This window comes from Pseudoalteromonas sp. CO342X, assembly GCF_004208915.1.
In the GTDB taxonomy this organism is placed as follows: Bacteria; Pseudomonadota; Gammaproteobacteria; order Enterobacterales; family Alteromonadaceae; genus Pseudoalteromonas; species Pseudoalteromonas maricaloris.
This window is the reverse complement of sequence record NZ_SGPH01000043.1, coordinates 1-90,752: the sequence shown is the minus strand read 5'-3', so window position 1 is coordinate 90,752 and position 90,752 is coordinate 1. Positions and strand designations below refer to the sequence as shown.

Below are 90,752 nucleotides of genomic sequence, written 5' to 3'. Positions count from 1 at the left end.
ACAGGTCGTGAGTTCAAAATCGACGACATGTACAGGATGGTTAGTACCATACACCACAATCCTTGTTTGCATTTTTTTATGTCCACTGTTGTTGGTTAAAGCCGCTCCACCAATACGCAGTACTATTTCCTTAGAACACGTAATGGGCTACTTCTAATACTTTATCATGTATATAAATCAATCTACACCCAAACTTTACTCTTTTCTCTCAGGTAGGTCAGGACGGGTTACTCCACCGCCTGCTACTCCTGTTATTTTTTTAGCTATATCATTGGGTAACAATATCATGAGAATTCTCCAATTTTAATAAAAGTAACCTCTGCAAGTTATGTGATAGTACAAAGCTAATTCACTCCGAGCCATGCTCTCACATTGAGCTGCTGCGACTTGTAGAGTCACGACGAGTATAGAAACCACGATAAGCATCAATGACTAGTGACAATACAACCAGCACGGAAAGAATAGTGAGTATGTGCATCAAACTTGGGTACGCGTTATAGATAAACATTGGGTTAAAGTCAGTTAGCTTTCTGAACCCTCGCTCGATAAGAGACGCAGTTTGAATGAGAGCAGCACTTGCTAAAATGAGTATGTAAGTGAGCTCATTTGGTGTTAGGGAAAAGTCTTTTGCGCTTTTTAGTGCAAAGCGACTGATAAAGCTTAAATTGAACTGCGCTATATAGTTTGCAATCTGTTTGCGTTTTATGATGAGCGCCATCAAAAGCAAATTTTGCGTCGCCATTATAAAGTAAAACCATCCGCCCAACTTTAAAGCTGGTTCATACAGTGCAATGTCTAATGTGCGTGCAAATAAAATATTGACTGCTAACCATTGAACATTAGGGCTGTCTTTACTTAGAAAGACTGAAATTATCAAAACCACCCAAATCGAAATATTGATTAGGTGGTTATTTTCCATTATGACTTGATATAGCGTACTCATGATTTCTCGTTGCTAGATTTAAAGTAAGGCGTTTGTATCGCACCTTCCACTTGTTGAGGATCAACTTGACCGCCTCCACCACCAGCTACACCGCCAGAGCCTGTAATTAGTCGCAAGTACTTGTGAGAAATGATTTGTACTACAGAGGTCGCTATATTGTCTCTTCCTTGCCTAGGGTTAATTTGAGCACCATCACCGATCACACCACTAGAACCGATAATACTGCCTAAATGTTCGTCAGGAAGTAATTGTTTTGAGATGTAATTAGGTTCTTTTTTATACACTTTGTATTCCTTATGTTAATAACATTTGTATGCATAGTGTAACAATCTTGATTGCAAATTGCGCTATTTAATCGAGGTTGGTATCGGTATCACCAAGTTCATCATTACTGCTTTTTTTTCGCTTTGGTAGTAAAGACTTGGGGTTCAATCCACAAACAATGTACATTCTAATTACTTGGTTTAAATCCGGTGTTGTCAGGCCGCTCTCCCAGTTGTAGATGGTTTGTTTTGAAACGCCCATCTTCTTTGCAAACTGAATTACAGAGTATCCTGCGGCAAACCTCAGTTGCTGTACTAAACTGCTTGCTTTAATTGTCATTTATCTTTTCCCTTAGGGTACTCCATTAATATTCTTTTACTAACAATGACAACGCTATAGTCCTGCCTGAGCCTTGTTTGTGTATTTTGTGTTAAACAAATGAAACGGTAAAGTGTAAAAATCTGAAACAGTCTAAGCTTTTGGACTCATACCTTTGTAAGATCTGACACTAGAAGGAACAGTAAGGCGCTGTACTTGAAGTAACGCATACTGAAAAAGCAATGCGTTACGCACATCACGTTCCTTTTTGGCATTTTCAGCATATTTAAAAGGACAGCAACATGAGAAAACATAAGACTGAAACGTTTGAAACAAACATGACACAAATTGGCGAGCCAGAGAGTTCAACTGATTTAAGCACCATGAAGCTACGTGTTGAGACTCAAGACGCAATCGAAATTACATCCTTCAGATTACTCATCTATATTTTATCTGGAAAGTGTTCTTTTTTTAGCCTCTCTGGACTGCATCAAGATACTAAGTGCCCGTTATGTGCGTTAGCGTATCGCCAACGTGAGCAAAAAGGTACACAACGAAAACTTATAGCTGACAAGCAAAACGGACAGATAAACCAACTATCCAAACCGCACAAAATATTATGGCAGGCACAAGACTGGGGGAAATATTTAGAGTGACTTTGCGTACGTTTGACCGCCTACGCACTTTCGGCCTTCAAGTGGATCAAACCATTACCTATGCTTCGCCCTGCCATCTTTACTATTTCAACGTTATGTTTAGTAAGGGGAGCAATTACACTGCCGCTAGCTATAGTTTTCCCTGAAAAAACCACCAGTTTTGCAATTTTGGCTGGGAGCATTTGGTTTTTGGCGGGTGTATTTTGTCTAGTTGGTTTTAAACTAATAAAAGAGCCAATTGCTACAAGATAACTGCCTAGTTTGATAAACTCCTCCTTTTACTGACTTAGACAGCTCCATGATACTCGATAAAAACTGGCGTATTCTTACCGTTGGTGACGGCGATTTAAGCTTCTCATATTCATTAGCAAAACATTTTGCTCCAGCCCATCTTACTGCCAGTGTGTACGATAGTGAAAATGAACTTAAGCATAAATATCAAGATAATGCATTTGATAAGCTGCATGATTTAGGGGTTAATGTAGTGACTCAATTTGATGTCACTGAGGCACATTGTTGGCAAAAAGTGCCGCCGCATGCCTTTGATGCAGTTATTTTTCAATTTCCTCTCATTCCTGCATTTGGTTCGTTTGAAAGCTTCCAAAACCAGACCTTGAGCGTTAACAGCCTCAATCGGAAATTGCTGCGAGAATTCTTAATAAACGCAGCGGCATATGCACTTGACCCAAATGGCGCTCAACTCGGGATCATTACCTCAAAGGACGTAAAGCCATATATTGAGTGGAATCTAGAAGGCAGCCTTGTCAACGGACTTGAACAATATTACCTCGGCCAATCTCGATTTGAGATTTCACAATTCCCAGAGTATCAAATTCGTAATGTTGACCGTGATAAACACGTAAAAGACACCAGCGGTATTAGCTATTACTGGTCTGTTAACCCAGCTCACGCCATCAAAGAAAAGCTCAAAGTACCTGATTATTTGGGTGATAATTACTGCACTATCTGTAGGGCAGGCCCTTTTATCAATGACAGCGATAAGCTCGCACACTTGGATTCGAAAAAGCATAAAAATATGCAAAGGCATGAAAGTGCTTGGCTTAACTACCTGAGTACACAAGCAAAATTGGAACGATAATAAAAAGAAAACATTGAAAATTAAAAGTAAATAAATCAACAAATAACCATTTCAAAAACCAAGAAAGGCATAAAATATACAAAAGTAATTGAGCCATTATTTAGACACGATTAGACTAGCCTTATATCGCCATTTTTAAGCTTGTTATTTATCTTATTGGGGTCTCAATGCCACTACTTAGCCGCGACTTTGTCATTGCGATTTTATGCCTACTTTGCGCTATGGTCACCATTCAATCCGGTGCCTCTATTGCCAAGCAGTTATTTCCGTTTGTGGGGCCCGAGGGTACCACAGCATATCGCCTTGGATTTTCAGCTCTTATTTTATGCTTGGTGTTCAAACCTTGGCGTCATTTACCAACAAACTGGCGACCACTCATCGTTTATGGCCTGTGCTTGGGTGGTATGAATATCACCTTTTACTATGCCATTGAGCGTATCCCTATTGGCATTGGTGTGGCATTAGAATTTACCGGGCCGCTCGCCGTAGCACTGTTTTCATCTAAGCGGAAACGTGATTATTTGTGGGTTGCATTTGCTATTTTGGGGATCTTGCTATTGTTACCAGATCTTGGCGATGTCAATGGTTTAGACCCAGTCGGTGTTGCTTTAGCCTTGGTTGCTGGTGCCTGTTGGGCTGGATATATTCTCTACGGTAAGCGCTCAGGCAATGAAAGCTCCGGCGGGGTGACTGTGGCAATCGGCATGACGGTTGCTGCCCTTGCTATCGTGCCGTTTGGCGTGGTGTCACAAGGTGCTGCACTACTTGATTGGTCACTGATCCCATTAGGTATCGCGATTGGTTTATTATCCAGTGCCCTGCCTTATAGCCTAGAAATGGTAGCGCTTCGAAAAATGCCCGCACAAGGGTTTAGTATTTTAATGAGCGTTGAACCTGCGGTTGCGGCGTTGGCTGGCTTTTTAATTCTCGGAGAGTTGCTGACTGTTTGGCAATGGCTTGCCATTTTTATGGTAATTACCGCTTCCGTCGGCAGTTCAGTATCAAGTAAAGAGTAGGTAGCTTAAGCTTCGTATTATTGTAAATAGAGGGGGTAGATCTACTACTCCCTCTACTGTATCGATTATTGTTAGTTAACTGTCGCTTCCGTTGCAACCGGGATCATTTCATCTGTTGACGTGTCTTCAGGGATTGCTTCTTCTTTCTCAGGGAACAGATACTTTTCAAGCCACTGCTCTTGCTCCCAAAGTACATGTAAAATACTTTCTCGTGCTTTATAGCCATGGCCTTCTTCTGGCAGCATCACCAGCCTTGCATTGCCACCTAAGCCATTCATTGCAGCAAACATACGTTTAGATTGCATAGGAAAAGTACCTGAGTTTGGATCTTCCTCTCCATGGATCATCAACATAGGTTCGTTGATTTTTTCCGCGTGAAAGAAAGGAGACATAGAGGCATAGACGTTTTGCGCTTCCCAGAAATTACGCGGCTCCCCTTGAAAACCAAATGGCGTCAAGGTGCGATTATAAGCCCCGCTTCGTGCAATGCCAGTGGCAAATAAATCACTATGGGCAAGTAAGTTAGCCACCATAAACGCCCCATACGAATGCCCTGCAATCGCAATGCGCTTAGGATCTGCTATACCTTTTTCCACTAAGGTATCAACAGCTGCTTTCGCACTCGCAACCAATTGCTGCCTAAATGTATCATTAGGTTGCGTATCACCAGCCCCCACAATCGGCATCGTCGGATCATCAAAAACAGCAATACCTTTTGCTAAATACGGCATAGGTCCCCAATAGCCAATATATGGGAATTGATAAGGCGATTCGCGCACCTGTGAGGCAACGGCTTTATCTTTAAACTCAAGCGGATAAGCCCACATCAACACAGGTATACGACCTTTTGATGGGTCATAATCTGTAGGAAGATAAAGATTACCAGATAACTCAACGCCATCATCACGTTTGTACTTGATTTGCTCTTTTACAACGCCTTTAAATGCAGGATAAGGGTGCGCAAACTTAGTTAGCTGCTCCAAAGTATCAAACTGTAAGTCACGGACAAAAAAGTTAGGTTGCTCTTGGCGTGATTCACGCACAGTAATAAAGCGCATACCTTCGTCATCTAACATTGCACGCACTCTTTCGTAATAAGGTTCGCTCGACTGCCAAATACGAGTTGAAGTATTGGTTTTTACGTCAAAGCGATCTAAAAAAGGAATGTTGCCTTTCTCAGATGCACCGTTGCCCGTTAGAAACAAATACCTGCCTCCAACTAGCTTCAACACTCTTGAACCTAAATCACTATTTTCATATACAAAATTGCCAGGATCTTTGTATGCATCATTATAACTGCGCTCTGAAAACACCACGCGATTTTGCTCTGGATTGCGCGGAGAAAATACAGAAGAGCGAACACTGCGATCGGCAAAGCGCCATTCATTCAAAATCGCAACATTGTTATCGGCCCATTCAATACTCGAAAAACGACGTTCTACTTTTGCGAAAAGTTCAGGCTCTTTTTTGAATGGCGAACTAATCGTGTAAAGGTGGTCATGGTAATCAACCTTCGCACTCATGTCCCCACCATCTTGCGCTTCGGCCCATATTAACGTCGCGCCATGGTCGTCACGCCATTGGATCTCACGGGGCCCTTCTCTTACGCTATCAAAGCCCGCAGGCAGTGCGTCGGCTAGTGGTTGTCTTGCCACTTCAAATAATGGATAGCCGCGCATTCCCCACACCTGCCATACCGCAGGAAAACGGCTGTAAGGCACTTGGAATGAGAAAGGATCGGCCATCATACCGACCACTAGATTGGTAGAGTCTGGCGAAACAGAGAAGTGTTTAAGATAGGTTGGGTTACCAATTTGCTGCGCGCTAGCATTAAGATTTAGCTTAATTAACTGCCCCTCAGAATAGAACTTAAATAGCTGAATATCATAGGGACTAGACAATAAGTTCTGATAAGTACGAGTGGATGCTTTTTTGCCAGATGTGGTTTGTACTATTGGTGTTAGACTAGATTTATCTTTTGCGCTTGGCTGTTTGCCATGATTAATAGCAATATTTGCGATAATCGCAGTACTGTCTGGCAACCACTGATATGGCGTTGAAGTCACCACGCCATTTAAAGTTGATTGAGTGAGCTGTTTAAGGTTGCGCTGCTCAATATCGTAAGCCCAAAGCGTAGCACTATTTTCTTGTTCAAGAATAAACGCGAGATAGCGGCTATCTGCACTCCAGCTTGGCGACTTGATCTTGCCTTTAGGTAGACCTGTCACCTTAATTAAGGCACCGGTTGCGACATGTTTAAACTCAATAGAGCTATATTGGCGGCTGGAGGTCCGCATAAAAGTTTGCGGGTTGAACTTTATCCCCGCAAGCGCTTGCTCTGGCTGCCCAAGCTCTTCGAGCGTAAGCACCCTATTGCGCTGTAACAATGCCAACCAATTGCCGTTCGCACTCAATTTAGATGTAGGGATCAATGGTGCATCAACAAGCTTTGCCAGCTCTGGAGAAGGTGTCATGTAGCCTTGCTCTTGTGCACATACCGTATATGATACGGAAGTCATTAATATGATAAATGTGATTTGTTTTAATAATTTCACTGTATTTACCTATCTTCGGCGTTTAACGGATCATCATATAACGATTATCGGGAAATGTGCAGAGATTTGCGATTTAATGCGATGAAAACTTGATGTACACTTAGTCACTTAACCAGCCATAATTGATACGAATTAGCATGAACAACGATAAAAAACTCGCTAAGGTTACCATTTTCGATGTTGCCGAAGAGGCACAAGTTTCTAAATCAACAGTATCCCTTGTTCTAACGCATAGCGATAAAGTGAGCGATAAAAGTAAAGAAAAAGTATTAAAAGCCATCGAAAAACTGGGCTACGTCTATAATCGCGACGCAGCAGCGTTACGTAGCAAAAAGTCTAATCTTGTTGCTGTTGTTATCAACGACTTAACTAACCCGTACTCTGCTCAGCTTGCTGTCGGATTAGAAAAGCATATTTATGCATTAGGTATGGTACCTATGCTGGTCAATACAGGCGAAGACTTTAATCGCCAACGCCAGGTGGTTAACACACTTAAAGAATACAACGTTTGTGCCTTTGTCATGGTGCCCGCACCAAGTACCCCGCGAGAGTGGCTTGACCAATTGGCTGATTCTGGATTTCCAGTTATTACCATTATGCGTGAAGTGGCCTTTGCAAAAGCCCCTTGTATTCTACCTGACAATAAAAAAGGGACTCACCTAGCAACGACTCACCTCATTGAGCAAGGCATAAAAAACATTGCTTTTTTGGGTGGTACCCCTGAAATCTCTGATTACCATGAGCGACTGTCTGGTTTCCAAAGCGCGCTAAAGCTCAATGGTTTAAATGAAGCGCAACCTGCGATCGCAGCTCCAACCAATCGCCAAGGGGGCCGAGAAGCGTTTAATACCCTCATCGCTGACCATAAAGAGATAAAAGCTATCGTTTGCTTTAGTGACGTCATTGCATACGGTGCAATTGAAGCCATGCGCGAACATGGACTAGTACCTGGTGAAGACATCAAAGTTGTCGGTTTTGATGACTTGCAAGACTCCCAGCTGATGAAACCCGCATTAACGAGCGTCAGAATTGATGCCGACGACATCGGTAAGCGGACATGCCATACATTGTCCGAAATTTTAAACAAATCGCAACCTGCCGTTAGAACCTTGGTGGATGTTTCATTGCAGATCAGAGAATCATCGTAACTCTTAGCATTTAGCAATAAATGTAGCGCTGAGACCTGCTTATAAAAAATGCAAATATTTGCGGCCAAAACTATAGACATTACTGAGAATCTGGATAGAATTCGCAGCAATCTTGGCCGCCAAATTTACCTATGCAAATAGTCTGTTGCGAATATCAAATTCGTGTGCAAAAACATAACTAAAATCTAGTAAAAGCAATGATATGTATCTTACTAGCAGCGCGTACCCATGATGAGCTCAGTTTGATTTTTTTAATTTCAAACACCATACTTTTTTAACATTTTCGCCAATTCACTGCATTCAGTAGAATTGGTATTACATATTTAAGGTTCTCTTTCGTTGAATAACGCAACCTTTACAGAGAAACGCCGCTTTATTGTGAAGTTAGGCAAAATGCTTCACAAATACGGTACCCCTGCCTATCGACTCGAAGCACACTTAATGGAAGTAGCCACACACTTAGGGTTAAAGTCTTCCTTTGTCATGTCTCCGACGTCCGTCACTTTTGTGATTTGGACCGAAGGTCATGAAGAAGAATATACCCACGTGGCACGTGTTGACCCTGGCGATCATGATTTAGGTTCATTGGCAGATACGGATGACGTCGCAACACGTGTGTTATCTGGTGAGCTTTCAATCCAAGAAGCCGAACAATGCCTTGAAGCCATTTTGCACGCTAAGCCTCCGTATAATAAGTTAATGACGGGTCTTGCATTTGCAACTTCAGGCGGTGCGTTTGCAATGCTGATGGGGACTAGCTGGAATGACGTATGGTGGTCGGCGCTATTATCGCTTGTGGTCTACTTATTCGTGCTTTGGGCGAGTATTTCCAAACGTGTAACACATATGCTTGAACCTTTGGTCGCCATCGTATCAGCGGTTGCTGCTTGTGCCGTGTCTGTGTACATTGACCCACAGATCAACATCCGTTTGGTGGTACTTTCGGCCATTATCGTGTTTATACCTGGCTTGGCGCTGGCGCTTGGATTTGCTGAATTATCGGCTCGGCACTTAGTGTCAGGTACCGCAAGAGTCATGGACTCTATTATGTTGCTCTTTAAGCTCTACTTCGGTGCATTTTTGGGGATCAGTTTAGGGTTTGCATTTTTTGGTCAGGTTGATTTTATACAACCATCACCATTACCACGTTGGACGGCTTGGCTTGCGGTGCTATTACTTTGTAGCAGCCTAGTTGTTATCTTTAGAACAAAGTTACGCCATGCAAGTTGGTCACTCGCATCTGGCTTTATCGCCTACGCAGCCAGTATCAGTTCTGCTGTTTACTTTGATTATGCGCTTGGTACTTTTGTGGGTGCATTTGCAGTGGGAGTTTTTAGTAATATCTTTAACCGTGTGGTAAATGCCCCTGCGTCCATTGTGGCAATGCAAGGTTTGATTGTGTTGGTCCCTGGTTCTAAAACCTATATTGGACTTAATTCATTGATCGAAGGCCAAAGCTTTGTTCACGCAGATCATATCGGCCAACAAACCTTTTTAATATTTATGTCTCTTATCGCTGGCCTTATCTTCTCAAACGTTGTGCTGCCACCTAAAAAGAGTCTATAACGCGCAAAAAGAACTGGAAAGGCGACTTTCCAGTTCTTTGTAGTTGTGAATGTTAACAAAAAACAAAGTGAAATCACTCCAGTAAACTTAACTTAAACCGCAAACTACCGAGAAAATATTATTTTATATCCATATATTTCAATAAAATAAGAAAAACAAAAGTTAAAAACCTCCAAATTCATAACTATTCATTTCAATTCAAGATTTAACAAACCCCGCTGGTGTTTAATCTTTCTCGAGGTCAACCTCTCAATCACAAGTAATACCAATTATCTTAATTAAGTGGTCTATTTTGAGGCGAGAAAACCTTGTCGATAACAAGGCAAAAATTTTGCTATTTAGTTGCTCTAAATAAGAAATTTTTAACGCAGTTAGCGTCAGATTTACTCCTTCAAACTGAGCAAGTATTAAGGCTAATTGGTATATGCACTCAAGGGGAATTTATGTTTCGCAATAATAAGAAAAAACTGGCTGTATTAATCAGCCAATCTTTGCTCGGCTCGGTACTTTTTGCACCGGGTCTAGCACTCGCTGAAGAAAACAACAATCAAGAAGCAGCTAAAAATGGTGAAGTTGAAGTTATTCAAGTCAGAGGGATCCGTGGCAGCGTTGTTCAATCACTCAATACAAAAAGATACTCTGACGCCATTGTTGATGCAGTAACCGCCGAGGACATTGGCAAATTTCCAGATCAAAACGTTGCCGAATCACTACAACGAATTACCGGTGTTTCAATCACGCGTAGTTTTGGTGAAGGTGAACGCGTTAGCATTCGAGGCACAGGTGAAAGCCAAAACCGGACCTTATTAAATGGTCAAGCTGTTGGCTCAGCGGATTGGTGGACCAACTCAGCGGCGAGCCGTGGTTTTAACTATACCATGTTACCCTCTGAAATCATTTCTGGGCTTGAAGTTTACAAATCACCAGAAGCCGATATTGACGAAGGCTCTATTGGTGGAACCGTGATTGTTAGAACACGTAAGCCGCTTGATTTAGAAGCAAATAAAATTGCAGGTTCAATTATCGCACAGCACAGCGAAGTGTCAGGTGAAACCGACCCACAACTTTCCGCGATGTACAACTTTAAGACCGATGATGAATCTTTTGGCGCCTTAATTTCTGTCGTGCGCCAGGAACGTAACTTGCGCCGCGATGGTATTGAAGCATGGTCTTGGACCTATCGTGATATCACACTTGAAGATGGTACCGTCGTCGACAATGTCTACAGCCCTGGTGGTGGCGGCTCAGCCATGTTCTCACAGCAGCGCGTACGCACAGGTATAAATCTCGCCTTGCAATATCGTCCAAATGAAAATATGGACATTGTATTCAATGCGTTAGACTCTACGCTTGAAGCCGATAATGAAAACCAAAACTTCCTTTGGTTACCCGGTTACGGCGGCTCACAATACACTGACATTACCGTTATCGACCATCCCGTAGTTGGAAAGATGGCCGTCGGCGGCACACTTGGCTTATCGCCAGATGGTAATAACATTCTGGATGAGACCAAAGTACGTAACTCTGAGCTCAAAACCAAATCGTACGACTTAAAAGTTGAACATCAAGGGCAACTTTGGGAATCTTCGTATCACTTAGGTTACACAGAAGGTTCGGGGGGTTCACAAGCGGATCGCTCCGTTGGTTGGGAAGGCAACTATGTTCACAGCTTTGATGCGTCACAAGAGGAAGACGTAAAAACCAGTTATGCCGCCGATCCAAACGATGGTGATAAATGGAATTTAGGTTTTTTACGCTATGACAGCAATGATGCGAAAGATGATGAAACTTACTTTCAAGCCGACTTTAAACGCCCAATTGACGTCGCTATCTTTAACCAGATCAAGGTAGGCTTTAAATATCGTGATCATAGTCGTTTTAATACCAAACACACAACGGATAATCGTACCGACTTAAACTGGAGTCTGGCTGATTACTCTAAAGCCATGCCTTCTGATTACCTTTCAGGCGTAGGATCATCGGGCACAACGCGCAGCTATGCAATCACTGATTCAGACAAAATACGCCAAGAAGGTGATGCGCTGGGTTGGAATTACCGAGTATTGAAGGCCAGTACTTTCGATATCAATGAAAAAATTACCGCAGGCTACATTAAAGCGAATCTGGACGCAGATGGTCTACGCGGTAATTTAGGTATAAGACTTGTAAATACCAAACAAACCTCATCCGCGTTTGCTGGTGAGTCAGGCGCTGAGGTATGGACAACGGAAGAAAAGGACTACTTCGACATTCTTCCAAGCATTAACTTGGCAATTGACTTAGATGACGATTTATTAATGCGTTTTTCTGCGGCACGAGTTATGTCTCGTCCAGATTACGCCGATATGACAGCATCAACCTCATACAACCTAGAAACACAAACCGGCACTGGCGGCAACCCTGACATAGACCCATATCGAGCGACGCAATTTGATACCGGCATCGAGTGGTACTTTAGCGACGCAGGTCTTTTTTCTGCGGTATTTTTCTACAAAGATATTCAGTCGTTTATCGAGAGCCAACCGGCACTTGAAATACATGAAGGTAAAGAGGTTCTGATCAGTCGTCCTGTAAATGGTAAAGCGGGACGTATTCAAGGTCTGGAAGTCGGTTATCAACAAGAATTATACGAGGGTTTTGGCGTTGCAGCTAACTATACCTATGTAGATGGCGAAGCCAAAGACGATGAAGGTAACGACATCACTATCCCAGGCAACTCTGAGCATACCGTTAACTTGAGTTCTTATTATGAAAACGAATTCATTAGTGCCCGTATCTCATACAACTTCAGAACAGGGTATGATACAGGTCGAGACTGGCCAGGATACATTGACGATTATGGTCAAGTAGATGCCAACCTTACCTATAACTACAACGAGAATGTGGCATTTATTCTTGAGGCCATCAACTTGACGGATGAACATACATTTAGCTATCAGGAAAAGGGAGTTGAGCAGGCACTAACGGGTGTCTATGCCGATGGAAGGCGCTTTAGCGCGGGGGTTAGATTTAACTTCTAACACCGAATAGCGAATGAAACTTTTACCACTAAATCTGGTCTTATTAGTCGTAAAGGAATAGTTTCATGACTCGAATTAAGTCGCTTCCAAGCTAACACAGGTTCGACTTAGTAAACTCCCTGCCCGGAGTTCCAAAAAGCTGATAGCGTTTGCTATCAGCTTTTATTATTTAAATTTCCCTTATATTGTGGTTATATAGCCTTTTCAAAATGACCACAACAACCCCAAAGAGCAGTCCGAGGATGAGTAATCAATAAAATGCGCAACAATCTCATTTCTGGGCTTATTTTTTCATTTTTGCTGAGCATAAGTTGGCTGACAAAAGCCGATCTTTACGATGCTACCCTCGCCTATCAGAATGAAGAATTCACTCTTGCATTTTCTGAATTCAATCGCCTAGCTCAATTAGGTAATGCAGACGCCATGTATAATCTTGGGGTGATGTATTTGTACGGCCAAGGAACCGAACAAAGTGCCGCAAATGCCTTTGCTTGGTTTTCATTGGCTAAAGAGTTCGGTATTGCTGAAGCCTTTCAAACTGCGCAACTCGTTTTGCAGCAATCCGACGACCAAAGTGGCCTAAAAGATTTCGTAACACTTCAAAGAAATCGTTTGGCAGACACCTACTTACTTGATTCAACACTTGCCCGGCTCAAGCAACCCAATATCGTTTCTACGCCGAGTAAAACTCACGATGTATTACCTGACTACCCTGATGAGGCCGTACGACAAGGGGTTGAGGGCTGGGTTTGGTTAGAGTTTGATATCGACCAAAGCGGTAAGGCAACCAATATTGAGGTCGTAGATAGCTACCCCAAGCACATATTCACCGCTAGCTTGCTAAATGCGGTAGAAAAGTGGCGCTATAGTGGTCCAAAACAAGCACACACCTTGATTTACCATTTTGCGACATATAAAGGCGAGCAATATCGCGAAACCTTAGCCATTCAAAAGAAGGCCTACGAAAAACAGCTTAAGCAGAATATCGATGCGGCAGAGCGTGGTGTGGCGCAGGTACAATACTATATTGCTAACTGGTTGAGTATGAAAGATTACAATGCGTATCAGCTACTGCGCTACCACTGGCGCTCTGAAGAGCCGGTAAATGAACTATATTTAGCCGCAGCGAAAAATGGCTTGGACTTGGCACAATATCGCTTAGCAACTCAGCTTATCAATGTGGGAGAGCATCGACTTAGTGTACTTTGGCTAGAACACGCAGCACAGACCATGGATATCGCAAAATATCGCTTAGCACGAACACTGCTTACAAACACAGAACAGCAGGATGCTCCACGTGCACTACAAGTACTAACCGAGGCCTCGAATAACGGCCATTTGCGCTCCACACTTTTATTAGTAAACACCTATTTAACTCGTCTCAACGACAAAACTCAGGCCAAGACTTGGTTGCGTCATGGTCTTACCATCGATCCCGAACACCCTGAACTGCTGCTACTGTCTGCCAAGCTTACAGATAATCAGGTAGAGGCCAAGAAGCTTGCATCACAAGCATTGAAGTCGGCATCACAGCGCAATTGGAGTAGTAAAGCAATACGCTTATTCCAGCAAAAACTAGCTAACTAACTTTTTATCTACGCTGAGCTTCGAAACATTGATATCTTCATCGGTCACCGTACTCCAGTAATACTATGTCACTTTCATAATTGTTGATCCGATTGAATATGACCTGACTGCCATCAAAGCTTGCTAGTACCTGTAACTCGGTAAACCCCGCATAAAGGTGTAACCCAATTGGTTGAATTTCTTCGACTTTGTTTTCACTACTTAAATAGCGATAAAGCACCAGTTGGTGACCTCTTTTCAGTACAAAATAAACCCCGTCTCGGTAGACTGCTGGCTGGTAAAGAGATAAAGACCCACGTAACTGCTCTACATCAATTGTTTCAGTCAGCGCAGCAACTAGGTATTCCCTAACTTGTTCTTTGTACCCCACAAAGCTTGAGTTCTTCTGAGTCAGGGATAAATCAGACGAACGAGTCACCAGAGGTTGTTGCTCACTGCGCCCTTGAGATACGGTAAATTGCCATGCCTGCCATTTGGCCTCCGTCGAGAGCTTCGCTCGATAATACAGGTTTCTACCATCCTGTGACCAATGCAAGTCAGCAACTTCGGCAAAGTTATCAACTACTTTTTTCACTTCTTTAGTAAAAGAGCTTATTAAATACACTTTATGCGACTTTGATAATACGGCGAGATATTCGTTATTAGGCGACAGCAAGAGCAAAATAGGCACTTCTCCCAGCGGCATAGTACCAAGCAAACTCGATGTTGGTCGAAAAGCATGTTTATGCCACAGCTCAAATTGTGGCGCATCATTATTTTTGGCTGTCACCGAGGCATATACAAAATGTGCGCCATCATCAGACAAAGCGGCAAGTAAGTCCATCCTTGCGGGCGACGTCAACTGCTTTTGCTGTGCTTCGCTTTGTGCATCTACAGCGAGCTGATAAAAATTAATTTCAGCCACGCCCTCAGTGTGCGCCGAAACACGCAAATGCGCATTAACATCAATCTCAGATATCGCACCAAATCCGGAGTATAACAACTGCTGCTCACGACCTTTCAGTACACTCAAGTTTTGTTTGGCGATAATAACCGTATCGTCCTGATAACCATGACTCAATGCCGAAAAAGACTGCTTGGAGAGTGTCGTAGTTTGCCTTTCAGGGTCCCCAAGTTGCCCCAGATTAAGCCGATAAACGCCCTGCTCTTTTACCTGATACAACAGCGCTTGTTGGTTAACTTGATAATGTGTTACATCGCGAATAGGCAACGCCGTAGTGTTGAGCACTTTAGGATGATTATCCGCAAAAGTGACCGCTACAGATTGCAAATAGGTCCCACCTTTATCCCAAGACTTAGTGATAAAATGACCCGCTCGATATTCAAGCCAAGGCGCTGAGTCTTGTGCGCTATTACAGCTGCCCAGCACGCTATCGCGCGCTAGTCGCCACATTTCTATTGGACCTTTCACGTGTAACGCCCGTACTTCACAGGAAACCGGATCTGAGCGCGAATAAATCAGCCAGTTACCATCTAAAGACCAACTTGCCGACTCTTCACTATAACCGCTGCTTTTTATCGTATGGGTTGTTTTGGTCTCAAGATCATAGACCGCCAAATCAAATTGATCGGCTCCCTCAGCTAAATAGCTGTAAGCTAAATAGTTACCATTTGGAGAAAAGCGCACAAAGACTTCAGCACCCGGCGAGGATGTGATCCGAGTTGCAGTGACGGGCAGCTGTTGCAATTCATTTTGCCACTGCTTAGCCATAAAAACGCCAAGCAAAGTCACCACAAGACCCATAAAAAACCCGAGCAGCGCAAATTGTGCGCCACGCCCACGAGACAGCTCCTCTACTTGCTCAAGTAGCGTCGGGGCTTTTTCAATTTGTGCAATGCATTGATAACCTAGGCGTGGTACCGTTTTAATTATTTTTGGCTCGTTTGAACTGTCACCAAGCAGCTTACGTAGCTGTACCACCAGCTGGCTAACAGAGTTATCACTGACGATAGTACCGGGCCATACGATATCTAAGATAGCGTCTCTGGTAACAACCTGTCCCTTGTTAGCAATCAGTAGACGCAATAATGCCGCATGCTTCGCTTCGATGCTTCTCCAAGAACCGTCAACACACACAGATAAATTACTCAGGTCGACAAGTATCTCATTGATTAAAAAACGTTTATCTAAGTTTTCAACCATCAACTACTAAAAATTTGTAAAACTATGGTTAGGCTCGTAATAAAAGCGTATTATGAGTATCAACTAAAGGTAACTTACTCGTATTATAAGTTGAGCACAATGTCAGAATTTCTCATCCGAACAGTTTCTTGTAGCGCATTCTTTATCACAGCTGCAAGTTATGCCGTTGAGCAAAATCAGACAGCTGAAAATACCATAGAACGCATCGAAATCCGTGCCTTCCATGACAGCGTTGTCAAGTCTCTCAGTAATAAACGTCACAATCAACAAGTTTCAGATACGATCAGTGCTGAAGACATAGGTAAGTTTCCAGATAAAAACGTCGCAGAGGCGCTGCAACGGATCACCGGTATCTCACTCTCTCGAGCACAAGGTGAAGGTGAGCGGATCGGCGTGCGAGGCACAACCCCCGAGCAAAATAGAACCTATTTGAATGGTCAATATCTCGCCTCCGCTGATTGGTGGATCTCAAGTCAGCCAAGCCGAGGCTTTAATTTTACCTTATTACCCAGTGAAGTCGTCTCTAGCCTTGAGGTGTTCAAAACACCACAAGCTATGCAGGATGAAGGGTCGTTAGGTGGTGCAATCAATATAAAAACCCGCGACCCTCTGCTTACGCTTTCAGGCTATGGCGTTGTAACGGCCCAGTTCCAATACAGTGACTTGAGCGATAAACTCGATCCACAATTATCTGCAATTTATAACTATCATAGCGAAAGTGGCGACTATGCTGTGCTTTTTACCGCAACACGACGAGATCGCAGCCTCAGACGCGACGGCTTAGAATCTTGGGGATGGCACGATAGAACGTTATACCAAGGTGATGATGATACTTGGTATGCCACCCAGCAGACTCCACAAGATAAAAACCAGAAGTTATGGTTTCCAGGAGGTGGGGGATCCGCGATTTTTCAGCAGCAAAGAGAGTTGCAGGCTTATACAGTCAATGCCGCGTTTCAGCTTTCCCCACGACTTAGGTTAAATAGTCACTTACTTTATTCTCACCTAAACGCAGACAACAACAATCAAAACTTTCTCTGGCAAAGTGCAAAGTCTATTGACCTAGGCGGCGGAGTAACCGATTTACAAGTACAAGATGGTACTTTGGTGAGCGCCCACTATTTACCAACAGCAGCGCCGTTCAATACCAGCATGGAAGCCATTTGGCGAGACTCGCAGATCAGCACCAAAAGTGCCCATCTAGACTTGGTCTATGATGGCATTTATTGGTCAAGCCAGTTTCAAGTGGGTCTAAGCCACGGCTCTGGTGGCACCAAAGAAGACGTCACGTCACAGTTTTCTGCTAACACCCGTTTTCATGTCGATACGTCAATGCGAAAAAACATCGTCGCAAGTTATGGGACTTCTCCGTTAGATGCGGCGAGTTGGTTTATCACCGAAGCTCGAAATGACAGCCAAGATGGCAAAGATAAATCATACTTCGTGCAAGCCGATTTTGCGTACGATATCGACTTTAAACAGGTCGACGCGATTAAATTTGGCATTAAACTCAAGGACCATCAACGGGACTTTTTGCGCTATCGCTCCAAAGATGGAGGGCTTGATGGTCTAGCCGGCGAGCTTGGCACTACACTGGCCGCCTATCCGGGCACTTTTGTGGATGATTATTTGCGCGGCGTAGGTAGTGCAAACACCTTAAAAAACTACAGTTATGCCGATATTACACTGCTCGCCAAAGACTTCGATACGCTCAATTTTGAACAAGAGATAGAAAAAGCCAGTCGTTTTCATATTACAGAAAAAACCGTCGCCGCTTACGGTCAAATGCAACTCGCTGGTGAATCCTATGCAGCCAACATTGGGGTACGGGTGGTCAAAACCTTTCAAGACTCTGCCGCATTTAAACGTGTCGCCTCCCCCATCGAAGCGCCCGACAGCTATGTTTGGCATGAAGAATCTCGGGATTACATCGATATTCTACCCAGCGCCAATATCAAGTTTGATTTAAGCGAAAGTCTGGTTGGCCGTTTTTCCGTTGCACGCGTCATGTCACGAGCACAATTTCATCACCTTATGCCCTCAACCAATTACAACGTGACCCAAGCTCAAGGACAAGGTGGTAACGCCAGCTTAGATCCATATAGAGCGGCGCAGTTTGATGCCAGCCTTGAATGGTACTTTGACGATGCAGGACTCGCCTCAATCGCCTTATTTAACAAGGATGTGGAGTCTTTTATCGAGTTTGAGCGGAAACTTGAACGTCACGAAGGCATTTTGATGTCTATCGATAGGCCTAGTAATGGCGCTGGCGGCAGTATCCGTGGCGTTGAACTAAGCTACCAGCAAACACTTGCGTACGGATTTGGGTTAATCGCCAATTACACCTACGTTGATGGCGAACGTGACAACGCTGACGTTGGCTTACAGGACAAAGTGCCAGGCACCTCAAAACACAGCGCTAACCTCACCGCTTACTACGAGAACCACCAATTTAGCGCACGACTTAGCTATAATTATCGAACCCAGTTTGCCACCGGTGTAGGCGAGACCATGATGGATAATTACGGCCAATTAGACGGCAGCCTCACGGTGAAATTAAGTGATAATCTCGATGCGCAATTTGAGTTTATTAATTTAACCGACGAACAAATCTATACCTATGATCGCAATGAGTACGCACCAACAGGGGTATATGTGAATGGTCGGCGCTACTACGCAGGGCTAAGATACCAATTCTGATTTGCATGATAATTGCGACTGTACAAAACCTAAGAATAAATCCAGCTTTGCAGAGTGCTCTCGTTTTACTTTATATATGGCATGCAAAGTAACTTGGGGCCTATTTTGCTCGGGAAACAGCTCAACCAAAGCGCCCGAATCGATATCTCGTTGGCAAAAATAAGACGGTAGCATGGCAACCCCCAATCCTGCCAACACCGCTTCTCGAATGTGAAAGCGACTATTCGCTATCAAATTACCTTGCAGAGCATAGCTTCTAGTTCCGTCATGCCAACTATCTTCAACATGGTTTAGTTTAGATAACAACATGTTATGCCTACTCAGTTCGTCTAATTGCTCGGGCTTCCCGTACGCCGCTAAATAGCTAGGCGTGGCAACAAAAGTCGAGTTTATATTGATTAATTTCAAGACATAAAATTGACTGTCTTTGAGTGCAGCTGAGAGCCTAAAAGCGACATCAATCTCATCTTCGATTAGATCCTGATTTGCAGCGGTAAACATCAGCTCTAACTTTATTTGCGGATAGCGCTTTTGAAAATCGATACAAATTTGGCTCAGTAGCATACGCCCTATCGTATTTGGAAAGGTTATTTTTAGGTGACCTGATTGATGCACTCCAACCTGTTCGACTTCTTCTTCCAAATCGCGTAGCGCACGAAGGATCTTTTTCCCTTTTTCGTACACCAACTTACCGGCATCAGACAATGCGAGTTTACGGGTTGTTCGATTTAAAAGTACTTGTCCATAAGATGACTCTAGCTGAGCTATCGATTTACTCACCGCTGATGTCGTGGTACCGAGCTGCTCTGCAGCTCGGCTGAAGGAGTGCTGCTCAGCGACACAACATAATATTTTAAGTAAGTGAAGTTTATCGTATTCCTTTCTCATTATTTCCTCTTAGGAAAAAGTCTTTACACCAAATGAATATATATTAACTGAAAATAAAAAGTAAACTTAACTCAAAAGAAAATAAAGGACATCAACATGATCACCACGTCGTGCCACTGCGGCCAGATCCACTATCGTATTTTCACCACGACAACAGCCAACGAAATATGCACTGGTGTGCAGTTTATTCAGGCTCATGGTCTGATCGAAAATCCCTGTAAATCTCTCGAACGATTTGTGGTGCCGCATTCGAAAGTTCAAACCATCCAAGAGCATGGTTTTTGCAAACATTGTGGTGCTTCTATCTACATCATGGATGACAAAGCCAACATTTCGTATGCACTTAATCACCTTATGCCGTTTCAGGTTGATTATTCAGGGGCGCTGAATTTTGGCTTATAAAAGATAACGGCTTCGCTTTATCAGGCTTAACCGACAATTAATCGCAAACATTGGTTTTTATTCTAGTGACAAGTAGAATGCCTAAAAACTTCATCTTGAAGTTACAACAAGTGAATGAAAATTTAGGATAAATAATGAAACTACTTAAGTCTGCTTTGGCTTTAGCAATGGGCTTCACCAGTGCTGCAAGCCTCGCAAGCGATACCATCACTATTGAAGACATCCCAAAGATCCAATCGGTAAGCTCAACGTCGGTCAGTCCTGACGGCGAACTCGTTGCTTTTACTCGCTCTGTACCGCGCGAGCTTTACGTTGACCAAAATGGTTCTAATTACAGTGAACTTTATGTGATTGACGACGAAGGTCTAGAGCGCCCATTTATCACCGGTAAAGTGAGCATCTCAAGCATCTCTTGGTCGGCCGACGGTCAGTTCATTTATTTCCTAACCAAGAAAAAAGAAGACAAGCAACGCGCCCTTTATCGCATCGCGGTAAACGGTGGGGAAGCACAGAAAGTGCTTTCACTAAAAGGAACTGGGATCTCAGCTTATAGCCTAAGTCCTGATGGCAAACAGGTTGCGATCCTTGCAATGCCAGCTGCCGATAAGTCAGAAAAAGAGCTGAAAAAGCTTGGTTTTATGGCTGAAGTGTATGAACTGGGTTTAAAAAACAAACAGCTTCATATCATTGATCTTGCAGCATCAGAAAAACCGCTGACTCCAGCGGCACTGAACATCGAAGGCTATGTTAGTGAAATCAACTGGGCTGATGATGCTTCTAAATTACTGGTAAAAACCCAGCCAACAGCGCTTATTGATGACAAGTATATGAAGTCACAATGGCATGTACTTGATGCGAAAACACAACAAATTACCACGTCATTCAAAACAGAAGGTAAGCTTGGTACCGCGGAATTTTCTCACGATGGTAATTACATCGCGATTTTAGGCGCTGAAGACAAGCACGACCCGGCAACTGGTCGCTTGTACCTTGCCGATGCACAAAGCGGCAAAGTAGAAGAGTGGATCCCAAACTTTATGGGTCACATCGGTGATTTTGAGTGGTCAAACCGTAAGAACCAGCTGACTTTTGTCGCAAACGTCGGCGCTGAAAGTTTTGTTGGCCAAATTAAAGTTGGCTCAAACAAATACAAGAAACTTATCAAAGAAGGTAAGTTTATCGCATCGAATCTATCAATCTCTGATTCAGACAAAACCATTGCCCTACGTGCGAATACAGCTAAGCACCCAAATGAAGTGTTTGTGATCCGCTCAAGCAAGGCAACTCGTCTATCAAACTCAAACCCGTGGTTAGACAACAAACGTTTTGCAAAACAAGAGGCTATTAACTTCAAAGCCCGCGATGGTGTTGAAATTGGTGGCGTATTAATTTATCCACTTGATTATCAAGAAGGTACGCGTTATCCACTGATCATGTCAGTGCACGGTGGTCCTGAAAGCCACGATAAGAATGGCTGGCTCACGAGCTATTCAGATCCAGGTCAAATGGGCGCAGCACGCGGCTATGCGGTATTCTATCCAAACTACCGTGGTTCGACAGGTAAAGGCGTTGATTACTCAAAACTTGGCCAAGGCGACTACGCAGGTAAAGAGTTTGACGACTTAGTAGATATGAAAGAATACCTAGTCAATACCGGTTTAGTAGACACCAAGCGTGTTGGTATTACTGGTGGCTCTTACGGCGGTTATGCCTCAGCTTGGGGTGCTACAAAACTAACCGAGCACTTCGCAGCAAGCGTGATGTTTGTCGGGGTAACTAACCAACTATCTAAGTTTGGTACTACCGATATTTCAAACGAAATGTACTTAGTGCACGCTCGCTCTTACCCTTGGGATAAGTGGCAGTGGTACTTAGAGCGCAGTCCGATTTACTGGGCTGGTCAATCAAAGACGCCATTACTAATTATGCATGGTAAAGATGACCCGCGTGTACACCCAGCACAATCTATGGAGCTATATCGCTATATGAAAGTGCAAGGTAAAGACGTACGTCTAGTTTACTATCCAGGCGAAGGCCACGGTAACCGCAAAGCTGCGGCTCAATACGATTACAGCTTGCGCTTGATGCGCTGGATGGACAACTACCTAATCGAAGGCAAAAAAGACATGCCAGATTATGAAATTGACCACGCGGCGAAGCTAAAAGCCGTTAAAGACGCGAACAAATAAGTAAGCTAGCTTAATGTTTGAGGGCGCTAATTGGCGCCCTTTTTTATCAAGGAAAAAAGATATTGCAATTAACTACAATCAAACTCGACACCGAGCGATTCACACTGAGACCCTTAACCCCACAAGATGCAGAAGCGCTGTTTGCCATATTCTCGGACGCAGACGTCATGCGCTATTGGAACACGCCACCTTGGGACTGCCTTGACGATGCAACACAATTTATCAAGCAATCACATGAAGACTTGACTACACAACAAGCGATCACACTGGCCATTGTTTCGAAAAGTGATGAAACAGTAATTGGCAAATGTTTACTGTTTAGCTGGGATAAAGAGTCACGTCGCGCCGAAATTGGCTTTGGTATTGCCAAATCTCACTGGGGGCAAGGTGTCATTCAAGAAGCGGGCTCTGCACTCATTAACTATGCTTTTTCAACACTGCAGTTGAGGCGTATTGAAGCTGAAATTGATCCTGCTAATATCGGCTCAGCCAAAGTGCTAACAAAACTTGGATTTACTAAAGAAGGTCACTTACGTGCTCGCTGGGAAATTGCTGGTGAAGTCTCAGACTCTGCACTATTCGGCTTACTTGCAAGCGACGTAAATTAACCAAAGTGATAGCCTTTTCCCTAAACTTAATCATTTTAAGTCAGCGACATACTTAATGTCGCTTTGAGAACTAACCACCAATACACTCTATCAACTAAAGCACTTTGATTTTTCACAATCCGCTGTTAACATAACATCCCTAAAAAGGAAACAGTTACTCAACTTGTCTTGAATTTGACAATCTACTTTGTTGATCTCACTACTTAAGGAAAGCAAAATGATAAAAAATGCAGTCGTGCTAGGACTCATCTTTAGCGCCCATACTCTCGCCTTTGACCTCGAGAATACATACCCAACCACTGAAATAAAATACTTGGATGACGGCACTGAAATCTCTGTGCCTTTTCATGTCAAGGGAGAAGCAACCAGTGCAGTCCTGGGTTTAATTAATGCAAAACGAGCAAAACGATTTTTATGGAATGACGGTTGGAAAGTTGTTACGCCAAAATGTGATGGCAAAAGCTCCGGAAAAGGTATTGCGGCTTTTTACACTCAAAAAATCACAGAAAGTCCAGCAGGAGCATACAACGAAACGGTCGCAACGTTTTTTATTCAACGCAGAAATGCGCCAGATCTCGACTTACCTTGTCCAAGCGACCTGAACTCCCTTGAAGCACAAGTAAACTATGCAATGGCTGCATTTACAACTATCAATACTGCTAATGCTGAAAAGCAGTCGATGGGGCTCCCTCACGACTACGCCTCATTCAACTTTCATTTGATGTTGGACAATGCGAAAGCGGTTGAGGCCGGTGAAATATGGGGTTACCCCAAACAATTGGCCCAAGTTGACATCACCCTAAGTGAAAATACACATCGTCTCGAGCTGGCCAAGAAAAATGGTAAGCCTTTGCTCAGTGCTGAATATCAGCGTAAAATTGGCACAAACACACCACTGTACTCGGTCGGTGATAACGTTGTACCCAGCTTTAACCTTCCTGATGAGTCTAAGATCCCTCAACTAAGTGGCGTATTGACCTCTACTAGCGGCTGGATCTTGCCTTTCGTTGGTAAGTTTACGATTCACTCACCAAAAAGTGTCACCACGCGATTTTTACGCAAAACGCAGTTTACTCCTATCGCGGTATTAGAATTCACTAACGTTGAAGGCGTTGCGCTACCACTTTACGATAGGTAACCTTCATTAGTATAGGCGGAGGCTTAACGGCCTCTGCATTTTAATTACCTTTGCTTGTATTGCGTTTTGCAGTATCCACGATTGACCTTTTTGCTTCTAAGTTTAATATGCTTTGTGTTACGGCCATTTACTCGTTGCCGCCATAGCTTAAAACTGCTGGGTTTTAGGCTACAACGCATCAATTTGATCACGTCAGGTTCACTAAGCTCAAACTGTCGCTCGATAGCTTCAAATGGCGTCCTATCTTCCCACGCCATTTCAATGATCCTGGAAATTTCTGAGTCACTAAATTGCACTTGCTTAATCTTGTTGTGTTCTAATCAGAATCACACATACGCACCGAGTGCCAAAATAGATTAAAAATACTTACGACCAATCAATATTCCCATCGCAATGCCAATAGGCAAGGTGTACATGATTTGCCCTGATGCAACGCCCACGGCTGTGCCTATTCCCGCGCCGATAGCGAGCCCCAAACCTATTTTTCGATTGGCATTTTGTTTATCATATTTCATTGACTATTCCATCATCTAAACCAGTAGTTAATGTGGCAAAGTAATGAAGTAATGTAAACCACCTTATTTGCTTAACAATCAGTGCCCTTCTCGCTTAAACCAAGCCTGCAAAAACTCGATACATTGAAGCACCGCGGCTGGCACAAATTGGCGTGCTGGATATAGTGCATATAAGGCGAGTGTAGGTTTATCAGCATGCTGTAAAATACTAACGACCTCGCCCTTTTCAAGTGCTTCTCTACAGGCAAATTCAGGTAAAACCCCTATTCCCAAATGGCTTTTAATTGCCTGCAACATAAAAAGGACATTATTCACTTTAAGGGAGCCTTTTATTCGCACACCTTCGTCTAATGGCCATAAGTTCTTGCGTTTTGAATAGCTGTATTCAAAACAATTATGATGAATTAAATCTGGTGCTGATTCGATTGCAGGGTGACTATCTAAATATTGTGGTGAGGCGCATACATGATAATTAAATTGAGTAATTTCTTTACCTATATAACTTGAGTCGAATGGGCGACTGGAAGCCCGAAAACCTAAATCGAACCCTTGTTCAACTAAGTCGATATCCTCATCTCCTAAATGTATTTCAAGGTCGACATCGGGATACGCTTGCATAAAATCGGCGAACATTGCTGCCAAGTCAGTGATCCCAAGCACCATTGGCACATTCACCTTTAGCTTACCTTTTGGTGCTTGCTGCGACTCTTGTATGAAGGTGTCTGCATCCTCTAACTTATTGAGAATATCCTTAGCACGTTGTAAATAGCCTTCTCCCACATGCGTGAGCTGCAAATTGCGCGTGGTGCGATGTATAAGCCGCGCACCAAGCTCAGCTTCTAGTCGGCTGATCTCCTTACTGATCATGGATTTGGACGTATTATATTGCTCTGCAACACGAGTAAAACTGCGTACCTCAGCCAGTTTTACAAACATTTCTATCGCTCGTAGCTTGTTCATACTTTCCTTGATTATTGTTTCCACCATGTGAACTCTTGGTTCTCATTGTAGCTATATATCAAACAGCATCTAGTTTATACACTGAGCTTGTCTTTTAGCCAAGAAGCAAATAAGGAAAACTATTATGTATACGTTATATTACTTACCAGGTGCTTGCGCGCTAGCAACGCAAGTCATATTAAGAGAACTAAAACAACCCTTCGAACTGGTTGACAAACGCGGTGTTGATAACTTTTTAGCCATTAACCCAACAGGTAAAATCCCGGTTCTTAACGATGGCGAAAACAGCTTGGTAGAAGGAGCTGCAATCTTACTTTATCTACTCAATAAACACGAAAATAGCCTTCTTCCTCGAGCCGATGTTTTTCAAAAGCAACAAGCGATAGAAAACATTCTGTTTGCTAATGCTACGATGCACCCGGCTTACAATCGTCTGTTTTTTGCCACAGGTGCGATTGCTGACGAGCATGCACGCCAGCCATTTTTAGAAGCGGCAGCGGTTGCCATCAACGAATTATGGGGGTTAGTCGAGAAAAAGTTAGCGCAGCAAACATTTTTAGGCGGCGATCAGGTTTCCACTGCGGATATCATGCTGGCTGTATATGCGCGTTGGGGCGCCTATTTTCCAGTCGACATTGTCATTCCAGAAAAAGTCAGCAAAATGTTAGCTGCAGTTGAGGCAAGGCCCAGCTTTATCGCCTCGATAGCAGCTGAACAAGCACACAGTACAGACGCATGAGCTTAATATGACTAAGCTTATTTTCAAACTACAGGATTTAGACAACGTAACCGCGGTTATTCAACAATATTTTGAAGGGCTACACCAAGGAGATATTAAAAAGTTAGATGCGATTTTCCACGCTGAAGCGGTGCTCAAAGCTCCAGGAATGAGGCGCACCAAATCACAGTGGCTAGATTTGGTCTCATCTCGACAAACGCCCGAAAGCCAAAGCGCTGATTTTAATTACCGTATTTTGTCGGTGGATGTTGTAAACCATCAAGCAATGGTCAAGCTGTATTGCCCACTATTTGAACATCACTATATCGACTTTATCGGTTTACTTAAAGAAGATGGACAATGGCGTATCGTCAACAAAATGTATGATGATCTGTAGGAGATAATCAATGCCTATCATCAATATTAAAATCACAAAGGAAGGCGTTACACCTGCTCAGAAGCAAGCCTTAATAAAAGGTGCAACTCAGCTTATGGTGGATGTCCTTGATAAAGCGCCACAAGTTACTTTTATCATTATAGAAGAAGTTGAAACTGACGACTGGGGAATAGGGTTTGATCAAGTCTCTATGTTGAGACAGCAAAACTTAAATCCTAAATAACGCAATAAAAAAGAGGCATCAAATGGTGCTTCTTCACCTGCAAAGACAATTTTCTTGAAAAAGAATCTTATAAAATTCAGGTAAATAAAAACTTTTTTAAAAAAGTTTCTTGAAAAGTATTTGCCTCGTCCATAGATAGTATTGTGAGGACGCCGACAGGGTCCCAACCTAAACTAAGTAAATGTTTTATATGCTATTTATTGGCTTTAATTGAAGCAATAAATAGCTTAATTATCGCTTTATGAGGATACATATTATGCGTACAGTAGACCTATCTCCACTTTATCGTTCATTCATCGGTTTTGACCATTTAGCACAGCTAATGGATGCAGCATCACGCAACGAAAAGCAACCAAGCTTTCCACCATATAACATTGAAGCCACCGGTGAAGACAAGTACCAAATTACCATGGCTGTTGCCGGATTTACCGAGCAAGAGCTTAGCCTTGAGTCAGAAAACAATACTCTGACAGTCAAAGGCGAAAAGCAAAACAAAGAAGACAAAGCTGAGCGCAAATTTATTCATCAAGGCATCGCAGAGCGTAACTTTGAGCGTAAATTCCAACTTGGCGATCACGTCAAGGTGATTGGCGCAGGACTTGAAAACGGCCTGTTAGTCATTGACCTTGAGCGCGAGATTCCAGAAGCACTCAAGCCAAGAAAGATTGAAATTGGCAAAGGCAATCTCATCGAAAATAAATAATCGATTGAGGTCACTTCCCCCTGTTTTTACATGATGTCACGTTTCCAAGTCGCCCTCGGGCGACTTTTTTGTTTTGAGTAGCTAGTTTACCCATTTTATAGCGTCGAGTAGGTTTTAAGCTAGCAGCGTTAAACTCAGTTCCAATCGCCAGCTCAATTCGCCTTGCCTACAAAGTGTAGGCACCCTAGTGCGAGCAGAAAGCTTAGTTATCTCCAAAGCGTTCTGAACGGCAAACTGGTATCTATAGATAATTTGGGGTCGCTCTCATAGGCGTTCATCTCAAGACATCCAACATACAATTCATAATAAAACACCGATAACAACAGTTAAGCCAACATCTATGGTTCTCTTGCCAAGTTAGCAGTCATGATCACCGCAATATTGTTAAATACTTCTACTTGTTCGTGAGATAGGTCAGTACACATTTTTTGTATCAACCCAGCCTCTATGACAAGCATTCGTTTCAATATCGCTTTGCCATCCTCTGTTAAACCTAAAAAATGGCTTCGAGTATCATTTGGATTTTTTGTTTTTTCTATTAACCCCTTCTTTGACATCTCTTTAATCAATCTCGCTAATTGGCTTTTATCTCTATCCATTAGTTCTGACATCAGAGCAGCTGTACAGTTTTCTGTTCTATTAATTAGATGAAGCGACTGAATTTCCATCGGTACCATATCAATCCCCTGCTCTCTAACTGCTTTTAAAACTAGAGATTTAAACTTAAAGGTTAATGCTAAAAAGCTATCTGGAAGTTCTCTGTTCAAAATCCACTCCTTCATTGGTTGACATTATCAACAATAGCACCTAACCTTTACAGCATCAATAGTTGATAATATCAACTTTAGTGGAGAGGCGATTATGAATTTAGTTAAAAAGGTACTTGTTGCGGCCCCTATGGTAATCGCATTGGTGGGTATATTAACTTTCGTGATGACCTATCAAAATATAGGGTTTACCAACCGGTTTGTTGAGCAATGGCTGACCTCTACTTTATTGTCTGCCACAACTATTGCTCCAATTGGCTTTGTCATGGTTATGGTAATCTCAAAGGTTGCTGAATCACTGATGCCAAACACAGCAAAGATCATTAAAAATACTGTGATTGGTATATCAATGGCCATTATCATGGAAGGAATTATGGCCGCGGTTACAACTATTAATAATGTCCCTTACAGATCCATGAGTGAATTTATCAACACTTGGTTTCATGCATTTACCATCGCGCTGCCTGTCGGGTTGTTAATTTCAGTTTTTATGACATTGACTGTGAAGCCTCGCCTTGAACGATTTATGGCTAGCTGAAAAAGAAGCTTGTTATGAGATACAAATACATTAAAGCTAATAGCGCAGAAACTCATCGTCTTGTTGGTGGAGAAATAACATCACTACTTGTTACGGGAGAAGATACCAACAATAGAGTCTCAATATTTGATAGCCTGATACCACAAGGCAATGCCGCACCTTGGCACTACCATGAAATAGATGATGAAATTTTCTATATCATCCACGGCTCTATAGAATTTGGTGTTGAAAATGAGGTTATTACTGCAGGTAAAGGTGACTTACTTGTGGCTGGTCCTAATGTTAAGAGGCGCTTTAAAGCGTTGACCGATAGCCATTTACTTGTCATAAATTTACCTTCAGGACCGTCGGAAAGTTTTATTCGAGATATCGCAAGGTTGTCAGATGGAACAGCTTTGAGTAAACAAGACAGACTTAAGTTTGCCAAAAAGTACAAAATTCATTTTTGTTAGCTTGCGCTGCCACAGCTAATGATTGAAAAATATCAACTTTAAGTGCTATCCACAGAGTTACATTTAACACCTTACAAAAATCAATACACTCAAAACAAAAAAAGCTTGGCTATCAAGCCAAGCTTTGGGTGCGGTGCGAATAACCGCCTTACTCTTACCGACTATGATCCTTCACTTTACTTCCCTAATGACATCCAAACTCTCTATTTGGAGCTCAAAGATTCTGATAGCGATGCCTCGCTGTAAGTATTCCTTTATACCAGTTTGTTTAAACTTGCCCGAAAGAGGGCGCTTAGTTGAACAAATCAGTAATGTTGCCTGTTACTCAACAACAATCATAATCTTTGAACTCTATTCCCTGCTCCCTGACATCAGTTCCTTTTCCCCTATCACTCCTTTGCGCAGGTAAATTTACTTCTCCAGCTCTAATTAGCCTTTAAAGTTTGCAAATTCTGTTTCGCTTAGCTCGCCGTTTGCATCAACGTCTAGCGCTTTAAATTGCTCTGCAAGTGCAGTATGCGCTTGTGCTTCACTCATGCTGATTGTGCCGCTTTGATCTGTATCTAGCGCAGTGAAGTCTTCACCCGCCATTGCAGTAACAGAAGCGAAAGATAAACCTGTGATTGATAGTGCAATTAGTACGTTTTTCATCATTTATTCCTCAAAAATTTAAATACTGTTCGTTTCGTGAAATTGGAGGGCTATTACTTAGCCTTTAAAATTTGCGAATTCTGTTTCGCTTAGCTCGCCATTAGCATCAACGTCTAATTCTTTAAATTGCTCTGCAAGTGCAGTGTGCGCTTGTGCTTCACTCATACTGATTGTGCCGCTTTGATCTGTATCTAGCGCAGCGAAGTCTTCACCCGCCATTGCATTAACAGAAGCGAAAGATAAACCTGTGATTGATAGTGCAATTAGTACGTTTTTCATCATTTATTCCTCAAAAGTTTTAAACTCTGTTCGTTTTATGAAATTGGAGGGCTATTACTTAGCCTTTAAAATTTGCGAATTCTGTTTCGCTTAGCTCGCCATTTGCATCAGCGTCTAATTCTTTAAATTGCTCTGCTAGTGCCGTGTGTGCTTGTGCTTCGCTCATGCTGATTGTGCCGCTTTGATCTGTGTCTAGCGCCGCAAAGTCTTCACCCGCCATTGCATTAACAGACGCGAAAGATAAACCTGTGATTGATAGTACAATTAGTACGTTTTTCATCATTTATTCCTCAAAAATTTAAATACTGTTCGTTTCATGAAATTAGAGGGCTATTACTTAGCCTTTAAAATTTGCGAATTCTGATTCACTTAACTCGCCGTCAGCGTTACCGTCTAGCTGAGTGAATTGCTCAACAAGATTTGGATTTACTTTCGCTTCGCTCATGCTAATTGTGCCACTACCATCGGCATCGTATTTGGCAAAGTCGTCACCAGCCATTGCATTAACCGACGCCATTGACAGGCCAGCAAGGGATACTGCTACTAGTAGATTTTTCATCATATTCTCCTTAAAGTTCAGTCTTGACGGAGAGTCCGAAGACTCACCGATATCGAACTTTTAAATTAGCCTTCAAAGTGCTCGTACTCTGACTCGCTCAGCTCGCCGTTACCGTCAACATCCAGTGTCTTGAATTGCTCAGCTAACTTAGGATTAACCTGTGCTTCAGCCATGCTGATTGTGCCGCTGCCATCAGTGTCGTACTTTTCGAAGTCGTCCATCGCCATTGCCGATGCTGAAACCAATGTCATACCTGTGATTGATAGTACTGCTAATAAATTTTTCATGATCTTCTCCTTAACGATTAAAGTGATGTGATAACTCGGCAAATTACCCTTCGTAGTTATCAAATTCTGCTTGGCTTAGTTGACCATCTTGGTCTGCGTCTAGCTCGTTAAATTGAGCAAGAAGGCCTTCATCTGCTTTTGCTTCTTCAATAGAGATGTAACCGTCACCATTCATGTCTAGTTTGTCGAAATCAGTGTTTGCATGTGCACCTACTGATGCCAAAGTCATTACTGCTGCTGATACTGCGATTGCTAGATTTTTCATCGTGCTTTCCTCATAAGATTAAAAACTAAATTCTGTGTTAAACGTTTTGCTATTAAAGCTAAAAACTGATTTTGCATTTGTTGTTGCGTTTCGTTTTTCGCTTTCGAGATAACTATTCCAACTTTGATGCCAAAATTGAAAAAACACCATTTATCAACAAGTTAATGGGAATCACTTAAAAAGATTAAGGTTGGATTAAGGCAAGCTGTTGCTAAATGGCAACAGCTAAAAAAGCGAAAAATAAAAAGTCTTTATTTTTCTTAATGTTAGATTGTCGCAGCTTTGCAACAGGTAAATTTTTGGAGAGAAAATTTTGCAAATCTCGCAACGCCATTTGATTGAAATTTGTGCACCCTTATAAAGGATTTAGCATCGTGAAAAAAATTTTTTCTCAGTCATTACAAAAACAGGCACTTATTGCCATGTTTATTGGTGTGCTTCCAATACTCACACTGACTTTGTGGTACGCCCAGGCACTGTCCAAAAACCAACAAAAAACTCAGGGCATTTATAATAAAAATCAAAAACTTATCCTTGAATACAATTTTGTAAAAGCGGATATCAGTGCGCTTGAAAAAGCACTGCAAAATAATCAGCTGTTGCAAAGTGAAACACTGCAAGAAAGCATCGAGCAGAAGTGGCAAAACACCAAAAAACGCATTCAATTATTAAAAATAAACCTACCCGATTCGCTGTTTGTTGCTAAATGGCGACAATTCGCTCCCGATGAGATCAATGCCACTTCAAAAGCTGAAGAGTTCCAACAATTGGTTAAGGTGCTTAATCAATTCGAGGAAAGCTTTCAGCAAACACTTAATAAGCGCTTATCTGATCAAGAAGCTCATTTCGTGCAACTGCAAACATGGTTTATGTTCGGTCTCGTTATCTTGCTACCCACCCTTATCGTGATCAGCATCTTTTTGATCAACCGGATTTGTCAGCAGCTTAATCAGGTAGAATCTGCGGTATCTGAAGTAGGTAAAGGTAATTTTGATAAGTCGGTAGAACTCTCTGGCAGCCATGAATTGCAGCAGTTGGGTGACAGGTTAAATTGGCTACGGCTCGAACTTAAGCGTATTCAACAACAAAAAGAAACCTTCTTGCGCCATGTTACTCATGAACTTAAAACCCCTTTGGCATCGCTAAACGAAGGAAGCAGCTTATTAAATAGTGGATTGCTTGGAGATGTTAACCCAAAACAACAACGTATTCTCATCATTATGGAAAACTCTGTTGCAAAGCTTGGATCATTGATCGATGATTTGCTCAGCTATAGCGCGGCCAGTCACCCTGATAGCCTACATCACGACGCCGAAATGAATCTTATCCAAGAAGAAGTCTCAAAACATCTTAGCGATAAGCTAGGAAAGACTGATGTGATAGTGAACTGGCAAAATCATGATGACCTAAAAGTACCTTATCTTCCGTGCAAATTAGTGTTAACTCAGTTAGTGAGCAATGCCATTGATCACGCTAAAAGCAATGTCACTATTTCAATTGAAGAACAAAATGGCGAAGTATTGTTGATAGTCCGTGACGACGGTGATGGCATCGACATCAATGAAGCCGATTCATTATTCCAGCCATTTGTTCGTGGTGAAAAAAATAAAAATAATAATGGCAGTGGCTTAGGTTTAGCCATTGTCTCTGAGTGTGTGAAGCAATTAAAAGGCTATGTGAAATGGCTATCAGTAGAATCTGGCGCCAGTATTCAAGTCGCCTTTCCAAAAAGGGATCCAAAATGAAATACATCGCATTAAGTATCACGCTATTTTTGCTCGGTGGTTGTGCCACAACGGAGCAAAACGTCGAGCAAACAAAGCAATTTATTGGCCCTGTAAAAACAGAAACCAGCGCTAAGTTTGTACCTTTAGCTGAGGTGATCAAAGCCTTAGTCAGCCAATGCGCCAAAAAACATAACGTGACATTTAACGATTACTATAAAGGTGCACTGCACTTACAGGGCTTTATTCACACCTATTGCGGTACAGACTCAACCACCAAGCAACTTAAAGCCATTGAAGAAGTAAAACTACAAGATTATTGGCCAGACGATTACAACATTTGGTTTGAATCGCTAGCTTGGCACACTCAAAGCCTTCGTGAGCAAAAAATCAGTAATTATTACTCTGACAATAAGGCGCAACAGCACCAAGAGCAATTGTTACAAACCCAAAAGCAGCTTGCCGAGCTAAAACAAAAGCTTGCCGACATAGAAAAACAACGTTTAGAAACCGATCTTTCTGAAAACCCATCACTTGAGGAGGATTCACTATGAGTCAAACACAACAAGGCGCAAAGTTACTTTTAGTGGATGACGATACGTCTTTAACTGAGCTACTGGCCATGCGTTTAGAAAGTCACGGCTACGAAGTTGAAGTTGCGCACCGCGGTACGCAAGCGTTAAATATCCTCAAGCAAATGCCTATCGACTTGGTCATCACTGATTTGAAGATGGCGCACATGAATGGCTTTGAACTTAATGAGCAAATAAAGAAGTATTATACCGGCATGCCCGTTGTGATGATGACCGCTCACGGCTCTATTCCTGACGCTGTTGACGCCATGCAGCAAGGCTTTGTGAGCTTTTTAACCAAGCCCATTGACTCTCAACAAATGCTCGATGTCATCAATGAGGCGCTTGCAGGAAAAGTGAGGACGGCACAAACTTCGGATCCAAATAACTTCCATGGATTGTTATTCCAAAGTGCCGCAATGCGTCAATTGGTACAACAAATTCAAGCGCTTGCCAGCAGTAATGCAAATATTCTTATCCAAGGCGAGAGCGGTACCGGTAAAGAAGTAACGGCAAAAGCAATCCATTTGGCCAGCAACCAAGCGCAAGGCCCATTTATTGCGATTAACTGTGGCGCAATGCCCGCTCACCTGTTGGAGTCTGAGCTATTCGGCCATAAAAAAGGCGCGTTTACCGGCGCGGTGAGCGACAAAGAAGGTTTAGTACAAGCGGCAGATGGCGGCACCTTATTCCTCGATGAAATTGGTGATATGCCGCTTGATTTGCAAGTTAAACTACTGCGTGTTTTACAAGAGCGAACCGTTCGTCCTGTGGGCGGCCAAACCGAGCACAAGGTCAATGTTCGTTTTGTCTCTGCAAGCCATAAGAACATTCAAAGCGCCGTTGCGGAAAAGCAATTTCGTGAAGATTTATACTATCGATTAAACGTAGTGTCTGTTGAAATCCCAAGCTTAAGAGAGCGATTGGAAGATATTCCACTACTTGCATCACGCTTCTTAAGTGCACTTAGCGATGGCGAAAAGCAATTTAACCAACAAAGTATTACGCATTTGTTGAATTACCATTGGCCGGGCAACATCCGTCAGCTCCATAATATTGTGGAGCACTGTGTTGCTATTACGCCAGGTAAAATGATCACTGAAGATATCGTACAAAAAGCCTTGCCTAAAGATAAAGAGCAGAATGCGTTTACAGGATTAAATGAAGCGAAACGCCAATTTGAGTATGACTACATCCAAAAAGTACTGGCACTTTGCGAAGGGAATGTGTCGGAAGCTGCAAAACTTGCACAACGTAATCGCTCTGATTTTTACAAATTACTTAAAAAACATGAGATCCAATGCTAAACCTATTAGAGGGGTAACATTAGCTTTAATTTCTAAAGTACGTTGCTTGGTCAAATTTACCATTGCAAAGTGCTTGTAATACGGACTTTAACGAGCCACGCCCGTGGCTCAGGTTTGCCCTGAGAATATGCGCTCCTGCTAGGAGCATAATAAAAACACTCGGATAGTTAAGGGTTGTCTGTATGAAAATGCGCAAAAAGCTCATTATTAGCTTTGTTCTCACTGTGATCATTCCTATATTAGCGATTTCTGTGGTCAGCATTTCTCAGACCAAAAGCGACTCTCTTGATAAATTCCTTGATGCTTCTGGCAATGAGATAAGGCAAGCCGAGCAGTCTTTTGTACTGTTTTTTGAGCAGATGAAGAAAAATGCGCGCTTCCTCGCCGAGTCCAAGGCTGTGCAACAAGCGGGTCAAGACACCACCACTTATTTTGGTGCTGAGAAACCGATGACTCCGCTACAGAACGGCCAAACCGAAAGCAATATTTTTGAGCTTTATAGGGCATTTGGGCAAACCCACGAAGAATTATTGTTTGTATATCTTGGCACCGGATCTGGAGGTTTTATTCAGTATCCTGCGGAGCCCCTTGGCGATTACGATCCAAGAAAGCGCCCTTGGTATCAAAACGCCTCTAAGGATCCCAGTAAGGTTATCCTTACCGAACCTTATCAAGGAGTAACGGGGCAAGCCATGGTTTCTGTTGCCACAGGTATAAAACGTGACGGCAAAGTGATTGGCGTGCAATCATTAGATGTAACACTTGCTACACTGACCGATATCGTTAGCAATATTCGACTCGGGGAATCAGGATATTTAATCCTTCTTGATGCCGAAGGCACTGTACTTGCCGATCCTAAAAATAAAAATCATAACTTTAAACACATTAAAGATCTCACCAGCCCACTTTACAAGGCCATTCGCAGCGCCACAAACGAACCCTACCTCACTATTGAAACTGATAATAAAACCTATGATGCTAAGATTTATCGCTCTGACACACTCGGTTGGCAATTTATCGCAGTGATCGATGAAGATGAAATCTTAGCTTCAGCTTACGATATGACGATTAGTATTACTATTATCGCAGTCATCATGGTGATTTTATTTATTATTATTGCAATTACACTTGCCAATAAAATCGTTGAACCTATTGAAATGGTGTCTGATGGTTTAAAAGAAATAGCACAAGGTGAAGGCAATCTATCCAAACGTTTAAAAGTCGTCACCAACGATGAAATTGGAGAGCTGGCCACGTGGTTCAATAAATTCTTGGACTCAATTAATTCGCTCGTGAAAGATATTCAAAGTAATGCCTCAACATTGAATGATGCTGCATTAGGATCACAAAAGAGTATCAACGATATCCGTAATCAATGCCATACGCAGGCTGAAGACTCTGCCAGTGCTACCACGACCACTGAAACCGTAGAGCAACTTGCTGCACAGATCAGTGAAAGCTGCGGTCACACTTTGGAGGATGTCGTCACTGCGGACGATCACGCTCAGCGTGGTAACAGCACAATAGAAAGTACAGTATCGCAGGTTGCGAGGCTTAATCATTCGTTAGCTGAGTCCGCCAACGCCATGAACCAGCTCGAAAGTGAAAGCCAAGATATCACTAATATTTTAGGCGTGATCCGTTCTATCGCAGAGCAAACTAATCTTTTGGCATTAAATGCCGCGATTGAGGCTGCCCGTGCAGGTGAACAAGGTAGGGGCTTTGCGGTGGTTGCTGATGAAGTAAGAACGCTTGCACAGCGCTCACATGACGCTACACAGGAAATAGAGCAAGTGTTAACCAACCTCATCGCTCAAACAAGGACGGTATCAGCCCAAATGACATCAAGCGTAAGCGAATCTGAGACGACTATCAAACAATCACAAAGCGCGCAGCAAGCATTTACTGACATCGCTCAGGCTGTATCAAGGATTAAAACATCGGTTTCAAATATAGCGTCACAAGCTTCATTACAAGGAGAAAATGCAGGTCATACTCGACGTTTAATTGACTCGGTAGATATTTCTGTACGACAAGTCGGAGAAGAAACAGCCGCATTAAATGCAGGCGCTGACCAATTAGTTAACTTAGCTAAAGACTTAGAGCGTTTGGTTGGCCGCTTTGATATTGACTGAATAGAAAACTAATATCTTGTTTTTTGCAATTGTTACAAAATATCGTCTCAATTAGTTGTCCTTATAATAAGAACTAGTTAGACTCGATGAATTGATTTATTACAGAAGAATAAAAATGAAGAAATTTAAATTTACATTAATAGCAGCATCTTTGGTTGCTGTACTCGGTTGTCAAGAAGCGCCGTCACAGCACACAAAGTCTGAAGCTAACGCTGAGCAAACCGCAGCAGTTACGGCTCCTGTAGCTGAAAAGATCCCACACAAGACCACCATTCACGGTCAAGAACTTGTCGATAATTATCACTGGCTACGTGACGATACTAGAAGTGACGAAAAGGTATTGTCACACTTAACCAAAGAAAATGCCTATACCGACAGTAAGCTTGTAAACACGGAGCAACTACAACAAACCTTATTTGAAGAAATCAAAAACAAAGTGGTCAAAGATGACCGCAGTGTGCCGGTACTAAACGGCAGTTACTATTATTTTAGTGCCACTGAGGGTGACAAAGAATACTTCACTTATTACCGCAGTGAACACCAAGATGGTAAAAATGCAAAAGCTATCTTTGATGCGAATATCCGCGCTGAAGGTCAAAACTATTATGGTGTCGGTGGTCTTTCCATTTCAACCAACGAAAACCTGTTAGCTTTTGCTGAGGATACATTAAGTCGTCGAATTTATACGATTCGAATCAAAGATTTAACGACAGGTAAGCTATTAGACGATACGATTGAAGGCGCTTCAGGTCCTATCGTTTGGGCAAATGACAACAAAACTATCTATTACATCAAAAAAGATCCTGTTACTTTGCTTGGTTATCAAGTGTTTCGCCATACTCTAGGCACAGCACAAAGCACAGATGAATTAATTTACGAAGAAAAAGATAACAGCTATTACACGTATATCTCAAAGAGTAAAGACAAGAGCAAAATATACATTCACCATTCAAGTACCGAGGCGTCAGGTGTATCTTTACTAGACGCAGATAATGCAAAAGCAACTCCTGAGCGCTTTATCCCTAGAGAAAGTGGTCATGAATATAGCATTGCTAAACTTGGCGATTGGTATTACATCCACACCAATAAAGATGCCGTAAACTTTAAGCTGATGCGCGTTAAAGCCAGTGATGCAAGTGATATTTCAAAATGGCAAACCGTTGTACCGCACAATGCCGATGCAAAACTAGATAGCTTTGAGCTATTTAATCAGCACCTAGTTTACGAAACGCGTGAAAATGGTCTTAGCCAAATCACCGTATTAAATTTAGATAATAACGAAAGCAAGCGTTTAACCTTTAATGACCCGGCTTACGCCGTTTATTTAACTAGTAACGAAAACCTAGATGCAAATGCAGTAAGAATTGGTTATCAGAGTATGACGACCCCGGCTTCTGTGTATGATGTCGACCTTGCTAGTTTAGACAAAACACTATTAAAGCAAGACAAAGTATTGGGCGACTTTGCACCTGAAAACTACCAATCTGAACGTATTTTTATCACCGCACGTGACGGCATAAAAGTACCGGTTTCAATTGTTTATCGTAAAGATAAGTTCAAGCAAGATGGTTCAAACCCGTTACTACAATACGGTTATGGTTCATACGGTTCTAATGTTGAGCCAACCTTCTCAATAAGCCGATTAAGCCTTTTAGATCGTGGTTTTGTCTATGCTATTGCACACATTCGTGGTTCAGAAACGCTTGGCCGTCCTTGGTATGATAATGGCAAAAAGTTAAACAAAAAGAACACCTTTAACGACTTTGTTGATGTCACAAAAGCACTCGTTGAGCAAAAGTATGGGGATGCTTCACGTATTTATGCTAGAGGTGGCAGCGCAGGTGGCCTATTAATGGGTGCAGTCATTAACCAAGCGCCAGAGTTGTACGATGGTGTACATGCGGCAGTTCCATTTGTAGACGTGATCAATACCATGCTTGACGAAACGCTACCGCTGACCACAAATGAGTACGACGAATGGGGCAACCCAAATGAGAAGACGTATTTTGATTACATGCTGTCTTACTCACCTTACGATCAAGTTAAAGCCCAAGCATATCCAAATCTGCTTGTAACCACGGGTTTGCATGATTCTCAGGTGCAGTACTTTGAGCCAGCGAAATGGGTCGCTAAGCTACGAGAATATAAAACAGATGATAATCTACTGCTGCTAAAAACCGACATGGAAGCTGGCCACGGTGGTGCGTCTGGTCGCTTTAAGCGTATTCACGATGTCGCATTAAGCTATAGTTTCTTTATCGCACTCGCTGAGAATAAACTGTAGTCAACGTTCACATTAAACAAAGGAGGCTTCAGCCTCCTTTGATTGCTCTTGCCTAACTATTCAACTGACTTTCTTTAGTACGCATCTGCCCTAAAAAGATCTAAATATACTTTAGCAGTGTCAATACCTAAGTGCTTCAATCTAAGCATTGATGAAGCATATCAAATACGTAAATACTGGGAATTTATAGCCCAAGTTCTTCGTAACATAAGTTTAGTACCCCCTCCTAACAAACTCGCTATTTGTTGGCTATATTTAAAAAATGACTACTAGTTACATAAGTGAAAAATGAATTTATTTCGCTTTGTTTTTATTTGCTACTGTATCTCTCTGCCGCTTTTATCTAGCGCTGCTCCCCATAAACCTGAATACTCGGCACCCATTAAAGTAACCATTTTGGTCGACGATGCTTACCCGCCTTATAGTTATCAAATTAACGGCGAGCTTTATGGCATCTATGTAGATATAGTAAAGCAAGCTGCACGTTTGCTGAGTCATGAATATCAAGTTAATTTGCAAGCGGTACCTTGGAAGCGAGGTGTTTCCTCTATGGCATCCGGTGATGCAATGGCGTTAATGCCACCTTATATTCATATCAAAAAACGCCCCTATATCTGGCCGTATTCAATTCCTCTTCAAGAAGAGGTCGTGGTTGCCTTTTGCAATCAAGGGATAACGTTAAAGAACTTGCCTCATGTAACACCAGAAAAAGTACTTAATATTGGCATTAATGCCGGTTATATCATCTTAGATGAAAGCCTAATGGAAGCGCAAAAACAAGGACTTATTCAACTTTGGGAAAACAAAAGCACACGTTCAAATATCGAAAAGCTCGCACGTGGGCGCATTGATTGTTACGTCAATGATCGGCTTTCCACTTTACTTGGTATCAATAAAATGTCGCAGATAACACCAAATCTAAGCACCAGTAATATTGTTGAAGATAAAATAGTAATGCGTCGCACCGCCCACATTGGGTACTTAAAAGGGTTTGAAGAAAAATATCCATTTAAACAAGACTTTATCCTAAAGATGGATGCGGCATTGAGGCAGGTAATAGACAACGCAGCAGCGGCAGAAGAGTGAATCTGCACGCATGATAAAACTCCTTAAGCCACTGCTTTATAGAAATAAACAAAAAATAGAACAAAAAGGATGGATCATGATTAAATTAGCAAGAAATTCGTTCGCTGCCATTGCGTTTGGATTGATAAATACTTCAAACGCACAAGCTGATACCGTTGAGTTTAAGTTGCAAGAGGTAGCAAAGGGCCTTCACGTGCTATTTGGGCAAGGCGGTAATATTGCGATAAGTTCAGGCTCAGATGGCGTTTACATTGTCGATGATCAGTTCGCTAAACTCAGCGAACAAATTAAAGCAAAAATCAAAACTATCCAACCCAACGCACCTGAGTTTGTGATTAATACCCATCATCATGGCGACCATACAGGAGGCAACGAAAATTTCGCACAAGCAGGCAGCCATGTTATCGCGCATCACAATGTATACAAGCGGTTAGAACAAAAACACGGTGATGGTTCTGACTACTTGCCAACTTTGACTTTTGGCAGTGATATGAAGCTCCACTTTAACCAAGAGCATGCTCACTTGTGGCATTATCATCACGCCCATACCGATGGCGACGCAGTGATTTTTTTTGACCGAGCAAATGCCGTACATATGGGCGATATCTATTTTAATTTAGGCAGCTTACCTTTTGTCGATGTCGACAGCGGCGGCTCCTTAGATGGAGTAATTAAAGCTATACAAGATGTGATAATGAAAATAGACGACAAGACCACCGTCATACCAGGCCATGGCCCTGTAACAGATAAACAAAATTTACAAGATTATCTGGCACTATTACAAAAAGCTAAAACGATTATGCTAGATGCAATGAAAAATAATACAAGCTTGGAAGAAGTTGTAGCCGCTCGCCCACTACAGATACTTAATCTTAACTATGCTAATTGGCTACCAGAAGAGCGCGTTACCACTTTATTCTATCGAAGTTTAAAATAAGCAAGCTGGAAAACACAGAATGCGATGGACAGTTTGGTAATAATAAAGCGAAGAAAACACATGTTTCAAATTCGTCCATCCCAATCAAAGTTACACCAATAAATCCGCTCAATACTTATTACCGCTCACTTTTTAAACAAAAAAGTTGCAAACTTCATTGGACAGCGCCTTAAGAACGCTATACTATATGCAGGCTTTAGATACTTAGAGCACTTACTACTGCTGCACTGTTTTTTCTTGATACTCTTTTTTTTAAAAAGTCGTTTATAGATATACCAATGCGTTACTAGCTAAGTTTTATCTATCGCTTTATCGGTGATTTTCACCACACAATTAATTTTTTGAAAAAGGTTTCAATTATGTCTAACACAGTAAACGGCACAGTTAAGTGGTTCAACGAAGAGAAAGGTTTTGGTTTCATCACTCAAGAAAACGGCGGTAAAGACGTATTCGTACACTTCCGCGCTATCGTTTCTGACGGTTTCAAAACTTTAACTGAAGGCCAATCAGTGTCTTTCACAGTTGAAGAAGGCCAGAAAGGTCCTCAAGCAAGCAACGTAGTAGTTAACTAATACGTATTGCCCAGAGCTAGTGCCTGCACTAGCTCTACGAATTTTCCCACTCCTCACTTAGCCTTTCGGCAACATATCTGACAGCAACAACGCAATCCCCAAAAATGACATAAAACCCGCTATATCTGTAATTGTCGTAAGTACAATTGATGAAGATTGCGCAGGGTCGAGTCCAAATTTTTTCAATGCAATTGGTACAATGGCGCCTGAGCTTCCCGCAATGACAAGAGATGATATCATCGCAAGCGCAATAACAAGTGCAAGACCGAGTGATTGACTCCACAAATATACGCCAATGCCACAAGTAACGGCTATTGCTATGCCATTTAGCAGACCAACCATCATTTCTTTTAGCATCACCTGATACCAGTGTCGCGTTGAAATTTCTCGTAGTGTTAAGCCTCGCATTGTTACAGCCAAAGCTTGAGCCCCTGCGTTACCCGACTGTCCAGCAGCTACTGGCAGCAAAATAGCTAAAGCGGTAACTTGAGCAATCAATCCCTCAAATGCCCCCACGACGGCTGCGGCTGCAAATGCGGTTAACAAGTTAATTTGTAACCACGGGAGCCGTTTCTTTACTGCAAACCAGCTACTTGATAGAGCTTTTTCGTCTTTACTCGCACCTACCATGGTCTGCATATCACTCGCTAAATCTTCTTTGGTTGACTGATAGGCGTCAAAAAATCGGATCTGCCCAACTAGCTGTTGCTGCGCATCAAGTACCGGAATTGCTCGCACTTTGTGCCCTTCAAACGCTTCCACGACCTGATCTTTATGATCCATTACATTTAGCGTGACTCGGATCGGTGTCGCAACCTGCATTAGGGTTTTACTTGAGGAGCTTCCCACTAAAATATTGAGTGTTGTTTCGCCCACTAAATCCTGCTGTTCGTTTAACACATAGATGACATCTGGCACTTTACCGTCTAATCGCTTCAGCTGCGCAAGTACTTCTCGTAGTGTTGTATCTGAGTAAAACGCTTGAACCTTTTTGTTCATCATTCTCGCAGCGGTATTTTCAGGAAAAACCAGCAACTCACTAAGTTCATCCGCTATGGTTGAATGCTGCTCCTTTAATTTAGCAAGTAGTACCTGCTGCGCTTCCTGCGACTGTTTGTTCAAAAGCCCGACCGCAATATGGCTATCTAGGCTCGCGATAAATTGTGCTTGATAATCCACAGGGAATTGCTGGAAAATTTGTTCAGCGGCTCCCGGCGGCAAATATTTCCATAAACGATAAATGATATGTTGTGCCTGCTGTTGTAATAATTCCGCGGCTTCGTCTGGAGGTAAAGTGCCAAGGAGCTGCGCACTTTTGAGCGGAAACTTACTTAAAAACTCATCACTGAGCTGCTCTACCGCTGAATCTAATGTACCTTTCGCTACGCTCATCGCTTATTTCCCCTTGACCTTAACTGGTACCAATGTATCTAACATACTGACAAACGAACTGGTATAGGCATCTAATAAATCTAAAGATTCACTTGGCTTGTCTTGTGTTTCGTCCATTCGGCCAAGTGCACTTCTCACTCTGTAATGTGGCAATACCCCAATAAAATCACCACTTCGATTGGCAACTGCAACCTGATCTTGTTGCGCCCAAACGGGCGATTTCAATGCACTATGCAACTCGGTATAACCACTTAGAGAAACGACGTGAGTATCCATCAAATCTGCAATTTTCTGTTGCGGCGCTTTTCGAAGCAAATGAGTTAGTGACAACTGACCGACCACATGGCGATGCTGATTTACCACATAAACTAGCGCAAACCCGATATAGTCACGCTTTTTTAAGCGCAGTAGTGACTCCTCAACTGTCATTGTTTCTTCAAGAATTAATACGTCCGTTTCTACCCATGCTCCCACAGTATAATCAGGGTAGCTAATTAACATCTTGCAGAGAGTTTGTCGTCTTACTGAAATGAGATTAAGAAAACGAGCAAGTTCTTCGTCCTGTAAATGCCTTAAGATAGCAGCAATATCAGCCAACTTCATTTTACCTAGCCACCTAGCAATATCCACATCCGTTTGCGTTATCAGAATTTCCGCTGCACTGCGAGGCTGCATGACTTTAAGTACGTTTAAAGCAACTTCATTTGGTAACGTTTTTAGTAACTCAGCAGCGACATCTGGCGTTTGCAAAGAAAGTAAGCGCGCGGCGCCTGCAGGCTCTTCTTGTAAAAAGTGTTGCGCAATTTTGAGGTTTAACGCTGACATAGAGCCCTCCCTACTGCTTACTTGAATGACTGTGTGTCGCGGTAATATGTGCCGAGTCCTTTAAAAATTGCCTTGCCGGTATTAGGGTTCTCCCTTTTTGGGTTTCAATCACTAACATCGTTGCCGTGATTTCGGTGAGCGTGCCTGAAACGCCTGCAATTTCAATTTGATCGTTAATTCGACAGTGACGCAGCGCTTGTTTTGCCGCAACAGTATTTGCGATTAGCTCTCGACTCCCAAGACCAAAAGCCAATGCAACTCCCGCACACAGTACGCCTGTCAGCACCACCACCATATTGGTCACAAATTGAATATTGATCCCTAATTGCTCAATACCTATTACCGTTGCGGTAAATAGGATCGCGAGCTTGGCTATGTTACCCGCGACTTCGACTCGCGCAAACCCTACAGACTGCGCACCAGCTCTTGCCATGGCACTGGCCAGATTGCCAAGCAGATAACCACCAACAATAATAAATATCCCAGCGAGGAGGTTTGGTAGGTAACTAAGTAACGAAGAGATCCAATCACTGAAGAAGTTTAAGCCAAGGCTGGATGTGGCTGCTGCGATAAAAAACATCATCGTGACCCAAAACACGGTTTTCCCTATTAATCGAGCGTGTTTTAGATTTAGCTGAAGCGTTTGTTCGGTTTGCACTCGTTGACTTAAACCCGCCAATGCACGATTGCAAAGCTTAAATAACGAAATAGTCAGTTTGCTCAATAGCCAAGCCACCACCCAACCGACAAGCAGCATGAGTGCCGCGCCCAATAGTTGCGGCGTGTGAGTAACAAATTGATTAATTAATTGCTCATAACTGGCAGATAAGGCGTGTTGCCAATTATCAAAGGTATCCTCGGTGGCCATGTAAACTCCTGAATTCACTGAAACAGCTCACTTTAAAATCAATACATTTATTGTTATCACAGTGTTAGCCGTTGTCCAGAGAATTCCCCTAAGTCCTAAATATTTAAACTACTAACAATACATTTGGGAACATTTTCACGTGAGTGGAAGCAATGAAGGCGCAAAAACAAGTACCGTCTTTGCGCCCTAGTGACTGCTTCAAATTGAGTAATGTGATTATCTAAACTGGACCGTTTCTCGCTCACCCATCTCTTCCGGTTCTACATTTTTGCCCACGGCTAGTTTTAATAAGCCGCTCAAGTCGGGGCTAACATGCCAAATTTCAGCATCATCCAGTTCAAAACGGAGCATGATAAGCTCGGGGTCATCTTTACCCTTTTCAAACCAGCTCTCGGCCTGTCTTGACCAATGAGCATCAAGTACGTCTTGTCGTGTTTCTTCAATTAAGTGTCCGCGAATACAAGCAAATACATTGTGCCCTTTACTGGAAAATTGTGCTGTTGCTTTGCCACACTTAGCAATACGATTTGTTTTACTGGTAAAAAACCAAAACTCGCCGTTGGCGTCTTTATCCAACTGTGCTCGCATTGGCTCATGGTGATTATTGTCATCACTCAAACCAATCATCACATTGGGGCTGCTATCTAGCGCTTCCCAAAAAGTTTTCTTTATGTCTGACATTATCTTCTCCTTATTTATACCAATTCGCGTCTGCTTGAAACGGCACAAACCCACTCTTTCAATTAATTGATAGTATCTTGCTGCAAAGCCTCGATGATTGCTTTATTAAAAGCGTCAAGATCATTTGGATTACGACTTGTGATCAAGTTGTCGTCTACTGCAACTTTAAGGTCAATCCAGTCTGCGCCTGCATTTTTAAGATCGGTTTTGATACTTGGGAAAGAGGTAAGCGTTTTTCCCTCCACCAGCTGCGCTTCGATTAACAGCCAAGGGCCATGGCATATCGCAGCGATTGGGCGTTTATTACCAAACTGTGAAAAGGCCTGAATAAATTTAACCGCAGATTTTTCTTGCCTTAGTTTATCAGGGTTAAACAACCCGCCTGGTAAAACGAGCCCCGCATATTTACTGGGTATGGCTTCATCCAGGGTTATATCAACGGCGACTTTCTCACCCCAACGGTCTTCATTCCAAGCGGTAATATCACCCTTGTTTAATGAAATGACATCAACATTAAATCCAGCGCTTTCAAGCGCCTGCTTAGGTTTAATCAGCTCACTTTGTTCGAATCCATCAGTGGCTAAGATCGCGACTGAAATATTGTCTGACTCCGTCATCATTCTCTCCTTCAATACGTTGCTGATGTAGAGGTAGATGCGGATACTTATGCAGAATCAATACCATCATATAACCTTATGAAATATATAAATATTAAAGATTAGTGTATTGATTGGGTGTAATCTTTACAGAACTGAGGAGTGTAAATCTGGACTAGGTTAGCCCTAGTCCATCTTTACTATAATGAAGAGATAGAGGCTGAGTTTGTGCCAAACTCAAACACGTTCAACTTTCCGCATTGAGCAAAGTGATTATTGCTCATATATGGCGTGTCTTGTTGGTTAATATCCCCTTCCCAACCTTGACCATTTTTAACGAATGCTTTTACTTCAAACCAACCGTTGAATGTTTTGCTACAGTCCATTTCTACTTCCAGCAACCAGTAATGTGCTCCCCATTGGTTGAGTGACATGACGCCAAAACCATCGCTGTCGTAACGTTTTTCCGCGCCCCAGTTAGCTGGCCAAATATTGGTTGTCCAATCCAGCGGACTCCCTTGGGCATCACTAGACTGCCCGGTTTCAACCGCTAGCCAATCCAATCTGGTATCAGCCTCTTTCCAAGCCGAAGTTGTCATGTTTCGCATGTTCAAATGTTTGATAGGTAAAGAGCAAAGATTAGGATCGGCGCCGCAATCAATCCCGCGCTGCAATGCTGCGACATGATCAAGACCACCTCGAACGAACATATCCTGACCAGATTGAGTTTCGGCTTTAATAAAAACTAATGTGCGTTGCCAATCACCAATCTCTGGTGGTGTTGCCAGTTTACTTTGATGATGAATGGCTAAGGCATCCATAGCAGCTAAATTAATTTGTGCGTAACCATTGGTATCAACTTCGATGCTTCTACCCGCGCAGTTTTCTTGGCCGATACCTCCACTTAGCACATCACAATAGGTTCCGGCAGAAAGCCCCGTTTGCAGGCTTTGGACCATACTAGAAGATTCGCGGTTAATGGCGACAAAGCCTAAATCACCTCGAGAAAATGCAATTTGGTTATTACCATTGTCCCACCAATTTGCCACCGTCCAATTGCCATTAGTATGATTTCTAAACTGCATTGCACCTGCAATCATTGGGCGACGATGCTCACACTGCCATAATTGACTGGTGCAATTGAGGTCACCATTTTGATGAACAGGCACCGAAGGGCCACCAGCATCGGTGTCGCCATTAAATTCGTAGCTCGACATCACTTTAGGATAACCATAAGGATATGCCAGCATAAATACATTCTCTAAATCATACAGTTTACCATCATGAAAGGTAACGATGGACCCTGCTCCACCATGGCCGCGTTGGTTGTCATGGTTGTCTGTAAATACCACGGCTTTATAACTTGGCATCATACCCCAAGCTTCGCCAAAGCTTTTTAACCAAGCCAACTTGCCTTGCTTAAATGTCTCGCTCAGTTTAATGCTGTATTTAAACTCAGTGACTAAACCATTTTGATGATATTCAGAAGCAGAAACCGCCTCGCCTCCTTGATCAATCACCTCTTGGAAAACGACCGCTGGTTGATTTAACTTGGCTAACACATCGCCAATATCACTTGCAGGCATGTGCTTGCTTGCATCTAACCTAAACCCTGCCACGCCCAGAGACTGTAAATCGTTCAAAAAGCCCGCTAGGGTATTTTGTACGTAGCTCGCATCGGTGTCTAAATCATGAAGCCCTACGAGTTCGCAGTGCTGTACTCGCCATGCATTATTACCGTAGTCTTCAGGGTTTATTGCACAGGTTTCATGAAAATCTTGTGGACTATAGATAGGATATTGTTTGTTACCAAAAGTGTTACCCGCAACTCCGGTCCCGCTGCCATGGGCCATGTGGTTTATAACGGCATCAACATAGATATCTACTCCGGCAGATTTACACCTCGCGACCATATCGGCAAATTCGGCTCGACTGCCACTACGACTCGCAATCTCATAACTGACTGGCTGATAACGAGTCCACCATTGATCCCCTGTAATATGCTCATTGGGTGGTGATACTTGCACTGCCGCATAGCCATTTGGCCCCAAAAACGTTTCACATTCCGTAGCAACATCTGGCCAAGACCATTCGAATAAATGAACGAATGTTGTTGGGTCGCCTTCAGCGGCATGTGCTGGTGTAACGCAACTGGATGTTAACAACACTCCCGCTGCAATTTGGTTTAGTTTTATATTTTTCATTATTGCGCCTCTTATTCACATAAGATTAACAATATAGAATTCCTAGCTAAACAATCTATTGAATACGTATGCATAAGATCATCGATGATTGACTGCTGAACGATGATTTGAGGCTTTAAAAAGCAAGTTAATAAGGCGACACGCTTGCTTACACTTTAAGTAGCGTACGCGCTTGAACTCATTTTAGAGAAAATGTTAGTTTCAATTGGTCTTTGAAGTAGACAGCTTCAAGTACTGATATAAATAATAACAATATGGATAAACGATGCTAAATCGAATCAAATCAGGGCTCATGATTTTTGGGCTCTTCTGTGCTCACGTCAGTGCACAATCTCAATCACTTGAGTTAGAAGCCGTTTCGGTCTCAAAGAATATCTATAGTGTAATCTCTCCTTTTTATGGCAGACCAACAGCTGAGAATAATGGGTGGAATTCAAACAGTCATTTTATTATTACGACTCAAGGTGTGTTAGTGTTCGATTCTGGTTCATCCGAGCACATTGGTAACGCTATTATCGCAGCAGTTAAACGTGTAACTGAACAGCCAATTCGCTGGGTAGTCAACTCTCATAGCCATGCCGATCATTGGCTTGGCAATGCCGCTTTTGCAAAGCTCGGTGCAGAGCTTATCTCCACCTATTTGTCCGCTGAGACGATGAAAAGCGATGGACCGGTTGATGTTAAGGCGTTTTTTAATATGACTAAAGGCGCAACTGGTGAGAGCACACTCGTCATCCCTACCTCAATCATTTTACATCAACAAACCCGTACTTTTGGTGATACTGAAGTTGAATTTGTATTCGCCAACGATGGCCATTCGCCAGGTGACGTTATGCTTTGGCTACCCAAACAGCGCATTCTAATTGGAGGTGACGTAGTAAACTCCACCTTTATGCCCATCATGACACCTAGAGGTAACATTACCCAGCTCATTTCGGTACTCAAAGAAGTGGAGCAATTAAGCCCTCTCCTCGTACTAACCGGACACGGGGAAAATACCTCGGTGAAATCAGTTTCTAGAGATATTCAATTTTTAACTTTTGCCTGGAGTGCAGTACATGAAGCACTAGCAAAAGGTACAACGCCAGCAAAGATACAAGAATCATTACAAGCTACATTGCGTACAAAGTTCGGTAAAGCGTATCAAGATTTTAATACCAGTATTTCGTACCTATTGGAAATGATGATTGATAAACAGCGGCTTCAGTTTTCTCCAATAACATAAATATAACAACAGAGGAAGTTGATGTAGCTTTGAAAGTAACAACACAGCCAGCCTCCTCTAGTCAAAAATGAATGCCAATCCAATAATTGACATTAACAAAACGAACGATATTAAACCCGACCAATTAATAACTTTATTTTATCAAATCACATTGGAAATCTTGTTAAAAAATGCGTTCTATTAAACTTTTTACGAAAAAGACAATTGCAAAAATAAAAACAATAATTCTATAAGTCCCTGTTTTAGGTGACGGTTTTTAATAACTGTCGATACTAGGCTTCAAAACATCAACTACACTCAAATGACATCTTTGTTAAATCAATCCACAGAGATGTCACCCAAAACAGTTCTATCAACGTTATCAACCTAGTAACTGAAACACTCAGGGGTCACTATGATTACACAGCGCTCACTTTTAAGCCGTGTTCGTAAGATTATCTCTAACAGCTGCATAGCTGGCAGTATATTTTTCGCCTTAACCTCATCCGCATTTGCACTCGAAAATTGGAAGAAAGTCGAACGACTCACGCCATCAGATGAAGTGACAAATGCTGATGAACTGGTCTTTAAAGTCACGTTTGTTAATGCACATACCGTTGCACCAACTGCCAGTGACTTTACGATTCTAGGCGATGAAGATAAACAAGACGCCGACAACAACACAACTGTTGACACAGGTAGTAAAACAACCGCATCAGTCACACAAGTCACCGTCGACTCGGGTAACAGCTCGATTTACCATGTTACGCTCTCTGGAGGCGACCTTGCCAGCTACAATGGTGTTGTCTCATTGTTACCGGCGAGTAACCGTATTAAGCCTGAAGTGTTTGAGGCCTACTATGTTAGTAACGGCACAACGTTGCCTGCTTCAGATAAACTCATGGTATTTGACTACGCCGACCAAACAAGCGAATTGAGCAACGGTAACTTTGGTGCAACTGCAGTAGAAGCCAGAGCGAATGCAGATGCAATGTGCAAAAGTAAATTCATACGTAAGCATAGCCGCTTAAACAATAAAATTGATAGCTCGGCAACAACCGCTGTAAGTAATGGACCTGTGAAGGCACACGCGGTTATGTCATTCACTGCATCGGATGATATCGCCAGCCTTGACACCAATTACAGTATGCCTAATGTCAATGTCTATAATAGCGGGGGCGTTAAGCTTGCTGACACTAACTGGGATGACTTTGTCAACGGCACACTTAGCGCTCTTAATAGTAATGTGTTCAGCACCCCGTCCGACATACTAGAAAATTCCGGAAACGTAAAATACTTTTGGAGCTTTTCAGAATCCAATGGCACTCTAAGTACCGCAAGCAACTGCTCAGGAGGCACTTCATCCTCAAGTAGCGTCAAAGGAATAGTCAATCAAAATGGCAGCTGGTACGCGTTAATCGGCAGTATTCCCTGTAATAACGCTATCAACTTTATCTGTGTTGCATGGCATGAGTCAGCCTATCTAGACGCTAATATCTCCAACACAGCTCCTACAATTAGCAATTTACCAACAAGTTTTACTGTGACAGAAGATGTCGCGACAACGATTGATCTCTCTGCAGTAACGTTAGCTGATGGAGAAGATGACAACTTAACAGTCACCTTAGCGCTAGACAGCGGCACCATCGCAAGCACCGATGGCAATGGTACCGTGAGCAGCGTCACAGTGGCGGGAAGTGGTACCGCAAGTATGACACTAAGTGGGTCAGCAGCTGCGCTTAATACCTACCTCGATGTGACGACTAAACTCAACATTACCACAGCAGCAGACGCTACAACGGCGATGACGCTTACGGTCACACCGAATGACGGCACCGTTGATGGTAACGCTGCAACTAGTACCGTAAATGTCACGGCAGTCAACGATAAGCCAACGTTTACTTCTACAGCGGTCACTGCATCAACTGAGGATTCAGTATACAAATATTCAGTGACAACCAGCGACCCAGACAAAGACGCGGTCACCGTTTCCGTCTCAGCTAGCACTCCGCTTCCTAGCTGGTTAAGCTTAAACACAAGCACAGAGGCAACGGTGTCGACCCTTGCAGGTCAAAGTTCGGGCTATGCAGATGGTACAGGCACTGCCGCCTCGTTTAAATCGCCGTATGACGTGGTAACCGACAGTAACGGTAACGTGTACGTCGCTGACTATGGTAACCATGTTATTCGTAAAATAACCCCTGAAGGGGTAGTAACGACACTAGCTGGTTCTGGAAGTGCAGGCTCTGACGACGGAACAGGAAGCGCAGCTTCGTTTAACTTCCCCAAAGCCGTTACGCTAGATTCATCTGGTAATGTTTACGTTGCAGATTCTTCTAACAATACTATTCGTAAAGTTACGCCAGCAGGTGTAGTAACGACCTTTGCTGGTAGCGGCACCTACGGTAGCGATGATGGAACGGGTACAGCTGCAACCTTCGCAGCACCAACTGGGATTACTATTGACAGCAACGGGAATCTTTATGTCGTAGAGACAAACCCTCATATTGTTCGTAAAATTACACCTGCAGGCGTCGTAACCACATTTGCAGGTAGTAAAAATTCGTCGGGATTTACGGACGCAACAGGAACATCTGCAACATTTAACTTCCCTTATAATGGTGGTAGCAATAGCAATAACGACCTATTTATTGCTGACCGCAACAATCACGCTATTCGTAAAATAACTTCGGCAAGCGTTGTAACCACTTTTGCAGGCACAGGCTCTGCAGGCTCAACAAACGGTACAGGAACGCAAGCAAGCTTTAATAAACCTTATGATGTGGCCGCAGATAGCGCAGATAACCTTTATGTAACCGAGCAAGCTGCACACACCATTCGTAAAATCACCAGTACTGGAGTGGTAACAACCTATGCAGGAAGCGCAGGGGCTTCAGGAAATACCGATGGCCTAGTAAGTGTGGCACGCTTTAGTCAACCCTATGGTATTGCGGTTGACAGTAATGACGTTGTGTACGTTGCAGATACAGGTAACCATCGTATTCGAAAGATATCACCTGCTGAAACGACCTTAACAGGTACACCGACCAACGACGATGTTGGCGATCACTATATTTGTTTAATTGTTTCCGATGGTACTGAGACCAGCGAGCAATGCTTCACCATTACGGTTACAAACGTTAATGATGCGCCCGTTGTCGCAACGAATACAGGTTTAACGCTTGATGTAGGCACAACGATAAACATCACGAATTCTGCTCTGTCTGCAAGCGATGTGGATGATAGCGGTACAGGTTTGACGTATACGGTAACTACCTTACCAAGCCACGGAAGCCTCTTTGTAGATGCCAACAGTAATGACAGCTTAGACAGCGGTGAAGCACTCAGCAGCAATGGTACATTCACACAAGCTGATATTGAGAGTGGTAATCTCTTTTATACCCACGACGACTCTCAAAATGCGAGTGATAGTTTTGTCTTTTCATTAGAGGATGGCTTGGAAGACGGTATTACCGCTATTACCAATCAAACCTTTAGTTTTGCTGTTGTACTAAATAAAGCACCGGTTATCAGCGGTACCCCAACGGCGACCGTTAACGAAAATGTTGCATATAACTTTACACCTACCGCGACTGACGAAGATAACGACACCTTAACATTTAGCATCACCAATAAACCAAGCTGGGCAACCTTTAGTACCTCAACTGGTAGCTTAACGGGAACACCTAGTTATACCGATGCAGGTGCATACAACGGCATTGTTATTACAGTGAGTGATGGCACAGCCAGCGATACCTTAAATTTTGATATTACTGTCGTCAATGTGAACCGCACACCAAGTATTAGTGGAACACCAGCGACTAGTGTTGATGAAAATAGCAGTTATAGCTTTACTCCAACGGCCTCTGATCCTGACGGAGATACACTTACTTTCAGTATCACCAATAAACCAAGTTGGGCTACCTTCAGTACCAGCACGGGAGCCTTGAGCGGAACACCAAGTTTTACTGATGCTGGTGACTACAACGGTATTGTAGTTACAGTCAGCGATGGTAGCGCAACACAAACGCTAAGCTTAAATATTAGTGTTGTAAATGTAAATCGGGCACCATCTATCAGTGGCACACCGTCTACTTCGGTACTTGAAGGCAATGTTTATAATTTCATACCAACCGCAAGTGACTCCGATAATGACAACCTAAGCTTCTCTATTGCCAATCAGCCAGGTTGGGCATCATTTAGCTCGACGACTGGAGCACTAACGGGAATTCCCGACTTCAATCAGTCAGGTACTTACAGTGATATTGTCATCACGGTAAGTGATGGTAGTGCGACTCAAAGCCTGACTTTTTCTATCACCGTAAACGATGTGAATCGAGCTCCCACAATAAGTGGAACACCTGCTTCTACGGTAAATGAAGGAGTAGTTTATAGCTTTACCCCAAGTGCTTCCGATGAGGATAATGATAATCTTACCTTCAGCATTACCAATGCACCTGATTGGTCAACATTCAGTAGTACAACGGGTACACTAACTGGTACTCCTACCTTTAATGATGGTGGTGAGCAATACAACATCACAATCAATGTCAGTGATGGTAATGAAAGCGCAAACCTTAACTTCACACTAAGCGTGGTCAACATCAATCGCTTGCCAACTATCAGTGGTACACCCGGCGTGAAAGTCACTGTGGGAGAAAACTATAGTTTTATACCCGCTGCAACAGATGAAGATGAGGACACGCTAAACTTTACGATCACGAATAAGCCAAGCTGGGCATCATTCTCAGCATCGACCGGCGAACTATCTGGTACACCATCAGAGACAGATATTGGTACGACTAGCGGTATTCAAATCAGTGTCAGTGATGGCACTGACGATGCGAACCTACCAGCATTTAACCTTGAAGTGGTTGCTGAAAACACAGCGCCAACGGGTGAGAACCTCTCGCTCAGCGTTAAGGAAGATACCTCTTTAACTATTCTGCCGACGTTACAAGATGCTGAAGATGATACCTTAACGCTGACAATTGGTAGTCAGCCGACAAATGGTTCATTAACCAGCAGTGGTACAGGCTGGGTATATCAACCAGAAGCCGACTTCAATGGGGACGATAGCTTTACGTATTCAGTGAGCGATGGAGAGCTACAAAGTGATAGCTATACCGTTACATTAACTATCACAGCTGTAAATGATTTGCCTATTGCCAATAACGATAACTTCCAACTTGATGGTAGTGCCAACAATACGTTCACCCTGAATGTGTTAGCCAATGATACCGATGTTGATGGTGATACCCTTATTATTGAAGGCGTCAAGGCAAGTTTAGGCAGCGCAAGCGTAGTCGACAATGCACTACAGTACACTGCGCCAAGTAACTTCGCAGGCGCTGTTACTCTGAATTACGCAATTCGTGATGGTCATGGTGGTCGAGCTAAAGCGAGTGTGCTGTTAGAAATAAGTGGTGCAGTCAATGGTGAACCTCCTGTTGTCACCGCCCCAGCCGATCTAGAAGTTAATGCTACGGGCCTATTCACCAAAGTGAACTTGGGTACTGCGACAGCACTCAATAGCAGCGGTGAGCCTTTACCTGTTACGCTAACAGAAGGTAAAACCATTTTTGCACCGGGAGTACATAACGTCTACTGGCAAGCAACAGATGCAAACGGTAATTTAGGAACCGATCAACAGCTGTTGAGAGTTAATCCGCTAGTGTCGTTGAGTAAAGATAAAACCATTGCTGAAGGCACTAGGATAGATATTCAAGTGCTTCTAAATGGCCCTGCTCCACAATATCCAGTAACAGTCGATTATACCGTAACAGGTAGCGCAATATCTGGTGTGGATCATGACTTGAATAGTGGCTCGGTAACGATAAGCTCAGGTACAAAAGCCAATATTTCAATTCAAACTGTTGCAGATGGGGAGTTTGAGGGTGATGAGACGATCACGGTCAGCCTGAATAACGGTGTTAACCTTGGTGCAAAACGTGAAACCACTATTACTGTGAGTGAACAAAATATTGCGCCTGAGGTCTCGCTAGTTGTCACTCAGAACGACCAAAACCGGTTAACCGTTAGCCAAGATGAAGGAACTGTATCTGTCGTTGCAACGGTAAGTGATCCAAATGTTGGTGATACTGTGACGAGCACATGGAAAGTAACGGGCATGACTTCCGATCAATATACGGAAGATACACTACAACTGAGCTTTAACCCGCAGGATCTACAACCAGGCACTTACAAGGTGACACACACAGCAACAGACTCTAGTAGTGCACAAGATAGTGATAGCGTATTTATCCAAGTGACCCAATCATTGCAGCAATTATCTGATACGGAAGATACCGATGGCGATCTCATCCCTGACAGCCAAGAAGGTTATGCCGATGACGACGGTGACGGGATCCCTGATTTCCAAGATGCAATCACCGAGTGTAATGTTATGCCTCAAGAAGTGGTTACACAGGATGGCTTCTTAGTTGAAGGTAACCCTGGAGTCTGTTTACGTAAGGGCGAGTTTACCGCGAGCGGTGAAACTGGTGGGCTACTCATGACAGATGACGAGGGTAACTCACAACTGGGCAGCGATGATGACGCACAAATCACTGGCGGCTTGTTTGACTTTATCGCTTATGGATTACCTAAAGCAGGTCAAGTGTATCAACTAGTGATGCCACAACGCTTACCTATCCCAAGAGATGCCGTTTATCGTAAGTTTAAAGCGTCATCAGGCCTTTGGGTGAACTTTGTGGAAGACGCAAATAACCTTGTCTTTAGTGCAGAAGGTGAACCTGGCATTTGTCCTCCTCCAGGAGATGAAAATTGGTCACCAGGACTGACTGAAGGACATTGGTGTGTGCAACTTCAGATAGAAGATGGGGGTATCAATGATGACGATGGAGAAGCAAATGGCAGTATCGTAGACCCAGGTGGTGTGGGTGTACTACTCTCGAATAATCAGATGCCTGTAGCCCTAGACGATACAATTAGTATGAAGTGGAACACCAATATTACTATTGACGTTTTAGCGAATGACACTGATGCTGATGGAGATATGCTCACGGTAGCCAATGCTTCCGCCAATTTTGGCGAAGTGCAGATCAATTCTGATAATACCCTGTACTACACACCAAACGCAGGCTACGTCGGAGTTGATACTCTGAATTACGCCATAACTGATGGTAATGGCGGAACAGCAGGTGCTGCTGTAGCAATTACTGTAATTGCCAATACAGCGCCTGTAGCAATGTCTGACATGGCAACCGTTACATCCGGTAAACCTGTCACCATTAATGTGCTAGCAAACGACAGTGATAGTGATGGCGATACGCTGCAAGTAACTGAAGCAACGGCACAGCACGGTAGTGTCGCAGTTAATGCTGATTACAGCATAACCTATCAGTCAAATGCTGGGTTTGTTGGCAGTGAAACCGTTACCTACACGATCACAGATGGTGAGGCAAGTGTCCAAGGTAGTGTGAGTATTACTGTCAACAAAGCACCTACCGATACCGTCACGAACAAGAGTGATGGAGGTAGTATGCCATTATGGTTGATTTGGGCCAGTCTAGCACTTGCTGTAGTTCGCCGTTGGCAAGCTACTACGCGTTAACCACCTTAACAGGTTAACAACCTCACGATAAGGGGTGATGAAGTTAAGCTTCATCACCCCTTCTTTTTGCAATAAAACACAGTGCTAACTGGAGCAGACTGGCTCGGTTATTCACTCATCTAAATGATACTTTTTAAGTGTTGCCTGATAAATACCATTCGTCTTAAGCTGTATCAAACCCTTATTGAACAATTCAATAATTGCTATTGCATTCGGATAAGATTTGCTAACGCCAATATGGAGCGGCCATTGTGCTATGGTCGGTTGATGTACTTTGAAGCTGTGAAATTCAGCGTGTTGAGATTGTAAATACACAAAAGCAAGCTCGTCGCTAACTACAGCATCTACTCGCGCTTTATTGAGAAGCGACAGACAGGAAGTCAGGTTTGTGAGCTTTTCAAGGCGAATTTGTGGGATCTGAGCGAGTGCAATTTCAGAACGAAAGCCCCGGATAGCACATACACTTAGTCCTTTAAGATCGTCCAACTCTTTAAAATGAATGGTTGGCTCTGTACGTGAAATAAGTACCAGCCTATTACTGTAATAAGCATTGCTAAAAATAAAGCGTTCATCGCGACTTTCAGAACGCCATAAAGCGGGGATCATATCGACCTGCCCTTTCTCAACCATTCGCATGGCACGACTGAATGGCATAATGAGCATTTCAAAATCTTGATTCTCTGCCTTAAATGCCGCGCGAACTAAATCAACAGTAAAACCGGAATGTTCGTTAATGACGTAGGGAGGCCAAACATTATGTGCTCCCACTATGGCATCATTTGCCGATGATGTGCATGACAGGGCAATAAACAGAAGGCATGACTGTTTTAAACTCTTTATCGCCATGTTTACGCACTCCCGCCTTCACTTTCAAACTAAGTTGACTGGCAACTTTGCTACAAATATTTGCTCCGATCCTAATTGAGTATAGCGCAACCGTTGCATCTCGAAATATACACATAATTGCTCACAGGCAACGTTTGAATATGGCATAAAATTCAACGACTTTTGTCCTTCAACACACAATTTAGTGTAAACCAATGTAAACAAACAGTGAAGTTTAATTGAATTGTCATCAATAGCGCTTAAAATACTGCGTCCGAATAAAAATTCGGATAATTCTAATACACGGGAAAATAAAAAATGATTAAAAAATCTATCCTAGCTTCAGCTATTGCATTAGCTTGCCTAAATGCACAAGCAGAGGTGATTATCTCTGAGTATGTTGAAGGTAGCAGTTATAACAAAGCCATTGAGCTTTACAATGGTAGTGACGAAGCTGTCGATCTAACTGGTTACTCAGTCAATTTTTTCTTTAATGGCGCAACAGAAGCTCGCACGAATATAGAACTAAGTGGTGAACTTGCGGCTAAATCAACTTATGTTATTGCTCATGCTGACTCCGCAACAGAGATCATCGCAAAGGCACAGTTAACAAACACAAGTAGCTGGTTTAATGGTGATGACGCCGTTACGCTTACGCTCAATGGTGCAGTTGTTGATAGCCTAGGTCAGGTTGGTGTCGACCCAGGTAGTGAATGGATTGATGGCGATATTAGAACAAAAGATAAAACGCTTGTCAGAGATCCTGCAATAACCACTGGCCGCACCGATGCAACTTCTGCATTTGTTGGCGCTGGACAATGGCTTGCACTTGCTAAAGACGATTTTAGCAACCTAGGTATCCACATTAATGGCGGTGACGTACCTGAGCCAGAGCCTGTTATCTGTGGCGAAAATAATACCTTGATCAGTGCCATTCAGGGCGCAGGCGATGCAAGCCCATTAGCTGGAGAAACGGTTGAAGTTCAAGCTGTTGTCACTGCAAGCCTACAATCAGATGCAGGGCTTGGCGGCTTCTTCATTCAAGAAGAAAGCGCTGACTATGATGCTGATAGTAATACGTCCGAAGGTATTTTTGTCGTATATACTGCAACACCAGTAAGCACAGGCGATGTGGTTAAATTACGTGGTAAAGTTGAAGAGAAGTATGGTCAAACTCAACTTATTAACGTCGACGCAATTGAGTTATGTGGTTCTGCAACGGCTTCAGCGACTACCGTTACTTTACCTGCAGAGAATGGTCTTGAAGCCTACGAAGGCATGTTGGTTTCGATTTCAAATGAGTTGGTCGTTAACGATACATACGGACTTGCACGCTACGGCGAAGTACGCTTAGGTACTGAACGTTTATACCAGAGCACTCAAGTAGCAACTCCTGGTGATGCAGCAAACCAGCTAGAAGCTGAGAACAAGCGCAAAGAAATTTTACTCGATGATGGTTCATCAGTACAAAACCCTGACGTTATTCCTTACCCATCACCCACACTAGATGCCTATAACACTTTACGACTGGGCGATTCTGTGACAGGCCTTGAGGGGGTAATGGGATATGGTTATAGCCAATACCGTATTCACCCAACAACAACACCAAACTTTGTCCATACTAATCTACGTACAGAAGCACCTCAGGTAGAAGTCCGTGGAGATTTACGTATTGCTAGCTTCAACGTATTAAACTACTTCAATGGTGATGGTCAAGGTGCAGGTTTCCCAACGTCACGTGGTGCAGACAATCTAGAAGAGTTTGAACGCCAAAAAGCAAAAACGGTTGCTGCAATATCGGCGCTCGATGCCGATATTATCGGTCTGCTAGAAGTAGAAAATGATGGCTTTGGTGAGTTTAGTGCGATTGCCGATCTCGTTAACGCTTTAAATGCAGCAGACTCTGCTAATACTTACGCATTTGTAAACCTAAATGTTGACCAAGTGGGTGGGGACGCAATTACATCCGGTATCATCTATCGTAGTAACAAAGTAGCTGAAGTAGGCACGCCTGCATTTACCGAAGCCGTACCATTTGATTACGGTAACCGTCCTCCTGTCGTACAAACTTTCAAAGAGGCAAACGGCGAAGAAATCTTCACTGTGGTAATGGCTCACTTACGCTCTAAAGGCAGTTGCTCAAAAGCTGAGGGCTTAGATCAAGACCAAAATGATGGTCAAGGTTGTTGGAACCAAACTCGAGTCACAGCGGTTAATACCCTAGCGACTTGGCTTGGCACAAATCCGACAGGAGTTGCAGAAGATGATGTGATTATTCTAGGCGACATGAATGCATACGCTCAGGAAGATCCAATCAACACCTATGTCGAGAATGGTTATGCCAACATCAAGCAAACGCTTCATGGCAATAGCTTAGATTATTCATACGTGTATCAAGGACGTATCGGTAGCCTAGATCACGCCTTTGCTTCAAACACGATGATGGAGAAAGTAAAGTCAGTAACGGATTGGCATATCAATGCTGACGAACCCGTTGCGCTAGATTACAACACTGAGTACAAGTCAGATACTCACAAAGCGAGTCTTTATGCGGCGCACGCTTATCGCGCATCGGATCATGACCCAGTAGTTATCGACCTTAACCTTGCTAAAGAGCCGACAATTATCGAAGGCGAGTTTACAGGCCTTGCAGGTTGGTTCTGGTGGCAACATCGCTCAATCGAGCTACCAGCGGGCTTTGATAAACTAGAAGTGTCAATCACAGGTCAAGGTGAAGCAGACCTATATGTGCGCCATAAGAAAATGCCAAACTTCTTCAAGTACGACTGTCGTCCATACCTTTGGGGTAGTGAAGAAAGCTGTGTATTTGACGAGCCAGCAGAAGGTAAATGGAATTTCCGCCTGCGCGGCTTATTCCCTTACTACAATGTAACTATCAAATACAAAGCGACAAAAGCGAATTAATTGCTGCTTTAATGTAAAACCCAAGAGCCAAGGCTCTTGGGTTTTTCTTGGTCTTTCAACTTACTCTAATCACAACTAATTAACCTGAGGTTTGGATAAGGAATGTTCCAACTCATTGTTGCTAAAGCACAACTTAGTTTTCTCCTTGTCTAGCCAGAGAGTTTTAGGGAAAACAAGGCGAATTTACGCACCAATAGCTGGCTATTGGAAGTGAATTCAACGCAGTTAGCGCTAAAACTGGCTGCTAGAAAGGCATTAATTATCCGCAGCTCAGGTTAATTAATCATACTTTCAGAAAGGACACTTATTCTCTAAGTTAAAAACTATAAAATGTCCGATTATCGCCGTTTCATGTTGCCACGACAGGCTGGGTTAATATCAGCTATAAAATGACGCCAACACTTTCTGAATAAAAGGCCATTTTTGTTGAGTATATTGCTCACGATCATCTTTGTATTCTTGCGCTAATCTTTGCTTTAACGCACAGTACTCAGCGCTTAAATCTGATGACGCTCTTAATTTATCCCTAAAAGAAATGCGCTCTTGCCAAAGTGCACTATCGAAGGGAACAAGATGTAAGTGATGAGTTCTAAACTCAGGCGCTGGTTTGCAAAACCAGTGCATTACGTCAGCTTTATAGGGGTAATAACAATAACCGTGTTGAGTAAGGACTTTGATAGCTTCTTTTGACGCTTCTAGTGACTTAACACCCACCATAATATCTATCACCGGCTTAGCAACCATACCAACCACCGCTGTACTACCCACATGCTCAATACCACCTTCAACCCAAGGGCAAAGCAAAGGCGCTAACCTTAGCTTTTCATCTTGGAACATCCGTGGCCAATCTTGATTATATTTAGAAAGTGAAATAGCTTGGTCTGCCATTGAAAGGAAGGTCCTGTAATTGCTTTCGATTTGGTTTTTGAACAGTATACAACTAAAGCAAAGCTATAATCATCACTACCACATAAACGCCGCGATAAATGCACTATTGAAGTACGGGCTAACACTTACATCCATAAAAATTTGTATTTATGTTATGGCGGGTGTCTGCTATTTGCACTATTTGTACATACCTAGCGGTCGTTCAGCCAACTCATTCCTGCCCCATTTCGATTCAGCAGTGTGATGTGCAACCAACTTTTTTAGCTTCAGTTGACCCTATTTTAGTAATGCTACTGAGTTTCGAAAGGGCTCTGACATTTTCCGTTCCCATTGTCTCAGGGTGACGCTTGTGGTGAAAGTTAATGAATGCCTTAATCCAATATAGGTAGGTTTTTTCTGTTCTAATGCTGTAACCACGCATACGCATTTCTTCCTGAATACCTTTCAGAAATGGGCTTTTTAGACTCATGATAACTCCTTACCTTATTTGGCTGTATATATGCACAGTGTCATCTGGAATTCTCGGATATCAAGGGAAATAATGAAAAGTTTTTTGCGCGTTTACGCATGAATAAATTAAAAATATTATTGTTTATCAGAAGGTTATTTTTCTGGGATTTGAGATAATAGGTTTGGGAAACGCGCATGCGCATTTTTCCAGATGGTATATTTAGCAGAATGCTGATAAATTCTTTGCATACAGATAGTTAACTGCGCGCGTTTTCACTGGTCCAACGAGGTAAACACGCATGCGCACGAATAAAATGTTATATTTTTTAAGAGGGAATTGGTGTGATTGAAAAAGTAATAGCAGGGGTAGTACTTTTCATTCTTACCTCTCTAGTTGCATATGCATTTAAAGTCCGGCAGCTTTATGCTGTTGTACCCAAATTGCATAGAAAATCATTTTTGTCAGATCGTGGCTCTGTCGCGGAGTTAGTAGTCTATAACAAGGGCACTAAAGTAGAAGAGGATATTTCTTTAGAAATAAGACAGGAAATCAAATGTGAACTCCTAGCGTCGAATAAGTCAGGAGTTTCGATAATCGATAATGTTCTAAAGTTAGACAGAATTCATTCTCATTCAGAGGTTTCGGTTATATTACTAGTCGAAGGCGAAACCCTTTCATATGACGATCTGGTTTTGCTAGCTTCTAAAGAGGTGAAAGGAAGTTTCTGTAAAAAAATTGATGAAGTCCCGCCCTCTGCATCTAAGTCTGCTGTCACAATTTCGTTTGCACTTTTGGTAGCTAGCCTTTTTTTCTGGGGAGGCGATGCCTATTCTTATGTTGAATCGAAATACGTAAAGTATAAATATGAGAATATATATGAGGCAGGATGGATCGAGCTGGGAAATTACTTAACTTCGGATTTATCAGAAAGCTACTCAAATCAAGAGTTCCCATTAAGGATTTTAGGGGTCTCAGTTGATCCTAAAAAAATAAAAATAGATTACGAATTGATAAACAAAAGCTCGCTGCCAATAAGTGCGAGCGTTACTGACTCGCTATTCTTTAAAGTCAAAGAGACGGATGGTATGCCATATTCATCAGTAGAAGTAGAGCCTCTAGAAAAAGGCAGTTTATCTATTGAATATCCAAATAGCGGGCAGGAACGTATAGAAATAACTGCATCATTTAGGTTTGGAGATGAATTTATACACGGATCCGTACAAGAAATTCTCATAAAAAAATATAACAAATCAATGCAGCCGACCGCTAACGCGGCAGCTAATTGAAGCGTTAGCCTCTCCAATTAGCAATAGACATTAATTATAAGGAAGTGAAGTGGACTTTAAATCTCTAAACTATGAGCAGTTTGAAGTATTGGTGGCAAAACTGTTGCAGGCAGAAGGTTATGAGATAAAGAAGAACAATAGGTACGGAATTTCTGGGCCTGATATAGTTGTCGAAAATCCTTCGGGGAAAACTGAGCTTGTCGAAGTAAAACACTACAAAAAACAAGACGTGTTACCGGCATCATTATTGAGAAAGATTGTTGCTGATATTGAAAGGTATTCTCAGTTAGAGTCTTCGGATGGCTTTATTATCGTAACTTCAAATGCCATATCCGAACGGGGTCTTTTGGAGCTTGATGCTTTTAATAACGCAAGAATTGTAGACCGAAATAAACTGAATGAACTTGTCGATCGACATTCTTCAATTGCGAACGAGTTTGAGGCATTGATCTCATACCAAGCATCAGTATTAGAAATAGACTCTTCGTTAGTTGTAAAACCTAAAGAAAACAAATTAATCACCGAACTAAAGAATACGCCTTTAGGGAAGGATGGTTGGCGAGATTATGAAGATGTTTGCGTCAAGATATTAAATTATCTCTTTTTAAATCCTTTGTCTGCGCCAAAAGTTCAGAGTAGAACAGAGGACGGGCTTGACATTCGTGATGCCGTATACGCTATTCGCCCTGGAAACCAATATTGGGATATCCTCAGATCAGAGTGTCGGACAAGATTCATGGTTGCCGAATTTAAAAACTATGAAGAAGAAATAGGACAAAAGGAAGTAGAGTCAATTCGGCAGTACCTATACCCCAAGGCAATGAGATCTTTTGGCATATTATGCTCTAGAAAAGGGCCGAAAGATTCAGCTGAGAAAAAGCGTAGGAGATCGTGGGTCGAAGATGAGAAACTCATAGCCTTTGTTACAGATTCTGACCTTATAGATATGATTAATTTGAAAGATGCTGGGGAAGAGCCATTTGAAGTTATTGATTCTCACTTGGAAGAGTTCTTTTCGGTCTTATGCCCATAATAGGCTAACAAACGCGTCAATAAGGACGTTCGCAATCTCGCGCCCATTATGCGGGTGCTAGCCCATAGAAATTTTTATGCGAAATTCGCCTAATACAGTCGACGACCTAAAACGCTTTTGTCCAAATACAAGTTGGGTGAACGTCCGTTATAGCAATTGGATTTAAAATAATAAGTTGCTCTTGAACGGCCTAGTTTGGAACATATAAAACTGTGGGATTTTATTAAGCCTTATACCTGAGCTTATAATCTAGCTTATTTAACTAAACTACTGTTTTGCTCATCACTACCACATCAACGCCTCTGTAATTGACGTTTTCGAGCGGTTGCCAGCCGAGTTTTCGATATAACCCGCCCTCAGGATGCTCTGTTTGTAAATATAACGTTTTGACACCTAATTTAATGGCTAACCGCTCCGCTTCTGTCACTAAGCGTGACGCCAACTGCTTTCCACGATAGGGCTTGTCCACATAGACACCACCAATCCAGTGTTCTTTATCTGTGTAGATGCTCATTTCATGAAATTTAAGCTGCACGACTCCTGCGACTGTATCGCCATCAAGCGCAACGATTACACAAGGAATGGCGGACTCGTTAAGATAATCTAAAAGCTTTTGCTCAAAACGCTCTACAGAAGCCTCCTCAACAATGCTTCCCCACTCGTCAAAGTACCATTTTGCAATGATTGGTATCAGCGCTTTGTGCTGCGCTAAAAGTTCAAATTCCATTTTAATTCCTCAAATAAACATAATGCTGACAAAGGATTATCAACCACTTTTACAGTAACTGTATTTTGTTCCCTTTACAATTCCAGATAACAGGCCTTAGTTAATTGATAGATATAGATATCGTGCTTTTCACCGCCTATATCCAAAAAGGCTTTTAAATGAGTTTTCCGTTTCATCCCTAGCTTCAGCATCAACCGCTGCGATTGCAGATTCTCAACGGCGCATATGGCCTGAATGGTATCGACAGAGCACTGTTGAAAAGCCGCCTCTATCAGCGCCGCAGCAGCCTCATAGCCGTAGCCGCAACCAATTTCATCCTCCGCTAATCGAAATCCAATTTCACCAACCTTTTTCTCTTCGTCGACATATTTAAAAACTAGCTCGCCAATCAGTTTTCCTTTTTGTTTGTTCACTATAGCCAAGATCAAGCGCTCATCGACGTCACCTTTCCAAGGTTGGCAAGCTTGAATTAGCCGCTCTTTTGCCGACTCGAACGTGGCAGGCGCACCGATATATTTTGACGTATTTGGGTTTTTCCGATGGCTGTAAACCGCATCTAAGTCATCCATTGTCATTCGCCTTATGGATAAACGTTCTGTTTCAAGCTGCATTGTTATTTTTCCCTACCCTAAGATCACATACATAGCCATCAGTCTCATAGATAAACGCTATGTAGCAGAAACCCTGCATTCTATTACTCTTTACAAATCGGCATAAGGACAGTGCGTAAATGCCGCCAAGTTATAAACAGTAACAGTGCACAACCAAAAACGAGTGCCGCGAGTGACTCAACGCCACTCAGTAGCCATCTGTTGACCAACCATGCCACGCAAGAAAAAAATAACAGCTCAACCGCGCCGACTAGCGCATTTGCTGTTCCTGCTTTCTCTGGATGTAAAACGCCAATAAGGTGCATGTAACTTGGAAAATAAGCGCCAAATACAAACATAATCGCAGCATAAGCAAGCAAAACAGCAAGCGCACTACCACTTGCAAATAGCAGCAATAACACGCTGACAACGAGCGCCGGCCAAGTCCAAATCACGATATCCAAATAAGTGCGCTTGCGCTGCAATACCTTAGTTAATATTGACCCTATGAGTAAGCCAAACATGGGGATCATCATCGCCTGACCTATTGCGTTGGCTCCCAAGCCAAACTGCCGTGCCAATAAAAACGGCAGATACAGTTGAATGGTGAGATACAAAAAAGTAGGCAACCACTTGAGCGACGCAAGGGAAATAAACGAGCGATTTAACAATAGACTTTGATATTCATTAAAGAGCGCTTTTGGCCTCAGCGACATAGTAATTTTACTGCTCTGCTGCATAGTTTTATAGCCATAAACCAGTATCAAAATATAGTAAGCAAACGCAAACCATGACATCCCCTGCCACCCTACCCAGCCAGATAAAACACCAGCTAAAAATGGACTACAAATAGCAGTAACACTCACCGACATTGATAGCGTCGCCATCGCGCTTTTAAGTTCACTACCTGATAATCTAGCAGCAAGAAGCGTTCTACCAATTAACACCGGCGACGCAGCACCAATGCCTTGCAACACTCGACCGATAAAAAATACCTCGGCGCTAGATGCAATAGAACAAAAAACTGTGCCTAACAGCAAAATACCCAGCCCACTAAAAAATAAAGGTCTATCACCAAACTTATCTCGTAGCGGCCCAACCAGCAGTTGCGCAGCTCCTAGTGTAGTGAAATAGCTAATTACTGCTGCTTGTCCTTGACTAGGCGTAAGCTGTAAGGAATCCGTGATATTAGGTAAAACAGGGATGTAGATTTGGCTTGCGAGCTGAGAGCAAGACATCAACAAAACAGCTAAAAACACAACTTGAAACACGTCAACCCCCTTGAATTTACTGAGGATGATTTTATCGAGCTTTTAATATCCAAAAAACAAGGTAATAATAAAAACACTTATTCTTGCTAGGAAATAATTAATGGATTGGCTAACCGGAGTGCGGAGTTTTAGCAAAGTTGTAGAGTTTGGCAGTTTTACTCGTGCCGCAGATGAAGAAGGTGTTTCAGCATCTGCAATGAGCAAGCGAATTGACTGGTTAGAACAGCAGCTTGGCTTAACGCTATTTATTCGTACTACTCGCCAAGTCAATCTCACTGAGGCTGGGGAGCACTTTTTACCGAAGGCTTCTCTATGGCTAGCGCAGTTTGAATGTTTAACTGATCACGGACAAGCACTGAATCAAGCGCCATCTGGTAGCTTAAAAATCGCTTCAACACTCGCGGTAGGCAGCACCATTTTAATGCCAAATATCGCCTCATTTTTAGCCAAATATCCCAAATTAAAAATTCACCTTAATGTCATCGCCCCTGGCGCACACCCAGATCTTACTCACGATTTAGTGATCACACGCTACTATGAAGCTTTTGACTCAGCCTCTCATAAAGGCAGTCGACTCATTGATTATCAAATGCAGATCTTTGGTGCTCCTCACTATCTCAAACAACATGAGCCTATCAAATCCCTTAATGATCTGCGCCAACATAAAATGTTGTTAAGCAGTTATTACCACAAACTAGGCGGGATTATTTTAGAAAATGGCGATGTCTTCCAGTTTGACAACTATAACTTCGTTTCTGATCAACTCGACGCTATGTTGACAGCAGCAGTACAAGGTTTGGGACTGGTATTTATTGCGCCTAGCTATGTGAAAAGAGAACTCGACCAAGGTTTACTTATACCAGTATTGCCTGAAGTAAAATCTGAAACAAAACAATTATGGGCGTATTATCCCAAGACAAACTACACCCCCTATAAAACCCAGCTTTTTATCGAACATCTTAAAAATCACCTTAACTCAACAAAGTAGGGAAAACTGGCTTTCACATTTGTTCACAATTTAAGTACAAAAAATCCTCTAAAGATTTAGAGCCATATGGTAATTTAGGCTGTTTACTCAATTTTGTAGTGCTAAACGGTACTAACCGAGTATTTCGCTAAATAGTGCTATACGCAATAACTTTAAAGGACTAACAATGAGTTTTAATCTCTTTAAGAAAACCACACTGGCAACGCTAGTCTCTGGGCTAGCAGCAATGAATGTACAAGCAAGCCAACCGCTTAGTTTAGATACCATCACTAACCCAAAAATAAACTGTGACACAAAAATTGAATTATTGATGGCAAATGCAGCTAATGGCGCAAGTGACAATTTATTGCCAGCCGAGTCTATGTTGGATGTACTCAATACCCACTGCTTCCAAGAACAAAAAACGACAACTGAAACCGAACGAAATCCACCAGAGTTAAGATCAATCCAGTTGAGCTCCAACTCAGTTAATGTCAACGACGGTGACAAAACCGTTGATATTACACTAAGGTTTTATGATGAAAGCGGTGTAAAAGCCGCACGCGTTTATTTATCACCACCAACAGGCTTCAGTTGGGGTGGCAATAAATCTGCAGCCGCTGTTAATTGGCAAAAAACGGACGAGCCGGGAGTTTACGAAAGTAAGGTCAGTTTCACTTTCACTGATGCCGACCTAAATGGTAAATGGTTTTTAACCCTAGGCCATATACTTGATGTAAACAACGCTGTTCGCTTTTGGCTGCGCGAGAGTGAAATTGAAGCTGCAGGCTTTAACCCACATATCATCGTCGCGAATGATAAAGTCTCAGAGGGCGTTAACCCTGAAATAAAATCTATTACGATTTCTGACACTGAAGTTGATGTAAATACAGGTGATAAAACGGTAAATATAGCCATAGAAGCTTATGACCACTCAACGATGTCTAAAGGTGTAATTAGAGTTTCACCACCTAGCCAGTATAAGTCACTTGCGATAAAACAGGCTGAGTCATCTGATTGGCAAGAAACTGACGTCGAAGGGGTGTATCGTTCAAATTATTCATTTACTTTTACAGATAAAGCGTTACCAGGTGAGTGGTTTGTTGCTTCTGCGATGCTCACTGATAGCAATGGAAATATTGGGGCTTACAATCGAGGCCACTTTAATAAACTAGGCTTGCCTTCCGCTATCAATGTTAAAAATAAAACTGAACTAGATATTGTGCCACCAAGCATCGACAATGTCGCTTTTTCGTCACATCAATTGACCGCAACGAATGGTGAGCAAAATGTTACCTTAACTGTCACTGCATCAGATATTTCTGGTATGGCCAAAGGCTACTACTCTCTCAGGGCACCGGAAGGCTCCGAGGCAAAAGATAAACTATTTACTATAGAACAGTGGCAACAAGGCAGTGATCAGAATACGTTTGTTGGCACTACAAGCCTAAATTTCAGCACAGATGACTTGCAAAAAGGTCAAGGTGTTTGGCAGTTAGATGCCAACATTCAAATAGATTCTGCTGGCATTTATAGCCAAGGTGCAAAAGCGCGAGAATTAACAACGTTAGGCGCCACGCCTTATATCTTTGTTGACGAAGAACAGATCAGTAAAATCTCAGTGAAAGATATAACGGGAGCAAAACAGGTAAAAACTGGAGCCAGCAATCGTGTTACGCTGGAAATAACTGAAAACACATTGTCCAGTTTACCGCGTCGATTTGATCTCTACCTCGATGCTGACGCCGCAGTCAAATTGGATTTCCATTCTATAGATCAAGGATATACAGTTAACTGCATCGACCTGAGTAACAGTCACTTATGTAGTTTTTCTGGCGCGTCTGATATTAAGTCAGTCCAAGTTTCATTTACTGTAACGCCTAGCGAAGCTGGCGTGTTTACACCCAGTGTTCGCTTTTCATCAGAAGCCCCTGAATTAGACTACACAGACAACAAAGTCGCATTTCAGGTAACAGGCTATGAACCACAACAATTTAGTGTCGTGTTTAAGAACTGGGATGGAAGCGTGCTTTCTACTCAAACTATTGAAGAAAGTAGTGCTGCAACGGCTCCTCAAGTTCCGCCCCGGGAAGGTTATACATTTACAGGCTGGAATACCGACTTTAATGATGTCAATCAAGATCTTACCATTACGGCACAATTTGAGATTAACAAGTATCAAGTGAAGTTTGTGGATTGGAATGACACCGTCATCAAAGCAGCAGAAGTTGCTCATGGACAAGCAGCAACGCCGCCCACTGAGCCAAAACGAGATGGTTATACATTTACCGGTTGGGATCTAGCTTTTGACCAAGTCACCAGTGAGCTGGTTGTAAAAGCACAGTACAAAGCGAGCTCAACTCCAACGACGACCGATAAGGAAGATAAAGGCAGTTCAGGTGGTGCGTTCGGCTACTTGTTTATTCTACTAAGTAGCGTCATGGTTGCAATTAGACGCAGAACATTACGCTCGCGCTAACTAGAAATACCTTAAGGGAAGAGTAGACTCAACCAAGTAGCCGATTGAGTCTATTCTATTTAGCTATAGCAGTGTGATTACCAAGAGATACTGACAGTATAAGTACCAAGCGATTTTGACGTAATCACACTATCAATGTTACCTTCATTCTACAAAGCGGCCGTTCATCCAACCATTTCTGGCCCATTTTAATTTAACGTAATTACTCAATAGCAGATCGTAGTATAGAAATCACAGTACATTTCCTTATGACTGATAGCTATGGAGTGGTGTTTGAAAGCTCACCAACTTTTTTTCGTTTCTTTGTTTGTAGTGGCATGGAAGCTTTGCTTTACGAGCTTGTTGAGTTCGTGAGCGCTAGAGTTGCCCCAAACGCTACAAGTCCGACACCGCAGGTTTGATTAACTCTGTTTCCAACTCTTTGAAAAACAGATAATACTTTTTCAGAAGTGACAAGAAATGCGATCAAACAGAACCACAAGATATGTAATACAGAAATGTATAGCCCATAAATCAACGCAAAGTATGAACTATTATCATTGTTCGGTGTCCACTACACCCTAAGACAATGGCCGAAACTCATCCGCTACCTCGATGACGGACACCTAAAAATAGACAACAACCGAGCAGAGAGTAGCGCAATCCTCTATAGTGTAATCGAAACAGCCAGAGCAAACGGCCTAACGCCATTCGACTATGTGATGCATTGCTTAAACGCCTTGGCTCAACCACAGTGCGATATCGACAGTTTACTGCCCTGGAATGTTAATCTCCAGGAGTGGTTCGCTGCACGCTTACCTTCTAAACACCACCAGAGCTTAAAAATAAAGCCCCTCTATTCTATAAACTCAGAGTATTTACCTTCTAATAATTCTATAGAGACCCCTCTGTCTCTACAGTAATTAAGCATCATATTTGTTTGAATCAATTGCTCTGAGTTTTCTGTGTATTCAAGACCCATAAAATATCGAAACCAAGGTTCGATGCCTAACGCATAAATAAACATTTGATTCGGTTTAAATATGTCTAACATCACTCTAACTTTGTCAAAATCAGAGCCATTTAAACGCCTTGACTCTTTGATTTCTTTGCTAACCGTAGAAGTTGTTAACGCACCATAGCACCAAGTGTAAGGTGCACCTACACACTCCATCCCTATAGCTAGCACATCTATATTGCCAACATATTCTTTAATTTGCCTGTAAAGCGCAGATTCTAAATTAACCGAATCAGCTCCAACAAAAATAGACTTCCCAGCTATTTCTACGAACCAAGCCGATTTACTTCGAATATTTAAATCCCCATGTTCACCCAAAAATGGTAGTGCAATAATACGCCCGCCTACAAGCTCTATTTCTTCCATATCTTCAACGGCTACAACATTAAAATTTAAATTTTGTAGAATTAGTTTTAGTGACGGATCAGCTAAAGAGCCTCCGTTATTAGTTGGGACTATAACTTTACCGATCTTATGACGTAGCTGTAAAAGCGTTTCAAACTGTACATGATCAGAATGATTATGAGTGATCAAAACATAATCTATATAATCTGGGAGTTCGCTAAAGCTGACCACATCGTTATGGTTGCTCTGTATTCTCGACGGAATAATCGGATCGACTAGCACACTCACATCAGGCGACTCAATAAGAAGGCCAGCATGTCCCGTATATGTAAATTTAACCCCACTTGCCACTTTTTGGTGACGTTTACTAGGGGCCTCTTCCGTAAATAATTCTTCAACAGACAAACCACCTTTTAGTAATCTATCTTCGAATAAAGTTCTAATTTTCTCTTCAGTTAAAGGCGTTGTACGTGCTGAAAACACATCATCCCAAATATCGGAATCAAATGAAGCTTGCACTAATAGATTATTACTTTGTGGCAATATAGGAGTATTAAATATGAATGGGCGTTTATAATCTTCATTTAGCAACCCAAACGAAATTGATTGCAAGTCTTTACGATAATATGGCCCCTTATAAAGCAACCCCTCAATTAGTCTAAAGGAGGGCTGATGATACAAATCCATATTTAGCTCAACATAGCCTTTTAAAGGTTCCGGAATTTGTTCATACAACGCTTCAATACATAGCCCAGTATTGTGCTGCATAAGCATACTGTTCAGTTTATCAACAGCATTCGCTATCTCTTGCAGAAACGGTAATTGTTCATCCAGATTAGCCAATAATTGTTTGACTTCCTCAACTTGCTCAAGGCTACAATCAACGAACTCTCCACCAACTAACTCGCTATTTTGGCTAGCCATAATATGTATTTCGCTATTATTGACAAACGAGTTCATTAGCCTTTTATGTGTTTTACTCGCGTACATTGCAAATGTAACAGGGGGTAGCAAATAAGGCCAAGCATACCAACTATTTACCAGAGGATTGATAAAAACATTTTCCTTTAAATAATATTGTTTAGTCATGTGTTTATACTCTATGCTCCAATGAATTTATTGCTTTTCTTTATTATGCTTTTGCATGATTTTATGGATTGCTTGGTATGAAAATAGTTGTTCTATTTCTTTTTCAACCAGTGTTAATACAACTAACTCATCACATTGGGTTTGCGTCAATAAGGCTTTTAGTTTTGGTTCCACGGTATCAGGGCTACCTATTAGCGAAGAATTCAAAATATGCGTTAGCATATGATTCTGAGATTCGCTGAAGTCATATAGTTTGGCTTCTTCCAGTGTAGGAAAACTTCCTTCATAACCGTCAGTTCTGCTTCGAATAAAAAAATTAATGGCCGGTAAAGCCAACTCCTGCGCTATATCGTCACTCTCAGCAACGATAGCGTTGACAGCCAAAGAAACTCTAGGTTTATCGAAAAGCTTAGATGGGACAAAATTCGAACGATAATACTCTATCGCTTCCTGACAGTGAGTAGGGTTAACAAACATAGCGTAGGCCAATGGTAATCCATTTTGAGCTGCGTATTTAACTGCACCTCCCATACTTCCACATAATATGCAGTAACTGTCAAAAGAGTCTGGTACTGGAACTGCACTTAAAGAGTTCATGTCACTCAAATATGAAATAATTTCATCACTTTTTCTATCAAGCTCTTCGGGGGTGAAAGTTTCACCACCTAACTCTTTAGTGACATCAGGCATTGCGCCTGGGGTACGTCCGATACCAAAATCAAATCGACCATTACCTATCGCATTTAACAACGCAATATTTTCGGCTACTTTTAAAGGTGAGTAATGCCCAATCAGGATACCAGCAACCCCAACTCTAATTTTATTAGTTTGCGCCAATATATTCGCAGCTAATATCTCTGGAGATGCACAACCAAAAGCTTTCATAGAGTGTTGTTCTGTTACCCAATATGCATCATAGCCAATTTCCTCTGCATAGCGGGCGCATGCTATGCTCCTTCTTACTGCATCAACACCGCTTTGTGTGCCAAAAACAGGGGTTTGATCAAGAATTGTAAGTTTAGTCATATTATATACCCACGAAAAAACAGCCCTATTTAGGGCTGTAAATTTTTTATATCAACAATTCAGATGGCTGACGTTTAACTGTTTTTCTAACAGAAATAGTCACGGCTATCGCGTTAAGTAAACATATAACGACAGCTACAACCAACGCATAAACCAAATCAGCTGCTACTAAACCATTAAATTCTCTAAACATTGAAGAAATAACTACCGTAAAGAGCAAACCAAATAGAATACCTACGACAGTAATCACCATATTTTCAGTTATAAATTCCCATATAATACGGCTCACTTTCGCGCCTAATGCCCTTCTTGTTGCGATTTGTCCCTTGCGAGTAGAGACTATAAAATTAATCAATCCTATAAGGCCGCAAAATGTAATGATTAATAATAAGGCACTTATCGTCATATACATGAGAAATGTACCCACTCTTTCAAAGAAAACTTGCCACTTTACGTCAGCAAGTGAATCAGGCCTACCACCAGTTCTCCCTACTATTTGGGCGTAATGGTCACTTATTGCATTCTTTACAGAGCCAGCGGTTCCAGGTTCTACCCGTATTATGTAACTTTGCGCATTTTCTCTATGCCAAACAACTTTAGGCTGTAAAATGCTGCGATAAGGCATCCCTTTAGCCGCCAAGAATTGACTACTAATAAAATTACTGTAAATCCCAATAACCTCAACTGGACTTGAATCCTCAGCTAGCCATATAGTTTTGCCTATTGCATCGCTGTCAGAAAACAACTCTTCAGCCATAGCTTCACTCAACATAACCACATTAGGTTGCTCTGAACCATCGCTATACTTGACGTCAATACTATTGAAGTTTCGCCCTTCTATTAATTTTAGGCCTAAGACATTAAGACCATTGCTGTCGACATTAAAGATATGCGTTTGCAAACTAGTCTTATTTTCGCCTTCACTATCATAAATAGTATTTGGCCATCCGGCTGCGATAGGGGTTAAGTTGATTGGAGTAACGCCTTTTACACCTTTAATTTTACTCAGCTCATCAAGATCCTCTGTTAATAAGCTTTGAAAGTTGGCACCTGGTTGATAAGTTTTCGCACTAATAGTGATTAATTCTTCTGGGACTATTCCCTCTGCTAGAGACCACTCTTTGTATACTTTTAACCCCAAAAAGAAAGAGTTGCTAACAACACTCATGGATAAAGTAACTTGCAAAATAATCACTAGTGCAAAGAACTTATGGAATTTTATCATTTTGAGAATGTGTTTTAAGTTCATCTTGTTATCCTATTCCATCGTAAGGTTACGACTAACCTTTACCTGACAGACTCTTAAAATCGGGGTAATACTCACTAGAATTGAACTAATGATTGCAATGAAAATTCCAGTTCCAACCATGACAGCATCTAGCTTAAACAACAAATCTAAATCCGCGATGTCAGCATAAAAACCTACACTGTGAAACATTTTGAGCTTCATAAGGTGAAGGGATCCAAAACTTATAAATATACCTAATACACCACCAATAAACCCTACTACCGCAACTTCGCTAATATATTGGCCAATCAGTACTTTTCGCTTCGCACCTAATGCACGTCTAATGCAAACTTCTCTAGTTTTGCTCATAAAATTAGCCAACATAATACCTACAGCGCTAAATATGCACGCGGCCATAAACATGCTGCCAATAATGAAATAGAACTGGTAATCAACATTCTTGTTATGTACATAGGCCATCACCTCATCGAGGCTTGTCAACAGATGACCACCTTCTCGCGGAAAACGACCTGAAGCACGCTGTCCATCTACATAATCATCTAGGACATTTCTAAATTCAGCTAAATCGTCTTTGCTGTCTAATAACGACCAAACTGTAATCCAGCCACACTCTGAAGCCAAAAGCTCCTCAGTGCCACTCGATTGATAACGCATGCTAGTGTTATCCCAACATTCAAAGCGTGCATTACGTGATAAATTTGCATCTAAAGCATATCGGTACGGTAGGTACGCATCATCAGAGAGGCCTTTCATGAAAGTACGATCATAAAATCGATATCTCACATGCCACTCATCAATTACACCAACGATAGTTACGGCTTTATCATCTAAACGAATTTGCTTACCAACACTATTTTCACCGTTAAACAATAAATCGTTTCTCGCCTTTGTTATAACTACAACTGGCGCACCACTTATTTCTTGCTCTTGGCTCCAAGCAGAGCCATATAAAAATGGAATATCCATTATTGAAAAAAAAGCTCTATTAGTTACAAATGAAAAGCCTCTATATGGCATTACATTTTTATTCTCGACATTTACGAGCTGGTCGGTAAGCCAGCCAAATGTTATTTGAGATTTTGGGTAATCAATTTGACTGACATTAACCGTATCAATGTAAGTCATATCAATCATCTTGTTAAAATTATCTACAGGTTCGCTTGCCAGATTCCTGCTATCTAGTTGAACTAAAAATAGTCGATCAGATTTATGTGGTAAGTCTGTTTGGCTTCCTTGATAGACCATTGTGATTGCTGCAGTAAATATACCAATACCAATACCAATAGCCATTACCATTAAAAGATTTAATACAGGGCGACGGCGAATCGAAAGCCACGCCATTTTCATATTATATTTAAGCATATGACGCTTCCTGCTCTTTTAGAAGTTCTGTCTCAGTATCGCATTGTTTAACAACGCCATCCGTCACTTGAATTTGTCGCTGAGTTTTTGATGCTAATTCATCATCATGCGTTACCATAACAATGGTATTGCCCATTTCATTGATTTGATACAGTAAGTCCATAACTGATGCAGCCATTTCGCTATCTAGATTACCTGTTGGTTCATCCGCCAAAATGAGTGAAGGCTTGCCAGCTAAAGCTCTAGCGATAGCGACACGTTGACGTTGACCACCCGACAATTGATCTGGCCGATGCTCTTTACGGCCCCAAAGTCCAACTAAACGCAAAGACTCTTCAACACGTTGTTTACGTTCCTGACTTGTCATGCCACGATATATAAGAGGTACTTCTATATTGTCATAAAGTGACAATTCAGCGATCAAATTAAAGTTTTGAAAAATGAAACCGATTTTTTCGTTTCTAAGTTCTGAAGCCTGATCATCATTCAGACTACTAGCTTCAACACCATCAAGTTTATAACTACCAGATTCATAATCTTCTAACAAACCTATTATATTTAATAGCGTTGATTTACCTGAACCAGATGGTCCCTTGATCGACACGAACTCACCTTTATTTATTGTTAAATCAACGTCTCTGAGTGCATTAGTCGCTACGGTCCCAGTCTTAAATACTTTGCGAATTTTTTTTATTTCTATTAAGTGTTCCATATTTATCTCTTTAAGTTTTATTTATATAAATATATTTGTTTTGCTTGAGCAAACAGTTCGACATTTGAAGCAATTACCACTTCACCTTCTTTAAGACCGCTAATAACTTCAACCTCTCCAGCGTTTCTCATTCCAAAATTGACTTCACGTTTGACAGCGTGTTGATCCTTAACAACATAAACGTACTTTCCTCCGGATGAATCCAAATAAGCCCCAGATTTAAGTTTTAAGACATCCCTCTTTGACTCAATAAAAATTTGTGCACTAACACGTTGATTTTGTCTGAGTCCAATAGAATTATCAGCAAAACGGAGTCTCCCTTTAACTTGGCCATCGACTACCTCTGGTGAAATTCCTACAAGCTGAGCATTTTTATATTCTCCATTCACAAATACCTTCGACTCCATCATATGTGTCATTTCATCCGCATAGATTTCAGGTATGTAAACTTCAACTTCATAATTATCCAATTCGATTACTGTTAATAAAGGTTGATGATCTTCAACTTGATCAAAATCTTTAAAGCTTGTCACCCCCACCACACCGTTAATTGGGGAGTGGGAAACTAACTCCGTTAACTGGCGCTCAGCATCTTCTAAAATTAATTTTTGCCGTTGAAGCTCAAAATTGCGTGTATCCAGTTCAAATTTCTCTTCGTCCTTAACATTTCCATACTCTATAATTGAGTGTTTATGGTTAAGTAAAGCTACCTCGCGCTCTGCTACAGTTACCTCTAATGCTTCTTTGCTAATAATCTGAGCTTCAAAGGATTTTTCTGCACGTTCTTTTTGTTTTTCAGCCAAAACCAAGTTAACCTTCGCTAAATCAATCTCTTTTTGCGCATCTGACAGCGCTGATTTAAGTTCAAGCTCTTGGCGCTCAACTGCAAGCTCTAGTTCAGATAGTCTTGTACGTTCTTGGTTAACTAGATTGTTTAACTCAGGAGATTCTATTGTCGCTAGCACTTGCCCTTTACTAACAGCATCTCCAGCCTTTACCGAGTAGCGAACGATACCAGAAGAACCTGAATATATGGTTGGACTATTGGCCGCTACAACGGCACCTTGTACTGTGACTTGCCGTATGAAGTCACCTTTGCCCACTTCGATAAAGCTCAATTGATCAACCGAAACTCCTTTCTCCCCAGACAGAATGGAATACACTCTGCCCCAAACGCTAAAAGCAACAACTAAACAAATGATTATGACAATTGCCCATTTCACTATTGGCCCACGGCTCTTTTTTGTTACGATAACTTCATCTTGTGCTGAAGTGTCTCTGATCCCAGATTCAATATTCATTATTCACCAAGCCTAGATTTCTAATACCATCATTTCTTTATCTTGCACATCGCTCCACAATGTTGGTTCACTCAACCCTGTTAGCACTCTTCGGTTTCCTTGAAATGGTTCTCGACCATGACTTGAAAGCATGTTGTCTACCATTAACACATCAGAAGACTCCCACTTAAAACTCACTTTTTCCGCTAAATAAGCTTGTTGCAATTGAATAATTTCAGAGTGAGAGAAAGGAGTTCCGTCTCCAAAGCAAGTCTGGTTTGGCACATTTTTCATGTCGAAAATAGCACTCAAAGAAGATTGCACTTGCTCTGACAAAGTTTTGAAATTGAAAAATGTGCAGTGATTAAACCAGCACCTTTCTTTTGTAAAAGGATGGATAGCAATAACTGCTCGTTTTTGCCTCGTACGCAGCTCTATATCTCCGTCCGCCCATTCAAACTGAATGTCGTTTTGTGTACAGTAACTTTCAACCTCATTACGATCTCTGGTTTGATATGCTTCTTGCCATGTTAAGCCAAAAAGCTCAGAAAAATTCCTTTGATACTGGTATCCTTTCTCTACGAGTTTTAATTTTAACGGCTCTGGAATTCTCTCAAGTATTTTTCGGGTATCAGCTAACGGTGTTTCGCCACCAACTGCTGCAGGCACTTCGCAATAAAAGTAAATATTACGAGAAAAGTTAAGATTGTAAGACTGCTCATTGTGCAAAAATATAGATTGATCTGCTCGTTGGCTTGTCGACGTATAAATATTACCCTCCACCTGTTCTCTTGGAGATGAGCGTTCATGATATGGTAACGCGCCTGCTGAAGTTAGCCTAATATAGCGTTCAAAATCCTTATGGCTTTTTACTACGAAGCCTCGACATAATACTGCACCATACTTGAATACACATTGCTTAATCACTTCACTATTATTTGATGCCCATTCTATTAACGAAATACTATTAGAGGTATCAGTTATGACTAAAGGAAGTGGTTTGTTCTGATCAAAAAAGGAAGTCGTTACGCTCCCCTGGTTTAACAATGCTAAGTAATCCATTTGCTTCCCCCTCTACGCTGAAACCGAACTTATATTCAGCATGCTCGTGCAGATTTCATCTAATGCAGAAAAGAAAGTTTTAATGTCTTCCTCACTGTTGTAGATATACCCTGATACACGAAGTACCTGCCCATCAGTTTGGCTTTGAGTATATGGTTGAGCACATAAGTGACCATTTCTCACAATGATTCCATACGAGTCACTTAAGTATCTAGATACGTCATCTAAGTCATCCAATCCTCTGATAGCAAAACTTAGCACCGCACCTCTATCAAGGCTCTCATCATCGCAAATGACCTTTATATAGTCCCTTTTTTTAGCCTCTTTTAATATAAAGTGGCCTAAACGTCTGTCATGCTCACTTATTACGTCAATTCCAACTCTATTTAAATAGTCAATTGACGCACCGAAACCAATCACTCCGGCTATATTTGGTGTCCCTGCTTCAAACCTGTGCGGTATTTTACGTAATCTAAAAGAATCATACTCAACCCAATCAACCATCCCCCCACCTAAAGTTTGAGGAACTAATGATTCAAGCATGTCTGCTTTACCATACAGCACACCGACACCGTTTGGACCCAACATCTTGTGCGCTGAGAAGCACATAAAATCAATGTTGCCACTTTTCACTGACACTTTTCGATGAGGTATAGACTGAGCAGCATCAACCAGGACAATGGCGCCTACTGATTTAGCCAAAGCAGCCATGCGCTCTAAGTCAATATATATACCAGTCACATTCGAGCAATGAGTCAAAGCTACAACTTTTGGTTTTTGCTGTAAAAGCCTTTCATACTGTTCAATGTCAATAGCGCCATTGGGTAAGCTCACTATAATTTCCGTCTTAGCTTTACTTGACCAAGGAAGTAAATTTGAATGGTGTGCGTTCTCACTTACTAACACTAAATCATCTTTTTGCAGCTCTAGACCAGAAGCAACCATATTAATTGCTTCTGTTGTATTGCTAACAAAGACGACCTCGTTTCCATGACATTGAATCAGATTAGCGACGTTATAACGAACTTGCTCGTATTGATTAGATACTTCTTCCATCGCGAAATGCTTGCCTCTATGTACGTTACAGGCAACTCCACTGTAATATCGACTTATGGCGTCAATCATTACTTTGGGTTTTAATGAGGTTGCTGCACTATCTAAATACAAGACAGGTTCACCATCTATCTCCGCATTCAATCCAGGAAATTCATTTGTTATGTTATTCATGTTGGTTTCTTTATTAATCACAAGGCTACCCATTTAAATCTGTTTTTATTATTTGAAATTTTCCAGATCGCTCCGTCGCTATATAGTCAACATAACTAATATCCAAATGACTATTTAATCCAAGCAAAGATTTTAATTTAGCCAAGCTAGCTGATAGCTGCGTTTGCTCAAAGTCTTTTTCAGCTATTAGCTTCAATGAAAAATAATCATTGGTATGCTGGTGCAACTGATACATTTTTAGACCTTTGGGTGCACCAATTAAGCTATCTAGCGTACTGGCCCAAACCTGTGTTCCATCGCCCAACGCAATACAATTGGAAGCACGACCAATTACTGACACTTTTCGATGTGAGTGACCACATCGACATGGCGTTTCATCAAGGCGAAGATAGTCTCCCGTTTTATATCTAATATGCGGAACAGCTCCTTGATCTATACTACTAATTACTAGCTCTCCAATTTCTCCGTGTTCAACTTGTTCGCCATTATCATTTAAAATTTCTATATGGAACGAACTATCATTGAGATGAAGTGCACCATGGCAACATTCCATTGCAACCCATCCCATCTCGGAGCAAGACAAGAGTTCGGAAAAGGTAACGGCTTGGTCAAACCCAGATAATATACGTCGACGATTTAACGCGGTTACCGACGAGTAAGAACAAATAATAGGCGCTTTTGGGGGGATTATGCCGCGCTTTTGAAATTCTCCAATTAAGAAAGCAAAATGTGTTGGATCCACATAATATAGGTCAGGTTGATATTCAATAATCTCTTTAATTGCCGTTTCTATAAGATGCTCAGATGTTGTCAAAAGATCATGATAGACAGGCAAAACCAGTGTACCATCTGATAACGTTCTATCTTCTTTACTACTATTGGGATTCGCACACTCGACGTCGGAGCAATTTGGTGCAGCGTAGCGTACTATTTTTCTCTGTGTTTTTACAAAAGCGTGTTCAACTTCTGCATTCACTTCAGTACAAGCAACGGCTCGCCCTATTAACAGCATACCTAGCTCAAAAGTAACTAACCTATCACCTGTTGTTCCGGAACTTTGCGAACGAGTTAATAATGGAGAGCCCATACTATACCCTTGGGCAAATACACCAACGGGAAAGTGTTTCCTGAAATCTCGCTTCTCCGTCAAAGGCAAAAGTGAAATATCTTTACTATCCATTATTTGATTAATGCTTACTCCGCTTTTATCTATATGCTTTTTAAAAAATGGTACTTTGTTGTACGCATAATAGACTTCATCGAGCAAAGCTTCTGATGTGCTTGTCGTCATTTATGTTAACTCCATTAGATTAAGTACACTCCGTCCACCCTGTCTTACCTGTCATTCCAACTAAAACTTTCCTCGCACCAGTGAACGGCAAACGACCATGACTAAAGCGCATGTTGTCTAATAGCAACACATCATTTTGTTCCCACTTGAATACAATCATTTGACGCTCATACACAGCTAAAATTTCAGCTATCATGTCATCTGGAATATAACTACCATCCCCAAATGTACAATTGCGAGGTAAATTGCACTCCCCGTACACGCTGATTAAGTTCTCTCTAACCTTTTTGGGCAATGCACTCACGTGGAACAAATGCGCTTGGTTGAACCAAACCTTCTTGTTTAACTTAGGGTGAATAACAACAGCGGGATTTAATTGAGTCGTTCGTAAGCCACCTTCAGTCCAGTCAAAATCTAAATTATTTTCTATGCAAGAAGCTTCTACGACAGCCTTATCTTCTGTTTGAAATACTTCTTGCCATGGTAGATCGACCAAGCCGTAATTTCTGACATAACGCAACCCCTTACGTTCAAACTCTTCCCGAATTTCTTGCGGTATCAATTCGTAGACTTTTAAACTGTCTGCGATTGGCGTTTCGCCTCCTGATTTGGAAGGTTGCTGACAGTAAAACCCTAAACGACTTGCCCAACAATTAGAGTAAGAGCTTTCGTTGTGTTGAACGATTGTAAGCTCTGAGTGATACTCAGATGCCGTGTAAACATTACCACGTAAATGCGTTCGAGGTGTTGAGCGGTAGGTGTAATCGAGTAATGGCCCAGCAAAAAGCTGCTCCAAAATTCCGGAGAACTGTGACGAAGTCATCCGTTTTAAACCTCGTATTAAGATTACACCACTTTCATTAATTACAGCTTGAATCAGGCGTTGATTGTCATCAACCCAATCTTTAAGTTTTCGGCCATCTAAGTTAGCGTGAAACAACATTTTGTTTCCCGCTAACTCATGTAATGTTATTTCACTATTTAGAGTCATAACTTAGTCAGCTTACCCTTTCACTTTGGTTAAATCTGACTTCAACGGCTCGATTAGCGAGTCAACGTAAGGTCTTTCAATCATATTACTATGGTTGCCAGCGACTCTCATTACTGAAATGTCACCTGAAGTAATTTGATCCCAATTGTAATATTGGTTTAACTCATACCTGTCTGCTTCTTCTTGATCTAATACCTTATATAGATGAAGGTTCAAACTTGATTGTTTCATCTTTAGCTTATCCATAGCATGTGGGAAAGTAACTAAGAAGCGTATGTAATTCTCCACTTGTTCAATACTTAACCCTTTATGCGCTAATCCCTGTGTTTTAGCAGCAAGAGCTAACTGTTTAATCGCTTGCTCAGTAGAAAGTTGCGTAACTTCATTCCAATCAATTTCCAATGTATTGCCAAAGAAGCTCTGTACTTTTGCAAATTCATTCTTATCTTCTGAAGTCTGGCTTTCTGTAGGAGGTTGATCTAGCAGCCCAACCAAACCGATTTCATCCCCTAACTTATCCAACTGAGTTGCCATCTCATAAGCTAGTCTTGCTCCGGCTGACCACCCTAACAAATGATAAGGACCTTTAGGCTGTACACGCTTAATTAGCTGGATATATTGCTCCACTAAGCTTTCTATCTTCTCTGTATGATAATCAACGAATATATCAGGTGCTTGTAAGCCAAAGACTTTGCATGTGTCCGCCAAGCTAGCAGCCATTGACTCATAATGGTTTGCATAGCCACCAATCGGATGAATGCAGAATAAGTTTGTGTCTGCATTAGATTGATTAAGTTCAATTAAGATATTATCTTGCCCAGCCGCAATTTGAGCATTCAAGCCATGGTTTGTGTTCAGTTGATCGTTTCTTAATAATGATTGCAACGCTTGACTAACATTTTCAGATAGAGTCTGAGCTTTCTCTAAACTGTATTCAACGTTGCTATAGTTAAATTGAATATGTAATACACCATCTGCAATAAAGGACAAGATATTAAACTGATAAGGAGTGACACGATTAAGATCATACTGAGGACCCACCGCCTCAGGTGCTACTTCTATTTCTTGTTCACTAGAAGAAGAACTCAAACTTTCACTCAAGAAGTTAAATACAACATTTGAACTGCGGCCCTTTAATTGGTCACGCATTTGGAAGTCATTAGCGAAATACTTAAATAAACCAAAACCTATTCCACTGTTTGGTATGTTTGAGCGCTGAGCTCTTACAATGTTAAATACTTGCTCGGGACTTTGCTGCGCTACCTTTACACTTAAAGGGTATACAGAGGTAAACCACCCAGCTGTTTCAGATACATCAGGAGCACCATCCAAATTAATACGGCCGTGGCTTTCTAAATCAATATGCTGGGTATCTTGTCCACTCCATTTCGCCAGTCCATGCATTAAAGAACTCAACAACATGTCTTCTATTGCTGACTTGTCCATAGAAGCGATTGCCGGAAAAAGCTCCTTTGAAAGTTGCAGTTCAACAAATTCAAAGTTGTTTGGATCAGGCTCTGTGATAAATGCAGATTCATCAGGCAATTTGTCTTCAACAGGGATATAATTATTAAGCCAATATTCTCTATCCTCTGCGAATTTTCCTTCATCCATTGCTGTAGTAAGATATTCAGCCCACTGTTGATACGATGCGGCTTTACTTTTAAGAACTATTTCTTCACCTTTTTCCAAACTTTTTAAGGCTTGACTTATGTCTAACATCATCACCCATCTAGAAACTGCATCAGTGACTAAGTGATGGAAGCAAAATAGCACACGACCTGAGTTCTCTTGACCCCTATTGAAGTAATAGACCTTAAACAATATACCAGCTTCAATATCTAGACTTTTTTGTACTTCAGACCCTCTAGACCACATGAATTCAGCAAGCTCGGTATCAGAAATATGGCTAATATCTTCTTCTATACATTGTTGCTTTAACTTAAAGTTATTCGATGGGTTGTATTTGCTATACCATTTGTTGTCATCTTTAAAGAACTTTAGTCGTAATACATCGTGCCGCTCAACAATTGCTTGGACAGCTTTTTCTAAGTGGGAGAAGTTAAAGTTTCCTGATACTTTCAACAAAGAGCTTTGATTGTAGTGGTTCACGTGATCAGAATCGATATCGAAAAAACGATGCTGAATAGGCAATAGCTTTTGAAACCCTTCACTTTCTGACTGTTTAGATGTTTCTTGATGATCTGTTTCAATCATCTTAGCCAACCCTCTAATTGACTGCCCTATTAATAACTGTCTAACACTAAAGACTATGCCACTACGCTTAGCCATTGCCATGATTTGCATTGACATAATCGAGTCACCACCAATACTGAAAAAGTTATCGGTGAGGCCAATGCTTTCATGGCCAAGAACTTCACACCATATTTTCAGCAATGTCTTTTCTACTTCCGACTGAGGATCAGTTTCCAGATCAGACTTCTTCGCGTCGAGAGGGTTTGGCAAACTCGCCTTGTTTACCTTACCACCTGGTGTTTTGGGCAATTCACTAAGCAATATGATATAGCTCGGTAGCATGTATTCAGGTATTAACTTCGAAAGACTTCTACGAATTTCCTCTGTCTGTTCACTCTCTTCCCCCTGCTCATCCGCGTTTAATTGACAATACGCTACATGATGGTTGATGCCAGCAGAGTCACTAAATACAGATAAGTATGACTCTCTGATTGAGGGAACTTGTGTAAGTGCCTCCCTGACCTCGTCTAGTTCAATTCTAAAACCACGAATTTTAACTTGATCATCGGTACGACCTATAAATTGCATCGTGTCATCGTGATTTAGAACGACTCTATCACCCGTACGGTAGAAGCGACTAGGTTCATGAAGCAGATTATATTCTGCATACGCCAATTCGTTGTACTCTGGGTTGTTTATGTAACCTATGCTGACACTCGCGCCAGAGACACAAAGTTGACCAGGAATACCTTTTGGTAAAATCGCCCCAAACGGAGAAATAACGATCGGGTAGTTTCCTTCAACAACCTTACCAATCACATTATTTGCCACATTTTCTTCAATTAGCCCATATGAGATATTGACAGATAATTCAGTCGGCCCATATGCATTAATTGCTTTCTTATCTACTCTACTAATATATTCAAGCGTATTTGAGTGGATTTTTTTAGAAATGGTATCGCCACTTAAAATAAGGTGATAACGATCCTGTTCTTCAAACTCTTCAATCATTAGCTCAACTAACTGAGGAATACCGTTGAATACTTGAATGTCTCCTTCGCGCATAAGACGAAGTAAAGAAGCCGTATCTTGATACTGACTCTCGGCAGCGATAGTGACAGCCCCACCCAAAGAAAGTGCGGCCATACCTTTTAAAGACGCATCAAATGTATAACTAACATGCCATAACCAAGAACTGTGAGAAGGCAGGTCTAAATCTGCCATTTGACTAGCAAATACGTCACGGAAATGGCAAATATTACTGTGAGTAACCTCTACGCCTTTTGGTTTGCCACGTGAGCCAGATGTAAAAATCACGTATGCTGTTTCACCGAACTCAGCAGTTGCGTTAATGTTTGTATTTGGTAACGACACTAAACGATCCAAAGTGTCAGGGTGGTCAATAGCAATGGCTTCAGGTCCCTCTAAACCAGGTAACATACATAAATTGTTATGGACAATTAAATGCTTAACATTGGCCTCAACAAAAATATTCTGAAATCGTTGGCTTGGATAGAAGCGATCAACAGGCACATACGCTGCACCAATTTTCATAATTGCCAAAATACTTATAGGAATATCTTCACATCGCTCTAAGCACAAAGCAACATTATCACCTGGCTTAACCCCTTTTTCTCTTAATAGGTGCGCAAACTGATTAGCTTTACCATTTAACTCTTCATAACTTAATGTTCGATCTAAAAACCTTATTGCGAGTGCGTGAGGTGATTTCTCAACTTGTCGCTCGAATAACTCATTAAACCTAGTTTTTGATTTCGAAATAGAATGCACACTTTGAAGATCTTCAGCAATCAATCCTAACTCTTGAGAGCTCAACAACTGTAATTCACTTAGCTTTTGTTCAAACCCATTACTCATTGAGATAAGCAAATTACATATATGGTCTCCCAAAGGCGCAAGTACATCTTCAGAAAATCGATTCCGTGGGTAGGTAATACGAACTGACAAGGTGTCTGACATCGTTACCATAAACGTAAGGCCGTAATTTGTATATTCATCTGTTTGTACAGAATCTAATGTAAGCGAGTTTGCAGCTTGTACATCAACCCCCTTTTGATCTAACTCTGCAAAATTTGAAAATATGACTAACGAATCAAATAGAGATGCTCCATTACTCACTTCGCTATTTTTCTGGATTTCATTGAGTGGACAATAACTATAAGCGTTTGAGTTTGAGTACGAAGCACTTAAGTTTTCGAGTACATCTAACACAGATGTCAGATTGTTAAAGTTCACTCTAACAGGCAATGAGTTAATGAATAAGCCAACGATTGACTCGACACCTTTAACTTCTGCTGGCCTACCTGAAACCGTCGCGCCAAAAACGATATCTTTTTCACCGCTGTAACTCGCTAACAATAACGACCAAGCAGCTTGAAACACAGTATTGATTGTTACGCCATATTGATTCGCCAACGAGGCAAGCTTTTTCGTAGTGTCTCTATCTACATTAAAATAATAACGACCAACAGAATCTTCATTTTCAGCCAATTCAATCTGCTTATCTACAACGAGTGGTGTGGGGTAACTAAAACCTTGTAGGTAATCTTGCCAATATGTTTTCGCTTTCGTTTGGTCTTGCTCAACAAACCATTCAATATAGCTCTGATAAGGCGGTGTATCGGTAAGTTGAAGAGGTGAACCAATAGTTAAATGATCATAACATTGCATCACTTCTTTAAAGACAATACTTTGGCACCAACCATCTAACAAGGAGTGGTGTCTTGTCCAAACCAAATAAAATTCATCGTCTCTCCCCATGACTTTTGTCAATCGCATGAGAGGAGCTACGGCAAAATCGAAACCTTTATTTTTGTCTGCTTTTTTAAACTCATTCAATTTTCTCTGAAATTCATCTCTATCTAAATCTTTCCACTCTAGTGTGTTAAAAGGAATATTGGCTTTTTCCAGAACAACTTGATTAATAGTATGAGTTTCAAATCCTACAAAACAAGTTCGAAAAGTATCATGCCGCTGCGCTACCATTTGCCAAGCTTTTTGAAATTGTATGTCGTCCAAATTACCAAACAACTTATATACAGTTTGGCTGGTATAAGACTCACCAGTTCCATCTTCAAACCCATGGAACAACATCCCCTGCTGCATGGGTACTGCTGGATAAATATTTTCTACTTCGGTGTAATTCTTCTCTATTGCGTCTAGTTGTTCTTGAGTTAAATTTGCGAATGGAAAATCACTTGGTGTAAACCCCTTACTTTGGCTGAAAATAGCGAGTAAGTCTTCCTTATAAGTCCTTAGTTCAGAAAGTATTGTGTTATCTAAGTTACCATCGACATCAAATACTTTAAGTTTACCTTCTAGAACTTGAAGTTTGATATTCCGTTCATGTAAAGTTTGCAACAAATTGTTTAACATTATATTTCTAATCCTATAATCTCTTCTAATTTTATTAAGGAAGCTGAGTCGCTACTTTCTAACTCTAATAAATCTAGGTTTTTAATTTTATTCTTAAGATCGTTGCGTTGATTTACTTCTTCGCAAAAATCAACAACTTCTAATAACGCTTGCTGAAAATAAGTCAAAAGTAATTCCACTTTGTTCGCATCCTCATCAGATGAAAATACGATTGCAGTTACCTCGAACTGTTTATTTACAATACGAGCATTAAAAATAACGCTTCTACTCGTGTCATGCTCTAATGTCTCTTGGCCTCTTGACTCTGGTGCTATAGAGAATGAACTATCCAGATCCGATAACACGTTATCGAACTGCCCCAAATAGTTAAATACAATAGATCTATCAACTTGGCCTTGTAATTTTGCTCTGACATCTTCTTCTGGTGAAAAATAAGATAACGCCCCAAAACTTAATCCCTTGTTAGGAACGTTGCGAATCGTTTCTTTTGTATACTTGACCCAGCTTTCAACATTATCCAATTCGGAATTAATCAATATCAAAGGGTAGAAAGTCGTAAACCAGCCTATTGTTTCTGATACATCCAAATCTTTCGATAACATTTCACGCCCATGACCTTCCAAATTGATCTGAACTGCATCCAAGCCTAAACCTTGATTACAAGCTCTAAATAATGAGGCTAGCATCAATTCTTCTGGACGAGTACGAAAGGCATCATTGGCAGATCCCAAAAGTCGAGAGGTAATCAACGGCTTTAAGGTAAATGTGCTTTGACGAACTTGTTTTGTATAACTATTTTCAATATATATCCGATTACTTTTTGAAACGCAAGCGTATTCAGATAATTTATCGAGCCAATATTCCTGGTCACTTGAGAACCCTTTTTCTTTTGTAAAATGCTTTATAAATTGAGACCAGTCTTTATAGGAGCTTGTCTTCGCCGCTAGTTTCGGTGCACTGCCATTCTTTATTTGTTCGACTGCCACTTGGAGGTCTCTAAGTAAAATCCTCCAAGACACACCGTCTATCACCAAATGATGCGCTAGGATTAGTAACTTCTGCTTACCATCAGGTAATTTGATACAAACCACCTTAAATAATGGTCCTTGCTGTAAATCCAAAGACCGTTGCATCTGCTCACATGTCGATACGATGTATTCATACGAGGACAGCTCTATCATTTCTACCGAATTACAAACCATTGCAGAATCTAGCTCTTGATAGAAGTTTGTCCCAGACTCAAGGTCTTTAAAACGCATTCTAAAAACATCATGCCTTGTTAGTATCGCTTCAACTATCTGATGTAGATCACTTTCAGACATGCCATTTTTAACATTCAATAATAATGACTGATTAAAATGATGAGGGTTTTTACGGTTTTCATCAAAAAACATCCTCTGTACAGGTAATAATGGAGTGCGCCCTTCAACGGGTGCTTGCTCTAATAATGCGATACTCTCAGTGTGTTGCAGTATTAATGACAACTGCGCAACGGTTGGGGCATTAAAGATGTCTTTTACCTGACAAACATAACCGGCCTGACGCAGACGTGATACCAACTGTATACATA

72 protein-coding genes and 2 pseudogenes are annotated in these 90,752 nt (G+C 41.8%); 34 read left to right on the top strand and 40 right to left on the bottom strand.

Annotation, left to right across the window (positions count from 1 at the left end; genetic code table 11):
- Window positions 1–367: 367 nt before the first annotated feature.
- The 3 genes from EXT47_RS23425 to EXT47_RS23415 form a co-directional block, all read right to left on the bottom strand.
- The gene (locus EXT47_RS23425; protein WP_130127724.1) at window positions 368–943 is read right to left on the bottom strand and encodes a hypothetical protein; all 576 of its coding nucleotides are present in this window, start codon (window positions 941–943) and stop codon (window positions 368–370) included.
- On the bottom strand, window positions 940–1,227 hold the full coding sequence (locus EXT47_RS23420; RefSeq protein ID WP_039491200.1) for a hypothetical protein: 288 nt from the start codon (window positions 1,225–1,227) through the stop codon (window positions 940–942). The genes EXT47_RS23425 and EXT47_RS23420 overlap by 4 nt, the downstream gene beginning before the upstream one ends.
- 67 nt (window positions 1,228–1,294) lie before the next feature.
- Window positions 1,295–1,546, bottom strand: coding sequence for a helix-turn-helix transcriptional regulator (locus EXT47_RS23415; protein WP_045962041.1), 252 nt, complete (start codon window positions 1,544–1,546; stop codon window positions 1,295–1,297).
- A 281-nt stretch (window positions 1,547–1,827) separates the two neighbouring features.
- On the opposite strand from EXT47_RS23415, the gene EXT47_RS23410 reads away from it, so the two are divergent.
- From EXT47_RS23410 to EXT47_RS23395, 3 genes are all read left to right on the top strand, one after another.
- Window positions 1,828–2,181 carry a hypothetical protein gene (locus EXT47_RS23410; protein ID WP_130127723.1) on the top strand — a complete coding sequence of 118 codons (354 nt, stop codon included), beginning with the start codon at window positions 1,828–1,830 and terminating at the stop codon, window positions 2,179–2,181.
- Between the two features lie 298 nt (window positions 2,182–2,479).
- Window positions 2,480–3,280 (top strand): Rossmann-like fold-containing protein, encoded by an 801-nt coding sequence (locus EXT47_RS23400; RefSeq protein WP_039491204.1) that lies wholly within the window; start codon window positions 2,480–2,482, stop codon window positions 3,278–3,280.
- 167 nt (window positions 3,281–3,447) lie between these two features.
- Window positions 3,448–4,296, top strand: a complete 849-nt coding sequence (locus tag EXT47_RS23395) for a DMT family transporter (RefSeq protein WP_039491207.1) — start codon at window positions 3,448–3,450, stop codon at window positions 4,294–4,296.
- 71 nt (window positions 4,297–4,367) lie between these two features.
- Here EXT47_RS23395 and EXT47_RS23390 read toward each other — a convergent pair whose 3' ends face one another.
- On the bottom strand, window positions 4,368–6,815 hold the full coding sequence (locus tag EXT47_RS23390; RefSeq protein ID WP_226899447.1) for a prolyl oligopeptidase family serine peptidase: 2,448 nt from the start codon (window positions 6,813–6,815) through the stop codon (window positions 4,368–4,370).
- A gap of 173 nt (window positions 6,816–6,988) precedes the next feature.
- Between EXT47_RS23390 and EXT47_RS23385 the strand changes: the two genes are divergently transcribed.
- The 4 genes from EXT47_RS23385 to EXT47_RS23370 all read left to right on the top strand — a co-directional run bounded on the left by EXT47_RS23385 (window position 6,989) and on the right by EXT47_RS23370 (window position 14,172).
- The gene (locus tag EXT47_RS23385; protein WP_045989296.1) at window positions 6,989–7,999 is read left to right on the top strand and encodes a LacI family DNA-binding transcriptional regulator; all 1,011 of its coding nucleotides are present in this window, start codon (window positions 6,989–6,991) and stop codon (window positions 7,997–7,999) included.
- Window positions 8,000–8,338: 339 nt separating this feature from the next.
- The gene (locus EXT47_RS23380) at window positions 8,339–9,565 is read left to right on the top strand and encodes a threonine/serine exporter ThrE family protein (protein WP_083229862.1); all 1,227 of its coding nucleotides are present in this window, start codon (window positions 8,339–8,341) and stop codon (window positions 9,563–9,565) included.
- A 443-nt stretch (window positions 9,566–10,008) separates the two neighbouring features.
- The gene (locus tag EXT47_RS23375; protein WP_130127721.1) at window positions 10,009–12,585 is read left to right on the top strand and encodes a TonB-dependent receptor; all 2,577 of its coding nucleotides are present in this window, start codon (window positions 10,009–10,011) and stop codon (window positions 12,583–12,585) included.
- Window positions 12,586–12,843: 258 nt separating this feature from the next.
- Complete coding sequence (locus tag EXT47_RS23370; RefSeq protein WP_130127720.1) at window positions 12,844–14,172, top strand: energy transducer TonB; 1,329 nt, start codon at window positions 12,844–12,846, stop codon at window positions 14,170–14,172.
- A 37-nt stretch (window positions 14,173–14,209) separates the two neighbouring features.
- On the opposite strand, the gene EXT47_RS23365 is transcribed toward EXT47_RS23370, so the two are convergent.
- Window positions 14,210–16,315: a winged helix-turn-helix domain-containing protein gene (locus EXT47_RS23365; protein ID WP_130127719.1), complete on the bottom strand. Its 2,106-nt coding sequence runs from the start codon at window positions 16,313–16,315 to the stop codon at window positions 14,210–14,212.
- A 99-nt stretch (window positions 16,316–16,414) separates the two neighbouring features.
- On the opposite strand from EXT47_RS23365, the gene EXT47_RS23360 reads away from it, so the two are divergent.
- Window positions 16,415–19,015, top strand: a complete 2,601-nt coding sequence (locus tag EXT47_RS23360) for a TonB-dependent receptor (RefSeq protein ID WP_130127718.1) — start codon at window positions 16,415–16,417, stop codon at window positions 19,013–19,015.
- Here the strand turns inward: EXT47_RS23360 and EXT47_RS23355 are convergent.
- Window positions 18,998–19,903 carry a LysR family transcriptional regulator gene (locus EXT47_RS23355; RefSeq protein ID WP_130127717.1) on the bottom strand — a complete coding sequence of 302 codons (906 nt, stop codon included), beginning with the start codon at window positions 19,901–19,903 and terminating at the stop codon, window positions 18,998–19,000. The genes EXT47_RS23360 and EXT47_RS23355 overlap by 18 nt on opposite strands.
- 96 nt (window positions 19,904–19,999) lie before the next feature.
- Here EXT47_RS23355 and EXT47_RS23350 point away from each other — a divergent pair, with 96 nt between their 5' ends.
- The 4 genes from EXT47_RS23350 (at window position 20,000) to EXT47_RS23335 (ending at window position 24,240) form a co-directional block, all read left to right on the top strand.
- Complete coding sequence (locus EXT47_RS23350) at window positions 20,000–20,305, top strand: hypothetical protein (protein WP_130127716.1); 306 nt, start codon at window positions 20,000–20,002, stop codon at window positions 20,303–20,305.
- Between the two features lie 134 nt (window positions 20,306–20,439).
- Complete coding sequence (locus EXT47_RS23345) at window positions 20,440–22,494, top strand: S9 family peptidase (RefSeq protein ID WP_039491226.1); 2,055 nt, start codon at window positions 20,440–20,442, stop codon at window positions 22,492–22,494.
- A gap of 62 nt (window positions 22,495–22,556) precedes the next feature.
- Window positions 22,557–23,102 carry a GNAT family N-acetyltransferase gene (locus tag EXT47_RS23340; protein ID WP_130127715.1) on the top strand — a complete coding sequence of 182 codons (546 nt, stop codon included), beginning with the start codon at window positions 22,557–22,559 and terminating at the stop codon, window positions 23,100–23,102.
- A 217-nt stretch (window positions 23,103–23,319) separates the two neighbouring features.
- Window positions 23,320–24,240 carry an acetoacetate decarboxylase family protein gene (locus EXT47_RS23335; protein ID WP_130127714.1) on the top strand — a complete coding sequence of 307 codons (921 nt, stop codon included), beginning with the start codon at window positions 23,320–23,322 and terminating at the stop codon, window positions 24,238–24,240.
- Between the two features lie 44 nt (window positions 24,241–24,284).
- Here the strand turns inward: EXT47_RS23335 and EXT47_RS23330 are convergent, their stop codons facing one another.
- The 3 genes from EXT47_RS23330 to EXT47_RS23325 all read right to left on the bottom strand — a co-directional run bounded on the left by EXT47_RS23330 (window position 24,285) and on the right by EXT47_RS23325 (window position 25,715).
- Entirely contained in the window at window positions 24,285–24,536 is a 252-nt protein-coding gene (locus EXT47_RS23330; RefSeq protein WP_039491233.1) for a TIGR03643 family protein, read from the bottom strand.
- A gap of 60 nt (window positions 24,537–24,596) precedes the next feature.
- A complete protein-coding gene (locus EXT47_RS23920; RefSeq protein WP_165383839.1) occupies window positions 24,597–24,755 on the bottom strand; it encodes a hypothetical protein in 159 nt (52 codons plus the stop codon).
- A gap of 78 nt (window positions 24,756–24,833) precedes the next feature.
- Complete coding sequence (locus tag EXT47_RS23325) at window positions 24,834–25,715, bottom strand: LysR family transcriptional regulator (protein ID WP_039491235.1); 882 nt, start codon at window positions 25,713–25,715, stop codon at window positions 24,834–24,836.
- A gap of 124 nt (window positions 25,716–25,839) precedes the next feature.
- On the opposite strand from EXT47_RS23325, the gene EXT47_RS23320 reads away from it, so the two are divergent.
- The 4 genes from EXT47_RS23320 to EXT47_RS23305 all read left to right on the top strand — a co-directional run bounded on the left by EXT47_RS23320 (window position 25,840) and on the right by EXT47_RS23305 (window position 27,756).
- Entirely contained in the window at window positions 25,840–26,454 is a 615-nt protein-coding gene (locus EXT47_RS23320) for a glutathione S-transferase family protein (protein WP_039491238.1), read from the top strand.
- 7 nt (window positions 26,455–26,461) lie between these two features.
- Window positions 26,462–26,830 (top strand): nuclear transport factor 2 family protein, encoded by a 369-nt coding sequence (locus tag EXT47_RS23315; protein WP_039491240.1) that lies wholly within the window; start codon window positions 26,462–26,464, stop codon window positions 26,828–26,830.
- Window positions 26,831–26,840: 10 nt separating this feature from the next.
- Window positions 26,841–27,053 carry a 4-oxalocrotonate tautomerase family protein gene (locus EXT47_RS23310; protein WP_039491242.1) on the top strand — a complete coding sequence of 71 codons (213 nt, stop codon included), beginning with the start codon at window positions 26,841–26,843 and terminating at the stop codon, window positions 27,051–27,053.
- A gap of 256 nt (window positions 27,054–27,309) precedes the next feature.
- Window positions 27,310–27,756, top strand: a complete 447-nt coding sequence (locus tag EXT47_RS23305; protein ID WP_010379331.1) for an Hsp20 family protein — start codon at window positions 27,310–27,312, stop codon at window positions 27,754–27,756.
- A 338-nt stretch (window positions 27,757–28,094) separates the two neighbouring features.
- On the opposite strand, the gene EXT47_RS23300 is transcribed toward EXT47_RS23305, so the two are convergent.
- Window positions 28,095–28,523 carry a MarR family winged helix-turn-helix transcriptional regulator gene (locus EXT47_RS23300; protein WP_039491328.1) on the bottom strand — a complete coding sequence of 143 codons (429 nt, stop codon included), beginning with the start codon at window positions 28,521–28,523 and terminating at the stop codon, window positions 28,095–28,097.
- Between the two features lie 94 nt (window positions 28,524–28,617).
- On the opposite strand from EXT47_RS23300, the gene EXT47_RS23295 reads away from it, so the two are divergent.
- Together EXT47_RS23295 and EXT47_RS23290 are read left to right on the top strand one after the other, a co-directional pair.
- Complete coding sequence (locus tag EXT47_RS23295) at window positions 28,618–29,061, top strand: DUF2798 domain-containing protein (RefSeq protein ID WP_039491246.1); 444 nt, start codon at window positions 28,618–28,620, stop codon at window positions 29,059–29,061.
- A gap of 14 nt (window positions 29,062–29,075) precedes the next feature.
- Entirely contained in the window at window positions 29,076–29,513 is a 438-nt protein-coding gene (locus EXT47_RS23290) for a cupin domain-containing protein (protein ID WP_039491248.1), read from the top strand.
- A 429-nt stretch (window positions 29,514–29,942) separates the two neighbouring features.
- Here EXT47_RS23290 and EXT47_RS23285 read toward each other — a convergent pair whose 3' ends face one another.
- The 6 genes from EXT47_RS23285 to EXT47_RS23260 all read right to left on the bottom strand — a co-directional run bounded on the left by EXT47_RS23285 (window position 29,943) and on the right by EXT47_RS23260 (window position 31,554).
- Entirely contained in the window at window positions 29,943–30,164 is a 222-nt protein-coding gene (locus tag EXT47_RS23285) for an EF-hand domain-containing protein (RefSeq protein WP_130127728.1), read from the bottom strand.
- A 57-nt stretch (window positions 30,165–30,221) separates the two neighbouring features.
- Complete coding sequence (locus EXT47_RS23280) at window positions 30,222–30,443, bottom strand: EF-hand domain-containing protein (RefSeq protein WP_010604271.1); 222 nt, start codon at window positions 30,441–30,443, stop codon at window positions 30,222–30,224.
- 58 nt (window positions 30,444–30,501) lie between these two features.
- Window positions 30,502–30,723 carry an EF-hand domain-containing protein gene (locus EXT47_RS23275; protein ID WP_039491253.1) on the bottom strand — a complete coding sequence of 74 codons (222 nt, stop codon included), beginning with the start codon at window positions 30,721–30,723 and terminating at the stop codon, window positions 30,502–30,504.
- Between the two features lie 57 nt (window positions 30,724–30,780).
- Complete coding sequence (locus EXT47_RS23270) at window positions 30,781–31,002, bottom strand: calmodulin (RefSeq protein ID WP_039491255.1); 222 nt, start codon at window positions 31,000–31,002, stop codon at window positions 30,781–30,783.
- A 65-nt stretch (window positions 31,003–31,067) separates the two neighbouring features.
- The gene (locus tag EXT47_RS23265) at window positions 31,068–31,289 is read right to left on the bottom strand and encodes an EF-hand domain-containing protein (protein ID WP_130127713.1); all 222 of its coding nucleotides are present in this window, start codon (window positions 31,287–31,289) and stop codon (window positions 31,068–31,070) included.
- A gap of 43 nt (window positions 31,290–31,332) precedes the next feature.
- The gene (locus tag EXT47_RS23260; RefSeq protein WP_010369619.1) at window positions 31,333–31,554 is read right to left on the bottom strand and encodes an EF-hand domain-containing protein; all 222 of its coding nucleotides are present in this window, start codon (window positions 31,552–31,554) and stop codon (window positions 31,333–31,335) included.
- A 374-nt stretch (window positions 31,555–31,928) separates the two neighbouring features.
- Between EXT47_RS23260 and EXT47_RS23255 the strand changes: the two genes are divergently transcribed.
- The 8 genes from EXT47_RS23255 to EXT47_RS23220 all read left to right on the top strand — a co-directional run bounded on the left by EXT47_RS23255 (window position 31,929) and on the right by EXT47_RS23220 (window position 42,171).
- Entirely contained in the window at window positions 31,929–33,299 is a 1,371-nt protein-coding gene (locus EXT47_RS23255) for a sensor histidine kinase (RefSeq protein WP_130127712.1), read from the top strand.
- A complete protein-coding gene (locus EXT47_RS23250; RefSeq protein ID WP_010369621.1) occupies window positions 33,296–33,832 on the top strand; it encodes a hypothetical protein in 537 nt (178 codons plus the stop codon). Before EXT47_RS23255 ends, EXT47_RS23250 begins: the two co-directional genes overlap by 4 nt.
- Window positions 33,829–35,157 carry a sigma-54 dependent transcriptional regulator gene (locus EXT47_RS23245; RefSeq protein ID WP_017217572.1) on the top strand — a complete coding sequence of 443 codons (1,329 nt, stop codon included), beginning with the start codon at window positions 33,829–33,831 and terminating at the stop codon, window positions 35,155–35,157. Before EXT47_RS23250 ends, EXT47_RS23245 begins: the two co-directional genes overlap by 4 nt.
- A 182-nt stretch (window positions 35,158–35,339) precedes the next feature.
- The gene (locus EXT47_RS23240) at window positions 35,340–37,292 is read left to right on the top strand and encodes a methyl-accepting chemotaxis protein (protein WP_130127711.1); all 1,953 of its coding nucleotides are present in this window, start codon (window positions 35,340–35,342) and stop codon (window positions 37,290–37,292) included.
- Window positions 37,293–37,407: 115 nt separating this feature from the next.
- The gene (locus EXT47_RS23235) at window positions 37,408–39,576 is read left to right on the top strand and encodes a S9 family peptidase (RefSeq protein WP_130127710.1); all 2,169 of its coding nucleotides are present in this window, start codon (window positions 37,408–37,410) and stop codon (window positions 39,574–39,576) included.
- Between the two features lie 288 nt (window positions 39,577–39,864).
- On the top strand, window positions 39,865–40,662 hold the full coding sequence (locus EXT47_RS23230; protein ID WP_039491269.1) for an ABC transporter substrate-binding protein: 798 nt from the start codon (window positions 39,865–39,867) through the stop codon (window positions 40,660–40,662).
- Window positions 40,663–40,738: 76 nt separating this feature from the next.
- Window positions 40,739–41,599, top strand: coding sequence for an MBL fold metallo-hydrolase (locus tag EXT47_RS23225; protein WP_130127709.1), 861 nt, complete (start codon window positions 40,739–40,741; stop codon window positions 41,597–41,599).
- Between the two features lie 359 nt (window positions 41,600–41,958).
- On the top strand, window positions 41,959–42,171 hold the full coding sequence (locus EXT47_RS23220; protein ID WP_010369631.1) for a cold-shock protein: 213 nt from the start codon (window positions 41,959–41,961) through the stop codon (window positions 42,169–42,171).
- A gap of 57 nt (window positions 42,172–42,228) precedes the next feature.
- On the opposite strand, the gene EXT47_RS23215 is transcribed toward EXT47_RS23220, so the two are convergent.
- The 6 genes from EXT47_RS23215 to EXT47_RS23190 all read right to left on the bottom strand — a co-directional run bounded on the left by EXT47_RS23215 (window position 42,229) and on the right by EXT47_RS23190 (window position 48,737).
- Window positions 42,229–43,563: a magnesium transporter gene (locus tag EXT47_RS23215; RefSeq protein WP_130127708.1), complete on the bottom strand. Its 1,335-nt coding sequence runs from the start codon at window positions 43,561–43,563 to the stop codon at window positions 42,229–42,231.
- 3 nt (window positions 43,564–43,566) lie between these two features.
- On the bottom strand, window positions 43,567–44,388 hold the full coding sequence (locus EXT47_RS23210; protein ID WP_069020488.1) for a CBS domain-containing protein: 822 nt from the start codon (window positions 44,386–44,388) through the stop codon (window positions 43,567–43,569).
- A 10-nt stretch (window positions 44,389–44,398) separates the two neighbouring features.
- Window positions 44,399–45,256, bottom strand: coding sequence for a mechanosensitive ion channel domain-containing protein (locus EXT47_RS23205; protein WP_039491274.1), 858 nt, complete (start codon window positions 45,254–45,256; stop codon window positions 44,399–44,401).
- 216 nt (window positions 45,257–45,472) lie between these two features.
- A complete protein-coding gene (locus tag EXT47_RS23200; protein ID WP_039491276.1) occupies window positions 45,473–45,937 on the bottom strand; it encodes a pyridoxamine 5'-phosphate oxidase family protein in 465 nt (154 codons plus the stop codon).
- A gap of 62 nt (window positions 45,938–45,999) precedes the next feature.
- The gene (locus EXT47_RS23195) at window positions 46,000–46,554 is read right to left on the bottom strand and encodes a type 1 glutamine amidotransferase domain-containing protein (protein WP_130127727.1); all 555 of its coding nucleotides are present in this window, start codon (window positions 46,552–46,554) and stop codon (window positions 46,000–46,002) included.
- A gap of 179 nt (window positions 46,555–46,733) precedes the next feature.
- Window positions 46,734–48,737: an alpha-amylase family protein gene (locus EXT47_RS23190; RefSeq protein ID WP_130127707.1), complete on the bottom strand. Its 2,004-nt coding sequence runs from the start codon at window positions 48,735–48,737 to the stop codon at window positions 46,734–46,736.
- Window positions 48,738–49,002: 265 nt separating this feature from the next.
- Between EXT47_RS23190 and EXT47_RS23185 the strand changes: the two genes are divergently transcribed.
- Window positions 49,003–49,962 carry an MBL fold metallo-hydrolase gene (locus EXT47_RS23185; protein ID WP_130127706.1) on the top strand — a complete coding sequence of 320 codons (960 nt, stop codon included), beginning with the start codon at window positions 49,003–49,005 and terminating at the stop codon, window positions 49,960–49,962.
- 394 nt (window positions 49,963–50,356) lie between these two features.
- Complete coding sequence (locus EXT47_RS23180) at window positions 50,357–57,517, top strand: Ig-like domain-containing protein (RefSeq protein WP_130127705.1); 7,161 nt, start codon at window positions 50,357–50,359, stop codon at window positions 57,515–57,517.
- A gap of 111 nt (window positions 57,518–57,628) precedes the next feature.
- On the opposite strand, the gene EXT47_RS23175 is transcribed toward EXT47_RS23180, so the two are convergent.
- Complete coding sequence (locus EXT47_RS23175; RefSeq protein ID WP_240701664.1) at window positions 57,629–58,363, bottom strand: ABC transporter substrate-binding protein; 735 nt, start codon at window positions 58,361–58,363, stop codon at window positions 57,629–57,631.
- 297 nt (window positions 58,364–58,660) lie between these two features.
- Between EXT47_RS23175 and EXT47_RS23170 the strand changes: the two genes are divergently transcribed.
- Complete coding sequence (locus tag EXT47_RS23170) at window positions 58,661–61,267, top strand: ExeM/NucH family extracellular endonuclease (protein WP_130127704.1); 2,607 nt, start codon at window positions 58,661–58,663, stop codon at window positions 61,265–61,267.
- Between the two features lie 378 nt (window positions 61,268–61,645).
- On the opposite strand, the gene EXT47_RS23165 is transcribed toward EXT47_RS23170, so the two are convergent.
- Together EXT47_RS23165 and EXT47_RS23980 are read right to left on the bottom strand one after the other, a co-directional pair.
- On the bottom strand, window positions 61,646–62,155 hold the full coding sequence (locus EXT47_RS23165; RefSeq protein WP_130127703.1) for a GrpB family protein: 510 nt from the start codon (window positions 62,153–62,155) through the stop codon (window positions 61,646–61,648).
- Between the two features lie 319 nt (window positions 62,156–62,474).
- Window positions 62,475–62,624: pseudogene (locus tag EXT47_RS23980) on the bottom strand (phage integrase N-terminal SAM-like domain-containing protein); the annotation flags it as partial.
- Window positions 62,625–62,947: 323 nt separating this feature from the next.
- Between EXT47_RS23980 and EXT47_RS23155 the strand changes: the two are divergent.
- Window positions 62,948–63,892: a hypothetical protein gene (locus EXT47_RS23155; protein WP_130127702.1), complete on the top strand. Its 945-nt coding sequence runs from the start codon at window positions 62,948–62,950 to the stop codon at window positions 63,890–63,892.
- 49 nt (window positions 63,893–63,941) lie between these two features.
- Entirely contained in the window at window positions 63,942–64,925 is a 984-nt protein-coding gene (locus tag EXT47_RS23150; RefSeq protein WP_130127701.1) for a restriction endonuclease, read from the top strand.
- A 262-nt stretch (window positions 64,926–65,187) separates the two neighbouring features.
- On the opposite strand, the gene EXT47_RS23145 is transcribed toward EXT47_RS23150, so the two are convergent.
- From EXT47_RS23145 to EXT47_RS23135, 3 genes are all read right to left on the bottom strand, one after another.
- The gene (locus EXT47_RS23145) at window positions 65,188–65,652 is read right to left on the bottom strand and encodes a GNAT family N-acetyltransferase (RefSeq protein WP_130127700.1); all 465 of its coding nucleotides are present in this window, start codon (window positions 65,650–65,652) and stop codon (window positions 65,188–65,190) included.
- Window positions 65,653–65,726: 74 nt separating this feature from the next.
- Window positions 65,727–66,263: a GNAT family N-acetyltransferase gene (locus EXT47_RS23140; RefSeq protein ID WP_130127699.1), complete on the bottom strand. Its 537-nt coding sequence runs from the start codon at window positions 66,261–66,263 to the stop codon at window positions 65,727–65,729.
- An 83-nt stretch (window positions 66,264–66,346) separates the two neighbouring features.
- A complete protein-coding gene (locus tag EXT47_RS23135; RefSeq protein WP_130127698.1) occupies window positions 66,347–67,513 on the bottom strand; it encodes an MFS transporter in 1,167 nt (388 codons plus the stop codon).
- A 100-nt stretch (window positions 67,514–67,613) separates the two neighbouring features.
- Here EXT47_RS23135 and EXT47_RS23130 point away from each other — a divergent pair, with 100 nt between their 5' ends.
- The 3 genes and pseudogenes from EXT47_RS23130 to EXT47_RS23115 all read left to right on the top strand — a co-directional run.
- Window positions 67,614–68,501: a LysR family transcriptional regulator gene (locus EXT47_RS23130; RefSeq protein ID WP_130127697.1), complete on the top strand. Its 888-nt coding sequence runs from the start codon at window positions 67,614–67,616 to the stop codon at window positions 68,499–68,501.
- A 166-nt stretch (window positions 68,502–68,667) separates the two neighbouring features.
- Window positions 68,668–70,959 (top strand): InlB B-repeat-containing protein, encoded by a 2,292-nt coding sequence (locus EXT47_RS23125; RefSeq protein ID WP_130127696.1) that lies wholly within the window; start codon window positions 68,668–68,670, stop codon window positions 70,957–70,959.
- Window positions 70,960–71,507: 548 nt separating this feature from the next.
- Window positions 71,508–71,726, top strand: a pseudogene (locus EXT47_RS23115) (transposase domain-containing protein); the annotation flags it as partial.
- Between the two features lie 68 nt (window positions 71,727–71,794).
- Here the strand turns inward: EXT47_RS23115 and EXT47_RS23110 are convergent.
- The 12 genes from EXT47_RS23110 to EXT47_RS23055 all read right to left on the bottom strand — a co-directional run.
- A complete protein-coding gene (locus tag EXT47_RS23110) occupies window positions 71,795–73,390 on the bottom strand; it encodes an MBL fold metallo-hydrolase (RefSeq protein WP_039491305.1) in 1,596 nt (531 codons plus the stop codon).
- Window positions 73,391–73,417: 27 nt separating this feature from the next.
- Window positions 73,418–74,416 carry an MsnO8 family LLM class oxidoreductase gene (locus tag EXT47_RS23105; protein ID WP_039491307.1) on the bottom strand — a complete coding sequence of 333 codons (999 nt, stop codon included), beginning with the start codon at window positions 74,414–74,416 and terminating at the stop codon, window positions 73,418–73,420.
- A gap of 46 nt (window positions 74,417–74,462) precedes the next feature.
- Window positions 74,463–75,665, bottom strand: a complete 1,203-nt coding sequence (locus EXT47_RS23100; RefSeq protein ID WP_130127695.1) for an ABC transporter permease — start codon at window positions 75,663–75,665, stop codon at window positions 74,463–74,465.
- A 9-nt stretch (window positions 75,666–75,674) separates the two neighbouring features.
- Window positions 75,675–77,027 carry an ABC transporter permease gene (locus EXT47_RS23095; RefSeq protein WP_039491311.1) on the bottom strand — a complete coding sequence of 451 codons (1,353 nt, stop codon included), beginning with the start codon at window positions 77,025–77,027 and terminating at the stop codon, window positions 75,675–75,677.
- The gene (locus EXT47_RS23090; RefSeq protein ID WP_039491314.1) at window positions 77,020–77,739 is read right to left on the bottom strand and encodes an ABC transporter ATP-binding protein; all 720 of its coding nucleotides are present in this window, start codon (window positions 77,737–77,739) and stop codon (window positions 77,020–77,022) included. Before EXT47_RS23090 ends, EXT47_RS23095 begins: the two co-directional genes overlap by 8 nt.
- Before the next feature lie 17 nt (window positions 77,740–77,756).
- Window positions 77,757–79,040 carry an efflux RND transporter periplasmic adaptor subunit gene (locus EXT47_RS23085; protein WP_130127694.1) on the bottom strand — a complete coding sequence of 428 codons (1,284 nt, stop codon included), beginning with the start codon at window positions 79,038–79,040 and terminating at the stop codon, window positions 77,757–77,759.
- A gap of 12 nt (window positions 79,041–79,052) precedes the next feature.
- Window positions 79,053–80,081 carry a TauD/TfdA family dioxygenase gene (locus tag EXT47_RS23080; protein WP_130127693.1) on the bottom strand — a complete coding sequence of 343 codons (1,029 nt, stop codon included), beginning with the start codon at window positions 80,079–80,081 and terminating at the stop codon, window positions 79,053–79,055.
- 12 nt (window positions 80,082–80,093) lie between these two features.
- Window positions 80,094–81,308 carry an aminotransferase class V-fold PLP-dependent enzyme gene (locus EXT47_RS23075; RefSeq protein WP_039491336.1) on the bottom strand — a complete coding sequence of 405 codons (1,215 nt, stop codon included), beginning with the start codon at window positions 81,306–81,308 and terminating at the stop codon, window positions 80,094–80,096.
- A gap of 25 nt (window positions 81,309–81,333) precedes the next feature.
- On the bottom strand, window positions 81,334–82,599 hold the full coding sequence (locus EXT47_RS23070; RefSeq protein ID WP_039491318.1) for a phenylacetate--CoA ligase family protein: 1,266 nt from the start codon (window positions 82,597–82,599) through the stop codon (window positions 81,334–81,336).
- Window positions 82,600–82,618: 19 nt separating this feature from the next.
- Window positions 82,619–83,590 carry a TauD/TfdA family dioxygenase gene (locus EXT47_RS23065; RefSeq protein ID WP_039491320.1) on the bottom strand — a complete coding sequence of 324 codons (972 nt, stop codon included), beginning with the start codon at window positions 83,588–83,590 and terminating at the stop codon, window positions 82,619–82,621.
- Window positions 83,591–83,602: 12 nt separating this feature from the next.
- Window positions 83,603–89,182 (bottom strand): condensation domain-containing protein, encoded by a 5,580-nt coding sequence (locus tag EXT47_RS23060; protein WP_039491322.1) that lies wholly within the window; start codon window positions 89,180–89,182, stop codon window positions 83,603–83,605.
- The coding region (locus tag EXT47_RS23055) for a condensation domain-containing protein (protein ID WP_240701662.1) at window positions 89,182–90,752 on the bottom strand (1,571 nt) is incomplete at its 5' end. The genes EXT47_RS23060 and EXT47_RS23055, both read right to left, overlap by 1 nt.

Coding starts and splice junctions, on each gene's coding strand:
- EXT47_RS23095 (WP_039491311.1), bottom strand. CDS start 77,027: ATGCTTAAATATAATATGAAAATGGCGTGGCTTTCGATTCGCCGTCGC.
- EXT47_RS23285 (WP_130127728.1), bottom strand. CDS start 30,164: ATGAAAAACGTACTAATTGCACTATCAATCACAGGTTTATCTTTCGCT.
- EXT47_RS23225 (WP_130127709.1), top strand. CDS start 40,739: ATGATTAAATTAGCAAGAAATTCGTTCGCTGCCATTGCGTTTGGATTG.
- EXT47_RS23260 (WP_010369619.1), bottom strand. CDS start 31,554: ATGAAAAATCTAGCAATCGCAGTATCAGCAGCAGTAATGACTTTGGCA.
- EXT47_RS23270 (WP_039491255.1), bottom strand. CDS start 31,002: ATGAAAAATCTACTAGTAGCAGTATCCCTTGCTGGCCTGTCAATGGCG.
- EXT47_RS23335 (WP_130127714.1), top strand. CDS start 23,320: ATGATAAAAAATGCAGTCGTGCTAGGACTCATCTTTAGCGCCCATACT.
- EXT47_RS23090 (WP_039491314.1), bottom strand. CDS start 77,739: ATGGAACACTTAATAGAAATAAAAAAAATTCGCAAAGTATTTAAGACT.
- EXT47_RS23110 (WP_039491305.1), bottom strand. CDS start 73,390: ATGACTAAACAATATTATTTAAAGGAAAATGTTTTTATCAATCCTCTG.
- EXT47_RS23215 (WP_130127708.1), bottom strand. CDS start 43,563: ATGAGCGTAGCGAAAGGTACATTAGATTCAGCGGTAGAGCAGCTCAGT.
- EXT47_RS23265 (WP_130127713.1), bottom strand. CDS start 31,289: ATGAAAAATTTATTAGCAGTACTATCAATCACAGGTATGACATTGGTT.
- EXT47_RS23105 (WP_039491307.1), bottom strand. CDS start 74,416: ATGACTAAACTTACAATTCTTGATCAAACCCCTGTTTTTGGCACACAA.
- EXT47_RS23920 (WP_165383839.1), bottom strand. CDS start 24,755: ATGAAATATGATAAACAAAATGCCAATCGAAAAATAGGTTTGGGGCTC.
- EXT47_RS23325 (WP_039491235.1), bottom strand. CDS start 25,715: ATGAACAAGCTACGAGCGATAGAAATGTTTGTAAAACTGGCTGAGGTA.
- EXT47_RS23190 (WP_130127707.1), bottom strand. CDS start 48,737: ATGAAAAATATAAAACTAAACCAAATTGCAGCGGGAGTGTTGTTAACA.
- EXT47_RS23415 (WP_045962041.1), bottom strand. CDS start 1,546: ATGACAATTAAAGCAAGCAGTTTAGTACAGCAACTGAGGTTTGCCGCA.
- EXT47_RS23100 (WP_130127695.1), bottom strand. CDS start 75,665: ATGAACTTAAAACACATTCTCAAAATGATAAAATTCCATAAGTTCTTT.
- EXT47_RS23280 (WP_010604271.1), bottom strand. CDS start 30,443: ATGAAAAACGTACTAATTGCACTATCAATCACAGGTTTATCTTTCGCT.
- EXT47_RS23385 (WP_045989296.1), top strand. CDS start 6,989: ATGAACAACGATAAAAAACTCGCTAAGGTTACCATTTTCGATGTTGCC.
- EXT47_RS23360 (WP_130127718.1), top strand. CDS start 16,415: ATGTCAGAATTTCTCATCCGAACAGTTTCTTGTAGCGCATTCTTTATC.
- EXT47_RS23370 (WP_130127720.1), top strand. CDS start 12,844: ATGCGCAACAATCTCATTTCTGGGCTTATTTTTTCATTTTTGCTGAGC.
- EXT47_RS23295 (WP_039491246.1), top strand. CDS start 28,618: ATGAATTTAGTTAAAAAGGTACTTGTTGCGGCCCCTATGGTAATCGCA.
- EXT47_RS23145 (WP_130127700.1), bottom strand. CDS start 65,652: ATGGAATTTGAACTTTTAGCGCAGCACAAAGCGCTGATACCAATCATT.
- EXT47_RS23275 (WP_039491253.1), bottom strand. CDS start 30,723: ATGAAAAACGTACTAATTGTACTATCAATCACAGGTTTATCTTTCGCG.
- EXT47_RS23410 (WP_130127723.1), top strand. CDS start 1,828: ATGAGAAAACATAAGACTGAAACGTTTGAAACAAACATGACACAAATT.
- EXT47_RS23375 (WP_130127721.1), top strand. CDS start 10,009: ATGTTTCGCAATAATAAGAAAAAACTGGCTGTATTAATCAGCCAATCT.
- EXT47_RS23175 (WP_240701664.1), bottom strand. CDS start 58,363: ATGGCGATAAAGAGTTTAAAACAGTCATGCCTTCTGTTTATTGCCCTG.
- EXT47_RS23250 (WP_010369621.1), top strand. CDS start 33,296: ATGAAATACATCGCATTAAGTATCACGCTATTTTTGCTCGGTGGTTGT.
- EXT47_RS23165 (WP_130127703.1), bottom strand. CDS start 62,155: ATGGCAGACCAAGCTATTTCACTTTCTAAATATAATCAAGATTGGCCA.
- EXT47_RS23245 (WP_017217572.1), top strand. CDS start 33,829: ATGAGTCAAACACAACAAGGCGCAAAGTTACTTTTAGTGGATGACGAT.
- EXT47_RS23315 (WP_039491240.1), top strand. CDS start 26,462: ATGACTAAGCTTATTTTCAAACTACAGGATTTAGACAACGTAACCGCG.
- EXT47_RS23200 (WP_039491276.1), bottom strand. CDS start 45,937: ATGTCAGACATAAAGAAAACTTTTTGGGAAGCGCTAGATAGCAGCCCC.
- EXT47_RS23180 (WP_130127705.1), top strand. CDS start 50,357: ATGATTACACAGCGCTCACTTTTAAGCCGTGTTCGTAAGATTATCTCT.
- EXT47_RS23355 (WP_130127717.1), bottom strand. CDS start 19,903: ATGAGAAAGGAATACGATAAACTTCACTTACTTAAAATATTATGTTGT.
- EXT47_RS23390 (WP_226899447.1), bottom strand. CDS start 6,815: ATGACTTCCGTATCATATACGGTATGTGCACAAGAGCAAGGCTACATG.
- EXT47_RS23305 (WP_010379331.1), top strand. CDS start 27,310: ATGCGTACAGTAGACCTATCTCCACTTTATCGTTCATTCATCGGTTTT.
- EXT47_RS23240 (WP_130127711.1), top strand. CDS start 35,340: ATGAAAATGCGCAAAAAGCTCATTATTAGCTTTGTTCTCACTGTGATC.
- EXT47_RS23365 (WP_130127719.1), bottom strand. CDS start 16,315: ATGGTTGAAAACTTAGATAAACGTTTTTTAATCAATGAGATACTTGTC.
- EXT47_RS23130 (WP_130127697.1), top strand. CDS start 67,614: ATGGATTGGCTAACCGGAGTGCGGAGTTTTAGCAAAGTTGTAGAGTTT.
- EXT47_RS23060 (WP_039491322.1), bottom strand. CDS start 89,182: ATGTTAAACAATTTGTTGCAAACTTTACATGAACGGAATATCAAACTT.
- EXT47_RS23425 (WP_130127724.1), bottom strand. CDS start 943: ATGAGTACGCTATATCAAGTCATAATGGAAAATAACCACCTAATCAAT.
- EXT47_RS23235 (WP_130127710.1), top strand. CDS start 37,408: ATGAAGAAATTTAAATTTACATTAATAGCAGCATCTTTGGTTGCTGTA.
- EXT47_RS23075 (WP_039491336.1), bottom strand. CDS start 81,308: ATGAATAACATAACAAATGAATTTCCTGGATTGAATGCGGAGATAGAT.
- EXT47_RS23350 (WP_130127716.1), top strand. CDS start 20,000: ATGATCACCACGTCGTGCCACTGCGGCCAGATCCACTATCGTATTTTC.
- EXT47_RS23290 (WP_039491248.1), top strand. CDS start 29,076: ATGAGATACAAATACATTAAAGCTAATAGCGCAGAAACTCATCGTCTT.
- EXT47_RS23140 (WP_130127699.1), bottom strand. CDS start 66,263: ATGCAGCTTGAAACAGAACGTTTATCCATAAGGCGAATGACAATGGAT.
- EXT47_RS23185 (WP_130127706.1), top strand. CDS start 49,003: ATGCTAAATCGAATCAAATCAGGGCTCATGATTTTTGGGCTCTTCTGT.
- EXT47_RS23205 (WP_039491274.1), bottom strand. CDS start 45,256: ATGGCCACCGAGGATACCTTTGATAATTGGCAACACGCCTTATCTGCC.
- EXT47_RS23210 (WP_069020488.1), bottom strand. CDS start 44,388: ATGTCAGCGTTAAACCTCAAAATTGCGCAACACTTTTTACAAGAAGAG.
- EXT47_RS23085 (WP_130127694.1), bottom strand. CDS start 79,040: ATGAATATTGAATCTGGGATCAGAGACACTTCAGCACAAGATGAAGTT.
- EXT47_RS23345 (WP_039491226.1), top strand. CDS start 20,440: ATGAAACTACTTAAGTCTGCTTTGGCTTTAGCAATGGGCTTCACCAGT.
- EXT47_RS23220 (WP_010369631.1), top strand. CDS start 41,959: ATGTCTAACACAGTAAACGGCACAGTTAAGTGGTTCAACGAAGAGAAA.
- EXT47_RS23230 (WP_039491269.1), top strand. CDS start 39,865: ATGAATTTATTTCGCTTTGTTTTTATTTGCTACTGTATCTCTCTGCCG.
- EXT47_RS23070 (WP_039491318.1), bottom strand. CDS start 82,599: ATGACGACAAGCACATCAGAAGCTTTGCTCGATGAAGTCTATTATGCG.
- EXT47_RS23170 (WP_130127704.1), top strand. CDS start 58,661: ATGATTAAAAAATCTATCCTAGCTTCAGCTATTGCATTAGCTTGCCTA.
- EXT47_RS23310 (WP_039491242.1), top strand. CDS start 26,841: ATGCCTATCATCAATATTAAAATCACAAAGGAAGGCGTTACACCTGCT.
- EXT47_RS23080 (WP_130127693.1), bottom strand. CDS start 80,081: ATGGATTACTTAGCATTGTTAAACCAGGGGAGCGTAACGACTTCCTTT.
- EXT47_RS23395 (WP_039491207.1), top strand. CDS start 3,448: ATGCCACTACTTAGCCGCGACTTTGTCATTGCGATTTTATGCCTACTT.
- EXT47_RS23320 (WP_039491238.1), top strand. CDS start 25,840: ATGTATACGTTATATTACTTACCAGGTGCTTGCGCGCTAGCAACGCAA.
- EXT47_RS23125 (WP_130127696.1), top strand. CDS start 68,668: ATGAGTTTTAATCTCTTTAAGAAAACCACACTGGCAACGCTAGTCTCT.
- EXT47_RS23065 (WP_039491320.1), bottom strand. CDS start 83,590: ATGACTCTAAATAGTGAAATAACATTACATGAGTTAGCGGGAAACAAA.
- EXT47_RS23400 (WP_039491204.1), top strand. CDS start 2,480: ATGATACTCGATAAAAACTGGCGTATTCTTACCGTTGGTGACGGCGAT.
- EXT47_RS23195 (WP_130127727.1), bottom strand. CDS start 46,554: ATGACGGAGTCAGACAATATTTCAGTCGCGATCTTAGCCACTGATGGA.